Annotated in this window: 102 protein-coding genes and 6 pseudogenes (2 of these 108 only partly in view); 34 read left to right on the top strand and 74 right to left on the bottom strand. The window is 42.9% G+C overall.

The annotated features are described in order from the left end of the window. The 7 genes from OO778_RS08450 to OO778_RS08420 form a co-directional block, all read left to right on the top strand. Window positions 1–459: the 3' end of a lipopolysaccharide biosynthesis protein gene (locus tag OO778_RS08450; RefSeq protein WP_264911321.1), read on the top strand. It extends 972 nt beyond the left edge of the window; only the last 459 of its 1,431 coding nucleotides appear in the window; its start codon lies beyond the left edge, outside the window; the stop codon is at window positions 457–459. Then, window positions 456–1,820: an O-antigen ligase family protein gene (locus OO778_RS08445; RefSeq protein WP_264911319.1), complete on the top strand. Its 1,365-nt coding sequence runs from the start codon at window positions 456–458 to the stop codon at window positions 1,818–1,820. Before OO778_RS08450 ends, OO778_RS08445 begins: the two co-directional genes overlap by 4 nt. A gap of 115 nt (window positions 1,821–1,935) precedes the next feature. After that, window positions 1,936–3,060 (top strand): glycosyltransferase, encoded by a 1,125-nt coding sequence (locus tag OO778_RS08440; RefSeq protein ID WP_264911318.1) that lies wholly within the window; start codon window positions 1,936–1,938, stop codon window positions 3,058–3,060. Further along, window positions 3,057–4,490 carry a chain-length determining protein gene (locus tag OO778_RS08435; protein WP_264911317.1) on the top strand — a complete coding sequence of 478 codons (1,434 nt, stop codon included), beginning with the start codon at window positions 3,057–3,059 and terminating at the stop codon, window positions 4,488–4,490. Before OO778_RS08440 ends, OO778_RS08435 begins: the two co-directional genes overlap by 4 nt. Before the next feature lie 220 nt (window positions 4,491–4,710). Next, the gene (locus tag OO778_RS08430) at window positions 4,711–5,829 is read left to right on the top strand and encodes a glycosyltransferase (RefSeq protein WP_264911315.1); all 1,119 of its coding nucleotides are present in this window, start codon (window positions 4,711–4,713) and stop codon (window positions 5,827–5,829) included. Beyond that, a complete protein-coding gene (locus OO778_RS08425; RefSeq protein ID WP_006742949.1) occupies window positions 5,822–7,009 on the top strand; it encodes a glycosyltransferase family 2 protein in 1,188 nt (395 codons plus the stop codon). The genes OO778_RS08430 and OO778_RS08425 overlap by 8 nt, the downstream gene beginning before the upstream one ends. Before the next feature lie 10 nt (window positions 7,010–7,019). After that, the gene (locus OO778_RS08420; protein ID WP_005394228.1) at window positions 7,020–7,658 is read left to right on the top strand and encodes a sugar transferase; all 639 of its coding nucleotides are present in this window, start codon (window positions 7,020–7,022) and stop codon (window positions 7,656–7,658) included. 19 nt (window positions 7,659–7,677) lie between these two features. Here the strand turns inward: OO778_RS08420 and OO778_RS08415 are convergent, their stop codons facing one another. The 5 genes from OO778_RS08415 to hrpA all read right to left on the bottom strand — a co-directional run bounded on the left by OO778_RS08415 (window position 7,678) and on the right by hrpA (window position 15,504). Beyond that, window positions 7,678–8,067 (bottom strand): ATP-binding protein, encoded by a 390-nt coding sequence (locus tag OO778_RS08415; RefSeq protein WP_065646747.1) that lies wholly within the window; start codon window positions 8,065–8,067, stop codon window positions 7,678–7,680. 120 nt (window positions 8,068–8,187) lie between these two features. Continuing rightward, complete coding sequence (locus OO778_RS08410) at window positions 8,188–9,768, bottom strand: BCCT family transporter (protein WP_005394224.1); 1,581 nt, start codon at window positions 9,766–9,768, stop codon at window positions 8,188–8,190. A 372-nt stretch (window positions 9,769–10,140) separates the two neighbouring features. Continuing rightward, window positions 10,141–10,656 (bottom strand): outer membrane beta-barrel protein, encoded by a 516-nt coding sequence (locus tag OO778_RS08405; protein WP_074191432.1) that lies wholly within the window; start codon window positions 10,654–10,656, stop codon window positions 10,141–10,143. A gap of 199 nt (window positions 10,657–10,855) precedes the next feature. Then, complete coding sequence (locus OO778_RS08400) at window positions 10,856–11,335, bottom strand: outer membrane beta-barrel protein (protein WP_005394221.1); 480 nt, start codon at window positions 11,333–11,335, stop codon at window positions 10,856–10,858. A 182-nt stretch (window positions 11,336–11,517) separates the two neighbouring features. Further along, on the bottom strand, window positions 11,518–15,504 hold the full coding sequence (gene hrpA, locus OO778_RS08395) for an ATP-dependent RNA helicase HrpA (RefSeq protein WP_207546006.1): 3,987 nt from the start codon (window positions 15,502–15,504) through the stop codon (window positions 11,518–11,520). A 185-nt stretch (window positions 15,505–15,689) separates the two neighbouring features. On the opposite strand from hrpA, the gene OO778_RS08390 reads away from it, so the two are divergent. Next, a complete protein-coding gene (locus OO778_RS08390) occupies window positions 15,690–16,274 on the top strand; it encodes an FMN-dependent NADH-azoreductase (RefSeq protein WP_046875241.1) in 585 nt (194 codons plus the stop codon). A gap of 79 nt (window positions 16,275–16,353) precedes the next feature. Here the strand turns inward: OO778_RS08390 and OO778_RS08385 are convergent, their stop codons facing one another. Together OO778_RS08385 and OO778_RS08380 are read right to left on the bottom strand one after the other, a co-directional pair. Continuing rightward, window positions 16,354–16,773 carry a hypothetical protein gene (locus tag OO778_RS08385; RefSeq protein WP_226977493.1) on the bottom strand — a complete coding sequence of 140 codons (420 nt, stop codon included), beginning with the start codon at window positions 16,771–16,773 and terminating at the stop codon, window positions 16,354–16,356. Between the two features lie 62 nt (window positions 16,774–16,835). Further along, entirely contained in the window at window positions 16,836–18,140 is a 1,305-nt protein-coding gene (locus OO778_RS08380; protein WP_257888553.1) for a MipA/OmpV family protein, read from the bottom strand. 237 nt (window positions 18,141–18,377) lie between these two features. Between OO778_RS08380 and OO778_RS08375 the strand changes: the two genes are divergently transcribed. The 3 genes from OO778_RS08375 (at window position 18,378) to OO778_RS08365 (ending at window position 21,308) form a co-directional block, all read left to right on the top strand. Beyond that, window positions 18,378–18,728, top strand: coding sequence for a hypothetical protein (locus OO778_RS08375; RefSeq protein WP_005377676.1), 351 nt, complete (start codon window positions 18,378–18,380; stop codon window positions 18,726–18,728). A 9-nt stretch (window positions 18,729–18,737) separates the two neighbouring features. Then, window positions 18,738–20,678, top strand: a complete 1,941-nt coding sequence (locus OO778_RS08370) for an alkaline phosphatase D family protein (protein WP_264911310.1) — start codon at window positions 18,738–18,740, stop codon at window positions 20,676–20,678. Window positions 20,679–20,867: 189 nt separating this feature from the next. Then, window positions 20,868–21,308: a TerB family tellurite resistance protein gene (locus tag OO778_RS08365; RefSeq protein ID WP_005394215.1), complete on the top strand. Its 441-nt coding sequence runs from the start codon at window positions 20,868–20,870 to the stop codon at window positions 21,306–21,308. A gap of 252 nt (window positions 21,309–21,560) precedes the next feature. Here OO778_RS08365 and OO778_RS08360 read toward each other — a convergent pair whose 3' ends face one another. Together OO778_RS08360 and OO778_RS08355 are read right to left on the bottom strand one after the other, a co-directional pair. After that, window positions 21,561–22,091 carry a 3'-5' exonuclease gene (locus OO778_RS08360; protein ID WP_005394213.1) on the bottom strand — a complete coding sequence of 177 codons (531 nt, stop codon included), beginning with the start codon at window positions 22,089–22,091 and terminating at the stop codon, window positions 21,561–21,563. A gap of 83 nt (window positions 22,092–22,174) precedes the next feature. After that, window positions 22,175–23,716, bottom strand: coding sequence for a sensor domain-containing diguanylate cyclase (locus OO778_RS08355; RefSeq protein ID WP_258623561.1), 1,542 nt, complete (start codon window positions 23,714–23,716; stop codon window positions 22,175–22,177). 289 nt (window positions 23,717–24,005) lie between these two features. Between OO778_RS08355 and OO778_RS08350 the strand changes: the two genes are divergently transcribed. The 3 genes from OO778_RS08350 (at window position 24,006) to OO778_RS08340 (ending at window position 29,480) form a co-directional block, all read left to right on the top strand. Further along, window positions 24,006–24,638 carry a DUF2760 domain-containing protein gene (locus OO778_RS08350; RefSeq protein ID WP_005394205.1) on the top strand — a complete coding sequence of 211 codons (633 nt, stop codon included), beginning with the start codon at window positions 24,006–24,008 and terminating at the stop codon, window positions 24,636–24,638. Then, window positions 24,638–26,593: an Hsp70 family protein gene (locus OO778_RS08345; RefSeq protein WP_191907421.1), complete on the top strand. Its 1,956-nt coding sequence runs from the start codon at window positions 24,638–24,640 to the stop codon at window positions 26,591–26,593. Before OO778_RS08350 ends, OO778_RS08345 begins: the two co-directional genes overlap by 1 nt. A 61-nt stretch (window positions 26,594–26,654) precedes the next feature. After that, complete coding sequence (locus OO778_RS08340; protein ID WP_264911309.1) at window positions 26,655–29,480, top strand: Hsp70 family protein; 2,826 nt, start codon at window positions 26,655–26,657, stop codon at window positions 29,478–29,480. Window positions 29,481–29,578: 98 nt separating this feature from the next. Here the strand turns inward: OO778_RS08340 and OO778_RS08335 are convergent, their stop codons facing one another. Then, window positions 29,579–29,773: a hypothetical protein gene (locus OO778_RS08335; RefSeq protein ID WP_005394200.1), complete on the bottom strand. Its 195-nt coding sequence runs from the start codon at window positions 29,771–29,773 to the stop codon at window positions 29,579–29,581. Window positions 29,774–29,859: 86 nt separating this feature from the next. Here OO778_RS08335 and OO778_RS08330 point away from each other — a divergent pair, with 86 nt between their 5' ends. The 6 genes from OO778_RS08330 (at window position 29,860) to OO778_RS08305 (ending at window position 37,761) form a co-directional block, all read left to right on the top strand. Continuing rightward, window positions 29,860–30,546 carry a DNA-3-methyladenine glycosylase I gene (locus OO778_RS08330; protein ID WP_012841859.1) on the top strand — a complete coding sequence of 229 codons (687 nt, stop codon included), beginning with the start codon at window positions 29,860–29,862 and terminating at the stop codon, window positions 30,544–30,546. Between the two features lie 574 nt (window positions 30,547–31,120). Next, window positions 31,121–32,464 carry a sodium:glutamate symporter gene (locus OO778_RS08325; protein WP_264911382.1) on the top strand — a complete coding sequence of 448 codons (1,344 nt, stop codon included), beginning with the start codon at window positions 31,121–31,123 and terminating at the stop codon, window positions 32,462–32,464. Between the two features lie 214 nt (window positions 32,465–32,678). Continuing rightward, window positions 32,679–33,170 carry a type II secretion system protein gene (locus OO778_RS08320; protein WP_264911308.1) on the top strand — a complete coding sequence of 164 codons (492 nt, stop codon included), beginning with the start codon at window positions 32,679–32,681 and terminating at the stop codon, window positions 33,168–33,170. Between the two features lie 273 nt (window positions 33,171–33,443). After that, window positions 33,444–35,183, top strand: coding sequence for an ABC transporter transmembrane domain-containing protein (locus tag OO778_RS08315; protein ID WP_264911307.1), 1,740 nt, complete (start codon window positions 33,444–33,446; stop codon window positions 35,181–35,183). 3 nt (window positions 35,184–35,186) lie between these two features. Further along, the gene (locus OO778_RS08310) at window positions 35,187–36,962 is read left to right on the top strand and encodes an ABC transporter transmembrane domain-containing protein (protein ID WP_264911306.1); all 1,776 of its coding nucleotides are present in this window, start codon (window positions 35,187–35,189) and stop codon (window positions 36,960–36,962) included. 250 nt (window positions 36,963–37,212) lie between these two features. Then, window positions 37,213–37,761 (top strand): hypothetical protein, encoded by a 549-nt coding sequence (locus OO778_RS08305; protein ID WP_005377712.1) that lies wholly within the window; start codon window positions 37,213–37,215, stop codon window positions 37,759–37,761. 41 nt (window positions 37,762–37,802) lie between these two features. Here OO778_RS08305 and OO778_RS08300 read toward each other — a convergent pair whose 3' ends face one another. The 8 genes from OO778_RS08300 to OO778_RS08265 form a co-directional block, all read right to left on the bottom strand. Continuing rightward, on the bottom strand, window positions 37,803–40,025 hold the full coding sequence (locus tag OO778_RS08300; RefSeq protein ID WP_264911305.1) for a TonB-dependent siderophore receptor: 2,223 nt from the start codon (window positions 40,023–40,025) through the stop codon (window positions 37,803–37,805). A gap of 210 nt (window positions 40,026–40,235) precedes the next feature. Next, window positions 40,236–42,212 (bottom strand): Fe(3+)-hydroxamate ABC transporter permease FhuB, encoded by a 1,977-nt coding sequence (gene fhuB, locus OO778_RS08295; RefSeq protein WP_074191423.1) that lies wholly within the window; start codon window positions 42,210–42,212, stop codon window positions 40,236–40,238. Next, window positions 42,209–43,093 carry an ABC transporter substrate-binding protein gene (locus tag OO778_RS08290; RefSeq protein ID WP_074191422.1) on the bottom strand — a complete coding sequence of 295 codons (885 nt, stop codon included), beginning with the start codon at window positions 43,091–43,093 and terminating at the stop codon, window positions 42,209–42,211. The genes fhuB and OO778_RS08290 overlap by 4 nt, the downstream gene beginning before the upstream one ends. 10 nt (window positions 43,094–43,103) lie before the next feature. Beyond that, complete coding sequence (locus tag OO778_RS08285) at window positions 43,104–43,868, bottom strand: ABC transporter ATP-binding protein (RefSeq protein WP_264911304.1); 765 nt, start codon at window positions 43,866–43,868, stop codon at window positions 43,104–43,106. Window positions 43,869–44,193: 325 nt separating this feature from the next. Continuing rightward, window positions 44,194–44,412: a hypothetical protein gene (locus tag OO778_RS08280; RefSeq protein WP_005377723.1), complete on the bottom strand. Its 219-nt coding sequence runs from the start codon at window positions 44,410–44,412 to the stop codon at window positions 44,194–44,196. 87 nt (window positions 44,413–44,499) lie between these two features. After that, window positions 44,500–45,624 (bottom strand): HD domain-containing phosphohydrolase, encoded by a 1,125-nt coding sequence (locus tag OO778_RS08275; RefSeq protein ID WP_074191421.1) that lies wholly within the window; start codon window positions 45,622–45,624, stop codon window positions 44,500–44,502. Window positions 45,625–45,898: 274 nt separating this feature from the next. Beyond that, complete coding sequence (locus OO778_RS08270) at window positions 45,899–47,104, bottom strand: aromatic amino acid transport family protein (protein WP_074191420.1); 1,206 nt, start codon at window positions 47,102–47,104, stop codon at window positions 45,899–45,901. Window positions 47,105–47,265: 161 nt separating this feature from the next. Beyond that, a complete protein-coding gene (locus OO778_RS08265; protein ID WP_074191419.1) occupies window positions 47,266–48,459 on the bottom strand; it encodes an iron-containing alcohol dehydrogenase in 1,194 nt (397 codons plus the stop codon). Between the two features lie 624 nt (window positions 48,460–49,083). Here OO778_RS08265 and OO778_RS08260 point away from each other — a divergent pair. Next, window positions 49,084–50,349: an HD domain-containing protein gene (locus OO778_RS08260; RefSeq protein WP_264911303.1), complete on the top strand. Its 1,266-nt coding sequence runs from the start codon at window positions 49,084–49,086 to the stop codon at window positions 50,347–50,349. 61 nt (window positions 50,350–50,410) lie between these two features. Here OO778_RS08260 and OO778_RS08255 read toward each other — a convergent pair whose 3' ends face one another. Both OO778_RS08255 and OO778_RS08250 read right to left on the bottom strand, forming a co-directional pair. Next, on the bottom strand, window positions 50,411–51,013 hold the full coding sequence (locus OO778_RS08255; RefSeq protein ID WP_047008737.1) for a 2OG-Fe(II) oxygenase: 603 nt from the start codon (window positions 51,011–51,013) through the stop codon (window positions 50,411–50,413). Window positions 51,014–51,173: 160 nt separating this feature from the next. Further along, the gene (locus tag OO778_RS08250; RefSeq protein ID WP_047008736.1) at window positions 51,174–51,944 is read right to left on the bottom strand and encodes a TerC family protein; all 771 of its coding nucleotides are present in this window, start codon (window positions 51,942–51,944) and stop codon (window positions 51,174–51,176) included. A gap of 416 nt (window positions 51,945–52,360) precedes the next feature. Between OO778_RS08250 and OO778_RS08245 the strand changes: the two genes are divergently transcribed. Then, window positions 52,361–53,290, top strand: a complete 930-nt coding sequence (locus tag OO778_RS08245; protein WP_185090763.1) for a LysR family transcriptional regulator — start codon at window positions 52,361–52,363, stop codon at window positions 53,288–53,290. 24 nt (window positions 53,291–53,314) lie between these two features. Here OO778_RS08245 and OO778_RS08240 read toward each other — a convergent pair whose 3' ends face one another. From OO778_RS08240 to OO778_RS08225, 4 genes are all read right to left on the bottom strand, one after another. Continuing rightward, entirely contained in the window at window positions 53,315–54,196 is an 882-nt protein-coding gene (locus OO778_RS08240) for a YjjW family glycine radical enzyme activase (protein WP_264911301.1), read from the bottom strand. Window positions 54,197–54,219: 23 nt separating this feature from the next. After that, a complete protein-coding gene (locus tag OO778_RS08235) occupies window positions 54,220–55,764 on the bottom strand; it encodes a YjjI family glycine radical enzyme (RefSeq protein WP_264911299.1) in 1,545 nt (514 codons plus the stop codon). A gap of 214 nt (window positions 55,765–55,978) precedes the next feature. Continuing rightward, the gene (locus OO778_RS08230; RefSeq protein WP_012841868.1) at window positions 55,979–56,602 is read right to left on the bottom strand and encodes a LysE family translocator; all 624 of its coding nucleotides are present in this window, start codon (window positions 56,600–56,602) and stop codon (window positions 55,979–55,981) included. 192 nt (window positions 56,603–56,794) lie between these two features. Beyond that, the gene (locus OO778_RS08225) at window positions 56,795–58,012 is read right to left on the bottom strand and encodes an HD-GYP domain-containing protein (protein ID WP_005394162.1); all 1,218 of its coding nucleotides are present in this window, start codon (window positions 58,010–58,012) and stop codon (window positions 56,795–56,797) included. Between the two features lie 486 nt (window positions 58,013–58,498). Here OO778_RS08225 and OO778_RS08220 point away from each other — a divergent pair, with 486 nt between their 5' ends. Beyond that, window positions 58,499–60,202, top strand: a complete 1,704-nt coding sequence (locus OO778_RS08220; protein ID WP_006741581.1) for an EAL domain-containing protein — start codon at window positions 58,499–58,501, stop codon at window positions 60,200–60,202. A gap of 128 nt (window positions 60,203–60,330) precedes the next feature. Here the strand turns inward: OO778_RS08220 and OO778_RS08215 are convergent, their stop codons facing one another. The 5 genes from OO778_RS08215 to OO778_RS08195 all read right to left on the bottom strand — a co-directional run bounded on the left by OO778_RS08215 (window position 60,331) and on the right by OO778_RS08195 (window position 64,665). Continuing rightward, complete coding sequence (locus tag OO778_RS08215) at window positions 60,331–60,804, bottom strand: response regulator (RefSeq protein ID WP_053807363.1); 474 nt, start codon at window positions 60,802–60,804, stop codon at window positions 60,331–60,333. Further along, a complete protein-coding gene (locus tag OO778_RS08210) occupies window positions 60,791–62,128 on the bottom strand; it encodes an ATP-binding protein (protein WP_053807362.1) in 1,338 nt (445 codons plus the stop codon). The genes OO778_RS08215 and OO778_RS08210 overlap by 14 nt, the downstream gene beginning before the upstream one ends. A 3-nt stretch (window positions 62,129–62,131) precedes the next feature. After that, on the bottom strand, window positions 62,132–63,550 hold the full coding sequence (locus OO778_RS08205) for an SLC13 family permease (protein WP_053807361.1): 1,419 nt from the start codon (window positions 63,548–63,550) through the stop codon (window positions 62,132–62,134). A 240-nt stretch (window positions 63,551–63,790) separates the two neighbouring features. Next, window positions 63,791–64,267 (bottom strand): GNAT family N-acetyltransferase, encoded by a 477-nt coding sequence (locus OO778_RS08200; protein ID WP_053807360.1) that lies wholly within the window; start codon window positions 64,265–64,267, stop codon window positions 63,791–63,793. A gap of 35 nt (window positions 64,268–64,302) precedes the next feature. Next, window positions 64,303–64,665, bottom strand: a complete 363-nt coding sequence (locus tag OO778_RS08195; protein WP_053807359.1) for a hypothetical protein — start codon at window positions 64,663–64,665, stop codon at window positions 64,303–64,305. A 479-nt stretch (window positions 64,666–65,144) separates the two neighbouring features. Between OO778_RS08195 and OO778_RS08190 the strand changes: the two genes are divergently transcribed. Continuing rightward, entirely contained in the window at window positions 65,145–65,702 is a 558-nt protein-coding gene (locus OO778_RS08190; RefSeq protein WP_012841873.1) for a DUF3750 domain-containing protein, read from the top strand. A gap of 51 nt (window positions 65,703–65,753) precedes the next feature. Here the strand turns inward: OO778_RS08190 and OO778_RS08185 are convergent, their stop codons facing one another. The 7 genes from OO778_RS08185 to OO778_RS08155 all read right to left on the bottom strand — a co-directional run bounded on the left by OO778_RS08185 (window position 65,754) and on the right by OO778_RS08155 (window position 73,614). After that, window positions 65,754–67,331, bottom strand: a complete 1,578-nt coding sequence (locus OO778_RS08185) for a sensor domain-containing diguanylate cyclase (RefSeq protein WP_047008725.1) — start codon at window positions 67,329–67,331, stop codon at window positions 65,754–65,756. A gap of 189 nt (window positions 67,332–67,520) precedes the next feature. Beyond that, window positions 67,521–67,997, bottom strand: coding sequence for a heme-degrading domain-containing protein (locus tag OO778_RS08180; RefSeq protein WP_074191409.1), 477 nt, complete (start codon window positions 67,995–67,997; stop codon window positions 67,521–67,523). After that, window positions 67,994–69,034 (bottom strand): oxidoreductase, encoded by a 1,041-nt coding sequence (locus OO778_RS08175; RefSeq protein WP_264911292.1) that lies wholly within the window; start codon window positions 69,032–69,034, stop codon window positions 67,994–67,996. The genes OO778_RS08180 and OO778_RS08175 overlap by 4 nt, the downstream gene beginning before the upstream one ends. Window positions 69,035–69,045: 11 nt before the next feature. Beyond that, the gene (locus OO778_RS08170) at window positions 69,046–69,819 is read right to left on the bottom strand and encodes a DeoR/GlpR family DNA-binding transcription regulator (protein WP_264911290.1); all 774 of its coding nucleotides are present in this window, start codon (window positions 69,817–69,819) and stop codon (window positions 69,046–69,048) included. Window positions 69,820–70,007: 188 nt separating this feature from the next. Further along, on the bottom strand, window positions 70,008–71,009 hold the full coding sequence (locus tag OO778_RS08165; protein WP_264911288.1) for an HAD family hydrolase: 1,002 nt from the start codon (window positions 71,007–71,009) through the stop codon (window positions 70,008–70,010). A gap of 159 nt (window positions 71,010–71,168) precedes the next feature. Continuing rightward, entirely contained in the window at window positions 71,169–72,251 is a 1,083-nt protein-coding gene (locus OO778_RS08160) for a hypothetical protein (RefSeq protein ID WP_264911287.1), read from the bottom strand. Window positions 72,252–72,291: 40 nt separating this feature from the next. Next, complete coding sequence (locus tag OO778_RS08155; protein WP_074191405.1) at window positions 72,292–73,614, bottom strand: anaerobic sulfatase maturase; 1,323 nt, start codon at window positions 73,612–73,614, stop codon at window positions 72,292–72,294. Between the two features lie 177 nt (window positions 73,615–73,791). On the opposite strand from OO778_RS08155, the gene OO778_RS08150 reads away from it, so the two are divergent. Then, on the top strand, window positions 73,792–74,580 hold the full coding sequence (locus OO778_RS08150; RefSeq protein WP_074191404.1) for an SUMF1/EgtB/PvdO family nonheme iron enzyme: 789 nt from the start codon (window positions 73,792–73,794) through the stop codon (window positions 74,578–74,580). Between the two features lie 58 nt (window positions 74,581–74,638). On the opposite strand, the gene OO778_RS08145 is transcribed toward OO778_RS08150, so the two are convergent. After that, a complete protein-coding gene (locus OO778_RS08145) occupies window positions 74,639–76,960 on the bottom strand; it encodes a multiheme c-type cytochrome (RefSeq protein ID WP_264911284.1) in 2,322 nt (773 codons plus the stop codon). 393 nt (window positions 76,961–77,353) lie between these two features. On the opposite strand from OO778_RS08145, the gene OO778_RS08140 reads away from it, so the two are divergent. The 3 genes from OO778_RS08140 to OO778_RS08130 all read left to right on the top strand — a co-directional run bounded on the left by OO778_RS08140 (window position 77,354) and on the right by OO778_RS08130 (window position 81,333). After that, entirely contained in the window at window positions 77,354–78,919 is a 1,566-nt protein-coding gene (locus tag OO778_RS08140) for an arylsulfatase (protein WP_248380893.1), read from the top strand. Between the two features lie 367 nt (window positions 78,920–79,286). Further along, window positions 79,287–80,351 carry an HlyD family secretion protein gene (locus OO778_RS08135; RefSeq protein WP_074191401.1) on the top strand — a complete coding sequence of 355 codons (1,065 nt, stop codon included), beginning with the start codon at window positions 79,287–79,289 and terminating at the stop codon, window positions 80,349–80,351. Further along, window positions 80,341–81,333 (top strand): DUF2955 domain-containing protein, encoded by a 993-nt coding sequence (locus OO778_RS08130; protein WP_074191400.1) that lies wholly within the window; start codon window positions 80,341–80,343, stop codon window positions 81,331–81,333. Before OO778_RS08135 ends, OO778_RS08130 begins: the two co-directional genes overlap by 11 nt. 218 nt (window positions 81,334–81,551) lie before the next feature. Here OO778_RS08130 and OO778_RS08125 read toward each other — a convergent pair whose 3' ends face one another. Next, entirely contained in the window at window positions 81,552–82,469 is a 918-nt protein-coding gene (locus tag OO778_RS08125; protein ID WP_074191399.1) for a LysR family transcriptional regulator, read from the bottom strand. Between the two features lie 302 nt (window positions 82,470–82,771). Between OO778_RS08125 and OO778_RS08120 the strand changes: the two genes are divergently transcribed. Genes OO778_RS08120 through OO778_RS08110 form a run of 3 tightly spaced genes read left to right on the top strand, consistent with a single transcriptional unit; the run spans window position 82,772 to window position 85,228 of the window. Further along, entirely contained in the window at window positions 82,772–82,984 is a 213-nt protein-coding gene (locus tag OO778_RS08120) for a DUF1656 domain-containing protein (RefSeq protein ID WP_012841753.1), read from the top strand. Window positions 82,985–82,994: 10 nt separating this feature from the next. Then, window positions 82,995–83,858 (top strand): HlyD family secretion protein, encoded by an 864-nt coding sequence (locus OO778_RS08115; RefSeq protein WP_031780619.1) that lies wholly within the window; start codon window positions 82,995–82,997, stop codon window positions 83,856–83,858. 14 nt (window positions 83,859–83,872) lie between these two features. After that, complete coding sequence (locus OO778_RS08110; protein WP_104969495.1) at window positions 83,873–85,228, top strand: FUSC family protein; 1,356 nt, start codon at window positions 83,873–83,875, stop codon at window positions 85,226–85,228. Window positions 85,229–85,275: 47 nt separating this feature from the next. Here the strand turns inward: OO778_RS08110 and OO778_RS08105 are convergent, their stop codons facing one another. From OO778_RS08105 to OO778_RS07985, 19 genes and pseudogenes are all read right to left on the bottom strand, one after another. After that, complete coding sequence (locus OO778_RS08105) at window positions 85,276–85,617, bottom strand: hypothetical protein (RefSeq protein WP_074191397.1); 342 nt, start codon at window positions 85,615–85,617, stop codon at window positions 85,276–85,278. A 142-nt stretch (window positions 85,618–85,759) separates the two neighbouring features. Next, window positions 85,760–86,386: a LysE family translocator gene (locus OO778_RS08100; protein WP_074191396.1), complete on the bottom strand. Its 627-nt coding sequence runs from the start codon at window positions 86,384–86,386 to the stop codon at window positions 85,760–85,762. Between the two features lie 306 nt (window positions 86,387–86,692). Continuing rightward, on the bottom strand, window positions 86,693–87,046 hold the full coding sequence (locus OO778_RS08095) for a DUF1428 domain-containing protein (RefSeq protein WP_074191395.1): 354 nt from the start codon (window positions 87,044–87,046) through the stop codon (window positions 86,693–86,695). Window positions 87,047–87,143: 97 nt separating this feature from the next. Continuing rightward, complete coding sequence (locus OO778_RS08090) at window positions 87,144–87,749, bottom strand: hypothetical protein (RefSeq protein ID WP_264911280.1); 606 nt, start codon at window positions 87,747–87,749, stop codon at window positions 87,144–87,146. Between the two features lie 2,871 nt (window positions 87,750–90,620). Continuing rightward, a complete protein-coding gene (locus OO778_RS08085; RefSeq protein WP_264911278.1) occupies window positions 90,621–91,037 on the bottom strand; it encodes a DUF5675 family protein in 417 nt (138 codons plus the stop codon). A gap of 116 nt (window positions 91,038–91,153) precedes the next feature. Next, window positions 91,154–91,345 carry a hypothetical protein gene (locus tag OO778_RS08080; RefSeq protein WP_226977460.1) on the bottom strand — a complete coding sequence of 64 codons (192 nt, stop codon included), beginning with the start codon at window positions 91,343–91,345 and terminating at the stop codon, window positions 91,154–91,156. Between the two features lie 934 nt (window positions 91,346–92,279). Further along, window positions 92,280–92,723: pseudogene (locus OO778_RS08070) on the bottom strand (IS3 family transposase); the annotation flags it as partial. A gap of 610 nt (window positions 92,724–93,333) precedes the next feature. Beyond that, window positions 93,334–93,741: a hypothetical protein gene (locus OO778_RS08065; RefSeq protein WP_131815251.1), complete on the bottom strand. Its 408-nt coding sequence runs from the start codon at window positions 93,739–93,741 to the stop codon at window positions 93,334–93,336. A 23-nt stretch (window positions 93,742–93,764) separates the two neighbouring features. Continuing rightward, window positions 93,765–94,178 (bottom strand): T6SS effector amidase Tae4 family protein, encoded by a 414-nt coding sequence (locus OO778_RS08060; RefSeq protein ID WP_207546004.1) that lies wholly within the window; start codon window positions 94,176–94,178, stop codon window positions 93,765–93,767. A 233-nt stretch (window positions 94,179–94,411) separates the two neighbouring features. Further along, entirely contained in the window at window positions 94,412–94,657 is a 246-nt protein-coding gene (locus OO778_RS08050; protein WP_029823389.1) for a DUF2442 domain-containing protein, read from the bottom strand. Next, window positions 94,635–94,955: a DUF4160 domain-containing protein gene (locus tag OO778_RS08045; protein WP_074191388.1), complete on the bottom strand. Its 321-nt coding sequence runs from the start codon at window positions 94,953–94,955 to the stop codon at window positions 94,635–94,637. The genes OO778_RS08050 and OO778_RS08045 overlap by 23 nt, the downstream gene beginning before the upstream one ends. Before the next feature lie 232 nt (window positions 94,956–95,187). Further along, window positions 95,188–95,607: a hypothetical protein gene (locus OO778_RS08040; protein WP_074191387.1), complete on the bottom strand. Its 420-nt coding sequence runs from the start codon at window positions 95,605–95,607 to the stop codon at window positions 95,188–95,190. Between the two features lie 66 nt (window positions 95,608–95,673). Continuing rightward, entirely contained in the window at window positions 95,674–96,054 is a 381-nt protein-coding gene (locus tag OO778_RS08035) for a hypothetical protein (RefSeq protein WP_131815250.1), read from the bottom strand. 312 nt (window positions 96,055–96,366) lie between these two features. Continuing rightward, complete coding sequence (locus tag OO778_RS08025) at window positions 96,367–96,672, bottom strand: hypothetical protein (RefSeq protein WP_074191384.1); 306 nt, start codon at window positions 96,670–96,672, stop codon at window positions 96,367–96,369. Window positions 96,673–96,802: 130 nt separating this feature from the next. Further along, window positions 96,803–97,312 carry an AAA family ATPase gene (locus tag OO778_RS08020; RefSeq protein ID WP_074191383.1) on the bottom strand — a complete coding sequence of 170 codons (510 nt, stop codon included), beginning with the start codon at window positions 97,310–97,312 and terminating at the stop codon, window positions 96,803–96,805. Window positions 97,313–97,970: 658 nt separating this feature from the next. Continuing rightward, window positions 97,971–98,394: pseudogene (locus OO778_RS08010) on the bottom strand (GNAT family N-acetyltransferase). A 151-nt stretch (window positions 98,395–98,545) separates the two neighbouring features. Then, complete coding sequence (locus OO778_RS08000; protein WP_074191380.1) at window positions 98,546–99,001, bottom strand: hypothetical protein; 456 nt, start codon at window positions 98,999–99,001, stop codon at window positions 98,546–98,548. Window positions 99,002–99,146: 145 nt separating this feature from the next. Then, window positions 99,147–99,623, bottom strand: a pseudogene (locus OO778_RS07995) (GNAT family N-acetyltransferase). Window positions 99,624–100,226: 603 nt separating this feature from the next. Beyond that, a complete protein-coding gene (locus tag OO778_RS07985) occupies window positions 100,227–100,739 on the bottom strand; it encodes a GNAT family N-acetyltransferase (RefSeq protein ID WP_074191378.1) in 513 nt (170 codons plus the stop codon). A gap of 717 nt (window positions 100,740–101,456) precedes the next feature. Between OO778_RS07985 and OO778_RS07975 the strand changes: the two genes are divergently transcribed. The 3 genes from OO778_RS07975 to OO778_RS07965 are packed head-to-tail and all read left to right on the top strand — an operon-like array spanning window position 101,457 to window position 103,125. Further along, complete coding sequence (locus tag OO778_RS07975; protein WP_074191376.1) at window positions 101,457–101,798, top strand: PAAR domain-containing protein; 342 nt, start codon at window positions 101,457–101,459, stop codon at window positions 101,796–101,798. Between the two features lie 3 nt (window positions 101,799–101,801). Further along, a complete protein-coding gene (locus OO778_RS07970) occupies window positions 101,802–102,629 on the top strand; it encodes a hypothetical protein (protein WP_074191375.1) in 828 nt (275 codons plus the stop codon). Continuing rightward, window positions 102,616–103,125 (top strand): hypothetical protein, encoded by a 510-nt coding sequence (locus tag OO778_RS07965; RefSeq protein ID WP_074191374.1) that lies wholly within the window; start codon window positions 102,616–102,618, stop codon window positions 103,123–103,125. The genes OO778_RS07970 and OO778_RS07965 overlap by 14 nt, the downstream gene beginning before the upstream one ends. A gap of 185 nt (window positions 103,126–103,310) precedes the next feature. Here the strand turns inward: OO778_RS07965 and OO778_RS07960 are convergent, their stop codons facing one another. From OO778_RS07960 to OO778_RS07865, 17 genes and pseudogenes are all read right to left on the bottom strand, one after another. Then, on the bottom strand, window positions 103,311–103,868 hold the full coding sequence (locus OO778_RS07960) for a nucleotidyltransferase family protein (RefSeq protein ID WP_074191373.1): 558 nt from the start codon (window positions 103,866–103,868) through the stop codon (window positions 103,311–103,313). A gap of 506 nt (window positions 103,869–104,374) precedes the next feature. Further along, a pseudogene (locus OO778_RS07955) lies at window positions 104,375–104,477 on the bottom strand (DUF3265 domain-containing protein). Window positions 104,478–104,486: 9 nt separating this feature from the next. After that, window positions 104,487–105,272 carry a hypothetical protein gene (locus OO778_RS07950; RefSeq protein ID WP_074191372.1) on the bottom strand — a complete coding sequence of 262 codons (786 nt, stop codon included), beginning with the start codon at window positions 105,270–105,272 and terminating at the stop codon, window positions 104,487–104,489. A gap of 820 nt (window positions 105,273–106,092) precedes the next feature. Continuing rightward, window positions 106,093–107,460: a hypothetical protein gene (locus OO778_RS07940; RefSeq protein WP_074191371.1), complete on the bottom strand. Its 1,368-nt coding sequence runs from the start codon at window positions 107,458–107,460 to the stop codon at window positions 106,093–106,095. Between the two features lie 167 nt (window positions 107,461–107,627). Then, window positions 107,628–107,933, bottom strand: coding sequence for a hypothetical protein (locus OO778_RS07935; RefSeq protein ID WP_074191370.1), 306 nt, complete (start codon window positions 107,931–107,933; stop codon window positions 107,628–107,630). Then, a complete protein-coding gene (locus tag OO778_RS07930) occupies window positions 107,933–108,319 on the bottom strand; it encodes a type II toxin-antitoxin system YafO family toxin (protein WP_074191369.1) in 387 nt (128 codons plus the stop codon). The genes OO778_RS07935 and OO778_RS07930 overlap by 1 nt, the downstream gene beginning before the upstream one ends. A gap of 303 nt (window positions 108,320–108,622) precedes the next feature. Continuing rightward, the gene (locus OO778_RS07925; RefSeq protein ID WP_074191368.1) at window positions 108,623–109,033 is read right to left on the bottom strand and encodes a hypothetical protein; all 411 of its coding nucleotides are present in this window, start codon (window positions 109,031–109,033) and stop codon (window positions 108,623–108,625) included. 134 nt (window positions 109,034–109,167) lie between these two features. After that, window positions 109,168–109,776, bottom strand: a complete 609-nt coding sequence (locus OO778_RS07915) for a hypothetical protein (protein ID WP_083612675.1) — start codon at window positions 109,774–109,776, stop codon at window positions 109,168–109,170. Window positions 109,777–109,962: 186 nt separating this feature from the next. After that, window positions 109,963–110,412 (bottom strand): hypothetical protein, encoded by a 450-nt coding sequence (locus OO778_RS07905; protein WP_226977463.1) that lies wholly within the window; start codon window positions 110,410–110,412, stop codon window positions 109,963–109,965. A 527-nt stretch (window positions 110,413–110,939) separates the two neighbouring features. Further along, window positions 110,940–111,042 (bottom strand): annotated as a pseudogene (locus OO778_RS07900) (DUF3265 domain-containing protein). A gap of 16 nt (window positions 111,043–111,058) precedes the next feature. After that, window positions 111,059–111,583 carry a GNAT family protein gene (locus OO778_RS07895; protein WP_074191364.1) on the bottom strand — a complete coding sequence of 175 codons (525 nt, stop codon included), beginning with the start codon at window positions 111,581–111,583 and terminating at the stop codon, window positions 111,059–111,061. 587 nt (window positions 111,584–112,170) lie between these two features. Next, entirely contained in the window at window positions 112,171–112,623 is a 453-nt protein-coding gene (locus OO778_RS07890; RefSeq protein WP_074191363.1) for an NUDIX domain-containing protein, read from the bottom strand. A 39-nt stretch (window positions 112,624–112,662) separates the two neighbouring features. Further along, window positions 112,663–112,792 (bottom strand): annotated as a pseudogene (locus OO778_RS07885) (DUF3265 domain-containing protein). After that, complete coding sequence (locus tag OO778_RS07880) at window positions 112,779–113,351, bottom strand: hypothetical protein (protein ID WP_074191361.1); 573 nt, start codon at window positions 113,349–113,351, stop codon at window positions 112,779–112,781. Before OO778_RS07880 ends, OO778_RS07885 begins: the two are co-directional and overlap by 14 nt. A gap of 167 nt (window positions 113,352–113,518) precedes the next feature. Further along, window positions 113,519–113,890: a hypothetical protein gene (locus OO778_RS07875; protein WP_165616001.1), complete on the bottom strand. Its 372-nt coding sequence runs from the start codon at window positions 113,888–113,890 to the stop codon at window positions 113,519–113,521. Between the two features lie 112 nt (window positions 113,891–114,002). Further along, on the bottom strand, window positions 114,003–114,239 hold the full coding sequence (locus OO778_RS07870) for a hypothetical protein (RefSeq protein WP_074191360.1): 237 nt from the start codon (window positions 114,237–114,239) through the stop codon (window positions 114,003–114,005). A 558-nt stretch (window positions 114,240–114,797) separates the two neighbouring features. Beyond that, window positions 114,798–115,343: the 3' portion of a hypothetical protein gene (locus OO778_RS07865; protein WP_074191359.1), read on the bottom strand. The gene runs 90 nt beyond the window's last position; only the last 546 of its 636 coding nucleotides appear in the window; the start codon falls outside the window, past its right edge; its stop codon occupies window positions 114,798–114,800.

Raw genomic sequence — 115,343 nt, 5'->3', positions numbered from 1 at the left:
TTCTTGCTACCTATCGCCATGTTAAAAGAATGGAGCGAGCTGATTAACATCTCCATTTTGTACAAGCGTCGTACTCGCTGGCTACTGGGTATAAATGTCGTCTCTGCGTGCGTTGCGATTGCTTTGCTGTTTGGCCTATCGTCCCTGGGTATCTATGGAGTTTTCATTGCTCTTTATTACGCACAACTGTGTAAGTTGGGCCTGACTTATGTAGTAGGCCAACAATGTATGACGTTGTCTTTTCACCTAAGTTTGATGGTTTTATTACAGATTATATCCGGTGTGGCACTGTTCCTGCTTCACTCTTCACAATCAATAGGCATCGCTATCGCAATTTGCATTTTGACATGCAGTTTGCTGGCATGGATAGCCACTCGCTACATGAGTAAAGAGACGCTAAATGCTCTCACTCGATACATAGTGAAAAGGCGTGGACAGGTGAAGAGATACTCGTTATGAATGAAACCAAGGTGAGAACAAAACAGTCCATCGCAGCACTGACGATCACTGTCGGTATCGGCCTGCTTTGGATTGTTATGCCTCATCCCATTTTGATTGTTGCGTTGTGTTTCGCACCACTCGCGTTACTGTTTGTTCTCAATCAAACGTTTTGGCTTGTCACACTGTTCGTTATTTTTTCATTCTTTCGTATTCACGAAGCCTTTCCTGTTATCTATAACTTCAAGATCCCATTACTCTTATCACTGGGGGCACTCGCCGCACTCGCTTTTCACCTTCTTATAAGCCGCCAGATTACAGCTTTTTGGCACCCTTCATTAAAGTGGCTGTGTATATTTTGGGGTCTGGTGATCATCGGAATCATATTCGCTTCCAGTCGTGATATCGCAATAACGGTGTTCAAAAATACCTATTGGAAAATCATCATTATGACGTTGGCCATCACCTGGCTTATTACTAAACCTTCACAGCTCGCTCAGATGTCAAAAGCAATTATTTTCGCCGGATTATTGATTGGCTTAGTGGCATTACAAAACGCTGCGAATGGCATTGATTTAGTCGAAGGAACGCGCGTGTCAATAGGACGATCCATAGGTTCAGTACTTGGCGATCCTAACGATTTGGCACTAGTGCTGATGTTTCCCCTTGCCTTTACCGTTAGTCAATTGATGGAGAAGCATTCCCCCAAGCATCTCAGGCTCTTTGCCCTTATCACCTGTTTGGTTTTGTTCTTTGCGATAATTGAGACTCAGAGCCGCGGTGGGTTACTCGGTTCACTGTCTGTATTTGCCTACTTTGCTTTTAAACACATCAAAAGCAAAACATTAGTCTTGGTACTAGGCGCCATCGCAGCGATCGTACTCTACGCATTCGCTGGTATTTCAGGACGAGAATCGGGGGGAGCCGCTGAGGATGGTATAGATGCCTCTGCGATGGGGCGACTTTACGCGTGGGAAGCCGCATTTAAAATGGCTCTCCACCATCCGTTAACTGGGGTTGGGCTTGATAATTTCTACTTTAATTACTATTTCTATAGCCCTCACTGGGATGGCATCAATCACGCCGTACACAGTACTTGGTTTGGCGTATTAGCGGAAACGGGGTTTGTTGGACTCGCCGTGTTCATTACATTGATTGTGTCATTGATTCGAACCTCTTTGCATTCTATTTCACTACTGACGCCAACATCGGATTACACCCTCTCTGTTGGAGCAAACGCAGTCTTAAGTGGGCTTATCGGGACCATCGTATCAGGTACTTTCCTCACTCAAGGTTTCACTTGGCCAATTTACATTCTGGCAGCATTAACAGTTGTCGTTAGCCGAATCGTTCAAAGTGATTGTCAAAATGAGAAACCCTAGTTTCAAATACCAACAGAAAGTCCAATTAGCTGTTTTATAAGAAATAAATCCTTGGCACGTATTGTGATTACTCTCTTGATTAGTAATCAAATAACGAAGACTCAAGGAGAGCCACATGACAGACATCGTAGTATTTGGAGAAGATTTTGGTGGGTTACCCTCCTCCACTCAACACATTGTCAAACGACTAGCAACGAGCCACCGCATCCTTTGGGTTAACTCAATCGGTCTGCGTCAACCTAGGCTGACCGCTAAAGACATGCAACGTGCGTTAAACAAGCTCACTCGTGTATTTAATAACGCTGGATCGCATAAGCCAACGTTAGAGTCTGAAATAAACCCAAATATTCACACCATTAACCTACTCACTATTCCTGCTCCAAGTTCTGCGCTGGCAAGAAAAGTAGCGGCTAAGATGATGAAATACCAGCTCAATAAACAGTTACACGCTCTTGGTTTTGATAAGCCTATATTTTGGACATCGCTCCCGACGGCCGCAGATGTTTGTGCGGAAATGAATTCACGTGGGCTAATTTACTATTGTGGCGATGACTTTAGCGCTTTAGCTGGTGTTGACCACGACACGGTTGCCAAGCATGAACGTACACTGGTTAACGCGGCTGATGTGATTTTTACAGCAAGTGACAAACTCGCCACTCAATTTCCATCTGGTAAAACCGTCACTTTACTTCACGGTGTCGACTTTAGCCTGTTTTCTGAGCCAGCACCTAAGGCTGAAGATTTACCTAATAATGGTCGCAAAGTGCTGGGCTTTTATGGCAGTTTGTCTGAATGGTTAGACTACGACTTAATTGCCCAAGTCGCAGACCAAGCGCCTGACTGGGATCTCGTGTTCATCGGCCCCAACGAGTTCAGTGATAATCCACTTCCACAAAGAAGCAACATATACTACCTGGGCCCGAGAGCGCATCACACTCTGCCACGTTACTCTCAACACTGGGATGCCAGTTGGTTGCCCTTTGTTGATAACGCTCAAATCAAGGCATGTAATCCGCTTAAACTTCTTGAGTACTTGGCAACAGGAACCCCTGTTATCAGCACACCCTTTCCCGCATTAATGCCCTACAAACATATGCTCCATGTGGTTCAAGATGTCGAAGACGTGCGTGCCAGTCTCGATCACCTCCTACCGCCACCGACAGATTCAAAGTCATTTGTTCAACAGCAAAGCTGGGAAGCAAGAGCCAACCAAGTTGATAAATTAGTGAGGGCGCTATGAACGATTTAAGAGAAAACCTCAGTGTACTGTTACATGGAGCTTGGAGACGTCGCTACATGATCGTTATTCCTATGCTTGTATTGCCTGTGCTGGGTTTCATCGTAAGTAAACTGGTTCCGACGACTTATGTCGCTCATACGAGTATGCTTATCCAAGAGACAGCGAAAATGAACCCATTCCTTCAAGATCTTGCCGTCTCAACCATGCTGAAAGATCGATTGAGCGCACTCAGTACCTTGCTAAAAAGCCGACATGTTTTGTACTCAGTTGCCAAAGAAGAAGCGCTGATTAGTGACGAAATGAGTGCCAAAGAGCAAGAGTTCATCATTAAAGATCTCGCGTCGCGTTTGTCTGTTCAGCAGCTTGGTAAGGACTTCATTCAAATCCAACTACGAAGTGGCAAACCGAATGGCATGGAGTCGATGTTACTCTCCGTCAGCGAACATTTTGTCGAACAGCTTTTAGCTCCTGAACGATCTTCAATTAAAGATTCAAGTCACTTTTTAACCATCCATATTAATAAACGCAGAGAAGAGCTGGATAAAGCAGAGCAAGCGTTCGCGGAATACAAGAATACTTACTCTCACGCGACGCCTGAAATGCAAGCACAAAGCCTGACTCGTCTGGCAAGCCTTAAACAAACCTTGGCAGAAAAAGAAGCGGAGCTTGCTGGTGTTACCCGAAGCCTAGGTAGTTTGGACCAACAGCTTTCTAAAACCAACCCGGTTATCGGTAAGCTTGAAGAACAAATCATCGACATTCGTAGTGAGCTCACTTTGCTTCGCGCCAAGTACACTGAGGCGCATAGCATGGTTCAAGGCAAGCTACGAGAGTTAAACCGCTTGGAGCAAGAGCGCTCAGTACTATTGAACTCTAAACAACCGGAATTAAACAGCGCCCAACTTTGGGATATCGCAAGCAATACCACCGTAAACAGTCTTGGAGAAGCTCAGCCTCTTCTGGTCTCTCAGCTTCACCAACTGCAAATTATGCGCGGACGCTTTGAAGCCCTCACAGAAGAAACCAATAGCTTACGAACAATGATTCAAGAGTTAGAAAGTAATGCGCATCGATTTGGTAGCACAGCAACAGAAATCAACCGCCTAGCTCGTGATGTCGCGGTAAAAAGAGAAATGTATGATGACCTTGTAGAGCGTTATGAAATGGCCCAATTAACTGGTTCACTTGGCGTATTTGAAGAGAATAAACGCGTGAAAATCATTGATGAACCTTTCACACCAACCATTCCGTCTAACTTACCTAGTTTTGTGTTTGTCATTTTAGGGTTTATCGGTGGCGCGGGTTTGGGCATTGGATTAGCGACGATACTTGAGTTAGCAGATAACTCTATCCGCTCTAAAAGAGCATTAGAAAAGCATCTTGGCGTTCCTGTGATCACCACTCTACCTAAAGTGGTATACGGAAGCTAACAGCCGTTAACACTCCATTACAAGCACTCGTTCAGCGAGTGCTTTTCTTTTTGTGCTTATTCTAACTCCGCATAAGGTTTCCACTAATATGAATCTCAAATTGAGAATAAACATCGCTCTTCATATGTATCGCCATTAGATCATTGTTTTTAAAGGCTTAATTTATTGGCACACAGTCTGCTATTCCTAAATAAACAAAGAACTCAACGAGGGTTTGAGAATGGAATTCAGACAAAAACAAAATAGCAGTCAACGCAATAAAAAAGTGATATTACACGTCGTGCAGCACTTAGCTCCTGGCGGTTTGGAAACGCTCGTATTAGAGATGCTTCGTTTTGCGCAACCGAATCATTCCGTGTTTGTCGTAAGTTTAGAGGGAAGCAAAGAGCAAACACTGCAATGCTGGTCAAAACTCTCGGCCTACCAAGGCCAGCTGCACTTTCTCAATAAGAAACCTGGATTCAGCGGAAAAACCATCAGTACGCTGACTTCCATGCTCAAAGGACTTAAGCCTGATGTGGTCCACACTCACCATATCGGTCCACTATTATATGGTGGGATTGCGGCACGCTTAGCGCAGGTGCCAGTAATTATCCATACTGAGCACGACGCCTGGCATCTGAATAACAGAAAGTCAGCTCGACTGCAGTCCCTACTGCTAAAAATGATTCGTCCACATGTGGTTGCCGATGCGAACTTTGTCGCCGAACAAATCCAGACAAAACTGAATTACCGCAAAGTCTGCACCATTCACAATGGAATCGATTGCCAGAAATTTCAAAGCGGTAATCAAGCAACCAATAGAAACTTGTTTGGGCTTCCAGCCAACAAAACCGTGATTGGAGTGGCTGGACGTTTAGAAGCAGTTAAAGGCCATAAAGTGCTTATCGAAGCCTTCTCTCATCTTACGCCAAACACACACCTAGCCATTGCTGGAGATGGTTCTCAGAGAGCTCAATTGGAAGCACAAGTTAGAACGTTAAAACTTGAGGATCGCGTTACCTTTTTAGGCTTGGTCGATGATATGCCCAGCTTTTACCAAAGCCTCGATTTATTTTGTTTACCGTCGCTTCAAGAGGGCTTCCCTCTCTCAACACTAGAAGCTCAAGCATGTGACGTTCCTTGTGTCGCAACCGATGTTGGTGGCGTGAAAGAGACGCTCTGCCCGATTAACAGCACATTGGTTGAAGCCAACCGAGTGTTCTCTTTGGCGGAAGCTTTGTCGCTGCAATTGAAATCAACCCATGGTTCTCCTCGAACTTTTATTCTCAAACATTTTGATATCAGAGACATGGTGGGTCGCTACTCACGTTTGGCCAAGGAGGCTAGCTATGAATGATTTACTTTGGATTACAGGTTTTGGTTTATCCGCATTTTTGATTGTCTATCATCATGTTGGTTATCCATTGCTACTTAAATGGCTTCCTTTAAAACAGCAAAAAACCACAGCACCATTTGTAGAGCGAGCTTACAAAGCCTCTCAAACAGACAGTCAGTTACCATCTATTACTGTCATCGTGCCCGCCTACAATGAAGAACAATGGATAGCAGAAAAGATCCGCAACCTTGCGAGCTTAGATTACCCAAGAGATAAATTGAAAGTGGTGATCGCATGTGATGGCTGCACAGATAACACAGCCGAGATTGCTCAAGCGACGATTCAAGAAGCAATCTGCTCCGATACACTGTTCATCATTAATGACCACCAAGTCAATCGCGGTAAAGTTGCCCTACTCAACGAAGAAATGCGTCATGTTAGCTCGGACATTACCGCACTGAGTGATACATCGGCATTGATTTCTTGCGATTCTCTGTTGCTAGCTAGTCAGCATTATCAAAATGAGAAGGTTGGAGTGGTTAACGCGACATATCAAATAATGAGTACCGATAACCAAGGTGAAGCAGCGTACTGGCAATACCAGTCTCGAGTGAAGCACCAAGAATCCTTGCTAGGTTCAACGATTGGCTCTCACGGTGCGTTTTATACATTCAGAACCCACCTATTTGAACCACTTGAAGTCAGCACCATCAATGACGATTTTATTCTCCCTATGAGAATCGTTTTGCGAGGCTATAACGCTATCTACGAACCGAACATGCTGGCTCTTGAACTCGAACAAAGCTCAGACGACGCAGACTTCAAGCGACGCCTAAGAATTTCAGCGGGTAACATGCAGCAGCTCATGCAATTAAAGAAATTACTGCTACCTCGCTATCGTGGCACTGCCTTTGCATTTCTATCGGGAAAGGTTCTGCGCTTAGCAACACCCTATTTGATGATTGTTTGCTTGGTTTGTTCACTACTACTGGCACACAACCCGCTGTTTCAAATAATGCTGCTCGCTCAAGCCTGTGTTTATGGTATCGCACTTGTCACTTACTTGGTGCCTGCACTTAACACAGTCAAGCCTTTTAAACTGATTAGCTACATCGTCATTGGTCATCTCGCCAATTTCATCGGCGGTATGAAGTATTTGCTAGGAATGGAAAATGGGCGTTGGAAACGCGTCAACCAATAAGGAAAGCATCATGAAAAACTCACGCTACGATTCAAATGTATGCCACGCGAAAAGAACGTTTGATGTACTGGTTGCAATGTTTATTTTGCTCGTCACTGCACCACTATTCCCATTTATCGCGCTAGCTATAAAAATCACATCCAAAGGCCCAGTGATCTATCGTCAACTGCGTGTTGGGCGCTGTACACCAGAAAAAATGGATCTTTTTCAGATCATGAAGTTTCGCACCATGTATATTGATGCGGAGCAACGCTCCGGTGCAGTTTGGGCAACCGAAAATGATCCTCGAATCACACCAGTAGGACGTTTTTTACGTAAGACGCGTTTAGATGAGTTACCACAGCTGTTTAATGTGTTGAGAGGTGAAATGTCGATGATCGGGCCACGTCCAGAGCGCCCTGCTTTCTACCAAAAGTTGGAAGATGAAATCCCTTATTTTGTAGAACGCACATATGGCGTATTACCGGGAATTACGGGCCTAGCGCAAGTTAACCAAGGCTATGATGCTTGCATTGAAGATGTACGACGTAAAGTTGGTTTTGATCACAGTTACGCACTAAGCTTAGGTTCGTTCTACTCTTGGATTTCAATGGACCTTTCAATCATGAGCAAAACATTCGTTGTGATGATTGACGGACGAGGTCAGTAACCCCTGGTTCTGGTAACGGTCACTCTTGCCACTGGCGTCGCATCTTTTCGATGGTCGCTGGTGGCACATCATGAATGCTTTGATACGCGCCGCGACACACTTTAACTTCCACCTCAATGCGCTTCTTCACGCAGTAGTCCAAGTAACGCTTCATCTCCCAGTGCCGAACAAACGTATTACTCACAATCACGACTTTCCCTTTGTTCAACCACTTTCGAGTTTGCTGAAAACACCATTCGTGCGCTTGGGGCAATTGAGTCGGGTTAAAGTGATAATCACCTTCATCATTTTCAAAATACATGTCAGCTTCAAAATGCTTAGCACCAAGCTCTATCGCCAATTGCTTTGCTAAGGTTGTTTTACCTGAACCTGGAAGTCCACGAATAAGAATGAGTTTAGCCAGTGACATAATGCTGTTAAATGAGGTGGGAATAAGCCCAAACTGTAACGGAATTATTGAAAAAGAAAAGTAGAAATAAAAATGCCGAGCGCATTAAGCTCGGCATTTAAATCCAATAGTGGATAGTGTTTATTTGTAAGCTGACAGTTCGGTTCTTAACCCTTTAACCAAGCTTACACACATCAACAACAGAACAAAGGTAAACGGTAATCCCGTTGCAACCACGCCTGACTGCAATGCTTGCAAGGCTTCTTTGCCACCAACCCAAAGCATAACGGCTGCAATTGCACCTTCAATACAAGCCCAGAAAATACGCTGTGGAATTGGTGCATCAATCTTACCGCCCGCAGTGATACTATCGATAACCAGTGAGCCAGAGTCTGATGATGTAATAAAGAACACCAGAATCAGCACGATAGAAAGCATTGAAATCACTGAGCTATACGGAAGCGCATCGTAAACATGGAACAGAGTCAGTGAAATATCAGTTAGACCATTTGCACCTAGCTCACCGACTTTATTCACCACTTGGTCAAGCGCGATACCACCGAATACAGACATCCAAATCAAGGTAACGACAGTAGGAATAACGATCACTGCGAACAGGAATTCTCGAACCGTACGACCTTTAGACACACGCGCGATAAACATACCAACAAACGGTGACCAAGATACCCACCAAGCCCAGTAGAATACCGTCCAGCCGTGCATCCAAGTTTCATCTTCACGACCGTGGGGGTTGCTCAACGGAATAATATTTTCAATGTAAGCCATTGTTGTGTCGCGTAGCGAACCCCACGCCGTATCAAACGTGATAAAGGTAATGAAAATAAGCAGGGCAAACGCAACCACCATATTGACGTTACTCAGTAGCTTAACACCACCATCAATACCACGAATTACTGATAGCACCGCGATAAAGGTAACAAAGGTGATCACAATCATTTGTGTACCAATGCCGCCTTCTAGACCAAAGACATGGTTAATACCACTGGTCGCCTGCTGAGCACCGAGACCCAGCGACGTTGCAAGACCAAACAGCGTGGATAAAACGGCAAGAATGTCGATAACATGTCCTAACCAACCCCATGCTCGGTCACCAAAAATTGGATAAAACGCCGCGCGCAATGAAAGCGGTAAACCCTTGTTAAAAGCAAAAAACGCAAGTGCTAGTGCAACGAGTGCGTAAATACTCCAACCATGCACACCCCAGTGGAACATGGTGGCACCCATCGCTAGAGATTTCGCTTCTTCTGTGTATGGCACTGCGTTCAGTGGCATTCCCCACCAATCAGTGAAGTACGCGGTCGGCTCCGCCACACTCCAGAACAGAAGGCCAATACCCATACCAGCAGCAAAGAGCATCGACAACCAAGAAACGGTTGAGTGATCCGGCGTTGCTTCTTTGCCACCTAAGCGGATTTTACCCAGCGGAGAAAAAAGAAGAGCAACAGCGAATAATAAGAAGAAGTTTGTCGACCACATAAAGAACGCATCAAACTGTTCGATAATTCCGTTTTTCAGACCGTTTAATACATCACGAGCAGTGGTTGGCTCAACAAGAAGAAGTGAAATTAGACAGAAAACAACGAGACCCGCACTGATGCCAAAAACGGGGTTATGTATGTCGAATCCCCACTTTTGAACGTTGTCCTGTCCAACCTGATAGTCTGTTGTGTCGATACTATATTTTTTAAATGCATTATCCATAAATACAAATTTAACGTGAATTTGAAACGCCCCTCAGGTGAGAAGAACTCCAATACCGCCCTCCATTAATTTGAACTCTAAAGTTTTAAAGCGGGGCGAAGTTTAGCAGCAATCACATATTTTTGCAAAAAATCGCCATTTATTGCATTTTTGGCTCAGTTAAAGGCAGATAAGAACAAAGTAATATCAACACAAAAATTACGAGGTCTAACGATTGATTTTATCGTAATTTGATCGTTGGAAAAGCACTGGAAATACTTGCGCTCTGTGGCTTTATCATTGATGGACGCGTAAATTGAGATAAGTCACACTGACTTGGTTTCAAAGCTAGCGATGAAACCAAGTCAGTAACGTTTTCATAGAGACTGAGTATTATAGGAAATGGAAGGTAATATTCCCTGTCACACTGCTCACGGTGTCACTATCGCTGTCAATATCCACGCCAAACGCTTGATAGCTTGCCCCAATAGAAACATTATCGAGCAAGAAGTATTCGGCACCGACACCATACATGTAGGAGACACCATCATCTTTATCTAGATTTCTCAGTCCGCCGTCATAATCAACATTGAATGCATTGATGCCACCTTTGGCATAGACATGAAGCGGCCCAAAGTCGATGCTTGGTTTCGCTGCTAAATAGAATGAATCAAAATCAGCACTCCCCCTGCTGCCACTCAGTGATAAATTCACTTTGCCGTGATTAAAGTAACCTGCTTCAATGCCAATGAATGGCAAAATACCAGTACCTACATGAATACCGTAGGTTGTATCGTTTTCGCTATCGATATCAGATTGACCGATTTGACCGCCAGCGTAAATCCATGAGTCAGCCATTGCTGATGTTGAGCACAACGTTAGAGCTAATAACGAGAGTGTTTTTTTCATACTATCCCTTCCTGAGCGATTCCTAAGCGAAACATTACGCAAATATGCGCATTTAATCGCCACTATATATTGGAAAGCATGAGCATTTTAAGATCCAAAAGTGAATAATTTATGTTCAACTTTTGTTTTGTGACTTCCAGACAAAAAAACACCGACATAAAGTCGGTGTTTTTCATATGGGTGTTAGAAAGCTAGACGCTTATAGGAAATGCAGTGTTGCGTTAACAGAGAACGTGCCGATATCGTCTTTACCCGCCGTGTAGTTCATGTAGCTAGCACCAACAGACATCGGACCAAAAATGAAGTACTCAGCACCTACACCGTACATTAGATCCAAATCGTCATCGTCTTTGCCGCCTTTCACTTCTTTGTCCCACTGGTGGAAGCCACCTTTTGCATACACATGCAGTGGACCAAAGTCGATGCTTGGCTTAAGTGCTGCGTAGTAAGACGTTAGCTTAGTGTCTTGACCATTTACGTTAAATTCACCGTGTTGCGTCACACCGGCTTCAATACCAATGATAGGTAGGATGCCTGTACCAACGTGAACAGAGTATGATGTATCCGTCTCACCTTTGTAGTCAGACTGACCTACTGTTGCGCCACCGTAAATCCAAGAATCTGCCATTGCCGCAGAAGATGCGCCAAGTAGCGCCACTGCTAATAGAGTTTTTTTCATCATCTACCTTTACTCTTTATTATTCCCACGTCTGCATAACTCAGTCGTTGGTACTACAAATAAAGGGAGGCGAATCATTGCCTCCCAGAACTAAAAAATAACGCTTATTAAGTTACAAGCAATTAGTGTACCAGTAACCTTATAAGCGATAATTACAAATCTGACGCTATTTTACTGGTTGATTAGCAAGCATCAATCGCGTTTTTGACTCGTTTATCAGAAACAGGATAAGGAGTGCCTAATTGTTGAGCAAAGTAACTCACGCGAAGCTCTTCAATCATCCAACGCACTTCCTTTACGTTTTCAGGAATGGCCACACCTTTCGGGATCTTGTTCAGCAACTCTTTATAGTCTTGAGTCACAGATTCAATCTTCAGCATGTGTAAACGATCTTTGTTTGGATCGATTGGCAACTTCTCCATACGACGCTCTATCGCACGCATGTAGCGAAGAATATCCGGCAAGCGTTTCCAGCCACATTCCGTCGCAAAGCCTTTGAAGATCAAGCCTTCAATTTGTGCTTTGATATCCGACAGAGCAAACGCCATAGTGAAGTCGATTTTGCCTTTTAGCTTCTTATTGATGCTGAACGCCGTTGTCAGAATAGTCTCAACCTGTTTCGCGATCTCTACGACGGTATCACCCAGTTCAGCACGAACGTGTTCTTTCAACGCTTCGAACTTCTCTGGCTCCCAAACTAAGCCACCCTGCTCTTCAATAAGCTTATCGACACCACAGGCGATACAGTCATCGATCAGATCAAGCACTTTGCCGTAAGGGTTAAAATACAAACCCAACTTCGATTTGTTCGGTAAGTTAGCGTGCAAGTATTTAATTGGCGACGGTACGTTCAATAAAATTAGGCGACGCTGGCCAGCACGCATTGCGGTGATCTGCTCAAATTCGGTTTCGTAGAGTTTGATTTCAACGCTGTCTTTGCTATCAACAAGTGCTGGATACGCTTTTACATCGTAGCCACCACGTTTTTGTTGATACACTTTCGGCAATTCACCGAAGCTCCACGTATGCAGACCTTGCTGTTCAATATCGTCATCCGCCACTTTAGAAAGCGTTTCTTGAACTTTGTCTTTCAAGCTCTCTTTCAATTCGTGAAGGTCTTTATGTTCCTTCAGTTTGCGATTTCGATGATCAACCGCGCGGAACGTCACTTTCAAGTGCTCAGGCACCTGTTCCAAGTTCCAGTCTTCACGCAATACTTCTACACCCGTCATGCGGCGCAGTTCTTTCTCTAGCGAGTCTAGCAGCGGCGCTTCCATTGGCTTGACGCGTGCCAAGAATGCATCGGCATAGTTTGGCGCAGGCACAAAGTTCTTACGAATCGTCTTCGGCAGCGATTTAATCAAGCTAACCACAAGCTCATGACGTAAACCTGGGATCTGCCAGTCAAAGCCCGCTGGTTCAACTTGGTTTAAAATCGGCAACGGCAAATGCACTGTGACACCGTCACTATCGTCGCCCGGTTCAAATTGGTAACTCAACTTGAGCTTCAAACCATTTTGATGCCAGAAGTTCGGGTAATCCAAGTCGGTGACATGACTAGCATCGCCCTTGAACAGCATCTCTTTTTCAAAGTTCAGCAGTTCAGGATCTTCTTTCGATGCTTTTTTCCACCACGTATCGAAATGTTTACCAGACACCACTTCGGTACCAACACGTTGGTCATAGAAATCAAACAGCTCATCATCATCCACCAAGATGTCACGACGACGAGATTTGTGTTCAAGCTCTTCCACTTCTTGCAGAAGCTTACGGTTTTGCTTAAAGAACGCGTGTTTGGTTTCCCACTCGCCTTCCACCAGCGCACTACGAATAAAGATTTCTCGGCTAACGGTCGAATCGATACTGCCGTAGTTCACCAAACGTTTCGGTACGATTGGCACGCCGTAAAGCATGACTTTTTCGTGCGCCATCACCGCCGCACGTTTCTTCGACCAATGCGGTTCGCTGTAACTGCGCTTGATAAGGTGCTTGGCTAATGGCTCAATCCATTCCGGCTGAATCTTGGCAATGATACGGCCCCAAAGTTTCGAGGTTTCCACCAACTCGGCTGACATTATCCACTTAGGTTGTTTCTTAAATAGACCCGATGCAGGGAAGATGTGGAAACGAGCGTTGCGCGCGCCTTGATATTCATTCTTTTCTTGGTCTTTCATACCGATGTGCGACAGCAAACCAACCAAGATCGCACTGTGTACACCATGGTACGACGCAGGCTCATCGTTAAGTTTGAATTCCATTTCACGCATCGACTGATGAATTTGGAAGTACACGTCTTGCCACTCGCGAACGCGCAAGTAGTTCAAATAATCTTGCTTACACTGCTTGCGGAACTGGTTGCTAGACAACGCTTTTTGCTGCTTTTGGATGTATTCCCAAAAATTCACAAACGTCAGGAAGTCCGACTCTTCATGGAAGAAACGACGGTGCTTATCATCTGATGATTGTTGTTTGTCTGAAGGACGCTCACGTGGATCTTGAATCGACAAGGCTGCTGCAATGATCATCACTTCTTTAAGCGCACCATATTTTGGCGCTTCCAAAACCATACGCGCCAAGCGTGGGTCGATTGGCAAACGAGCTAATTGGCGACCGATGGAAGTCAGGCGTTTTTTCGGGTCTTTTACCTCAGAATTAATCGCGCCAAGCTCTTCCAGCAAACGAACACCATCTTGGATGTTACGTTTGTCCGGCGCTTCCACAAATGGGAAGGCTTGAATGTCGCCCAAGCCAAGTGCGGTCATCTGTAAGATAACCGATGCTAGGTTGGTACGCAGGATCTCGGGATCGGTAAACTCTGGGCGCGACTCAAAATCTTCCTCTGAGTACAGACGGATACAGATACCCTCTTCCACACGACCACAACGACCTTTACGTTGGTTCGCACTCGCCTGAGAAACCGGCTCAATTGGAAGACGCTGAACCTTAGTTCGGTAACTGTAGCGGCTAATGCGCGCCGTGCCCGGGTCGATAACATACTTGATGCCCGGAACGGTTAGCGAGGTTTCTGCCACGTTGGTTGCCAGTACAATTCGGCGACCAGCATGAGGTTGGAAAATCTTGTTCTGCTCGCCCGCCGACAAACGCGCGTAAAGCGGCACAATTTCCGTGCTCTTCAGATTACGTTTGGACAATGCATCTGCGGTATCACGAATTTCACGCTCACCGTTCATGAAAATCAGGATGTCACCTAAACCTTCATCGCACAATTCGTCTACCGCTTCGAAGATGCCTTCAAGTTGGTCACGATCATTGTCGTCATCACCGCTTAGTGGGCGGTAACGGGTTTCTACTGGGTAAGTACGACCTGACACTTCAATAATTGGTGCATTGTTGAAGTGTTTTGAAAAACGCTCTGGGTCGATGGTTGCCGACGTGATAATTACTTTCAAATCAGGACGGCGTGGTAGCAACTCTTTCAAGTAACCCAAGATGAAATCGATGTTAAGGCTGCGCTCGTGCGCTTCATCGATAATAATGGTGTCGTATTGATTCAAGAAACGGTCATGCTGAATTTCAGCCAACAAGATACCGTCCGTCATCAATTTGATTTGGGTATTTTCAGAGATCTGATCGTTGAATCGAACCTTGTAACCAACAAACTCACCAAGCTTGGTTTCCATCTCTTCGGCAATACGGTTAGCAACCGAACGCGCTGCAAGACGACGAGGCTGAGTATGACCAATCAGACCGAACTTACCGCGACCAAGCTCAGCGCAGATTTTTGGCAGCTGAGTGGTTTTACCAGAACCGGTTTCACCCGCGACGATAACCACTTGGTTTTCTTCAATAGCTTTAGCGATGTCGTCACGCTTTTGGCTGACGGGCAGAATTTCTGGGTATTCAATCGTTGGTTTGTAGTTGCTGCGTTGTTCCGCAACCATCATCGATTTAGCAATGTCGAGTGCAATTTCATCAAACACAGCATTACGTGCTGCATCTTTCTTAATTTTGCTCGCACCAGAAATGCGTTTACTTAAACGGAAGCGGTCACGCATCATGCACTGGCTTAACGCTTTGCGTAGAGACGCCGCGCTATTCACTTGAGCCTGAGGTGCTTTATCTTGTTTCGCTGTCGCCTTTTGCACACCATTTGACGGTGTCGCTTGCTCTTCAGCGGGATTCTTTTTTGGGGGCTGTGACGAAGTCAAAGCGTTTCCTATTCTTTTCATTACAAAAACTGCGCGGATTGTATCACACAAGATCTGCAACAAGATAACCGAAACCACATTCAAATTTTTCGAACATGTTCAGCGAATCCCTATACTTTTTAACCAACGTGCCTCGCTTATAATGGCTCCCATAGTCAAAAGCACTTATTTAAGGAATAACCATTATGTCTCGTGTACTAGCTCTAAAATCAAGCATCCTTGGCGATTACTCTCAATCAAACAAACTGGTTGAAGACTTCATCAAAAATGTAGACCAAGACAAGCTAACTGTTCGTGATTTGGCTGCAAACCCATTACCAGTTTTGGACTTCGCCGTTGCCACTGCACTTCGCGCAACGGAAGATCTTTCACAAGAACAACAAGCGGTTGTCGAACTGTCGGATACCCTTATTGAAGAAGTAAAAGCCGCAGACACTTTGGTTATTGCCGCACCAATGTATAACTTTACAATTCCAACTCAGCTTAAAAACTGGATTGATTTGATTGCTCGTGCTGGCGTGACATTCAAATACACTGAAAACGGCGTTCAAGGCCTGATCGAAGGTAAGAAAGCGATTGTCATCACGACTCGCGGTGGTATCCATAAAGATTCACCAACTGACAACGTCACACCATACCTGCGTACCGTGCTAGGTTTCGTTGGTATAACTGATGTGGAATTTGTTTATGCGGAAGCGCTAAACATGGGTGAAGATTTCGCTGCGAAAGGCATTTCTGAAGCGCAGAGCCAACTTGCAGCGATAGCGTAAATTGGCCTAAGTTCAAGAACAAGTAGAATACAAATAACAAGGGATTGGTTCGCGCCAATCCCTTGTCGATCAAAATACCCTAATCGTGTTTAGAAGTTATCTTATTTCTCCCAGAGCGATTCACTTTCTCTAAGTTGTGTAGCGCTTCGTGATAGAGCTTTTCCAAAGACTGCTCAGCTTCGTTTATCATATTCTCAATCATCGCATCAAACGCGACATCACTCGGAATTTCGAGATCGTCTCCAACGTCAACCTCAAGAGAATTGACGTACAACACTAACCATTCGTCACCCTCTAAATGTCCTTCCCCGTGGACGACAAAAAAGCGCTTGGCAAATTCATCGTTGGTACAGTTTATCGCCTCAATTTGAATATTGAATGAGGAGTCGATACTCATGGTGCTCATGCCATCCGATTCATCAGATGCATCACAAACAGCCTTAACTTTGGCACGATACACGAAGGTTCGCGTTGAAAGCAGCATTGTATTATTCATCATTACTCATAATGGGCGATAAAGAAGTCAGTTGCAAATCCGACCTATATGCATCTTACGATACTCTAAAACTCGAACTGGAAGTAAATGGTATTGTAGTTGCTCCCGCCTTTAATGCGCCCAAACTGGGACGCACTTTCGAAAATTGCTGAGCGGTGATGCAATGAATAACCCACCCACATATTTTCCCAGTTTTTTTGGTTGAATAAGTCACCTATATTTACATCAAACGAGAAGTCTAAGTAGTTCAGTAGCTTACTTGGTGTATAACCCTTGTCTTCCATTTCGGTTCCTTCGATGTAGGTAATGTTGTCGACGTATGACATACCTTCCGCAACACCAAATCGCCAAGTCGTTGGCCAATTAACTGTATAATAAGCCTTAATCGCCATCACGTATTCTGTGCTCGCGGACTGAACACTGGACGACCAGTGATGAACCAAACCTGGCGTTAAATAAATATCAAGAGGAAAGCCAAACAACTCGTCCGTTAGCGGGTGCCCATAAAACAATGAAGTAAGTTGATTGTCGTATGGGTCTTTTTCTCTCTCAAAGCTAAATATTTCACCAATATTTGAAGGCGTCGCCCAACCATGCGCGATACGTAGGTATGGTTTATTGCTCAGTGCTGATTTCGGAGCTTTGCCTTTATCGTTGAAAAAGCCAAAACCGACAAACAATTCACCTTGATATCGGTCTTCTACAAGCTGGCTGTTGTAGGCATTATCATCTAAGCGAGTGACACTCGTTTCCCCCAATAAGTACAAGTTGGAAGTCACATGATAACGCGCTTTGATGCCGATGTTGGCGTCAAGTCCTGCTCCAGTTCTTTCCCCAGTAACATCTTTAAACGCATAATATTCACTGTTGAAGTCGGCGTCTTTGTATCGAATCGTGATAGATGGCTCTAACTCCCAATCACCAAACGCATAATTAGCGGCAAGGCGATAATTAGAGTGAAACTGGAGTTCATCGTCCGTCATTAATTCTAACTCTGCGCGCCAGTTGTCGTTAATGCTATAACGAACTTGACCACCAAAGTCGACTCTGTCCCCTTCATTGGCATTTTGTAGCGACATGGGAATATCAACAAATCTCAATCGCATGATCGCACTCGCGCGCCAGTCAGAATCACTCTCGTCATACAGAAAAACGCCGCCTTCAATGCCATTGATATACAAATGCTCGTTTTCAAAGAACATCATTGGTACAAATGTACTCACCGTCGAGTCATTATCGGCGGTATAAAACGGGATCGATGCGGTGCGATACATCGCTGCAATTCCCCACGTTTGCTCTTCTACACCATACGCAGAAGAAGCCATCGCAGCTAAAGGTAAAGTGAGTGTTGTTAGAATTAATCTCTTCATGAGTTCGAAAAATGTTGGTTGAGAAGCAGGCAAACATCAATGATTTGCCATTTAAAGCTTATGTTCTTCTGATGATAGCCGTTACAATGACAAATGTTGTCATCCTCGTGACAGTTTGAGTCCCAAGATTATATTAATATTGCACGACTAGATGAGCTTATTTGTGAATATTTTTACTATCGTAACAAGCTCTTAAAACTCTAGCTTAGTTCTAAATCAAACATAATGAAGTAAAAAGTGAAAGCATCAGAACTTATCTCTACCTTGAATCATTTACCCGCAGACACGGACCCAGACATTGTGATGGGAGAAGCATGGCTGCCTGAAAGGTTGATAGGGACTCAACTTGATGGTGACATGTTATTTTTGCACTTTGATAATGCTCCAGAAGATGGTCAGGGAGACGAAGAGGGACGCGGCTTCGTCGAGCACGAAATAGATCTAATCAGAACGCGACTTCAGCAGATTTTGGATGAAGACAGTGATAACGCGTCAAAAGCCGATGCCATGCTAGGTTTATTCCTTATGGGACATGAACTTAGCAGTTCACAAGTTATCGAAATATTAGAAGAAGAAGCTGACACATAAGGAGCCGTTTTGCCAGCATTGATGAACACGACTGAAACATCTTCACTTCCTCTTATCGTTGCAGGTCCGATTTTGCGCAAAGTGACCGCAACTGAAATCAATATTTGGCTAGTCACCACCCAACGCTTGGAGGGTATGGTGCAAATTACGGATGAAAACGCCTCCGTCCTTCATCAAGCCCCCTTAAGTGAGCAAAAAGAACAGCTTCAAATCGGTCTCAATGCGTGGTGCTGTTTGTTGCAATTAAAGGGCGAGTTTCCGACCCATCAAACGTTACGCTATCAAATACAAACGCAACACGGCTCAGTAACGGAACTGCTTCCTCATCTGACTTATGAACGAGATAACTGTCCAAATTTGGGCATTGAGTTCCTAATCAGCGAAAAAGCAGATTATGTCCTGCATGGCTCGTGCCGGAATCCCCACCACTTCAGTAAAGATACATTGGTCGCTGCGGATCATAAAATCGCATCTCAAACCATCGAAGAAAGACCAGATATGCTCATCATGAGTGGTGACCAAATCTACGCAGACCATGTTGCAGGCCCTACTCTGGACGCCATCGAACAAGTCATTGCCCTACTCGGTTTACCGGGCGAAGAATTCGAGCAAGCGCCGATAAAAAATACCAATGCCCTCTACCAGCACTCAGCTTGTTATTATGGTCGGGACAAATTGTTGCCTCATTATGTGAATGATGGCAGTTTACTGAGTACGTTTTTCCCGCACAGAGGGACGCCAATATTCAGCGCCAAAGAGTGTGAAAACCATCTAATAAGCTTTGCCGAATGCTTTGCAATGTACTTATTGGTTTGGTCTCCGACCTTATGGAAGCTTATTCGGACAGATCGCTTATTAGAAAATGAGTTTACTGTCGGCGGAGCAACTCTCGAACCCAAATGGCAACAGCAATGGCGCGAAGAAAAAACTCAAATAGATAAATTCGTCTCAGGTCTAGATAATGTTCAACGCCTACTTGCTCACATTCCAACCTACATGATCTTTGATGATCACGATGTCACCGACGATTGGAACCTTACCATAGGCTGGGAACAAGCCGCGTACAGCAACGCCTTTGCAAAACGCATTATCGGTAACAGCCTGATTGCCTACTGGCTCTGCCAAGGGTGGGGAAACGCGCCAGAAAAATTCAATGATGAGTTTATGAGTATCGCTCAACGCTTTTTCAACGAGCGTTCCTCACAAACTCAAGATGCATTTATTCAATATTTGTATCGCTTTGAGAATTGGCATTACACCATTCCGACGACGCCAAAAGTTGTCGTGCTAGATACGCGAACCAGACGCTGGCGTTCTGAGTCGAAAATGAACAAGCCCTCTGGGTTAATGGACTGGGAAGCAATGATTGAATTCCACCAAGAACTTGTTCATCAAGACAAAGTTATCATTGTTTCTGCCGCGCCAATGTTCGGAGTGAAGTTTATCGAAGCACTGCAGCGAGTAGTGACGATGCTTGGTAAACCATTAATGGTCGATGCTGAAAACTGGATGGCGCACCCCGGAAGTGCGAATACGCTTATTAGTATTTTTACACATACTAAGACGCCGACCAATTTCGTTATTCTCTCTGGCGACGTGCACTACTCTTTTGCATACGACATTAAACTTCGCTACCGAAAAAATAGTCCGAATATCTATCAAATCACCTGTAGCGGGATTAAAAATCAGTTCCCAACCCAATTGCTCAATATTTGTGATGGTCTAGATAGGCTTCTATATAGCCCTCGTTCGCCTTTAAACTGGTTTACAAAACGTAAGCGTCTAAAGATCTACAAACGCGCACCAAGTACGCACAATTTTTATCGCTTAGTTAACCACAGCGCCATTGGTGAGCTGCGTCTTGATGACGAAGGAAAGCCGAGCCAAATTAGCATTCTAACGAGCGATGGTGAAGAGGTACATTTTCCACCAACTCGTGCCGAAGGCTAACTCTCGCTCCCAAAATGACTTGCCCTTTATTGAAGGCAAATCATTTTGACTGAACTTAAAAGTACGAGGGATTTGGGTAGATGAGCAAAGCTCTTGACTGTCAACGGCGTGCTAAATTTGATACCACACCTTGAGATCTACCGTATTTATAACCATGTTAACCAAATAAACAATAGCTCGGTGTTCAATATGTTTAACTCTCTTACCTCATTATTTAAACAGCTCATTGAAGGCTCTGATTTAAGTCAAACCAACACACTCTCTCCGAATATGGCTATCGCGTGCTTGCTCTGTGAAGTATCTGGCGCAGACCATAACGTCGATGATAAAGAGCAAGAAACAAAGCGTTCATTATTGATGAAGCTTCTGTCATTAAATGAAGAAGAATCAAATGCTTTGTTAGAGCAAGCGCAACAGAAAATAAAAGACTCCGCGTCTCTGTACGATTTTACTTCTCAACTGAGAGAGTTGACTCAAGAAACACGCTACAACTTAATCAAAAGCATGTGGGAAGTGGCGTATGCCGATGGCGAAATTGATCCACTAGAAGATGCAGTGATCCGCAAAACAGCAGAACTACTTTACGTTGATCACAGTGAGTTCATTCGAGCAAAGTTGCAATCTCAGTAAGGAAACAAGGTAAACATGTAAGTCGCGCAAGCTATTTCAAGTCTGCCGTGAAATGATGGCGAAGATTGAATTCTATAGCCATAAAAAAACGCGCATTACGCGCGTTTTTTCGATAAGCCAACGACATTGTTATTAAAATACTGGTCAAGATATGAATATGTTTGACGAGCTCTACACTAAACAGATTCCATGACAAAACAACAATGGTTGAATGACGATTTGATTACAAGTTTGCCTATCTATATCGGACCATTAAAGCATAGTCAGAGCAAGCTTCGCTAAATTGTAGGCATCCACATAACCAGAATGTTGGCGCCCTTCCCAATCAATGCCTTTTGCTTCTTGAGCTGCTCGGTGACCAATACGCTTATCCTTAAGACGATTTTGAATGCGATAAAGCGTCGCTAAGTTGATGAACTCCGTAAATGGCGCTTCAATACCTTTTTGCTTACACTCTTCAAGCAGGATGAGGTCATCTCGGCCCCATGATGCATAAATCTTGTTTCGACCACCAAAGTTCTTAACCATGGATTTAAGCACTTCTTCTAATGGGCGTCCTTGTTTTTCAATTTTACGCGGCGTAATACCTGTTAGCTCGGCACAAAACAGCGAAACTTCATCATGTTCAGGTTTTACGTAGTATTGAGCTCGCTTGACTATCTCGCCTCTAGACAAATCTATTTCAGCCAACCCAACTTCGATAATTTCACCCGTGCTGCCGACACCATTTTCGTTCCAGCAACACATTTCTAAATCGAAGCATACAATACGGTTATGGTTCATAGTTTGTCTTGATTCCTAACATAAAATTTTAAAGCGTGGGATTCTACCGTAACACGGTGTAAAACTCGAATTTGCGCGCCCATTTAATCGCCAATCGACACATTATTACGACCGTTTTTTTTACTCAAATAAAGTTGATTATCCATTTTGTGATACAAACTTTCAGGATCTTCATCTTTATGGACAGCCGCGCCGATACTTAACGTGCAAATGATTGAAGCATCGCCATAATCAAAAGCCGTACTTGCCACGATGCTCCGCAACTTTTCCAGATAAGCTTCCAGTACTTCTTTATCAATGACTTTAGAAATAATACAGAACTCATCACCACCAGCACGATAAAATCGGTCTCCAGGCTTTAGATTCGCACTAACTAGCTTAGTCACATGCTGCAATGCTTCATCTCCCCCTAAATGACCGTGCTTGTCATTGATAACTTTAAAGTGATCGATATCAAAACCAACCAATGCGAAGCTAACACCTTTGTTTATCTGGCTAAGCAAATGATCGTTAAACGCTCGGCGATTAAGTAACTGAGTTAGAGGGTCACGCTCAGCCATCCTTTTTAATTCGACGGTTTTAAGCTCTAACATGACCGCCAAGCGCTCTTTTTCTCGTGACTGTAAATTCACAATCCAACTAATCAAAAAGGCGATTACCAACCCGGCTAATGTCGTGCCCGCTAAAATAGAACGCTCCCAAGCAGAGACGGCATCAGAAAGTTTAAAATCAATCCGCCACTCACGATTAGGCAGTTGAATGGTACGGCTTATAACCGTTCCTCGAATGTTGTCCCAGTTTGAACTTTGGAAGAGAACGGGATCATCTGCTGCGTCAAAGCCTAGGTCTTCTACGCGCACCGACATATCTAGCTCAGTCGCGGTTTTCGTGATCAAATCCTCAAAGTAAACCGTACTTCGAATCACCCCTGTCACTACACCTAATAAATGTTTGTTCTCGAAGTCAAACACTGGATGGAACACTAGCAGCCCAGTTTTAGGAATGGACTTGTCATACCCATCTTGCAGTAAGCGAACTTTATCCGAGACATTTGCTCGCCCATTTGTGGATATATCATCCAAGATGAGATCGAAGCGTTTACGTGAAAAATAGAAACCTAATAGAGAAAGGTTTTCTGGTGTTCTTGGATAAATATCCGATGCGATAAAAATTGGCTCTTTGTGTTCAAAAATGTACCCGTAGGTTTTGGGGCCATCTTTAGGAACGGTAAACGGTTGGAAATTAGGAAATGTTTGACGGGTCTTTAAAATATGCTCATCAAGGTCTTCGAATTCGACCTTTTGCATCCATTGAAGTCCGATTAGACTTCGCGAGCTATTGATTACTTGTTCCGCATACATTGGGAACGAAGACCAATAGGTGCGTTCAATCGAATGAAAAAAGTTTGCACCTGCACCAATAAACTTTAAATCATTTTCGACGTTCGCTTTCAGTGATTCTGCTTGTCGGTCAGCTAAAGTATCAAACGTCGTCTGCGTATACCGTTGCTGCATCGTATAAGCAGCACCGACCACACCAGCAGTGACACACAACGTCGCTGCAAAAGCTAGAATAGAGTCTGAATGTCGTTTGATAACGCTCTTGTGAGCGGTGCTTTGTGTCATATCGTAATTTTGATACTTCCGTAAGTTAAACTTCGGGATCTATTGAAATACTGCGTTAGCAACGCACAAACATCAAGCAACAACCTATGCTGGGCAGTCCGATCGTCGATTTTTCACGCTGTTCGTACGGTATAGTCACGAATTATTACAGCCTTAAGCCTTGAATATGCTACCATCCGTCATCATTTTAATGTCTAAACTTGGTGCAAGATCGCAAAGACGATCGTTTTAGTGAACACATATGAGCCAATACTGAGCACCAATAATCAATAGAAAGAGAAAAAACGTCATGAACATTGATTTGAACCTAATTCCTCAAACGTTCGATATGCTTCACGCTGGCCTAACCGCATCGAGCGTTTTGCTTCTTTTAGTCGCGGTCTCTCGCAAATCAAAAGTGGTTGAGAAAGTCGTAGAAAAACCGGTCGAGAAAATCGTCGAAGTTGAGAAGCCAGTTGAGAAGATCGTCGAAGTAGAAAAAGTCGTTGAAGTTGAGAAAGTCGTTGAAAAAGTGGTTGAAGTTGAATCGAAACTTGCAACAGCATCAACGGACTCTGCAATGCAGCTACTTTCTATCATGCAACAAGAAGCTCGTCTGATCGACTTCCTACAAGAAGACCTAACGTCATTCTCTGACGAAGAAGTAGGCGCAGCAGCTCGCGTAATTCATACTGGTGGCCAGAAAGTATTGAACGATTACGTAACACTTGCGCACGTTCGCAACGAAGACGAAGAAACTCGTATTACGGTTGAAGAAGGCTTCAACCCACAAGAAATCCGCCTTACTGGCAACGTGACAGGCAGCGCGCCATTCCAAGGCACGTTAGTGCACAAAGGCTGGAAGGCAACATCGATGAACCTTCCTAAGCTGGCAGAAAACTACGATGCCTCTGTGATTGCTCCAGCCGAGGTTGAGCTGTAATGGAACACATGAACCAAGAAAATCATTCTCAAGAAGCGTCTGTTGAAACTCAACAGACGCCTAAATTCAGTGTCGGTATCGACTTAGGTACAACACACTGTGTAATGTCTTTTGTTGATACACATGACGAAGATGCTCGCGTTGAAGTTATGCCTATCCCGCAGCTTACTGCGCCGGGTACGGTAGAGACTCGTAGCCAATTAGGCTCTTTCCTATACCAACCGCACGAGCACGAAATGAACCCGCAATCACGCGTTCTTCCGTGGTCGAGTGAGCCAAAAGCTCTGGTTGGTGCGATTGCACGTAACCTAGGTTCAAAAACACCAATTCGTCTTGTTGCAAGTGCGAAATCTTGGCTTTGCCACGGTGGTGTAAACCGTCGTGACGCATTCCTACCAGCGGGTAGCCCAGAAGAAGTGGAGAAAGTATCCCCTCTTCGCGCAACCGAGCTATACCTTGAGCACTTAAAAGATGCTTGGAATCACGCGAACCCAAATCACAACCTTGCCGATCAAGACGTAACTATTACGGTTCCTGCTTCTTTCGATCCTGCTGCTCGTGATCTAACAGCCGAAGCAGCACGCAACGTTGGTTTTGTGCACCTAACGCTTCTAGAAGAGCCTCAAGCTGCGCTTTACAACTGGATTGATAACAGCAACGACAAATGGCGCGACGAAGTTGAAGTTGGCGACATTGTGCTTGTGGTCGATATCGGTGGTGGTACAACTGACCTTTCTTTGGTTGAAGTAACTGAAGACGACGGCAACCTAACTTTGAACCGTATCGCGGTAGGTGAACACATCCTACTTGGCGGTGACAACATGGACCTTGCACTTGCGTACCGCTTGAAGATGAAGCTAGCGCAAGAAGGCAAAGAGCTACAGCCGTGGCAAGTTCAGGCGATGACGCACGCATGTCGTGACGCGAAAGAAGCGCTATTGAACGACAGCGAACTTCAGTCAGTACCAATCGTGGTACCAAGCCGCGGTTCTAAACTGCTTGGCGCAACGTTGAAGACAGAACTGACTCAAGAAGAAGTACAACAAACATTGGTTGACGGCTTCTTCCCTCAAGTTGCGATTACGGACCACCCTGTTCAACGTAACCGTGGCGCACTAACACAAATGGGTCTGCCTTACGCACAAGATGCGGGTATTACTCGTCACATTGCAGCGTTCTTGTCTAAGCAAGCACACGCGCAAAGCGGTGGTGAATCAGCGCAAGCTCAAGATTTCAACCCATTTGCAAACATGCCAGGTATGCCAGGGGCGGATGCAGCGCAATCGGCTGACTTCATCAAACCAACGGCAATCCTATTCAACGGTGGTGTGCTGAAATCGAAACTTCTAGCCAGTCGTCTAGAAGACACGATCAACGAATGGCTAATTGAAGCAGACGCAGAAATGGCGAAACGCCTAACAGGTGTGGATCTAGACCTTGCGGTTGCTAGCGGTGCGGCTTACTACGGCTCTGTGCGTCGTGGTCAAGGCGTTCGTATCCGCGGCGGTATTGCTTCGGCGTACTACGTGGGTATCGAAAGTGCGATGCCTGCGATTCCGGGCATGGCGCCTCCAATGGAAGCACTGTGTGTAGCACCATTTGGTATGGAAGAAGGCTCAAGCGTTGACGTACCAAGCCAAGAGTTTGGTTTGATCATCGGTCAGCCGGTTAACTTCCAATTCTTCGGCTCAACCGTTCGTCGTGACGACCTAGCAGGTACTCACCTTGACTACTGGGCACCAGAAGAGCTTGAAGAGCTACCAGAAATCCAAGTAACGCTGCCTGTATCAGAAGGTCGTCGTGAAGGTGAAGTGGTTCCAGTTACCCTAGCTTCTCGCGTCACAGAGCTTGGTACGCTTTACTTAGAAGCCATTGCCGCTGATAACGGGCAAAAATGGCATGTTGAGTTCGATGTGCGCGAAGACGCGAAAAGTGACTCAAACGAAGAACAATAATTAGAAGTCAAACGGCATCCAATCGGGTGCCGTTTTTAAATACACGAAGGTTTGGTTTTGTATGGCATCTCCTCGTTTCCTTGTTGGTATTGACCTCGGCACCACAAACACTGTGGTGGCCTACTGTGAAATCACCGACAACCTTGAACAATCCGAAGTATCCCTATTTGACATCGACCAACTGATTGGTCCGGGCGAAGTCGTTCGTAAACCACTTCTGCCCTCTTTCCGCTACCACCCTGCGGTTGGTCAAATATCCCCTTCTGACCTGACACTTCCTTGGGAAAGCGAACCTGTATCTGGCGACATTAGTAATGTGATCGTGGGTGAATGGGCTCGTGAATTAGGCGCAAAGGTAGAAGGACGTCAGGTATCCAGTGCAAAAAGCTGGCTATCGCACCAAGCAGTGGATCGTAGCTCAGACATTCTTCCTTGGGCTGGCGCGCAAGACGTGGATAAAGTATCACCCGTCATTGCCAGCGCAAGCTACCTCAACCACATTCGTCAAGCATGGAACTACCGTCATCCTAGCAATAAGCTAGAAGACCAAGATGTGGTTGTGACCGTTCCAGCGTCGTTCGATGAAACCGCTCGTAAACTCACGCTTGAAGCTGCACAGCTGGCTGGTTTAAAGAAAATCGTCCTGCTCGAAGAACCACAAGCCGTATGTTACGACTGGTACGCACGCCATCAGAAAACCGCAGCTGATGAGCTCAAAGAGTTACCGCTGATTCTGGTGTGCGATGTGGGTGGTGGTACCACCGACTTAAGCTTGATTGAAGCCAGTTTCTCTTCTCAAGATGAGCTAGCCCTTGATCGTATTGGCGTTGGCGAACACTTGATGCTGGGTGGTGATAACCTCGACTTAGCATTAGCGCACCTTGCGGAAAGCCGCCTTTCTCAGAATAAAGGGGAACAAAGTAAGAAACTCACTGCAGCAAGCCTAACAAAGCTAATTCAGCAAACACGTAAAGCGAAAGAGAACCTGCTTTCAGCGAGCGCACCTGACGAAGTGAAGATCACCATGTTAGGTAGCGGCTCTAAGCTACTTGGGGGCACAAAGAGTATTGCTCTAAGCAAACAAGAAGTGCACCAAATCGCATTAGATGGCTTCTTCCCGCTTTCTGATTTCAGTGAAGTACCAGACAAACGCCGCAGCGCGGTTGTCGAGTTTGGCCTTCCATACGTTGCTGACCCAGCGGTGAGTAAGCACGTTGCCGAGTTCTTAACTCAGCACCAGCAAGTCGCTCGTGCCGCTCTTGGCATTGAAGACGAGAAACAAAACGCGATTCCAGTTGGCGTGTTGTTGAACGGAGGCGTGTTTAACAGTGATCTGGTGACTGAACGTGTCACCGCCCTACTTTCTGACTGGCGCGGCGCACCAGTTACGGTATTAGATAACCCACATCCAGATTGGTCTGTTGCATTAGGTGCTGTAGCATTTGGTAAAGCACGTCGTGGCGCACAACTGAAAATTGGTGGTGGTGCAGCGCGTTCTTACTTCTTGCATCTTCAAGAAAAAAACAAAATGGGTAAAGCCCTCTGTTTACTTGCAAAAGGAACAGAAGAAGGCCATGAGATCCGTTTAAGCGGTCGTCGTTTCTCGCTCACTCTTGGAGAGCCCGTTCGCTTTAATCTGCTGACTTCTACCCACGACACCTTAACCAATAACACCGCCATTCAAAATGGCGTGATGGTTGATGTTGACCCAGACTTGTTTGCTCCTCTGCCGCCTTATATCACCACCCTTGAAGGTGAAGGCGCCGAACTGCAAGCCAACCAGAAAGAGCGCGTAGAAGTACAACTGGCGTGTCAGTTGACTGAAGTCGGCACACTTAAGATGGAATGTGTCAGCGCAGAAGACGACAACAAACGTTGGGAGCTGGAATTCGAAGTCCGTAACAAGCAAACCGACGACAGTGAACAAGTTAAGCTTCACCCTAAACTGGACGAATGTAAGGAGCTAATCGCTCGCCTATACAGCGGTAACAAAAAAAGCGCAGAAGGCAAAGAGATCAAAACCTTAGCCAAAGATCTTGAGAAAAAGCTCGGTAAACGTGACGAGTGGGATTTCACTACCCTACGTCAACTGTTTGATACCTTTGCACAAGGTCGTAAACGTCGCCGTCGCTCTGAACAACACGAGAAAAACTGGCTTCGTTTGGCGGGCTTTGCACTGCGTCCGGGCTTTGGCGATCCAACAGACTCTTGGCGCATTGAGCAAGTTTGGGGCCTCTACCAACAAAACATTCAGTTTAAAAACCATCAAGGTTGGACTGACTGGTGGGTATTCTGGCGTCGTATTGCCGGTGGTTTAAGCCAAGAGCAGCAAGAGACCATCTTGGCGGACATCGCGAAATACCTACACCCTGGCGCGATGAAAAACCCACAGTCAGCTAAAGCGGCACAAGACATGGGTTATGAATCCATGGTTCGATTGGCGGCGTCGCTTGAACACCTAGAAGTCGAAGACAAAGTTCTATTGGCAACGTGGTTCTTGAGCAAAGCCATCAACCAAAACCAGTTTGAACAAGCGCACTGGTGGGCATTGGGACGCTTGGCATCGCGAACGCCACTTTATGGCAGCCAGCACAACGTCATTCCTCGTGAACAAGCGGAACAGTGGCTACCTAAATTACTGGAACAAAACTGGCAGAAAGAACCAATGATCGCTTTCGCAGCCGTAATGATTTGTCGTAAGACGGGCGACCGACTATTCGATATCTCTGACGACTACCGAGAGCAAGTTCTAACAAAGCTGAAACAAAGTAAAGTGCCCGAATCTTGGGTATCACTAGTTAAAGAAGTGAAAGAGCTTTCAGAAAGCGAATCAAAACGCGTCTTCGGTGATGCTTTACCAAGCGGTTTAACGCTAGTTCATCATTAAATCCACTCTACACAAGAAGACGAGTTAGACGTACAAAGCCCTTCCGACGAAGGGCTTTGTTGTATCGCATTCTTTTGGTTTTGGTCGTGTACAACGCGCTAATTCATTTCTGTCGTAATCACTACATCGCGCGTTTCGTTATCCATATCGCTAATACCGACCACCGACACTTCTCTGTCCGATAGAGTTTCAATTAAGCTGTCTTCTAATCCGCCATCAGCCAGCCAAGTATAAAATTTATCCGCGATACGCTCCGAACCTTCCCCGACAAACGTTAATGTGACCTTCTTCATTTGTGACACTCCATCAATTTACGATTCAGCCACTTAAGCGTAGTATGTTTCGCAAATATCGACATAAACTAGGACTAACTTCTTTTATGAGTATCGAAAAATTTGACGCGATTTATCAACGTGCTGCTGAGCGAAAAGGCGGAGAAGATCAGCTTGAAGCGCTATTGTCTCACCCATTAAGTAAAGAGGAATTAGCAGCGATTCCCGATGACCGTTGGCTCGCCGCTTTTTCGATGAAGGTGTTCCAAAGTGGGATTTCGTGGAGCGTGGTTCGCAACAAGTGGCCGAACTTCGAAGAAGTGTTCTTCGGATTTAAGATTGAGCCGTTGTTGATGCTGTCAGACGAGCAATGGGAAACCAAAGCGACCGACAAACGCATCATTCGCCACCTCACTAAAGTCATGTCGATTCCGGCCAACGCTCGCATGATCCACGAAGCAAGAATCGAATATGGCTCGTTCAGTAACATGATTGCTGAATGGCCTCGGGAAAAGATCACGGATCTATGGGGCTACTTGAAGAAGCATGGTAGTCGTTTGGGTGGAAATACAGGCCCTTACACTTTACGCCAAATGGGCGTGGACACTTTTATTCTGTCTAACGATGTCGAAGCTTATTTACGCAACTGCAAGATCATTGAAGGCGGCAAAGACACGAAAAAGTCCTTGGACTCTGCTAATAAAGCCTTTATTCAGTGGCAGCAAGAAAGTGGAAGAAGCTTGACCGAAATCAGTCAAATTATCGCGTTTAGTACTGGTGACAACCGAATTTAAACAAGCACTTTGTAGCTCTGGGGGCGAAATTCCGGCCCCCTATAACGCATGATATTTGCGCGAATCACTCTACTTTAGCTCTTACTGATATTACTACTTTCTCGATTCCTCCAAAAAATCCCTCCTTAAAGTGGCAAAATCCCCCTTCAAATCACAAAAAGTTATCATATCGACAAATTATTTTTCTTGTTCAATATTTTTATTTATCAAATATTTAATTACAAGTGCCCAGTTTTTAGGCACTAAATATTGATGACGCTCAATTGCATTGCGCTGACAAACTGACTAGGATACACGCCCTTCCTGAGTGAACTATCAGAAACTTGATCGAGGAATTTATTCAAATTTCTCAACACTTCGTGAGCACTCACAACAATTGCACTCACTTTATAGATTTAAGGATCAACAGATCCGTTAATACAAATTCGACAGCGCAATAGAGTGCTGACTAGAACAACCATGACGCGATGTCACATGAGTGACTATTTTCGTGGTTTTGTGCTGGAAGTTATTTATTACATCAAGGCTGGTTAAAAGGATGAGCCCCTTGAACGCATTTACTGGAGGACAAGAAATGCCAAAAGGTCTAATGCTGACTGACTTAGCCATCGCTGGCTTACTATTAATTGCAGCAAAAGTAATTCGTGTACATATGCCTTTACTACAACGCATGTACATTCCATCAGCTGTATTGGCTGGGTTATTTGGTCTTATTTTTGGCCCAGCTCTGCTTAACGTATTACCTTGGACAGATACTTTTACCGCAAACGCAAGCCTCTTAACTGCTGCACTTTTTTCTGCGTTGGGTTTAGCAACAGATGTCCCGTCACCAAAAGTGGTTGCTCAACGAGCAGGCTCATTGTGGGCGTTTAACCAAATTGCATCCGTGTCGCAATGGCTGTTTGCAGCAATGTTTGGTTTAGTACTTACCACCTTCTTTTGGCCTGACATTAATCCTGGGTTTGGCGTAACCATGTCCGCGGGATTCATGGGCGGTCATGGTTCAGCATCTGTAGTCGGTGAAATCTTCACAGGCCTTGGCTGGGAAGATGGTTTTACACTTGGTTTAACGTTCGCCACGGTTGGGATCTTTATTTCAATCTCGGTGGGCATGTTAATGCTTCAGTTTGCGTTGAAAATGGGCTGGATTCGTAGCTTTACGACATTCGACAGCATGGACGAACACGAACGCAAAGGCTTAGTGAAACCTGACGATCAAGAACCTGTGATGAAAGATACGATGTCATCATTGTCAGTCGATTCTTTCGCGATTCACGCGGCGCTGGTTGTAGTGGTAACCGCTTTCTCTTATATAGCAGCCAACTACTTATCTTCTTTCCACGATAAGGTACAAATTCCGACTTTCGTTACTGGCTTTCTGGGCGGTATGTTAGTTCGAATTATCGCTAAGCAAACCAAGGCATCTCATTACCTATGTGACGGCGCATTCAAACACGCAGCGGGTATTAGTACGGATTACCTGATCATCTTTGGAATTTCAGCGATTAAGATCACGGTTCTAGCGCAGTATTTAATGCCAATGGTAGTGCTCGCAATTGGTGGTATCGCGTTCACGCTATGGCTTATCTTTTGGGTTGCACCTCGCATCATGGGAGATGACTGGTTTGAGAAAGGCATTTTCTCTTGGGGATGGTTAACAGGTACAGTCGCTATGGGTATCGCGTTATTACGCATTGTCGACCCCAAAATGCGCAGTAAAGTGTTAGACGACTATGCTATCGCTTATGTTCCAGGCTCAATTACGGACATTTTCATCATCTCGCTTATGCCAATCGCAATGTATAACGGCATGCACTGGCAAGCGTTAGGTGTTGGTCTAACCTATATTGCCGTTGTCTTATTCATTTGGCGATTTGTATTTAAGCGCAGCGGTCAAGCCGTCGCAAACGAGTCTTAATTGATCATTTCGGGAGGTATTTTATCCTCCCGAATTTAACTCTCTTCCCTTATTCGATAGCCGCCTCCCACCAGCATGTAACAAATAAGCAACTTGTTTTACATTTAAGATCTGCAAGCTTGGTCACCCCTTCCCATCCTTTTTTAATACTTGACCTACGCATTTTTATATCAAAATAGCCGCCAAACTATTCATGACTCATGGAGAAAAGGCAGTGCATCGCTCTCAAGGATTTACCCTCATTGAACTCATTGTGTGCATCATTATCCTTGGTGTCGTTAGTGTTATTGCCCTTCCTAAATTTCTTGGTCTGCAAAAAGATGCCCGAGTGGCAGTACTATATGGCGCGAGGGAAGCGCTCATGACTGCAAACAACTTTGTGTACACTAAAGCCGTTATTCAATCTCAAGAGACGGTAGATGGCGGCAAACAATATAACATTGATCTAGATAATGACGGCAATAACGACCTAATTGGTTACTTTGGATTTATTAAGAATGTCATTCCCGCAAAAGAGCTGGCAGGTTTCGACCCTCAACTCACTATCAATACTTGGTACGGGGTAGACAGCCCGAACGAACCCTATTTCCTTATCGGCTTTGCAAACAAACCTGTTGGTCCAGACCATATGTGTTATGTCGAAGTTTACTACCCAGAAACTCCAGGTGGCCAAGTCAGCTACAAAATACAAACTGACGACTGCTAGTTCCCCTAGTGAGTGACAGTAACAGTTGCACTTTTGGTGCTTTCATCGCTTTTAGCAGAATACTGGCCCCAAAACCCATCATTAACAACTATTTCACATAATGTTGTTTCATAGTTAGCTTGCAGCGAGAAAACAAGTAATTCGCGACCGCACGCGCCCGTAATCGAAACAATCTATCGTTTTTCCGACCGCCAATAATTTGTGCTTGTAAACTCATCATTTCGCTCAATAATAGTTCTATAACAAATTCAATAATTTAAAGCGGGAGGCGTGATGAGAATATTCTGGCAGTTACGTTGGTATTTCCAACAAAAGTGGAAGCATTATGTCGGATCGATTTTGCTTTTCGCTGTGATATCAACTCTACAACTTGTTCCTCCTAAAGCGGTCGGTATCATCGTTGATGGGGTCGTAGATAACACGTTAGATACAAATACGCTGATTCTGTGGCTCTTGGGACTCACTGCACTGATCTTTGCCATTTATGGATGCCGTATCTTATGGCGAATTTGGCTTTTCGGCGCAAGCTGGGAACTCGGAACCATTCTACGTAATCGTCTCTATAGGCACTTATCGACACAACCACCCCGATTTTTCGAACGTTATAAGACCGGTGATCTGATGGCGCGTGGTACTAATGATGTACGTAACATCGTAATGACAGCCGGCGAAGGGGTTTTAACGGCAGCCGATTCCTTGATCACGGGTATTGCAGTTTTAATCATCATGGTAACGCAAGTTAGCTGGAAGCTCACCGTTATGGCACTTCTTCCAATGCCGTTTCTTGCAATCATCATCTTTTTTATTGTCCGTATACTGCATCAACGTTTCCGCATTGCTCAGGAAGCCTTTTCTACCATGTCAGACATGACGCAAGAGTCACTTAACGGCGTGCGAATGTTGCGAGCTTTTGGGTTAGAGAATCAAGAACAACAGCGTTTTGAAAATGTAGTCGATGATACCGGTCAGAAAAATATCGCCGTCGCTAGAGTCGACGCGAGATTTGATCCAGCTATCCAACTCACCATCGGCCTCTCTTTCCTTCTCAGTGTCGCTGCTGGTGCTTACCTTGTCGATAAGGGAGAGATCACGCTTGGTGATCTAACAGCCTTTACGATGTATTTAGGGTTAATGATATGGCCTATGCTGGCCTTCGCTTTCTTATTTAATATTTTAGAGCGAGGCTCCGCAGCATGGAATCGCCTACAAGAGATCTTTGATGAAACACCAGAGATTGTCAGTGGAAATAAACCATTAGAAGATAAACCACTGCCATTAAAAATTGATATCGATGCTTTCCACTGGTCCAGTGATTTACCACCAGCTCTGGCCGAAATAAAAATCGAACTTGAACCCGGTAAAATGTTGGGAGTAGCTGGCCCTGTCGGAAGCGGAAAATCAACCCTGCTAACGCTGCTTTTGCGTCAGCACGACCTAACAAACGGTTCAATTACATTCGGGGATGTTGAGATTAAAGATGCCCTACTTCCTCAGTGGCGCAACCGCTTTGCCGTGGTTAATCAAAGCCCGTTTCTATTCTCCAAATCTATCTTCGATAATATTGCCTTAGGTAACCCTAATGCAGAGAAAGAAGAAGTCTATAGAGCTGCAAAGTTAGCCTGTATACATGACGATATTGAGAAGTTTCCTGAAGGCTATCAAACTGAAGTTGGCGAGAAAGGCATTACTCTCTCTGGAGGACAAAAACAACGAATTGCGATAGCACGCGCTATGTTACTAAATGCACAAGTCTTGGTATTGGATGATGCGCTTTCGGCTGTTGATGGCCGGACCGAACATCAAATCCTTAAGAATTTGGAAACACACTACCGTAATCAAGCCCTAATCGTTATTGCACACCGCCTCACCGCATTGGAAGCAGCAGACGAGATCATTGTCTTGAATCACGGCCACATTACTGAACGTGGGCAACATAGCGCTTTATTAGCGCATCAGGGATGGTACGCCGAAATGTTCGAGTACCAAAAACTAGAACAGGCGATGGAGGAATAATGAATGAACCAGACCAGTACGTTTAAACGGTTGATGTCTTACCCATTATCTCAACCAAAGCCAATGATTAAAGGACTTGCTTTGCTGTTTATCGCAGCGTTAGCCAGCGCTGGCGGCCCTTGGTTGATTCAATATTTCATTGATGAGCACATCGCTAAAGGTGACTATTCACAAAATATTCTGATTTCGCTAGCAGTAGGTTATATCGCTCTTCAGATCGTATCGGCAACATTCCAGTATTTTCAGTCATTGCAATTTAGCATTGTCGCGGCTAACACGATCAAAGCGATTCGTAAGCAAGTATTTTCTGGCGTGATTAAGCAGCCGTTATCTGCGTTTGATTACACTCCTGCTGGAAAATTGGTATCGCGAATCACCAACGATACGGAATCTCTACAGCAATTTTATGAGCTCTTGATCGCGACCGTGGTGAAAAACGTGGTCATGATTGTGGTGATGCTTGGCGTTATGTTTTTCATGAGCTGGAAACTCACACTTGTTGTGCTTGTATTGCTACCGATCGTCATCGGCTTTATGTACTTGTTTAAGCAACTAAGTACAGAAAGCTACCGAAAGATGCGTGACCTATTGACCGATATAAATGCGAATCTGAGTGAATCCATTCAAGGGATGAGTGTCATCCAATTAATGCAACAAGAAGAGCGTTTTAATAAACAGTTCAACGAGCTAACCGCAGAGCATCTGGTGGCATCTAAACGAGTGATTCGGCTAAACGGCTATCTGCTAAGACCATTAATGGACTTACTCGCTGGTCTTGCGTTGCTTTGCTTGGTTGCGATCTTTGGTTTTAATGGTATTGAGTTGATTGGTGTGGGGGTACTGTATGCATTTATCAGTTATCTTGCGCGAGTTACTGAACCACTAATTGAGATGACTCAGCAACTTGCTCTACTTCAGCAGGCGTTAGTATCAAGCGAACGTGTTTTTGAATTGATTGATGCGAAAGAACAAACTTACGGGGGCGATCATCAACCATTAAGGTCAGGTGCTATCGAACTTAAAGACCTCACATTTAGCTACGATGGTAAACAGGACGTCCTAAAAGACATTTCGTTGAAGGCCAACCACCAAGACTTTATCGCGCTTGTCGGGCATACAGGAAGCGGTAAAAGCACATTAGCGTCACTGTTAATGGGCTTTTATCCAACGCAATGTGGTGAACTGCTCATAGATGGTCGTCCACTTAAAACATTAGGGAAAGACGTACTTCGCAAAGATGTGGCAATGGTTCAACAAGATCCACATATTCTCCCTGCTTCAGTCAGAGAAAACATCTCTCTCAGTCGGGCGGTTGATGACAATCAAATATGGGATGCGTTAGACAAGGTAGGTTTGGCAGAACAAATTCATCGTTACCCTAACGGGCTAGACACGCAGTTAGGTCAAGGCGAAACTAATTTATCTGCAGGTCAGAAACAGCTTTTGGCGTTAGCACGTGTGCTTGTGGTAAAACCTAAGGTATTGATATTAGATGAAGCAACCGCAAATATTGACTCAGGAACAGAGGCTTTAATCCAAAAGAGCTTGGCGGTACTCAGACAAGACATGACGCTCGTTGTTATTGCTCATCGGCTGTCAACTATCCTAGATGCAGACCAAATCATTGTTCTTCATCATGGGGAGTTAGTCGAGAAAGGTACACACAAAGCACTCTTAACGCAAAATGGTCGTTATGCTCAAATGTATCAGTTACAGCAAGCAAACCGACACCTACAACAGATTGAAGAAGACACCAAGCAACTCGAAGAAGCGGTGTGATTTTATGCCCGTGCCTTCTTTTATTTAGTCGGCATGGGCATAATTGGTGTAACTTCAAAATTTAGCCTTGTAAGCTTCCAATTTCTTCATAATGTGAACTAATTTTCTATTTCTTACCTATTATTGACATAACCCCTCGCTATATCACGCAAGGTCGTTGTAAAATCGTACGGTACTTAAGTCTACTGCCTGTGGCATTGGGCTGAATTCCGCTTTCTAATTATGCACATTAATCTCATGACACAAGTCCATGGACAAAGATAAGTTTACTAACATCTATCGCTTGCCTGGTTCGATTCAAATTCGTATCGGTAAATGGCAAAAGACGTTCCGCGGCACCTCTGATTTAGTTTTACATCAGGCGCTAATGGAGCGTAATAAGCAATTTAAGAAGCCAGACTTTTTACCTAAAGGCTGGTGTGTCACTCCTATTGATGAAAACGACATTACCATTACGCATCACGGTAAATATATCCAAACCGTTATGCGCACAATGCTGGACAGAAAGGTCTCATACAAGCGACTGTTCCTATCTCGAATGAGTCTCGAAGATGGTGAAAAAGTGCTCCACAATTACAAGCTGGAGTGGGTAAGAAAACATAACCAGATCGCCAAAAAGTACAATCAAATTAAAAAGAAACAATATATGAACTTTGCAAGAGAAGAAGAGGAAACCCTCTACCCTTCGATTCCAAAGGGTGAGTTTGACAAAACATTATGGAACAAACTTGTCGTATCATCGTTTGGTCCGCAGAAAAAGTACAAAAACCCACATTTTGTCCGCAAAGCCGATTTCTAAATAAACACCCCTACACTAGGGGTGTTTATTTATCCGTTAAATCACCAATCGTAAGTTAAACTTGCAATAACATTTTGTCGATCACCATACCAACAAAAACCATCACATGTCGCTATGTACTCTTTATCAGTGATATTTTTAGCTGCGACTTGTAGCTTGTAATCTCCAATACGATAGCTGACCGTCGCATCCATTAAGAAATAACTTGGTACTTTTAGTCTCTCTTCATTATCTCCGTATGACTCACCTGTATAGCGCGCACCTAAGCCAACCGAAAAGCCATCAAGAGGTCCATCAAAGAAACGATAATGTGCCCAAGCTGATGATACGGTATTCGCGACTTGAGAAGGTGTTTTGCCAACCCATGTCTTATTGACGTCTTCTTTTATCTCTGCATCAACATAGGCTATGTTTCCGATTAATGTTAAAGAAGGTGTCACATTGGCTACAGCTTCAAACTCAACGCCGTTATTTTCTATTTTTCCTATTTGCGTCAATTCACTCAAGTAGATACGAGCCAAATTTTCTTTTGTTGCCCGATACGTTGCGATATTGAAATAGCCATCGAATGAATCCGGTTGGTACTTCATACCGATTTCAAATTGATCACCGCTTTCAGGCTTCGCTGGCTTACCATTGCTGTCTTCTTGAATAATTGGATCAAAGTACTGAGAGTAACTAAAATATGGCGTGAAGCCAGAATCAGAAATATAAGCCGTTCCCACGCTAAACGTCCACTCTCCATTATCGACTTTCGTGCGAGCACCCGTGGTAACATTATGTACTTCATTACTTGTATCGTCGTAACGTGCCCCCAATAACATCTCCCATTTATCGTTGATCAGCATATGATCTTGAAAGTAGACGCCGAGTTGCTGATTATCGATTTTCGTTCTTTGCTTATCGGTTTCGCTCAATGGTTGTAGCGTATTCGGATCGAGTAACATTATGTTATCCGAATAAGTAGGATTAAATACATTAAACCTAGGATCGGGCAAAGCTCCCATTGGTGTGTTTAAGAGTGCATTACCATCAGCAACGATAGGATCATTAGCAAAGTCCTTACCATCGATACTGATCATTTGAAAATCTAAGCCCAACATCAAGTTATGCTCAACGCTTCCCCAATTTACTTGGTGCATCAAACGATTATCAATATTAAAAGCATCGGATGACCCATCTTCTGTTGAAGCGCCCCGAAGTATGGTCTTGCGTTCATTTAATGGATCTAAAATCGGCCCCAAACCAGACACATCAGCCGAGTAAACGTACGAATACATTTGTCTCAACTTAACATCCATTTCACTGTAACGAGCTGCTTGAACAAATGAAGTGGTATCATTAAACGCATGAGAAAACTCATAGCCTAAAGACACCTGCTCACGCTCAAAGGTCTCCCAGTTAGGATTACCTATCGCTAAACTATCACTGATCTTTCCATTTTTGTTTGGCGTTAATGTTCCTTCAACTGGCAAAAATTGCAGATAAGGATCTGAGTCGTCTTTTTGATAGCTCGTTAGAAAGGTAATTTCAGACGTCTCAGTAAATTTGTACGTCATTGATGGAGAGAGAAGAATGCGCTCCGCTTCTACCCCACTAATTCTCGTCCCATTTTTTCTCGCTAACCCTTGAAAGCGGAAAGCTAACTGCTCACTCACCTCAGAGTTTACGTCAAGAGAAAGTTGTTTACGGTCTTCAGAACCGTACTCCAAAGATACAAGCCCTGAGCCCCCATCAAATTGAGGTCGCTTACTGACGACATTGATGACCCCACCTGGAGGGTTTTGCCCATAAAGAACAGAAGCGGCACCACGTAACACTTCAACCCTTTCCAAAGCAAACGGATCTATTTGCCAACTATAAAAACCAGAAGAATATAAACGGGTACCATCTTGATACAGCCCGCTGTTCGCCTGTTTAAAACCACGAATAATAAACCAATCTTGCTTGTTATCTTCGCCAAAATAATTAGTTTGAATACTTGGTGTGTACTGTAGTGCGTCAGAAATGCTAATAGAGGCACGATCATCCATTTGTTCTCGCGTAACAACAGACACCGCTCTTGGAGTCTCATTGATGGCAATATCAGTTTTCGTCGCTGCCCGACTCTTCGCTCCAAGATAACTAAAATCAGGACCAACTGCACTGTCTTGCTGCTGTCCAATCACGACTATATTTTGATCTTCCTGAGCCAAGACATTTGGTGTTGATAACGCTAATACAACCGCCATTGACGTTGGTGTCAGCATAAACTGCCGAGTCATATTATTCTCCTTTTTTGTCGGCAGCCAAACTAACCCTTCATGACTTCAGCGAACGCTGAAAGAAAAGCGAGTTACGGCATCGCCAGTTGTTTCCATAAAGACAAACCAGAGGTTTTTGCATAAGGCACTCGCAGTGGCATAGGTTACCAATGCCATTGCGAGTGCTTGTTTGTTGTATAAGTACTTTCTTCGTTGAGGCTTAGCTGGTATCTATAAACGGCGTAATCCCCACATCAGATACAAACCGCCAATGAGAGACGCCATCAGCCCTGTTGGTATTTCTTGCGGGTAAAGAACTTGTCGTCCCAACCAATCGGTCAACAACATCACGCCGGAACCCAATATCGCGGCGCATAACATGTGTTGTGACGCTTTGTTAAAGCCAAATAAACGAGCTAAATGCGGAGCCAGTAACCCAACAAAGCTAATAGGACCAACAACCAATGTCGCACTGACCGTGAGACAAGCAACTAAAAGCAGCAGTATCGCGCGCGAACGATCAACGCAAATCCCAAGTGCTTTAGAGGAAGCGGCGCCAACAGGAAGAATATCTAGCCATCTTACGCAGAGAAAACTCAACCCTATAAAGACAAGCGCAGATAAAGACAATGGGAGTAACGTTTCAACCGAAACATAGTAGGTAGACCCAGACAACCAAGCCAATGCTTGATAACTTCTTGGGTCACCAGTGGCTAGAATAAAGCTCTGTATTGCATTCATCAGTGCGGTAATAGCAATACCAGTCAACAAAATGCGCTCCGGCTGAAAACCTGATTTACGGTTTAGCAGCACAATGACCAATACCGTCGCTAACGCACCTACAAGCCCGCCTAAAGAAAGAGTGAAAATTGACGAACTTAACCCAGTAAACATCGCGATGATCAACCCCATCGCTGTCCCTGAACTGATGCCGATCACTTCTGGACTGGCCATTGGGTTTCCACTTAGGCGTTGAATCATGGTGCCAGCAATCGCTAACATTGCCCCCGCAATTGCTGCTGCAAATAATCTAGGTGCGCGCCATTCCAAAAAAATCCAATTTTGGCTAGCAAACAAGTTTGTCCACCCTTCATTTTGCACAGCAACTGTGGCAAAAAGAACAACGGAAATTAGCGTGCCGATCAATGACAATAAGATCGCTTTAGGGTTTAGCCTGTAAACATGTTGACGATGCCGAGTTAACACCGTCTGAGTATGACCCTGCGTCTTTTGTGATAAGCGAGGTAGCAGCCATAACAGTAGCGGAGCGCCCAGTGCAGCCGTTGCTGCTCCCGTTGGTATAAAACTCGCCATTAGCCCCGGCAGTTGCTGAATAACCAAATCGGTTAAAGTCAATAACATGGCACCAATCAGCATTGATACCCAAAGCTTATGCTGGATTTTATTGATACCTATCAATCGAGTAATCGCTGGCGCTGCTAATCCGATGAAACCGATGATTCCTACTGCAGAAACGACCCAAGAAGTGATTAGTACCGCAAGCCCAAGACAGACAAAGCGCAGTTTGGCTAGCGAGACACCTAAACTCTTGGCACCTTGCTCGGAGAGTTCTAACAGACTTAACGGCTTTGCAAACACAAATGCGATAACCGTAGCAAGTGCGATTCGAGGTGCAAGATACGAGAAATCACCCCATCCGCTCTGAACAAGCGAGCCCGCTCCCCATATCATTAATCCATTCAGCTTTTCGGTATTCATCATCAGAATAACCGTACTTAATGATGCAAAGTACAGGTTTATCACTAACCCAGAAACGACGACAACCGTTGGAGATAACGCTCGTCGCCATGACAACAGCATCACCAACCCCATCGATGTCACACCGCCGATGAGAGCAACCAAATTAGGTGCTATATCCAACATCCAAGGGGCAAATAGCGTAGCTAACATCAAAGCAAAACTTGAACCGCTCGCCACACCTAATGTTGTTGGCGAAGCAAGAGGATTGCGCAGAACTTGTTGCATTAATACCCCAGCAACCGCTAATCCGGCACCAGAAATAATCGTGGTGAAGACTCGAGGCCACCAGCTAAAGTGAAGTAAGACGGAATCGATAGATTGAAAGTTAGGTTTCCATAAACTGCTAAGAGCCAGTGAGAATGAACTTGCTTGATACAATTGGAAAGCACCAATAGAAAAGGTAAATGCCGAAAGTAACACCACAAGGCTTAAAGGCATGGCTTTCATTGTTCTAACTCCTCGACCTTACTCGCCGTAACTAACTCCGCGAACCGAAGCGCTGAAGGCATAGAACCAAAACTCCAAACAGGTGCGACTTGCATGACCTTCTCACCAGACTGTTGAACAACGTATTGCCAAAACGGATCTTGAGAGAGCTGCTTTTCGCCACCGTGAGGCAATGGCTCAACGATAACAATTTGGGCTCTTATACCTGCTAACTTATCGATGCCGACTAAGCTGAAGCCCCAGCTATTTGTCTCTTCGTTCCACGCATTACTCAGCCCAATCTTTTCGATAGCCTGAGAGTAAAGGCTATTCTGACCAAAAACACGAACGTGCTTCGTATCCATAAACTGAATCATTAAAAGCGGCGGCTGGCCTTTGTTTATGCGCTGTTTTAATAAAGAGAAACGTTCTTCATATTTTTGTATAAGTGCCTCAGCTTCCGCTTCTCTTCCTAGCTCTTCACCAAACCTCCGAGTGAAACGAGTAAGTACCGACCAATCTGTAATCCCGCTTTCATATAAGTCAATCGTGGTAACGGGGGCAATATCGACTAAGCGATGCTTCATTGAGGAGAAGTACGGGGCAATAAAAATACGGTCAGGTCTGAGCTCGTAAATACGCTCTATATTGGGTTGAGTTCTTAACCCTACATCCTTAGTTTGAGGTGGTAACGGTGGCGATTTTACCCAAGCATCGTAATCTTGCCCTTGAGCGACGCCTACGGGCACAACCCCTAACGCCAACATCGTTTCAGTTTGTGTCCAATCAACCGACATCACCCGAGGTGACGCCTCTGCTACTGCTTGAAAGGAACTGACCAAAAGCGCACTAAGTGAGAGAGCGAAAGAGAAATGCTTAAGTCGAGTGTTTGTACTGCTCATTATTCAACCTCTAGCTTGGCATCGCCACCGGATAACCCGCAGGGTGGTCAGAGATCTTCATCTCTATCCCGTATATGTCCCTTAGCTTAGGTTCAGTAAACACCTGTTCAACATTGCCTTGTGCAATCAAATCACCTTGATGTAATGCAACGATATGATCGCAAAAGCGCGCCGCTAAGTTGATGTCGTGCAATACGATAATAACGCCCAAACCCAACTCTTTACTGAGTTTAGAGATGAGCTTCAACATATCGACTTGATGGCTAATATCTAACGCAGACAAAGGCTCATCAAGAAGCAAATACTCGGTTTTTTGCGCTAATAGCATGGCTAGCCACACTCGTTGGCGCTCCCCTCCAGATAGCGTATCAACTAAGCGATCTGCGTATTTTAGTGTTCCTGTCATCGCCATTGATTCTTCAACAATGTCATGATCTTTCTTGCTCAAACGACCAAGTAAACCATGCCATGGGTAACGACCAAAACCGACTAAATCTCGACCTAAAATACTGTCGGTCACCGGAAGATGCTGAGGCAAGTAGCCAATGTGTTGGGCGAATTTTTTCGCTGAAAGATCGTTAATGCTCGTTCCATGCAGAACCACGTCACCAGCGGTGTATGGCTGTTGCTGTGCCAGCAACTTTAACAATGTGGATTTTCCTGAACCATTGTGCCCAACAAGAGCGTATGTTTTTCCAGGTTCAAATGTCACATCAAACGCTTTTAGCAATGACTTGCCTTCAATCTCAAACTGGAGTGCTTTAGCTTCCAACATCCCTACTTCACCTAATAGCCATTCACAAATGAAAGCTAATCAATCGCTTTCATTCGTTGATCACGTTTGCCGTTCTTATTCAACAGAACGATTAATAAGGGAGGTTTTATATAACAACAAAGATACAAATGCAAACCGTTGTCATTATCATTACACCAGCAAGATCATTGAGAGAATTACTAAGCGTTAATGATTATTTGTTGCGGATGACTTCATTAGTGGATTGTCGGCAGGTCAACGAGAGCAGCGGTCTACCACTGCCCTCGCATAAATTTAAATGAATACTGCGGCGCATGAAGAAATGAGAAATGCCGCAGTGAATAAATTAATGACGAGCGTCAGCGCCAAACTCTACTTCTTTATAGATATCGGCCAGCGACTTTTTACCTTGTTTGTCTTTGGCTGAACGCTTTTTCTTCGTTTGATAATGGTATTCTTGCTCCTGAAGTGCTTGCTCGTGCTCTTTTGCTGACTCAACAAACTCAGGATTTGCAAGTGCTTGTTGGCGTAAGCGGTTTACTCTTTCAAGGGTTTCCCACAACATACTTCACCTCCAAACTTATTACTGTATATAAAAACAGTATTGTTTAAATATTCCTCCTCGTCAACATTTCAACTTCGTTACTGCTCTTCACATTAACCCCAAGCCTGTATAGTGCTCCGGATATTTGTGGATGATTTTCTTTATATAACCTTGATGCTCTCGCAGAGCATTAACACATTCTCGAGATAACCATCCCTGATATACCCATTTTTCAAGTTCTAACAATGCGTATGGGATGGACCACGCTTGTCTGTACGGATGGTGCGTCGTCATAAAATCAAAGGCATTCGCGACAGCCGTAATTTGCGCGGCGATTGGTATATCGTCACTGGTTAAACCATACGGATAACCAGTACCATTTAAGTTTTCGTATTGATAAGTAACCATCTGCAAAAACAAAGTCACACTCGGGTGAACCGGATTTCCGATACGAGCCACTATGTCATCGGCCGAGTCGATGCAACGCTCAATATGTTGCATCAATATCGCCTCTTGTTCTTGAGTATAATTTGTTCGGCGACTAGCAATTTCAACTGGCAGCTGAACATCACTGAGCGCATGGAATTGAGCAAAAATACCAATATCTTCGACCATTTCATCATTCAGGTGATAACGATCCGCTAACTGCGTTGCGATGACTTGGCTGTAGTACTTCATTCGTTTGGTATGCGCGTAAAACTCAGGGGAGTAGCCTGGCATCATACATTGCATTCGGTTCGCCAACGTTTCTATCGCGCTAACGACGTGGTCTTCTGATTCAACCGCAAATTGAATCATTTCGAAATAAGGTTTGAGACTATTCAACGCTTCTAAGCTAAACGCATTGGGCTGAGTGGAATTTAAAAACACAAAGCCTGTAAATGCTTTATTGTCGTAACAAGGAATCGCAACCGACGACTGGTATCCGTGTTTGAGTAAGGTTTGAACCCGAGGACAGTGATTAATATAGTGAAGGTCTTCGACGATCCGAGGAATCGCGTTTTTGGAGGCAATATTGAGGTGGTGGAGTTTACGGAATGCTGACTCATGGTGGGCTAAACACCAAGTGTCGAACTCACTTTCTGCAAATGATTTGAGCACATCTTGGTTTGGGTGATATTTAGCAAATGACACCCTATCAATACACGGCAAGTGCGCCTGCATCCTGCCCTTTAGCGTTTGCAGTTGCTCATTAAGCGGTTTTGCAAACGGGTAAAAACTCCGGTGCGCCATACTTCACCTCCACACCCAAGCAGAGAAACAAGAGAAGCTCATTGTGTTGCAAATTCAATGGTATTTTGAGCGGTTTTCTCCACTTAAATTATCGATATACCACAACTTAAGTGTACGAAATAAAAGCACATTTCTACCAATTCTTTCACCGAATATCTTACGGTAATTTGATCCAGATTAAAAAAGCCAACGAGCGAAACTCGTTGGCTTAACAATACTGATTGATTACGATGGATTCAGTAACTAGAGGTTATTCAGAGAACGTTCTAAACAACTAGCCTAAAGCAGGAAGCACACCCAAAGTAATTAACACCTGAGCTAATACGATACCTGTGCCAGCGATACCCGTTATCACTAATGCGCCTTGGCCACCAGCTACTCGGTACTCTCCTGTAAAATCATCCGATTTACGAACCTTGATCACCATAACCAGAGGTAAAAAGATGGCTAAAATCGCTAATGCAATCGCTGCATAACCCAAAGCCATAATAAAGCCTTGAGGGTAAAAAAGTGCGAAGCCCAGCGGTGGGGTAAACGTCACGAGTGCCGCAACCAAGCGATTAGGCTTATCGTTGCTCCCTTTGATGGTATCACCCAAAAATTCGAATAGACCCAAACTCACACCAAGAAATGACGTTAACAGTGCCAAATCAGCAAATACACCGACAATGTTGCCTAAGTTTGATTGGTGCACCGTCTGCGATAGTTGACCAATAAGGGCGCTCAACCCGCCGTTTTCAATAAGCGTACTTTGGCTAACCACACCCAATGTCACGATCTGCCAAAAGATGTAAATCACGAGCGGGATCGTCGAGCCAATAATAACGGCTTTGCGCAAAGAAGAAGTATCGCCATCTAAGTAATTCACAATTGCCGGAATACTTCCGTGAAAACCAAACGAAGTAAAGATAACAGGAATCGCCGCTACAATAAGACCTTGCTCAATCGGCATACTCAATAAGTAAGATTCCGTAACGTTTGGAGCAAGAAAAGAAAGCACAGCAACCATCGCAACAAGTTTCATCGCGAACAACACGCGGTTAACTTTATCGACCGTACCTGTACCAACTGTCACAACTAAAGTCACAATCAAGGTAAAGATTATCGTTGATGTAGGCCCTGAAATATCAAGGTCAAACCATTGTGCAAGGCGGTCTCCGAACTGAGCACCACCGCCAGCGATGTATGCTGCACACAATGAGTAGAACAGAAACAACATCGCAAAACTTGCCACCCACTTGCCTTTTTGGCCTAGGATCTGTTTCGCTAAAGTATGAAGAGTTGCACTACTTTCTGCATGCTGATGAAGCTCTAGCATGAGTAAGGCAGTGAAAGCCATCAGAGCCCATAAACTGAGCATGATGATGATTGAAGTTGAAAAACCAATGCCGGCAGAGGCAAGTGGAAGGGCTAGCATGCCAGCACCTATTGTAGTTCCCGCGATAATTAGAGTACTACCGAATACTTTAGAACGACTCATTGTATATTTATCTTTACACTTTATTAGGAATTATCGGTATTAAATCGGGTAACGGCGTACCGAAACCAATACCATATTTGTAATGCTGTCGATATTGTAGGATCTTCAGCAGAAGATCAAGCAAAGCGTAAGGATAAAAAACCACAAGTGTAAATAAAAACTTACACACCACTAATATCCAACAATAGCTGAGTACATTCTTCCCTGCTCATGAACTTAGGGACAGGGTAATTCCAGTGCGCCTCTTTCAGAATTAAATCTACAAGCGCATCAGCATCTTCGCGCTGAATGAGTGCACTTGTCTGCTTAATATCAATGCTTGCAAACAAAGACTCCACATGCGTCAAAAAGTGTTGAGCACTCGCCTCACCTGACAGCCCTTCGGCCGTCAACGCATCGAGTTTTCTTAGTTGAGGCTCTATCTCTGATAATGAAAAGCGCAGCACAGGTAACAAGGCTAATCCGTTTGCCATGCCATGAGGTATTCCATATTTCGCACCGAATGTGTGAGCAAACGCATGAACATAACCCAAACTCGCTTTCGTAAATGCTAAACCTGCGTAGTAGGATGCCATGGCCATTTTATGTCGAGCTTCAACATCATCCCCTTGTGCTACGACCCGAGGAAGATACTTAAAAATTAACTTAATGGCGGCAACAGAGTAAGCCCTAGTTTCTTGAGTAGCATTTCTCGACACATACGCCTCAATAGCGTGAGTTAATGCATCAACGCCAGTATCAGCCGTGATCTTAGGAGGTAAACCAATCATTAAGTTCGCATCTAAAGCTGCCATTAGTGGCACCAACTTTGGATCCATCAAAGGGGTTTTAATGTGTGAGGAGGGATCTGATACGACCGCGGCGATGGTGACCTCACTTCCTGTTCCTGCGGTCGTTGGAATAGCAAACAGAGGAGCTGGCATTCGCCATACTTTCAATAGTCCAGCTAACTTTTTTATTGGCCGTTTATTGGTAACTTTCGCAGCAATGACCTTTGCGCAGTCCATTGCCGAGCCACCACCCAAAGCTAATATGCCCTCACAATGAAAACGATGGTAAGCCTCTAGACCGCTTTCTACCTGATCATAGGTAGGATCGGGCTGCACTTTCGAGAAAACATCTAACTGTAAATCGAGTTGTGCTGCCGCCTTGAGCACCTTATCGACAATACCGACTTGGACTAACCCTTCGTCGGTAACTAATAAGACGCGTTTAAATCCCAGTTCGGTCATCGATTCTAATAGCTCATTCATCGAACCAGGGCCGGAAAACAAGGTTGGTCTCGGCATAGGAAGGATAAGAGCTGCTATTTTTAGCCCTGCAGTGTAAGTCCGATATAAGCGATGCTTCAACATACGAAATCCTTTTCATTTAGAGCTATCATTCTAGCTACTTTTATCACCTATGCTTACTTTGCAATCACACATTTTTTAATTAAGTCATTCCATCAACACATAAATGCTGCTGAGGGAGTAATACCGTTATCTTGATCTCCCCACACCACATGAGCTGTAGAGAAAATTATTTTTTATGATTTTCCATTAGCGTTACCTTAATAACTCCCCCCCTTCGGCTTTGCCGATCATAAAGAGGTTATTGAAGGTGCCTTATCATTCATACAAACTCAAAAATATGGATTCTGCTTAATCACATAACGGTACGGTATATCAGTAATCTAATCCGAACATCACTTATAAAAATACAAATAAGAATGCGTTACATCATGATTTATTGTCGTTTTCAAATAAGTCAATAAAAGCAACAACAATCTTTCAAAACTAATACTTAGTTCAAATAACTGACTCTTAATCATGAGCTTCAGGTGATATTGTTATGCAACTAGGATTATTATCCGCCCCATAATTAAAACTACGTCTAAACGCCCACCTTTTTGGGGTCTATTCGCTGTCGTACCCAATTTTCCTATCACCTTCTGATTTGGGTTTCGCGTGGGCTAATTAGCAATGTCGGTATAAACCATGAATCATTCTTGCCATTCCCATACGGACACGGGCTTTGAAGTCGATCTAAAACAAGCACTTATCTGGGTTGCTCGAGCACTCGATTATGTCGGTGTTGACGATACTCACCACAGCCATCGTGTCGCTTATATCGCTTACCAATGTGCTCGCGTCATGGGTTGGGAGCCAGAAAAAGCGGAGTTTTGTTACTTCGCAGGTATGATCCACGACTGTGGAGTCTCCGAAACACAAGAACATAAAATGTTACTTGGAGAGCTGGTGCCACAAGACGTGAAAACACACTGCTTAAGAGGGTACCGAAGCCTCAAGCAGTGTCGTTTGTTGCGCCAATTTGCGACACCAGTTCTTTACCACCATACACATTGGAGCGAACTAAAAGAGCTCGATTTACCGCCTTTTGAAAAAGAGGTGGCCGCCCTGCTCTACTTATCGGATCGCCTTGATTTTATGCGCTCAAAATACGTCATGAACTGCCACTGTGACATTGTCACGCTTCATGAGGAATTGATTGCTGAGTGTATCATGGCAAACGTTGGAACCTTGTTTAATCCAAGTATGGCCGAAGCAATGGTTAAACTCGTCATGACCGACGCGTTTTGGTTCGCGATGGAGTCGGAAAATATTGAAACCATAGGCCTAAATTTTAAAAGCATTGATTGGCTTCAAAAGCAATTAACCATCCAAGATATGAACAGTTTGGGAATGTTTATCGCTCAAATTGTTGATGCAAAGAGCCCATTCACTTATCAACATTCACAAAAAGTGGCGGAGTTATCTCGGTATCTCGCGATTAAGCTTGGGCTAAACGAGCACGATCAAGAAATGTTATATATTGCAGGGCTGGTGCATGATATTGGAAAGTTAAAAACACCAGATGAAATCCTTCACAAAGAAGGCTCTCTAAACAAACAAGAGTACACACGCATTAAACGCCATACCATTGATACTCAGCTCGCATTGCATAAGGTCTTCCCTAACGCGAAAATAGCGGAGTGGGCTTCCAATCATCATGAACGTTTAGACGGCTCGGGCTATCCCTATCACAAAACAGGCGACGAGCTCGATGTTCCATCGCGTATCATTGCTGTCGCGGATGTCTTCCAAGCCCTGTCTCAAGATCGCCCCTATCGAGGACGAATGACTCAAACACAGATCGCCGACATTATGGGTGAGCAAATAGCCAAAGAGGAGCTCTGCTCTAACGTTTATACGGTATTAGAACGAAACATGACAGAGTGTTACGAACTCTCAACCGACGTTTAATCAAAACAGGGGCGAACACACGCCCCCTTTTTTAGGATGATAAGACTAGGCCGACAAACAGCTACCTAGCAATATCAAGTAAATTATCTCGCACACCATTGATTCTGAACCAACCAGCGATACTAAAACGCTCGGCATTGGTTGGTAACACCTCATGTGGGAACTGCTCAGATAAGAATACGAACAAACGCCCAGATCGTGGGGGAATGGTTGCAATTTTATTGTCATTCAAATCGTATACTACTAATTCACCCGCGTCTTCTTCCGTCCAGGATTCGTTCATATAAAAAACGGTCGTCAATCGACGGTTTTCGTTACCTTTGAAGCAATCTAAATGTTTTTGGTAGAAGTCCCCTTTCTCGTACTTGGCAAAATGAGCTTCGTACTCAAAAAGTCCAAGAAACAAGTGACGGTTCACTTCTTGGCGGATCTCTTCCATTTTATCCAAGTAAGAAGTAACAGCATGCCCCATATTTGGCGATAACCATTGAATCTTGTCACTACGAATAGATTCAATACGAGTAACATCATCGTTACGACCAATACGTGCTTTTTTCCAATTGCTTGGAATGCAATCTCGCAGTTGAGCCACCTCTTGTTCAGAAAGAAAGTCATCCCAGATATAGTAGCCATTGGTTGCTAACGCATCGATCATTTTATTCATTATTTTCGTTCACTCGTGTTAGTTGGGCGCTCTATATAAAAAATCTGCGACACAACAACAAATGCGATTTTTTATCGAGACGACAACGAAGCAAAACGAGAATTAAAATAGATGATACAAGATATAAAAATGCCGCTCATGTGAGCGGCAATGTCGTTTATTATTGACGAGCTTCTAATCTCGTTGCTCGAATTCGCAACGGACGAAGACGCTTAATGCTAGGACGCTGTTTGTTTTTTAGCTGGATATGACAAAGTTCCAGAATCAAACCAAATGCCATCGCAAAGTACACATAACCTTTATTGATATGAATTGCGAAGCCTTCTGCCATCAATAAGCCACCCAATAAAACGAGGAACAGCAGTGCCAACGTTTTAAAGCCGGGATAGCGCGTCACCAGATTATTGATTTTTTCAGCAGTCATTACCATCACGATTGCAGACGAGACAATCGCCGCGACCATAAGCGGGACATCACTTGTCAAACCCACGGCGGTTATCACCGAGTCCATTGAGAATACCGCATCCACAGCAACAATCTGCAGCAGCACTACCGCTAATCCAGTACGAGCATGAGTCGAGTGGCCAGATTCATTGTGATTTAACCAGCTCCACAACTCTTTCAGGCTTTTTGCCAATAGGAATGCACCACCCGCGATCATGATCACGTCTCTTCCGGTAAACGCTTGGTTTACGACGGAAAACAGTGGTTGAGTCAACTGCATAATCCAAGAGATAGAAAAAACCAATGCAATACGAGCAATAACAGCAAGGCCGATACCAAGGTTTCTTGCCAGTTTACGTTGATGCAGTGGCAATCTTTCACATAGGACGGAGATAAAAACGACGTTATCAACGCCTAAGACAACTTCAAGCGCAAACAAAGTGGCGAAAATCGCCCAAGCCTCTGGTTGCATGAAAAGTTCTAACATGAGTACGCCTCCAGTGATGGGAAGACATACGGTGAAGGGTTCTGTCGACTAAAGGGGTCGTCCATTAATTATTTATACCTCTGTTACTTAAGTAATCTTGAGTAAATCACCAAACAATTAACAACACAATGGCTATTTTTAATAGGTAATGACGCCTTTTCATTCGTACACAAACTATTCAGCCCTCGCACTAGAAAGATAAATGAAATAGAAATTCTTAAATTGAAGAAAGGAAAACGACAAAGACCTAACAAACCCAAGAGAATTCTTTGATCTTACAAAACTCAAGTTATTTTTACGCAACACGTTAAATACATTGAGCTCAAAGCGAAAGATGCTCATTTACGAAATAAACAATAGTAAAAATTTGTTTCATCCTGATATACTGCCAAAAATCATAAGAAACCATGCTATTTATGGACTACATTGCTCTTTCACGCATTAGCCTAAAACATCTCACCGTATTGCATATGTTGTTAACCACTCATAGTGTTACGCTTGCCGCAGAGCGCCTGTGTGTAACACCTTCGAGCGTCAGTAAAACACTTGGGCAATTACGTGAAACGCTGAAAGATGACCTTTTTTATCGCGATGGTACTCGCTTGGTACCAACAGCATTTGCGCTGCACATTGGCCCCTCGATCCATGGCATACTCTCTAGCATGAATGGATTATTACATCAGGGCTCATTTAATCCAGCTTACTATCAGGGCAGTTTCTCATTAGCTATGCGTGAAAGTTCGTTTGAGCTTTTTGCGCCAGTTCTACAACATTTATCTCAGCAACTCGGTAATCACGCACATTTGAATGTGCATGCAAAAGAGGAAATGAGTTTCGATGCGTTGGTAAGAGGCCAAGTGGACTTTTTGCTGCTTCCACACGATCTTAGTCAGCCGCCCACGCAAAACAAAGACTTGGTATGGCAAACCATTCTGAAAGACGAAATGGTTTGTTTAATGGGACCATCAAATCCACTCTCTAAACAGCCTTTGTCTGTTGAAAGCTACCTCTGTGCAAGACACATTGGCATTCATGATAAAGATCTCTCACAACCTTATTTCGAGCAGAACCTCACACAAAGGCACTCGAAGCGAAATATGGCTATGCGTGTAGCGGATTTTGGCTCAGCTGCGGTGATGTGTCAGCACTCAGATTACTTGTTCACCTGTTCCAAACTTTGGGCAAGGGCGGCCATGCAAGCAAAAGGCTTGGTTGAACAATCCCTTCCATTCGATTATGGACAGGTAGCCTACAGCCTCGTTTGGAACAAAGCGAGCTTGAACGATCCGGCTTTAAAATGGCTACAAAAACAATTGCTCGATGCCTGTGCCATGCTAGACGCGTGAGTAAGATAACGAATCAAAACTGCATTACGTGAGTACAGCCGGCACTGCGATGGGGTTACTCACGTAACGTAAAAGTTCTGATTTTAAGCGTTCGATATCATGGCGAGAGCACGCATCCCAAGTTAGCGCCTCCCCCATGACTCCGTGATGTTGAAATGTATTTAAACGGATAAGCACCGATTCAGGCAAAGTACTCAAATAGCGCCCAATCGCTACGATTTCTATATCTAAATCACTTTTCCCTGGAATATGCAGTAACCGAACTTCATACAATTTTTCATGCTTTGCGAGGTACTGAAGCGTTTTGAATACACGGTGATTATCACGCCCAGTTAGCCACTGGTGCGTCTCTGTCTGCCACGATTTCAAATCGATCATCGCACCGTCCAGAAAAGGAAGCACACGCTGCCAACCTGTCACTGATAAAGAGCCATTGCTGTCGATGAAACAAGAAAGGTGCTGTAGCTCAGGATCTTGCTTCATCCCTTTAAACAGCTCAATAATGAAAGGAAGTTGTAAGGTAGATTCCCCACCGGATACTGTAACACCACTGATGAAAAAGCGATGTTTGCGTATCAAATCGAGCATTGTTACCACAGAGTAGTCAGTAATTTTTGGATTAGATTGGTTCTGACATATCTCTATACAATGATCGCAGTGGGTGCACTCCTCTTTAAGCCAAACAACGTTGTTGTTTTCGTCGAACTTCAGTGCGTCTGCCGGGCACTCACTCACACAATCACCACAGTGATTACAATGGTTTATTGTATGAGGGTTATGACAGTTCAAACACTGATAGTTACAACCCTGTAGAAAGATGACTAGACGATTTCCTGGCCCATCAACACAAGAGAAAGGAAGGATACGAGTGACTTTTGCCAAAAGGCTTCCACTTCGTCTAGACATCTTGTTCTTTCCTAAACCGACCTTTACGCCTGCGTGTAGGTCGGTGTCATTTCATGACTCACCACACGTGGTGAGCGTTCTAAAATCCCAGTATTTTTTGCCGCCTCTGCTCCCAGAAACGTCGTATTGGTTCTCGAACCTTCTTCATCATATTTTGCGATATCAGAAAGTTTGACCATGTATCCCGTAACGCGAATCAAATCATTTGAGGCCACATTCGCGGTAAACTCACGATAGCCAGCATTTAATGCCCCTTTGCACAAATTGAACATCGCTTCTGGGTTTGATTTCACCGTTTCATCAATCGTCAAAATATCGCTGATACCTGCACGATAATACTGGTGATGCTCAGCTGTTGCTTGTACATAAGTGACAGGGTCTGGCTCCGTTCCATAAGGAAGGCGCACACCTGGCGTAACGCCAAGATCTAAGCTAATACCACCTTGAGCATGTAAGAGCGCTTTGCCATCCAAACCGTATTTCACTGGGGTTGACTCCACTAGTTTCGCCAGTGTGGCTGAAACATCATGAGCAAAGGCATTCGCACGTTCATCTTTTCCGTACTGCCCCGTTTGGCCTTCTTTTTCGAACAGAAGATTCACCGCTTCTGCCATACCATAAATGCCATACATTGGTGCGAAACGGGACTCTTCAATCAACCCTTCTTGCGTCAAAAATCCTTGAAAGAAATTGGACTTTTCATGCAAGTGCGTACTTCTAGCATCCATCAACTCAACCATTAATTGATGGTATAGAGGTAAAACACTGTTTAAGAAGTCGTTACAATCCGATGCTCGTTCTGCGACTTCTTTTAGGTTCATTCGCACCAGCGTGTTTGAACCACCAGCCAGTGGCAGTGAATTGTAGCAACTTACAATACCAAAACGTGAACCGCTGTAGGCTTTAGAGTGCGCAGGGTAATTGGCAATATGAGGCTTACTACACTCGCAAATATTCTGCGTCGCTCGACGAAGTAAATCATCAGGCGTGACCGACTCGTCGTACATGAAAGTAAGATTTGGCGCAATCTGCTTGAGCTCGGCGTCCACTTTTAAAATAGTGCGACAAATAATATTGTCTGTCGGTCCGACATTCACGTGCATAAACGCATCTGGCAATGTGCGATCCAACATGATCCAAAAATGTTTTAACTTTTTGTAAATTTGATTCTCTGTCAGGTCGCCTATGTAAGGCAGTAAGACATCATCCAACTGACCTAAATACACCGGAATATTCGTTACCGATGGAACATGATGGTAAATGATGGTGAGCATATTCAGCGCATCATCGAAATCGTCAGCTGGAAGCAACTCTAGATACTCAGAGCCTTGCGATAGGAACTTAGCGTAATCAGGCAGCACATAGCGTGGTTTGAAAGGTGCATGGCCTTCAAACATATCACAGATGATTCCTTCATCCATTGCTTGTCTTAGCGATGGGGAAATCGACATGTAAGGAATACATGCTTCCGCCTCCAAGGCCAAAAAGTTCGACTTTTGTTTTGGAGAAAGACGAACATCAGTCGCAATGTCTAGAAAACGTTGTTGTAGTTCAGAAAGGCTTTTCATCTGAGATGTCCCTGAAAAAGTAACCACAAACCCACAAGATAAAACATGGATTCTACCCCTAAAGAGTAACGTGATTTTACTCCGGCTTACCTGTTGCCACTAATGAAAATAAACAAAACGTCTATTTCCATAATGGAAATAAGCTAACGCTAAATTAGGTTATTGCAACTTACGCTATTGAAATAATCCAACCATGCACCGAACACGCGCTTTCTCATCGGTTTGCCGTCGACAACATGACGCCCGCGCTAATAAATACTCCGCCAGTCAGGCGATTGAACAACTTGGCTCTTCCAGCGACAAACAGCCAGTCTGAAGCTTTTACACCTAATAATGCATAAAATGTTAGCCAACTTAGCTCAAACACCACAAATGTAGATGCAAAAATCGCGTATTGAGCCAGCAAAGTCGCAGAGGGATCAATGAACTGAGGAAACAAAGCGGTAAAAAAGACAATCGCTTTCGGGTTACTAGCGCCAACAATAAAACCACTGGTGAACGCGCTGATCCCATTCGAGGAGCTTTGGACGGCTGCCGTTTTGTCAAAATCCGTTTGAGAAGAGCGCAGCGCTTGAATGCCTAACCAGATTAAATAAGCGGCACCACACCATTTGATGATATTGAAGACCAGCTCAGATGAGGCAATCACAACCCCTAACCCGGTAAAAGAAAGCGTTAGTATAATAGTGATCGCTGATAAACTGCCTAGCGCAGTCATGAGGGCAATACGAAACCCACTACTCACACCTTTACTTAAACACAGCAATGAGCTTGGCCCAGGCGATGCAGTGAGCACCAAAATGGCCAGGGTGTAAAAAATCCATGTATCAATTTGCATTGGCATCCCTTCCCGCAAAAAGTAGAGGGTTATATCTCAATCTTTATTGAGATATTCCTAGCTCAGTTTCCATCCATGAAACTCGATTCTTTAATAACCACCTAATCCCTACATAATTTAGAAACCATTAATAGATAGTTATGCAATCAAAATACGCTCTGCATGCAAGGTTGTAAAGCATGTTTATTTTTCTTAATCATAAAAAGGCTTGGGATCGATTTCTAACGATGACGGAGCGACTGCTCTTTCTATTTTGTGTAGGCTATTTTTCAAATCAACCATCGCCACATCGATATAACGCTGATATTTGCGTGAGTAAAAACACTTCACTTCTGGCTTTAAAGCTTGAGAGTCATTTGAGGACCAAACAATACCAACACGCCCATCACTCAACTCAACAATAGAGCCCACTGGGTACATCCCAACGCAATTAATGAACTTGTAGACTAGGTCTGCATCTAAATGAAATGGCGTTAAACTCAACAAGATTTTAAACGCTTCTGCTGAGCTCATGCCTTTTTTGTAGCAGCGATCGGCCGTCAACGCATCGTAAATATCAACAATACAACTCATGCGGCCGTGAATCGGAATCTCATCGCCCTTCAAACCTCTAGGGTAGCCATTGCCATCTAACTTCTCATGATGCATCAAACAGACATCGCGACTCACATCACTAAGGCCCTTTACATGGAGAATAATCTCACCAGCGAACACTTGATGTAGCTTCATGTGTTCAAACTCTTCAGGTGTTAGCTTTGCTGGTTTATGCAAAATCTTGTCATCAACTTTAATTTTACCTACATCATGAATGATGCCACCAATAGCGAGCTGCTTTAATGTCTGCTTATCTAACCCCAAGTACTTACCAAATGACACTAAAAGGCAAGCCACATTGACGGAGTGTTCCAACAAGTAGGAGTCTTTTTTTCGGAGTGCAGAAACACATTGCAACGCATCTGAGTCGATAAAAACGCTTTCAATGACATCATCGGCCCAAGCTTCTACCTCATCAACTTCAATGATTTTGCCTTCAAAAGTTTGATTCAATAGTTTCTGCGCCAGATCTTTTGCTTCCGCAATTAGCTTTTTGGCTCGTTTATGTTGAACATCTCTCGAGCGATAAGCGCGTTGAACCTTCGAAAAGTCAGAGGACTTGGGCTCTCGCTCCTCTTCTACGGCAACAATGGATTCATCCACAGGCTTAAAGACACACTTCTGAGAAGATAATGTTTGATCTACCCAAACATACTTCACGCCGCTCGCGGTAAGCTTCTTAATGCCCTCTGGGCTAGATATCCGCCCTGCATTGGCTAAATTTACGCGCTTGTTGTGCTCTATCGCGGTAACAAACATACCAACGCCGACATCAGCGAGCGCAATTTTGATTGAATTTTTTGGATCGTACTGCATAAAAAGAAAGCTTACTCGATATTAACGGCAGTATTATAAGAGATTTGATTAATTGGCGTGATAATAAATTAGAATTGATTACTATTAATGAGCATCCTGTCAATTAATAACCCATCGCTATCACTAAGCCCTTTTTGTTAATATGGTCTTTAGCCTAGCAAATATACAGATATGACACTCAAGAGCAGAACCTCTAACCGACACGTCTTAAAATAACTTGAGGATAATTATTCATAAATATTTATAGATTGCGGACAGCATCAATAACTGTATTTTATAAATGATTTTTACTGTTGACTATTTTTTATAAATGTCGATGATTAGCCGCCTAATCTTAGTATGTTATTAACCTAGTAGCGCATAAAATGATAGCCAAACAATTTGAACTGATACTTTTGTGATTGTAATGTACGCCAACAGATCAACTCTATGTTATCAAACCCCCACACTCATCTCTGATGCTAACACGCTCGAGGAGGAAATATCTTGACCACCATATTTGACCAACAAGCCTCAGATAGTGACCGAGAGTTCCTGAAAATCGTTGAAGAACGATTCATTCATATCTTCGACGTATTTAACGAAGGCCTCTTCTACATGGATGAGTTTGGTACCATGGTATTTTACAACAAAGGCTTCTATGAACAGCTCGGTATTAACGCTGGCCGAATCAGTTTAGAGCAGTGGTTAGAACTTGTTCATCCTCTTGACCGAGAAAGGCTGTCCACAAGGGTCGATGCGCACATCACGACCAACAATACGAGGGTTACAACCACTTACCGAGTTCGTAAACCCAATGGACAATACGTCTGGATAGAAGGCGTAGCCATGACCAAAGAAACAGAACATGGCCATTACATGGTTGGCAGCCATCGCGATATTTCTGAGCGTAAGCTGATGGAAAGTTACATCCATCAAGTTGCATTTCATGACAACGCGTCAGGCATGGCTAACCGCGCCCATCTCTTGCTGGATATCGAGGACAGTGTACGTACCACCGATTCTTGCGCGTCTATTTGTTATATTCAGATCGAAGACATCAAATCTTACTTGAATCAATATGGCAGTGAACTGGTCGATGGGTTAGTAGAGAAGTTGCTACAAACTCTCAGTCACTTGCCCTCTCCAAACAGCTCGGTGTATCGCGTGCATGATGATGACTTTGCGATTTTGATTCACGATGAGTGCTCAATAGAAGCGCTACAGAGTTACGCTGAAAGTTTAAAACAAACCTACCATGAAGCGGTGATTGAAGAAGGCCAATACCTAGGTAGCAACATTAGCATTGGTTTGTATCCTTGTATTGACCCTAGTCACTCCGCAGAGGAAATTTTACGTAAAGCGGCAAGAACTTGTCAGTACGCGAGCGAACAAAATAGAGACCGCGTCGCGGTCTACAGTGAGAAGACGCAGCATGCCGTTGATCGCTACTTCTTTATTGAGCAAGGTCTTAAAAGTGCGCTAGAAAAACAGACATTAAGTGTTAAGTTCCAGCCAATTATTGACGCCAAAAGCTCAAAAGTGGTGAGCTTCGAATCACTAGTGCGCTGGCGTAGCAAAGAGTTTGGCGAAATTTATCCCGACGAGTTTATCCCTGTAGCGGAGAACAAAGGATTGATCGTCGAACTGGGATATCAAGTATTTGCCAAAGCGTGTGAATTCATTAAAAACTACCGTGAACGTTACCAAAACCAAGTTCGTGTTAACGTGAACGTTTCTGTACTTCAGTTGATGAACAGCGAATTCCCTACGCGAATTAAAGCCATGGCGGATGAAGCAGGCGTTGACCCCGAGTCTATTGTTTTGGAACTGACAGAAACGTTTATTTTGGATAATAACCAGACGGCTATTGCCCCCCTAAGCACGCTCAGGGAGTTAGGTTTTGCACTCTCGCTCGATGACTTTGGCTCTGGTTACAGTTCATTAAATAGCTTCTTCGACTTGCCGATGACACAAATCAAAATTGATAAGTCGATGGCATGGAAGACACTGACCAATCGCTCTTCTCAAGAGTATTTGAAGTTTCTTATCACTATGTGTCAGGAAAACAATATTGAAGTGGTGATAGAAGGCATCGAAGACGCAAAAATGTGTGACTTCTTTTCCGAGATGGGCGTCGATTATTTGCAAGGTTATTGGTTCTCTAAACCACTCTCTGTTGCCAGTGCCAGTCGCTATTCATTGAGCTAAACCGTTCTTCGGCGAAATAATCCCAGAATTAACGCTATTCCGCACGGCCACGTTAAGCATGCTGAACTACTCACAGTAAACTTCAGACACTAACTGGCCGTGACGAAAACAACCTTAGAGAGCCTTGATTAACGTAGGCGCTCAAAAACAACTCTCTGATCTAAGTGTTCGTGATATTGAGTGTAATCTAAGCCCATATCAAAGATATATTGAGTCACCAAGTTTCTAACGCACTCAATCAATTGGCTCGCTTGCCATGGCTTCTCAAAGTAGCGGTCAATACCTGCGGAGTTAATCGCATTAATGGTATCCGCGTGCGTCGCCTGCCCCGTCAGAAGCACTTTACGTGTGCGAACAAAACGACTGTCTTGTGATACCTCTGTCAGTAGTTCCACTCCTGTTTTACCTGGCATGACATGATCAGAAATTATTAATGCGATCATCTCGCCTTCTGCATCAAGCTCATCCATCAGTTCTAGAACCTCACCTGCGGATTCGCAGTCTTCGATATTCAACCACTGATGTAACGGCTCTAAATCTTGTAGAACCGCGCTTAATACCTCTCGTTGGTCATCAACGCAAATTACATTAAGCTTCTCCATGTTCACCCTCTACTGGTAACTTGATTCTAAAAATTGTTTTTTCACTGTCGCTCTTTACCACAATAGAGCCGTTATATCCGGCGATAATGCGTTTCACAATCGACAGCCCTAATCCTAAACCAAACGACAACCCACCCTTTTTAGTGGTGAAGTTTGGCCGGAAAATTTTTCTGCGTGTCGCTTCATCGATTTCTGGTCCGTTGTTAGCAATCGTGACCAAAATTTTCCCCTTACTCTCTCGAGTATGTATTTCGATCCCCGGATCTTCGGTTTGACCAAGTGCATCACACGCATTCTTTAAAATATTGACCCAAACTTGGACGAGTTCGGTTTGAGAGCCGACAAAGTCCGGCAAGTCCGCTGGGCTAAAACGTACGCTCACGCGTCTTAAGTCACTTTGCAATAGGGCCAGCGCTCGATTGATTGAGTCATTAATATTAAACGCTTCATCCAAGTCGATATCCGTACGCCCCAATTGTTTCACTGAACGTACAATGCCAACAGTATGTTTAGAGGCAATACGCAAATCATGAAGGTCTCGCCCCATTTGCCAGAAACGTATCGCTTCTTCGGGTCTTTTTAACCAATGCTCCGACAGGAAATTATTTGGAACGGCACGAGCGAGATCACGCGCGAGATCCTTGGGTAAGCCGTAATATTTTTCGAAGTGACGCCCCCGCTTTCTCGCTTCGCTGGAAGAGACTTTCTGTCCTTGCATCAAACCAAAATCAAAAAACTGACTCGCTTCCGGATGAACTTCTTCAAGCAATTCCATGATGACCGACTCGAGTCGCTCAGATTTACTGCTTACCACACCAATAGCATTGTTCAACTCATGAGCAATACCCGCGGCAAGCTGTCCTAACGTTGTCATTTGCTCTGCGGTATGCAGCTTTTGTAACGCTTTTTCTTTAGCCAAGGCCTCTTGCATTGCACGCCGTTGACGCCGAGATAACTCGTTCACCATCACAGGCATAAATTGTGTCGTCAATGGTCCGTATGTCGCCTCTTCCACCGCGGGCGTATCACGCTGTATCCAAGCCAGTTCAACGTCGGTTTGAGCAATAACTGTCGAAGAGGCCGTCCATGTACCAGAAAAGAAACTATGTACGCCAATAAACGCACCTTGAGACGCAGAAAATACCTGAATTGGCTTCTTGTCATCTTCCGCATAATAGCCAGCCAACTCTCCTGACAGCACGTAGTACAACCGATCGTTGTAGCCAGCTTGCTCAATAAGCACCGATCCGGATAGGACCGTTAATCGGCGTTCAAGATGGTTAAAATAGCGTTGTACTAACGCATCTAGTTTCGTTTCGTACATGGGTTACCCAATATGCCCAACGGTATGTAAAATCCAAACCATAACAAAACTAAGTAATACACCAATCACGCCCAGCACTGCACCGATACGAGCCATTTGGCTGCTTTCGACATGCCCAGTAGCATGAGCTAACGCGTTTGGTGGCGTACTGATTGGTAACGACATACCGAGTGACGCGGCAAATGTCACGACTAAGATCAGCGTCACTTCTCCACCCAATGGCGTTAACGAAGTCATAGAAGTACCCAGCGCAGCCATAATCGGCATAAGCAAGTTTGCAGTGGCCGTATGCGACATAAAGTTTGCCATTAGCAAGCACATGAAAGCCGCACCAAACAAGACCACATATGGCGAGAACTGATCAAACGGAATACTGTGTACCACCAGCTTCGCAAGCCCTGTTTTATCCAGAGCAAGACCCAGAGCGATACCACCTGACACCAACCAAAGCACGTCCCAAGAAATTTTCTTCAAATCTTCCTTGTTGATAATGCCCGTCAATGAGAATACCGCGACCGGAATTAATGCCACTGTGTAAGAGTTCATCCCATGTGCAGAACCCATCAACCAAAGAATAATCGTACCTGCGAAGGTGACATAGACAATCATCGCTTTTGGTGTTTTCAAAAACTTGCTCTTAATGTTCAGATCGATGGTGGTTTGCTCGGCTTTATACAAAAAGCCAATCAGAAACCACGCTAGCGCCATCATCACAATGACGAATGGCACGCCAAAGACCATCCATTCACCAAACGTAATTAAGTTGTCACCAACCAAATATTTCAGCGCGATAGCATTCGGGGGCGTGCCGATTGGTGTACCAATACCACCAATGTTGGCAGCAACAGGAATACACAAGGCAAATGCAATTCGACCGGGATCTTTAGGTCCAAATACCGCAATCACAGGGGTTAGAATCGACAACATCATCGCTGTTGTTGCGGTGTTTGACATAAACATGGAAAAGACAGCGGTGATCAACATCAAACCCAACATAACGAACTTTGGGTTTTGCCCAAATGGTTTTAGCAACACGCGTGCTAAGTTGACATCCAGCCTGTACTTTGTCGCCGCCATAGCTAAGAAGAACCCGCCGAGGAATAGCATAATAATCGGGCTAGCGAAAGTCGCCATTATCTCGTTATATTGCAACAGATCACCAAAATGTGGCTGCCCTTCTTGCAAACGAAAAAGTACGATGCTTTTATTCGAAACAAGCAATAGTTCGAGCACAATGATAACGACCGAAGTGGCGTAGATTGGAATGGGTTCAAACACCCAACAGAGTGCAGCAAGCAAGAAGATTGCGATCACTCTCTGCTGGACGATAGTAATGCCATCAAATGGGAATGCAGAGAGGGGCATTAACCAAATAAGCAATGGTATCAATGTTGGAATAATGTATTTGAGATAAGGGCGCATAGTACTACTTCTCTTCCTGAGATGGTTAGCCAGACACGATTGGCGTTTGGAACGCCATTACCCACCGCAATACCGAAGCTGTTAGGCTCTGACTAAGCCTTCAGAGACGAAAAATGCAGTAATGGCTTGTTCCAGAGAAGATTATGCACACTGTTTTCAAACAAAACTTTGGTGCGAGATCAATGAACTTGTTTTCACATTGGAAAACATTTTATATCTGTGTTCAAGCTCACTAAATGCTCACGATATCAATGAAATATACTTTTCCATCATAAAGTTAGTTAAGGTTTCTCCCCTAACTTCAGCAAGTTGCTGAACCTTAACTGTGAACCCCATTTTCTCGTAGAAAGGTCGGGCAGTGATACTCACTTCAGAGTACAGTCGCTCTATCCCCTTTACTTTCGCCTGTGAAAATAGAAAAGACATCAAATCACGACCAATACCTTGGCCTTGATATTCATGGTGACAAAAGAAATGGTCAATCAAGCCGTCACTTTGCAAATCACAATAGCCAACGACCTGCCCTTCTATTTCCGCAATATAGGGTTGAATAGCATCCATTGTGCGTTGCCATGAGTTGAGATCAAAATCTGATGGGGCCCAAGCTGAAACTTGTGATTCGGTATAATCGCGACGATTAATGACTCGTACAGTGTGGTAAAAAAGTGTCCACAATATTGGAGCATCCTCTGTGCGATAGCGGCGTATTGAGAGCATCGGTTTAATCATTCCTATTCGATAAATACCAAGTATTAACGCAAAGTAATACTGGTGAATTCATCATTTTCAATACCAACTACTAAAGGCTTTTCAAGCTGATCGCTGCTCATCAATACGGTGGTATTTAGCTCTCGACTTGATCTGCGTATTTTGCTTTTTCTGATGATATGTATATTAACAATGTAATCGGAATATTCCTTCGTGACTCCTCCAGAAAACTCCACATGTTCACTTTCATTATCTTGAACCACATGAAATTTTCGATTTGCTTGAATATCAGCGCTGAGTGAAGAGTCACCATAGTTCAGTACAACGGCCGTTGGTTCACTATCTTGATTGGCAAAACAGCCAAATGCGAACGTGCATAATGCAAGTATACTTTTTGATTTAAACATTGGTTATTCAATTTCTAGTTATTTTTCTGCCATTTGCATTACCAAACAGCACTCTCAATAATCGCCCATTGTGCCACAGATGTACGCAAGTCTCTAAATACAGTAAAAGGATGTACGATGAAATTTCGCTAAAAATGGGGAAATCACAATGCAGCTGAGGATAAAACAGCCTATTTAACCGCCCCCAATAACACCCAAGCAATTGTTTTTATTGAATTTAAAAGTAATAAATAGTGTAAGCAATATACGTACAAGCTCTTACTTTTTCATACGCAACTAAGCAAGTTAATAGAGAGAGACAATATTTTCTATGCCACATGTTACAAATCTGCTTACCTCATTATTACGTATGATCCGATATTGTAGTGCTAGCCTTCCCTTCTTTTTAACGAAGGGAAGATTTAACAATAAGGCTTGCACCTATTTTATAGCTAAGATCAATAAAGCATTTCCAACATCGGTTGGTCTAGGAGCGATCAATGAAAAACTCTCTCAGTTTTACTCATCTATTAAAAGTTGGCTTGATATCAATCGCAGCTTTGATGGGTGGATGCACTCAAGGAGATTGGCGTACCGCAAGCAGAGAACCTGCCGGTATCGCGCCTGACCCTTCCAATGTGAAACATGCCGTAATTGAGTTTTATGCCGCAGATGCATTTGGTTGGCGAGGCTGGTTTGCGGTGCACACTTGGTTTGCGATAAAGCCTGAAAATGCGAACGAATATACCGTGTATGAAGTGGTCGGGTGGCGCGTGAATCGTGGACAACCCGCTCTGTATCAATACCAAACGGGCACACCAGATCGCTACTGGTATGGTGCGAAGCCAGAAAAAATACTCTCAATACAAGGTGAAAAAGCCGATAAACTTATCCCAAAAATACAAAGCGTTATCAACCAATACCCTTGGGCTGAAGAATACACGTTGTTTCCAGGACCAAATAGCAATACATTCCCGGCTTGGGTAGGCAAGCAAATTCCGGAGTTAGAACTCGACTTGCCATTTAGAGCAATTGGTAGCGGCTACGCCAACGAGTAAAACAAAAACTTGGTAACTGGCGCGTTTTACGTTCAGCGCATAGCACTATACCTATTGTGCGTCTTCACCCAACTCGGTTCTGTTTCTTCCGTTGCGCTTTGCTTTATACAGAGCGTTGTCAGCGTCTTTCATTACCGCTTCAATTGGCATATCGTTGCCTTTCCAGTGAGAAACTCCAAGTGATACCGTTACCTTACCAACGACCAGGAAATCGTGTTTTTCTACGTTATGCCTAATCCGCTCTGCGACATCAACCGCGTGATGAACATCCGTCGCTTCAAGGAACATCATGAACTCTTCCCCACCGGAACGGCAAAGATGATCATTCGCTCGGGCTTGCTCTTTCATCAACTGAGCGAATTCTTTGAGTAGATTGTCACCCACATCATGACCATAGTTATCATTGACGCTCTTAAAATGATCAATATCCAAAGCTAAAATAGAAAAAGCGGTGTTTTCTTGCTTAAACAAGCCTAGAACTTTGTCTAAGCCGCGTCGATTTAACAACCCAGTCATCGCGTCTGTTAGCGTATCCAGTTGCAGCTTATCAATGGTTTTTGAAACGATACCAAACGCTTTGAGGAAACTGAGCTTCAAATGTGAAGCCTCAAAATACCAAGACTTAACCAGCTTCAAATCATCGATGGATGAAGAGTGTTCTTCCACTCCTCGAACAGCGCCAGCCAGTTGCCATAATGGTCTTGAAATAAGTAGAGAGAAGAACCAGATCAACAGCAGAGTTAATAAACCAATTGGAATCGATTTGAAAAATACACTCCACATCTGCTCATCTAGCACCATTAACGTCATTGATTTCGGGCGCTGAGCGACAATTCCCCACCCTGATGATTCAACTGGTGCATACCCTGCTAGCATTTCAACACCGCGAGAGTTCACAATTTCTTTGTTACCACGCTGACCCATTGTCACGGCGTTAATTGCCATATTATCGTTGATCACTTCACCAACCCGCGATTTATCTGGGTGGTAGATCAGCGTATTGCTTTCGTCCACAACGTAAAGGAAAGAGCCATCTTTGTAAGCATGCTGGCTAAGTAATTCCGCAAGAATATTGTCCTTCTCTAAATAGATAGTACCGCCGATATAGCCTAAATATTCATTGGACTGAGAAAATATAGGGTATGAGATCGTTAACAGATAATTTCCTGCGGGTGAGATGAATGGCTCAGTGACAACGGGCGCTTGAGCATTTAAAGATTGACGTTTTCTTTCACCAACGAGCTTTACACCTTTAACCTGAAGTGTCTCTGGTGATACAGAAATAATGACGCCTTTCGCATTAACGACAACCACAGAGTTGAATGATTTGGTTTGCTTTCTCAACCTCTCCGCCTCTTCGTCAAGAAACTGAGCATCGTGCATCTTATCTTTTAGCAAGTTCGCACTGTATTTTAGCTGCGACATTGAGCTTTCTATGAAAGAGTCCGTCATTTCTGACATTTTTTGCGCATAAACGCGGTTGGACTCTAACGTGTTATTGATGATGAGATCTCGTTGCACTCGATAGATCGAATAAAACGCATTGATCAAAGTGACAAGCACACTGAAAACACACAGGATTACAATAAGGTTTCTAAGATTAAGTTTTTCTTTTCTTCTAAAGGACATTTGCCAACTGCCAGCTTCGATGGCTTTTTGTATGAATGAGCGTATAGGTTATATGAAATCGATTTAATTTTCAGGTAGGAAGTTGGGAGCAATATTAAATATTTTCTCACATAATAGGACGCAAAATGAGCTAATAAGAGAATTCAGTGACACAAAATAAATGCCGTGCCACTGTAATATCGCACAACTTTAAGCAAGCTCTGTGCTGGTCATTACCATTGCCTTTAATACATCGACAACAAGCTGATGATCATCTAACTGCGGTAAACCCGATACCGTCACAACCCCAACTAAACCAGAACCCAAGATTCGAATTGGGAACGCGCCGCCATGAGCACAATACTCACGCGCATCGAGATGTGGCTGATTTTCAAAATCACGCTGCTTTTGCTTATTGTACAGCGAGAGGTAGTAAGAGCTGTGACCATATCTCAATACTGAATTTCGCTTTCTACGAACCCAATCCAAATGGTCAGTGCACGTTCCTGTCATCGCGTATTGAAATAGCGTTTGTCCAAAACCGTAGACCTCAATAGCCACAGCCGCGTCACAGGCTTCCGCCGCTTCTTTTAAAGCTAAACCAATAGACCACGCAACTTGATGGTTAAACTCTTTCAATTGAAGCTCATGCTCTTGTTGAGCGACGAGCTCAAGCGTTAAGCTCATGATTTCACCTGAATCGTTTTACCCGTTTTACTGCTTTCCAATGCCATCTCAATCAGAGCGATATTCTGTACTGCTTGAACGGCAGGAACCGGGTTATCAGCACCCAGGCGAATTGCGTCCGCCACACCAACAAAATAAGCTTGATACGCACCTCTCTCCGTTTTGATAGTTTGCGCACCGTCTTCGTCGTAGCGGACACCGTATAACGCCTCGTCCTCTTCCGACCAAGCATCGTTCTCCGGTAATCGGCCTTCTTTTAAGTAACCTTCTTGAGGATCTAATCCGAACTTTTCATATTTAGCCTCAGTACCCAATACTTTATAACGCAGGTTTGGTTCTGGGCTGTATAAGTTTGAATGTAAATGCACAATATGGTCTGGGTAATGAAGCACTAAGTTGTAGTAATCAATCGTCGTCGCGCCCGGACGCATCATTCGACACTGTGCGTCTATCGCATCTGGCAAACCAAATAACACCAAGGCCTGATCGAGAAGATGGGGAGCAAGATCGAATAAAATACCACCGCCATCTTGAGCCTGCTCTCGCCAGCGTTGACGAACTTCAGGACGGTAGCGATCAAAGTGCGACTCAAACAGCCTCACATCACCTAACTTACCTTGTTCGATAAGCGATTTAACGGTGAGAAAATCACCATCCCAACGCCTATTATGAAAAACGCTCAGAACCAATCCTTTTTCTTCTGCTAAGGCGATCAACTCATTCCCATCTTCTATGCGCGTTACAAACGGTTTTTCGACAATGACATGTTTGCCATTGCTCAACGCGCGCTTTGCAAGCTCGTAGTGCACATCATTTGGCGCAGTGATGATCACAAGCTCAGCGTCACTGTCATCAAGTAAAGTATTAGCATCAGCAAACCACTGAGCATCTGGCCAATCATTTTGGACCGTTTCCTGTTGACGAGAACTTATTGCGCTCAACGTCAAGTTTGGCAGTGCTTTAATGAAGGGTAAGTGGAAAGTTTTTGCTGAATATCCGTAACCAATCACGGCGGTCTTTACGGGATCGTAAGCCATACTAAGATTCCTTATTTCGGTGAAACAACAATACATTCAATATCATTGTGGTCGAGAAGTTGTTGAAAATCTGATTGAGGAGCATGATCGGTAATAACGATGTCGATCTTTGACAAATCACATACATGGTGAAAATTGTCGCTTCCAATTTTGCGGGATTCACAAACGACAATGACTTGTTGAGCTTGCTCTATCATGGTTTGTTTCATGGTTGCTTCTAGCTCATTATTTGTCGTCAACCCTCGGGATGACAACGCGCACACACCAATAAACGCCTTATTCACATGATATTGCTTCATTTGCTGTTCTGCTGGTGCACCCAAGATCGCTCTGGCGTAGGGGTCAAAGTGTCCACCTAAGAAATGGACGTCCATTGATTCACTTTTTTCAGCAGCGATTAGTACGTCAATACTGTTGGTGACCACGTTGAGCCTATCTTCTTCACAGCGTGCTTTTTCTACGTAAAGTGGGAGCAGAGATAAGATAGTACTGGTATCAATAACAAGGTGGTCACGCTCATCCACAAGCTTAGCGGACGCTTGAGCAAGGCGATGTTTAGTGTCGCTAATTGCTCGACTGGAGTACGCCTCTGTAGAGGAAGATATCGGGGCAAGCATGACGCCACCTCGGATTCTTTGTAATCCCGGTAGTTGGCTCAACTTAACTAAGTCTCGACGCGCTGAATCTCGCGAGATGCCAAAATACTCGCAAACTTCCGATAACGTTATTTTGTTTTGTAGCTCTAGCTTGGCTCTGAGCTCTATCAATCGCTCTTCTTGCGTCATTACTTAAATTCACTTAAGTGGTTTTAAGCAATAATGCCACACAGCAATCAAATAACCAATACGGACGCACGCAATATTTGCTTATGCTGATACCAAACAGAATTGTTAAGTTGAGGAGATGAAGAACGTTTTGCTCATCACCCCCCTATCAAAAAATTTTTGGTGTAATGTTTACGTTGGCTGGGTCGCTACTTTTTCATCGCTTCTTTAAAAACTTGATTCCAATCTTGTTTCATATCGACAAACAACCAACCTTGCTCTTCACCCACTTTAAATGATTTGTCTAATTTCCCCACGTGAGAGTCTTTATCATACGCCCATTCACGCTTGTCATCCGTGTGATGGATAACCGCTGAAAATCGTGGACCAGACCCCGCTTTAGTCCACTCTAACATTTGTAAGTCACCGTCAGAATTACCAAATGCCATCACCGGGCGCTTACCAATGAAGTTCTGGATCGTGACAGGCTTCACCGCTTTATCATTCACAAAATCAATTTCTGGCAAGCGTTGAATCGTTGGCTTTCCATCAACGACCTGATACTCCGCTTTTAATGTCGTCCCAACGATATTTTGCGTTGGGATCCCGTATACTTCTGGTGCCCAAACACGCATGAAATCAATGCCACCTCCAGAAATTATATAGGTCTGGTAGTCATTTGCTCTCAAATAGTCGAGTAACTCAAGCATCGGTTGATAAACCATTTCAGTGTATGGCTTTCCCGTCGTAGGATGCACGGCCGTTTTCATCCACTCCTTCACTTCTTGATGGAACTGATCAGTCGACATTCCGGAGTGAGTCGCCATAACAAGCTTCATCACACCTTCAAGGCCTTGCTTACCAACCCCCTCCAAGTCACCTTTTATTGCCGAAGCAAAAGGTTCTGTTGTTTTCCAATCAGGATGCTCAGAGGCCATCTCTTTCACTTTATCGATCGCAAAAAACAGCTGTAGATAAACGGGTTTTTCTGCCCACAGCGTCCCGTCATTATCAAACGTAGCGATCCTTTGGCTTTCAGGAATATAAGCGTCCGAGCCTTGAGTCGTCGTTTTAGTAACAAACGCCATAATAGCTTGCTTCGCACCGGTGTTGTTCCATGACGGCAGAGGATCTTGCCCATCAGCAGCAATGCTATAGCTAGACAGAGCAAAACTTGTCGCAAGGACAATCACCTTTAACTTTATAGCCATTTTAATTCCTTATATTGAGGTACGGGATGCAAATCCAAATGAAAGTATAGTTCACGATTAACAAGCGCAATTCAGAGCAACATATGCAACGACACCCGAAAGTGACCTTGTAACTAGAAACACGCTTTAATTAAAGAAGCTTACTGATAAAGTGTTGAGTTAGCTGGCGTCAACCTGCTCTGAAGTACTTTGACGTCCCTTTTTCTGATTAAGCTCATCAATCACGTAATCCGGAGCCACTTTCTTAAGTTCCGCTAAACACTGTTCAGACTTGGGGTTGTCGTAACGAATGTAGATATCACACACTGCATAAAGCTGCTCCGGCGCGCCAGAGATCAAATAAGCTTTTTCAAAAGCGTCCACAGATTTTTTAAGATCTAACTCTTCTTGCAGAACACCATTTAAGTACCAAAAATAACTGTTGTTCTTCGCCATATTAGCGGCCTTTTCAATTTCGTTAGCGGCATCATGCTTCTCACTAAGTCTTACTAGCGCCAACGACTTCGAGTAATGCAAAGCAGCGTTATCAGGAAAAAGTGTGATTGCTTCATCAAGTACTTGGATAGCTTGTCGATCTTTTTGTTGCGCTCGAAAATTGTCCGCATAGCTTAACCAGACTTGCGGGTTACTTGGCATCAGCTTGGTTAGCTCTGGATAAATCAATGCCGCTTTGTCCCACTCTCGATGCCAACGATATACATCGGCAAGGAGTAATCTAGAAACGTTGTCAGCTTTCTGCGACAAGTAGGATGTTAAATCAGTCACCGCGCCTTCGAGTGACTGTTGCTGCTCCGAACTTAAACTGGCGTAATCTCGAACCAAGTTTATCGCTGCGGTAATTCGAACCATTGCATCGTCATCACTTAGCAACGGGGAAACCAGACGCCAGCGATGCTCTATCATATAGGGTTGAGCTCCTACAATTGCCGCTTCACGAATTCCAGCATCTGCATCTTTCAAACCACGAGCGACGGCAACCAAAGCGTTTTGGCTGGGGTAGTTGGCCAGTTCACGTAAAGCATCAATACGCTTTTCTGAAGACAACTTTTTGTTTTGTGCATCATAAGACAACTTTTCGACTTGCTGTGCTGGCGTCATAGGTTCTTCTTGAGATGCTATCTCAACGGGTGAAACTCTATCTGAATTGAGCGGAGGTTTATCTTGAGCCCAAGCGCATTGGCTTAACGCTACACTCAGCGTGAAAGTTAAAAGTGACTTCGTAAAACGCGTTATCTTTTGCATTGATGAGACCTTACTTTTATAAAACTGGACCAGTTGAATCTTAGAACTTAGTGTCAAAAACAGGTCGATTAGACGCTTTCAGGTGCAAAACCTTATCGCTGTATTTACCGTGTACCACAGGGTTGCCCATCGCTCGTAAAATGTACGCCATTGATTTGTCGACATGCGCAAAAAACTTCTTCCAACCTGCACATAGATAGTTAAGGCCAGGCTCACCTTCTCTGGTGCGAATAAAGCGGTTTTTAGGGCATTCTCCAAAACATGCAAACTGATAATCGCAATGAACACACTGCTGAGGCAGTGTACGACTTTTAGCAAACCCGAATTTCTGCTGGTCAGGGCTATAAGCGAGAGTATCGAGTTTTTCGTGGTGAATATTTCCGATCTTGTATTCCGGGTAAACATAGTGGTCACACGCAAAGACATCACCGTTTGGTTCCATTGCTAAACCTTTGCCACAGATTTCACCTAGCGTGCATAGTGGGTTTCTTCTTCCCATCCATGTTTCCAAACTCGCTTCAAAATACTGTACAAAAACGTTACCAATATCATGCACGACCCACTCATTGAATATCGCGATAAGGAAGTTACCCCATGCTTCATCCGCCACACAAAATGGCTCGACAACTGAATCCTTGTGGCCGGGAATCAGACGTTTATCACCTTGCATTAATTGCTCATTGGGCTTCCAAGTTTGGGGCGCTGTTGCTCTGAAAGTTTTCTGCTCAACAATCGGAATAAACTGCATTTGAGGGGAACGTACTTCATCTCGTAAGAAGCGATACACTTCCAATGGGTTACGGCTGGTCAAGTTGTTCACACACGTGAGCGTTGCGAACTTCACTTCATGCTTATGTAATAGCTCAACGGCGTTCATCACTTGTTTAAATGTGCCTCTTCCCGCTCGATTTGTTCGGTAAGCGTTGTGCATCATCTCAGGACCATCGATGCTTAAACCGACAAGAAAGTGGTTCGCTTTTAGAAACTCGCACCACTCATCATTAAGAAGCGTGCCATTAGTCTGAAGATCGTTAGAGAGCGTAATACCATGAGGGCGGTATTTATCTTGTAATTCAACAATTCTTTTGAAGTAATCCAACCCCAGCATGGTTGGCTCTCCACCTTGCCAAGAGAAGATAATTTCAGGTGTGTTCTGCCCTTCGATGTATTGGCGGATATAGCTCTCTAAGGTTTCGTCATCCATTATTGGCGAGCACCCTTGCTTATATTCCAACAAATCTTGTTTGCTTAAGTAATAACAATAAGTGCAATCGATGTTGCAAGCAGCACCAATGGGCTTTGCCATCACATGTAAACGCTTAGATGCTTTTCCGTTGAACTGAGGCCCTTGAGTTATGTGCATTCATCACCTTCTTAGTTGCTAACCTGTCCCCAATGATGTCAAACCTAATCATCGAGTTAATCGCCTAGGGTGATGATAATGTTCAATTATTCTCGGCGCTTGTTATAGTGTGTATAACCGTTTGTTATGGTTTTGCTTGCTAGACTTTCTGACCAAAGTCGTTGACGGAGTCGCCGAATGAAACATCCCAAAAGTAAGATTATTTCCCTTGTCTCAGCTATATCGGTCACGCTGATAATTAATGGGTGTGCAACAACCCCACCACACTCTCTCGCTCAGAAAATCGATCGAGATATGGTTCTTGTCGAAGGTGGGCAGTTTACGATGGGCGCAGATAATCCATCAGCCAAAAAGTCAGAACGCCCAGCTCGCACTGTTAACGTTGATGGATTCTATTTGTCAAAATTTGAGGTAACTCAATCGCTCTTTGAAGCTGTCACTGGCTCCTCTCTGAGCTACTTTCGAGATCCAAATACACCCGTCAATAATATTAGTTGGCAACAAGCCAATTATTTCATTAAGAAATTGAATGAAAAAACGGGAGAGCATTACCGTCTACCAACAGAAGCTGAATGGGAGTTTGCCGCTAAAGGCGGAATTTTAACTAAAGGCTTCACTTTTTCTGGATCAAACAATATTGACGATGTGGCTTGGTATGCGAATAACTCGCACAATAAGGCTCATAAGGTAGGTCAAAAGCAACCAAACGAGCTCGGGTTGTACGATATGACAGGTAACGTAGGCGAGTTTGTGATTGATGCTTTTGACGAAGGTTATTACAAAACAGCGCCCAGTGATAATCCGGTAAACGCAAAAGAGGAAAAAGAAAGCCTTGCACACAAGTCTGTACGTGGCGGCAGCTTTGCTTATGACGCAGACGAATCTGAAAACTATCGCCGCGATTTTGCCAGCCAATCCGTCATTATGTCTGACATGGGCCTTAGACTAGCGAAAGACGTAGACTAAACTAAGTAGAGAAAGTGGCGCGATAAAGGCTCCACTTTTTACTATTGGTGTTTAATCTCTACAAATTCGTAATAGGTGCTTTCAGCTGATCAATAGCCTGCTTAGGAGCATAATTACTCAGCTCTTTTAGACACCTATCGAAAGCAAAAGCGACAGCGCCTTTTTCATGATTTCTCGCTAGAACTTCGCATTGAGCATATAAATGTTGAGGGTTCCCACCAACTTTAAACGCAGTCTGCAATGCCTTACTGGCTTCCAGAACGTCACTTTTTTCCAAAGCTAGACCATAAACATACCAGTAGTGAGCGTTAGTCTTTCCTAGTTCTGCGGCATGTTTAAGTAGAGCTTTGGCCTCATCTTCCTTGCCTTGGCGTAACAAAGAAAGACCGGCACTGTAAGGTAATGAGCTGGATTTAGGCTGAGCTTTCATCCCTTGTTGTAACACCCAGAGCGCAGCTTTTTCTTTCCCAAGGCGTCGATACAGGTCCGATAAATTCACGTAACTATTTTCGAAATAAGGCTCGATACTTATCGCTTCTTGGTATAACGCAATTGCCTTATCGATTTCGCCTAAGCTGCGGTATACATTTGCCAAATTGGTTCTGCCGAAACCACGATCGGCGTTAAACTTTTGAATGTCCATGTACTCTTCAAGCGGTGGTTGAATCCTATCTTTTTGTAACGGCGTCATTTGTGCATAGCTGGTCACTAATACCGAAGCCGCCTCCGCCCTCACTGAAAGTACGGGATCATCCAGCAGTGGTTCTAAAATTCGCCATCGATCATGAAACTCATAACCAGACGAGCCCGCGACTGCGCCGAGCCGAATCATTTCATTCTCATTTTTAACGGCCCTTGCGAGCGAAACAGTCGTATTTTGGTCAGTATTGCCGCCCATTCGCTCTAATGCAGAAGCTCGTATGATGTCTTTTAATGATGAATCCTGAGCAGAGTAAGCCAGAGCATTCGCCGCCCCTTTGTGCCCAATTGCATCGGCATAAAACGCGACAGCAAAGTGTTGTTGATTGCGGTATTGAGAGTGAGGAAACCATTCGGCTATCTGCGCATCCGCCCACTGATTATTCTTATCCTCATGACAAGACGTACATACATTAGGCGTGTCGATGTGTTTACTCAAGTCAGGTCTAGGTACGTGCCAACTGTGGTCTCTACGAGGATCGACTTGCATATATGTCGTTTCTGGCATGTGACAAGTCGTACATTGTGACGCTTTGGATCCCGCTTCATGGAAGGTGTGGTTTTCTGGGGTATATTCTGACGCAATATGACATTGTGAACATACCGCCTCTTCTGGGATGTTTAGTTTTGCCGAATGAGGATCGTGGCAATTGGTGCATGTTACGCCTTTTTCAGCCATTTCAGACTGAAGAAATGAACCGTAAACATAGTCTTCATCGTAAATTTGGCCATCGTGGTAGTAGAGTTCTGGAGTGATCAGGCTTAACCGATATTTATCGAAAAATGAGCCTTGAATGTGATCACCAGTCTCATTTAACTGCGTTCGACGGCTGTGACATTGTGCGCACGTCTGAACTTGATTTGTTTCTGCGATTGCTTTTGGTTGTAACGTTCTGTGGCCCTTCTCAAATACCCACTCGGTTACCGCTTTAGATAAATTTCGGTCAAAACCATAGTGACTATCTATATCGAAAGAGCCTCCTGTAGATGCGGACTTTTTCGCCAACTCGATGTGTCCACTTGCAGGGCCATGACACGCTTCACAACCAACATTGATCTCGGACCAAGACGTGTTGTAGGTATTTTTGATTGCGTCATAGTTCTTCTTTACATTGGTCGAATGACAGTCTGCACACATGAAATTCCAATTTTGCCCAGTGTTAGTCCAGTAAAACTCATCTGTCGTTGTTGTCTCTGGATAAAGGTGAAACCAGCGCTGACCACCTTCCGATTTCGTCCTTGAATCCCACGCAAAAGGAATGAGCTGTACACGACCGTCTTCAAACTCCACCATATATTGCTGTAACGGTTTCCAGCCAAATGTGTAGCTAATTTTATAATCATGCCATTGACCATCAGGGCCTTGAATATTGACCCAATACTCCTCGCCTTGTCTAAAAAAACGGTTGGGTTGCCCATCATGCGTCACTGTGCGGTTATCAAAATCACCTTGAACAGATTCTGAGTTTGCATGTTTCATTGCCATATCGTGATGAGAGCCCTTCCAAGCCTCCACCTCTTGTTGGTGACATTCCGCGCACGTTTGCGTGCCAACATATTCCAACCCAAGCTTCGTGGTATTTTGGGGGCTCTCTATCACTGATGCCTGGGAAAAAAACGAACCACTCACCATGACGATACCCAGAAATAGACACCGAAACCGACCTGACCACTGACTCATAACTATCCTTAGTATTTAGATGGTGCAACTTGAATCAATATAGTCGCTAACCCCTTGGTTATACAAATAATTAGAAGTGAAAGGCCTTCAAAATGAGTGCTCCATTCTTCGTCCCCCGATTAGGGAGTAGCTCGGTGTTTTTGCTGAAACTTTATTCGTCTCACCAGCAATCGGCAATGGTGTTCATTAGTGACCCATCTCTATTTTTAAAACCTCCCCAAATCATCACAATGACAAGTATTTTTATTTAGAAACAAATAGTTAAATACCCTCGATAACTTATGGTTATAAAGAGTATAAGAGGATTTTTCTATACACATCATTAACTTATGCAGCACTTAAGCACAAGGTTTACTTGTGATTCTCGTTACTCTCAACCTCCTGGAGTTTTTTATGGCAAACCAATTGAGAAAAATCGCAGTAGGCGTCGGGCTGTTAGCAACGTCCAGCGCAGCGATGGCGGCAGACAAACCCAACATACTTGCAATTTTCGGTGACGATGTCGGTTACTGGAACATCAGCGCATATAACCAAGGTATGATGCGTTACAAAACCCCGAACATCGATCGTATCGCGAACGAAGGGGCTTTGTTTACAGACCATTACGGCCAACAATCTTGTACTGCCGGTCGAGCAGCATTCATTACTGGCGAAGAACCATTTCGCACTGGCTTGCTGACGATTGGTATGCCGGGTTCCGACCATGGGATTCCAGATTGGGCACCAACTATTGCTGACTTACTAAAAGACCAAGGTTATATGACAGCTCAGTTCGGTAAAAACCACTTGGGCGATCAAGATAAGCACCTACCTACCAATCATGGTTTTGATGAATTCTTTGGTAACTTGTACCACCTTAATGCAGAAGAAGAGCCCGAAACCTACTATTACCCTAAAGACCCAGAGTTCCGTAAAAGCTATGGTCCTCGTGGTGTAATTAAATCTTATGCCGACGGTAAGATTGAAGATACTGGCCCAATGACGCGTAAGCGCATGGAACACGCGGACGAAGAGTTCCTCGAAAGCACTTTATCGTTTATGGAGAAAGCTGTTAAAGCAGATAAGCCTTTCTTCATCTGGCATAACTCTACGCGCATGCACGTGTGGACCCGATTACAAGAGAAGTACCGAGGTAAATCCGGTGTTAGCATTTACGCTGATGGCATGTTAGAGCATGACGATCAAGTCGGCGTATTGCTCGACAAGCTCGATGAGTTAGGCGTTGCTGACAACACCATCGTTATTTATACAACAGATAACGGCGCAGAGACCATGACTTGGCCTGATGGGGGCGCAACCCCATTCCACGGTGAGAAAGGCACGACTTGGGAAGGCGGTATGCGTGTGCCTCAACTTGTGCGTTGGCCTGGTGTCATTAAGCCAGGAACGAAAATCAACGAAATGATGGCTCATCAAGACTGGTTGCCAACATTGTTGGCGGCAGCTGGCGTTCCTGACGTGAAAGAAAAGCTTGCTGAAGGTTACAAAGCAAATGGTAAAGACTGGCGTGTCAATATAGACGGCTACAACTTCATGCCATACTTCGAGGGAAAAGAAGAGAAAGGACCACGTGAGTCTCTGCTCTACTTCACCTCAAATGGTGAACTAAACGCAGTACGCTGGAATGACTGGAAACTTCACTTTGCAACTCTGGAAGGAAACCTAAGCGACGCCGTGCGATCTGTACCAAACTGGCCTAAGATCATTCACTTACGTGCTGACCCATTTGAAAAAGGTCCTAGCGAGTCACAAATGTACCTACGTTGGATGGCAGACAACATGTGGTTGTTTGTACCAATTCAAGACGTTGTTGGCGACTTCTTTAAAACGTTACCTGAATACCCAATGCAACGCGGTACAACTATGAACCCTGCTTCTTTAAATTACGACTCTTTGCAGATGCAAGAAAAGATGCAGCAGTTAGAAATGCTTAAACAGGAAGTGAATAAAGTTAAGTAATTTAATTAATCACTCTAGATTGCGTTACTGAGCCAGCAGAGCTCTGCTGGCTTATATTTGCTGAAGTAAGAACTATTCGTTCAGTTTACTATCGCAAAGAACAAGCATTCTGCCGTAGAGTCCTTTCTTACGAAACCACCTTTATCAAAGACCTGAGCACTTACCACCAGCTTCATCTGAAGTTCATTTAGACTCATAACTTTCATATTTCAAATAGTTCGTAATCCCTATAGAAATCCTTTTCTCTAGGTGGAATAACCAAATAACCCTATGCGCTCGATAACAAATAGTTGATTTTTTGGAAGCATTGTTTATGTCACATGTTGTAACATTGTTTATCTAACGTATTGTAACCAGAGAGAATTGGATGTCTAGAGCGGAATCATCTTCCAGAAAGTTAAGCTTTATTATTATTGGCCTCGTTTTTGTGGTTTGGCTATATAGCTTGTGGGCTGATCGAGTAACACCAATCACTGGCACCGCTCGGATTCATTCTTATCTTGTCCGTATTACTCCAGAGGTTTCGGGGAACCTAACTGAAATCCATGTTCGTAATAATCAAGTCGTCAATGCTGGTGATGTGCTTTTCGAAATTGATCCAAGAGATTATCAAATTAATCTGCGTTCAGCCGAAGCAAACTTAGCCATTGCTGGCCAAAACATTGGAGCCAACACCGCGGCTGTTGAAGTCGCACAAGCTAAGGTCATTGAATCACTCGCAGCTCGTGACAACGCAAAAGAACAAGCAGCTCGCGTAACCGAGCTCGCCGCAAAAGGGGTATTGAGTAAATCTGAGCTAGACAACGCCATGGAAGCTAAAGCACGAGCTCAAGCCACATTAGAGGCAGCAGAAGCGTCCTTAGCTCAAGCCAAGCATAATCTTGGCCCCGAAGGGCAAGATAATCCCCAGATTCTCGCAGCTATAGCAAATCTAGAAAAAGCGCAACTCGATTTACAACGAACGAAAGTGATTGCTCCATCAAAGGGGATCGTTTCTAACTTACAACTTACTGTTGGGCAAAAAGCGACGACTGGCTCACCTCTTGTCACTTTCATTGATCCGAGAGGCGTGTGGGTATCAGCTCTTGTTCGCGAAAACTCACTCGAGCATGTTCGTGCGGGACAAAAAGCAAAGATTGTGTTGGATGCTTTACCTGGCAGAGTGTTTGAAGGGCGAGTAGAAAGCATTGGTTGGGGTACTGGTGGCAGTAACGACGTCGATCCGACAACTGGCTTTTTGGTTGCAGACAATAATTCCTTAAATGCACAGCGCTATCCTGTAAATATTGTTTTTGAAGGCGGAGATATTCCCGAAAACGTACGTTATGGTTCGAAAGCAACGGTCGCTTTTTTAACTGAGCAAAGCACCTTTGGAGAGTGGCTGGCCTCTTTCTGGATGAGAGTGTTGAGTATCTGGACTTATGTTTCATAGTTCAGCAAATCCAATCATTAGATTGGTTTTCACTCCGATTCTTTTACTGTTTTACTTACAGTATTCAGGTGCGCCTACTCCCTTTATCGCGCCAATATTCGTTGTGATTTTTCTAACTCTGATGCCATCTAAGCCCCCGTTCAACATGATGGTGAAATTGCTGGTAATACTCTCACTTCTCAGCTTTGGCATCGTAACTTTAGCAGGAGCGCTCATGAGCTCCCCTAGTGGCTTCTTACTGTTTACTTGGTCACTTCTCTGTTGGAGTTATTACCGAAGTCATCGCGATCCCAAAGACATCGTTTCGACACTCACTTTGATTGTTGTATTGATTATCGTGGTCACAAGCCAACAAATGGGGTTGTCGCTTGAGGGGTTGCCATGGGTCTTATTTACTAGCTTCATTGTTGCGTTGGTTGCCACATATATTAGCTTTTGGTTATTCCCTGGGGACGAAAAAGATATACAACCAGACCAAACCACTCTTGATGGTGCAGACGAACATATCGGGCTTATCGTCTTTAAAGCAACCGCATTGTGTGTTGTTTTGTACGCGCTAATATCATCTGGAAGCTCTCAAACGCTATTGATCGCAATAACATTTGGCAGCATGATTAAGCACCCAATTAATCAAGACAGTCATTCCTTTGGGCGGTATCGAATTATCACTACAAGCCTAGGGATCTTGTTTACTATTCCATGCATGCTTACAGTAGCCACAGGTGCACCTACTTACGTTGTACTTGGCGTTACCATCTTTTGTGGCCTGCAACTAGCGTGTTTTGCAATACGTCGACAGACACACTTAACCATCTATCAATTGCTTTTTACTAACTTCACTGTGCTGACTTACCAGATTATTAACAATACGGGCATCGAATCATTTTCTGCTCAAATGACTCGATTCGTCTCTATTTCTATCGCTATAGTTCTAGGGGTACTGGTTCTCAATTTATTTAGATCAGAGCAAGAGGTGAAATAACTGCAGCCTCTCTTTCTTAAACTAAAGCGGCTGAGCGATATGAGCTTTCTCATTGAACGAAGCTTGAATAAGTAAAAAAGCATCGATTTTATAATCACATACAGAAGATTACTCCCTCCCGATAAACATTAACGTCCAATCAGAAGAGAAGAATTTTTCAAGTAAAAAACAAGACTCGAATTGAGTCTTGTTTATAAATGTGGTCTGGATGAATACGGTTATGGCGTCGCTTTAAAATCGCGGATTAGCTTCTCCCGATACTCCGTAATAACCCTCATGATAGAGTCTTTTACATCCCCTATTTGCTTAGAGGGTTGACACCAAAGGCCAAAACCAAACTTAAAGCCTTCTAGTAATTCACAGACTTCAACGGGCTCTATATCATTATTAGAAAATTCCGAATGAGCCAGCGTTCTAGGAAGAACCGCCCACCCTAGCCCTGCTTCAACCATTTTTACAACAAGAGCCAACTGATCGACTTCTTCATGATTCGAACTGACGATAACTTTTTCACCCATTCCTTCTTCAATGAAAGATCGCAACACAAATTGCTTGCTATTCCTCAACGCAGTTAACACTCGGTCGGGTGCCATAGAAGCCAGTTCACCACCTTTCTGGACAAAGGGAACAAATTCAAAGTGACCTAAAAACGTCGAGTCTAGACTGTGTATTGCACGGCTATCATGCACATTGACAATACCGAACTGGTACTCACCAGTCGCTAAACCTTCTTTGATCTCGTTACGGTTACGAACAAAAAAGTTAACTCGCATCATCGGAAAATCTGCCGCTAATTGAACACGAAGTAACACCAGCAAACGATGTGGGATGGCACTAGAATAGGCAATGCTGACACTCTCTAAGCCACCATGAGCAAGGCTCAATGCGACTTTGTCAAACGTACGGGCTTGTTCAATTGTTTGCTTTGCATAGTGGTAAAGAAGGCGAGCATCTTCAGTGGGTTCTACGGAACGACCAACCCGATTAAACAAGCTCACAGCAAGTAAATCTTCTAAATTCGTAATAACCTGCCCGATGGTTGTTCTGTGCTTATTCAATTTTACAGCAGCCTTGCTAAACGAAAGCTCCTCGTAAACAGCAACGAATGCCAATAGTTGTTCAAGACTAAAATTCATAGGTTTTCTTATATCTTAGGGCTACATGGCTAAACTATCACAAGTTATTGAGAATGCTAGCTCGGAAGAGCGACGGTTAACCCGAGGCTTTTATCCTCATCACTAGATACGTAGTTATTCCGCACGTAAATGCGAAAACTTATCGCACTCACACTCCCCTTAAAGCACGTTCGACATCAGACGTAACTCATTACGAACTCTCTAAAAAAATACATTGATGGATTTGATCCTACAAAAGCGATTATTACATTTGTAGGATTTCTCTTATCTTTGCATTCATCAAATAAATAGAGAAAAGCACTATGAACTCAATGCCACATGAGCTTGTGTGGGGTGAAGTTTACTTCCCACCCTTGTTGCTGGTTATTGCATTGGCTTACATTCTCACCATTTTGGTTGGAACCGTTGCAACAAAATTAGGGGTACACAAATACGTTGCGTTTCCAGCACTTGCTGAGCTGAGCCTAATTGTGATTTTTACTGGCGTTATTGGTCGATTCATAACCATCTTTTGAGGCAAATTCCGTGATAAAACGTTATCTAATCACATTTTTATTACTGTGTTCCGCTGGCACTGTGATTTTTAGTTACTACCAATCATACTCAAACAATCCTTGGACTAGAGATGGTCATGTCAGCGCGTACATTGTGTCTATAACGCCCCGTGTAACCGGGCAAGTCATCAAGGTATATGTTGAAGACAACTCCCAAGTTAATGCGGGCGACTTACTGTTTGAGATTGACCCAAGCATTTATAAAGCGTCTTACCACAAAGCCCAGGCGGCTCAAAAGCAAGCCATTGCGTTGTTAGCGAAAGCCAAAAATGAAGAACAACGTGCACTGGAACTAGAAAAGCGTACACCTGGCGCGGTATCTGTGCTGACGTTGAACAATTTGAACAACGCCGTAGAGACAGCAATCGCAAACGTGGAGCTGGCGAAAGCAAACGTCGAAGAAGCAAAACTGAACCTTGATTACACCAAGGTGTACGCTCCAACAAATGGTTACATCACTAATTTTAATCTGCGCACCGGCTCCCAAGTTGTCGCAAACTCACCAGTTGTAGCATTAATTGATGAAGACAGCTTTTGGATCGAAGGCTATTTCAAAGAAACGGATTTAGTTGGTGTTGATCCACAAGATAAAGCATACGTAACCTTAATGATGCACGACGAAATGGTGCTAGAAGGCAAAATCAAGAGCATTGGTTACGGCATCGCGAAGCAAGACGGTAGTACAGGTAACGACCTTCTGCCTAATGTGAACCCTAACTTTCAGTGGATACGCTTAGCTCAACGCATTCCAATTAAAGTGAAATTAGACAACTTACCAAAAGATTTTCAACTACGCGTCGGTATGACGGCATCCATCAAAATCATCAAACAATAAATGCGGTGAAATGTATGTTCAATGCCTCAACCAAAGAAGCCATTAAAGCTGCGCTGTCTATCGTTATCGCAATCTGCCTCGCCTTATGTTTTCAATGGGAGAAACCTTATTGGGCAGCGATCGCCGTCGCGGTAATGGCATTAAATGAAAGCTTCGCTCACTCGATAAACAAAGGTCATAATCGCCTAGTGGGAACCCTACTGGGCATCGGCTATGCCTTTTTCCTCATCACAGCATTTTCTCAAGATCGCTTTTTGTTCCTGACTTTTTTTACCCTATTTTTAGGTGTATGCATTTTCATGTCGAGCGACGAAAAGTACGGTTATGTGTTCTCCATAGGCTTTGCTGTGTGCTCTATCATCGCTTGTATGGGAGGATTTGATAGTCAAGTGACGTTCCATTTCGCAGTACTTCGAATGCAGGAAACTATCCTTGGCATCATTACCTTCTCCGTTGTTTATCGTTTGGTTTGGCCAGTGAATACTGAAGAGAATTTCATTCAACGCTTTGAGAGCAGCCGTGAGGTGTTGCTTAAAGCTATGGACAAACCAAATGACATTGATATTGATGCGCTTGAAACCAACACAGCAAACATTGAGAAGATGTGCCAACTACTGGGATTACCGCTCACGGGCAGTTACCACCTCAAAGAACATCGAAAACTGTGGCATCAGCGCCTCGAAGAGATGAAACGTATTCAAGAACGATTACTTGAACAAGTGGAAAAGCCCCACTGTGATGATATTGACTGGAAACCTGTGGCTCAAAACCTGACACTATTTGATATCGCTCAGCCAACCACGCATCTAATTGGTCGTACCTTATTGACAGAACAAGTGAAACAGAAAACATCTTGGCATCGTGAACACCGGACTTTCATACAGCACTTGAAAGAAGACCGCAGAAAGGTTTTACAAGGCCTATCGATGTTTATCACCTCGTTATTGGTTTGGATTTATCTCCCTGTACCAGGTGGGTTTATCTTCCCTATGTTGGCCGGTGTCTTTTCATCAATAGTACCTACAATGCCTCCTAGCGTTGTTAAAGATGCCTTCTTTGGCGTTTTGGGAACAGGTTCAGTGATACTGCTGCAATACATCTTCTTGATGCCCATAATGACTGAGCTCTGGCAACTAGGGTTATTTTATTTCATCAATATTATTTTGATTTGGGAGGTATTTTCTACACCACAGCTGATGATCCATAGGGTCTTAGGCGTCAATTTATTAGTGGTATTAACCTCAGGCGCACTTAACTTGACCCCGGAGTATCGTATCGAAACACCTTTACTCATGCTGGTAAACATCATGCTCATTTTGATGATCGCCAAGTTATTTAATGACCTGTTTCATCCCCGCGTAACCGCTTAAACAAGCAATTAAACTTAATAAGGAAATGCTTTGAACAGTGGGTTAGATCAAATTACGTAATGGCAAATAACACTGCCCGAAAAGGTAAAAATTAAAGACCAAACCAACACACTTTGAACAGGAAACATATGAAATATCAGCAGTGGGAATACTTTAATATCACGAAGTGAGAATAATATTTGAGGTTGAAGATCCCAACATGTAGCTAAAGATGCGCCTCTTTTGAGCCGAGGATGCTTGATCAAATATTCAGCATAGGATGAATAAACCGTCCACAACCCTAACAGCCCAAATAACTCGATGATAGAAATAACTTCCAGACTAAATGGCAATAGTGAAGGCCCACCAATGAGCAAGATAATTGCGAAGATCCACATCTTATTTTTCATTACACATCCTTGTTGCTGATTTACGCTTATGTATTACCAATAACAACACCAAGTAAAAACTGTTGGCCATAAAAACGCAACCCAACGTTGAATTGCCCATTTCAAGCGTTGAGGTTTTCTCTTATACAAATATTTCCACCCACTAGCGCTCACTGAATGCCACTTTACTCGCTAGACTGATAAGCAGAATACCTGAAACACCTTCAAGAGTTCTTGAATATCGTTGAGAGTGTGGACGACTAAATACCCAATTACCCACAGATGCGTACAAAACGTTACATGTCGTCGCAAGTACGCTGAACAGCAAGCCAAGTACTAATAATTGCATTGATGTTGAGCTTGCAGACGTATCAATAAATTGAGGCAGAAACGATAGGAAGAAAAGCGCTACTTTTGGATTCAAGACGCTGACGATAACCCCCTGAACAAACACATTTTTATTATTATCAACATTTTTGTTTTCAACGATTTTACTTTCTCCACGCCACATTGACAGTAATGACTGAACACCTAAATAAACTAGGTAAGCGGCCCCTAACCATTTAACAACGCTAAAAGCCAAAGATGAACTCAGAATTATTGCTGACAAACCTAAACATGCCGCTAGTGTATGAAAAAAGTAACCAACACCAAGCCCCAGAGCCGCTTTCAGCCCAGTAGATAATTTACCTTTCATTGTATTGGAAACAATATAAATTACATCAGGTCCAGGAATCATGTTGATAGCGAGACAAGCGACAACAAATAATAATAGTGAGTTTGAATCCATTCTTTTCTCCAGATTAACGTCTTGCGGGATAACATTTCATCGAACTACAAGTAATGCAACGTTTAGGTTTCCGTTAGTTATCAAAGCGTTGACCGTAGTTCATTAACGTACCTGCCATCGCAGGCCCGGGGCTAGCGATGGCAGCGATAGCTGATACGATAATCAGTGAATAATTTACCATTCCATTTTTACTCTAAGCCTCCACATGGAGTTTTATCAACGCTTATCGCGGAATAATGTACATCAGAAGCGTAACCCTGATTAACGCGCCAAGTGTCACGAATCAAGCTGGGGCTCTCTGGTATTTTACTGCTCCAAAATAACATCAAATCCACCATAAATGAGACGCTTTCCATCAAAGGGCATTGGGTTATTCTCAGGACTCATTCGAGGATCACCCATGATCCGCTGCCACCCTGAGTCTCGAACTACTTTTGAAGGCCAGACTACCCATGAAAACACAACGGTTTCGTTGCTTTCAGCTTTAACTGCCATGGGAAATGATGTGATCTCACCATCTGGTACTTCACTTCCCCACGTCTCAATAACCTTTAAGGCCCCAAACTCCCTGAACATTTCTGCTGCTATTTTTGCGTGTGCGATATACTTTTCTTTATTCGCTGTCGGTACTGCAGCGACAAACCCATCAATGTATGACATAAGTAAACTCCTTTCATTGGAGTTATAACCATAGCTCAATAAAAAGTATGCACATGATGCCAAATCATAGAAGCAGGTACGTAATACAGCTTGAGAGCTACATTCCTAGCTTGGACTTTATATGCATATTTGAAAGGTATGTGTTTGGATCTAGCTTAGTTAGCGTATTTATAATTTCCAAAACGCTCGAATACTCAATACGTTCCTCTTCTGCATGTCCGATCCCACCTATTGTCAAGTGAGTAAAGCGGTAATCACGATAAACGTTTTGAAGCTGGCTAGAAATATCTTTGAGTAATCTTTTACTGAGGCTAAATGCAGGGTATTCACTATTTTCTGAAAGCTCTGCTGTAGATCCAATAGATACAATATTGCATTTATCGTTAAGTGAACCTAAAGCGTTAAGTTCATTGACTAAATTAAGATACCCAATCGGGCCAACATTCATAAACTCAACCAGTTCGTTTGTTGTCAATTTTGAAGACTCTCCCCACATCGACGCCAAATAAACTATGATGTCAAACTTTACACCTTTGAAGCACGTGTAATCTGGTTTTTTCTCCGGACTAACATCAATACGAACAGAAGCTACTCCATCCTCAACTAGCTTTGATCTAGAAATAGTATAAGTTTCTATACCCTGTAAGTTCGTAGCCAAGAACCTTCCTAGACCCTTACTACCTCCAACAATTAAAATCTGCATAACCCTGTTCCTTGGTTAAGATTGTCTTTCATATTATCCGCCAAACTGTGCATTAGGCATCACTTTAACGTTTCTATTGCCCTACTTAGTTCTATCTTCAATTTCATCGAATGGTTCGACTGAAATACGCTCTGCAATTTCACTCATCTTCTTCATTTTTTCTGGGTTACTAGTTCCCCAAAACCGCTCCCAGTCTTCACGTGTTCGCCACTTGGCAATAGTTAAACCTTTTGGTACCACTATAAGAATGGAGCATAAAATAAACCTTTTGAGGCTCAGGTTTAAAAAATTTATTATTTACGCGCTTACACTATACACCGTGATATCTACCAGCTTAACTCAGTAACTTCCTCACAAAACTCTGGGTCGCCCCAAAGCTCACTGGGATTGTAGTTTAGGTGGACGTGGGCCAAAGTATCTAAGCAGGTTGTAAGAAAACGCTTTCACCTAACCTATGCACTGAAAACGCTAAGCGTTGGGAATCGCTCTTAAATGCTTTGTTGACTTAAAGGCTTAGGATTACTTTTTACTTTCCAAGATTTTTAGCCTTGATCTGTACGCAGAATGAAAACCAACGAAGAAGAATGCATTCGTAGCCACTAGAGCCAGTCCAGCAATCTCGGGCAAATTGTAGCCAGTTATCATTGAAAGAATATAGTACTGAGCACATGCAGCCATAACACACAGATAATGGACGAAGAAAAGTAACGCTCGGCGATAACTTTTCTTCAGATAACCTATAGAGCATCAATAATACATGTGAAAAACAAACCGTCTATAATGATAATATTATTAGCATTAAAACTAGCATCACAAACCTTCCGCTTGAAGTAGACATCTGCGAAGAAATTCCTTCTACGCACCTTTTGCATTTAAAAGAGACTGTTTGTTATAACTCTGATTTTGCCTTTGAGTATAGCTTATGCACAACTTCCAAATTAGAGAAATCTATACAATAAGCTATCTCTATCACGCAACCATTCTTGGACTTCGGACTCCTAATATTTGGTTGCAATACGAGAAGAAAGAGCAAAATTTTTGAACAATTGCTCATCACTTTGGAAGACTAAAGGGCTTGCGCTGAGCCCAAAACTAAAAACAGCAACAGAAATAACGCTGACTAGTTTTCATAGGTTCGTCCCCCTTTGCTTCTAAGAAATCATGATTCAACTGACAAAAAAGTTATAACACCCGCTAGAGTGGTGAGTAACACTACCACACAACTTAATTCGACCACAGCAAACACAAAAGCAGAAGAAACCCAAAAACGCTAAGTATTGCGAATCACTCTTAAATGCTTTGTTATGTGCGTTCTAATTTACTGTATTTAAAGCTAATGTAGATTAAACTCCGTTCAGTAACTATTATGAGGCGCAGACTATGGAAAGTTTTCACAGCGATTACAGAAAAGAGTTATGACTTAGGGCAAGACGCATGACTACTGTACGATTTGTCGAGAGCACGGAAAACTGACCAGAGAAAATATTGTACCTCAAGGTTGCGGTAATGTTGAAGACAAAGTAATCGTTAAAGTTACCAGAGTACCTAGGAACTTCTGAGAAACCCAAAGGAAACCCCTCTCAAGGCGGTATTCACTTTAGAACTGTTTGTGGAAAATGTAATAGCCTACTTGGAAGCAAATACGGCGGAGAGCTAATTGATTTCCGCAATGACATTGCTGAGCATCTTAGCAACCTAACTTTTGAGTACTCATTTAATAGAACGACCTACCGTCCGTATAAAACCTTAAAGTTAGCCAAAGCTTTCGTTGATCATTTGTTGGCAGCCACTAGCGTATTCAGACAGGCCACACGATCTTCTGTACACTGAGTTAGCCGAGTTTTTACTTAATGAAGCAGCCCCACTACCTGAAGATGTTGATATTTATTATTGGCTGTATCCATACAAACCGATAAAGATGCTTCGCTCTATTAGATCAATGAACATTCACAACCTGAGCTTTCGAGTTGCAGGAGATATATTAAAATTCTATCCGATAGCTTTTGGTATCTTTCGACTCTAAACCAACCTCAGACTATGGTTCAACAAAACTCAATTTCAGCTCAATTGATCGATGATGCTGTTGGTGTTGAAGTATCATATATAAATGCATAAGTGCGCTTAGACTAGATTTCTCAGAAAAACCTGGAGAAAATGAGGTACTACTAATGAATAATGAAATTTGCACCGTGGCTATTTAGCTGCAATAGTACATAACGCCGCGTTAAGGGGTGAGCAACGCTACCACCTAACCAAAACTATTGCACCGTAAACACAAAACCTAACCTTGAACTGAAAATGCCAAGCGTTGGGAATCACTCTTAAATGCTTTGTTAGCTGACTGCTAGCACTAGCTCAATCTATCACTCTCACTCTCACTCTTATGACTTCCAACCTTTCAATGAGTGCGTCAGCCATCGACTTCAATTTATCTGGCTTTTTCTAGAGTAAGATTTCATTGTTGCTAATACATCAACTCTTAACTTTTCTAACTGATTGCTCTCATCACCTGTATGGTCTGTGAACACCATCCCTTCTAACTCATTTAATCATTTGTTAAAGGACTCAGGGTTTTCAGATAGTAAAAGTAAAGTATTCTGGGGCTCAATTTTTAACGCAACCAGCAATAAGGGCGAAACTTCTCCAGAAATAGCTCCGTCTCTACGCTTCCAAATTTCTACCAAAGAAAAAAGTGCAGGAACCATTTCCAAAGCTTCTTTTTTTCAAGGTTTGATTCTATAGATTGGTAGTTTTCTATCATCCAGTTATGTAAGAGATTCACCTCTTGGTTTTTAGCATACATTGGCAGTGAGAAAAAACAGACATCATAAGCATTATTATATTCCTTATCATTGTTGCTGCTCCAACTGGTTAGATATATCTATGGTGATTTTTTATAGTTCGCAATTTCAGAAATATTTCTTTCAAAGCCAATTTGCTACTACCTACATAGTAATGTGACTTGGCTACTTTCCCCCATGTTTTACCAGGCATCAAACAGCCGAGAGTGTCTTGATGATAATTTCCGGCATGGATTAGAATGAATGACTTACCCGGAACATTTTGTAGTTCATATACATTAGGATACCTAGATGAACTATAAGGCAATAATTTGTATGTGCCTGCTTTGATTCTTTTGTCAGAGCCCTCCGTCATAGAGTCTGGTCCTGCGGACTCAAGCACAAACCAACTTTTACTTACTCCTTCGATAGTCAACTTACCTAAAGTTGTCTCTCGCATTTGCTTTGTACAGTTTAGATTTAATTTAGCTTCATCTAACTTTTTCATTGTTCTGTACCTTACTATCACATCAATGAAATTAACAGAACAGTGTTATTACAACAGGTGTGTTTCATTATTAATGGAGGAATCGCTAACTTACATGAAATTGAGTGTTACGTTTTTTACACCAACTTTAGTGTAGACAGATAACACCCGCTTAAGTGGTGAGCAACGTTACCACAGCACTCAACCATTACACCGTAAACACTAAAACCAACGCATAGTAAAAATGCCACGCGTGCCGAACCACTATTGAACAATTTGTTATGTTTATTATCACCCGCCAGTACATTACCGTAAATGAGCCGAACCATTTTGCGGGCCACAAATTTAGCTTTTACCTGCTGCAAAAAAAGCAGAAAACCCCATAAATACAAAGGATATGAAGAGTGAAAACATAGAATATCGAATGACAGTAAACAACCAAGAACTACTTTTAGGATACTTCGAGATATTTTCGCTACTTCTTACGTAATTAAAGAGAAGCACACTAGGAAAAGAAACAAACAAACGTAGATCGTTTTATATCTACTCGGGTCTAGTATTTCCATCTGTAACCCGAGGAAAATACTACTCCCAAGGAGCATTATCATTGAAGATATGAGCACTAGAAAAGCCGCAAATGCTAGTAACTAATACACATCCATGAACCCTCCTTTTCCACAATAATCATTTAAATATTAACTATAGTTTTCTATACTCGACTAAGAAACATAACGCCGCGGTAAGGGGTGAGCAACGCAATACAAAAGCTTCCGTATACCACCTTAAACACTAAAACAAACGCATTGTAAAAATGCCACGCGTTGCGAATCACTCTTAAACAGTTTGTTATGTGACTTGCCCAAAAGCCTAATCACCAAAAAATAGTGGGGAAACAGCCAAGAGAACAGCACAGCTTAACTTAAAATAGAATACCGCTAGGAATACAAAATTCATCTTATTATTTTTAGGAACCGGAGTACCTAACAACACATCTGTTCTAGAGTAATACTTAGCGGAAAATATGTCTAATATAAACACTAAATCGACACTCAACGTTAATAATACCAAATCACCATTAATACGCATGAGAATTGGTACCAATAAAGGCATCAAAAAAAGCAAAGCAGACACATATAAACCAAAGCTTCAGTATGGAAGAAGTAGCAGCCCATTTAAATTTATTAGCTAATAGTTTGGGTATATACTCAATATTACTCCTTCTTTGTTCACTGGTGAACCCCACAAAAAGTAGATAGTACATAACTACATACTTTCGTACTCAACTGAGCTAACCTGCCCCAACGCTGAGTGTCTTCTTCTGCGATTGTAAAATACCTCGATGTATTCGAAGATGCCCATTCGGGCTTCTTCGAGTGTTTGATAGTCGTCTGCGTATATCTGTTCGACTTTTAGTCGACTGTAGAACGACTCCATCACCGCATTATCCCAACAGTTACCCTGCCGGTTCATGCTCGGTACACCTCTATGCTTACGCATGAAGTCTTGATATTTATATGCTCTGTATTGTAAGCGGGTAATGACGCCCTTAGGCGGCTTACGTGAATCAAATGCCATTTTTAGGGCATTGGTGATGAGCTCGACGGTCATCGTTGTCCCTAGCGACCAACCCACAATGCGCCTTGAATGCAGGTCCATCACTGTCGCCAAGAAGAGCCAACGGCTCTTCACCCAGATATACGTGATGGCCGTAACCCACTTCTAATTTGGCTTCTCAGACTCAAAGTCTCTACGCAGTAAATTGTCGGCAACATTCATCATAGCAGCCACATCCTTGCTGTATTTAAACCCTTTAACATTACGTGCCCTGATACCTTTTTCCTTCATGATATCAGCCACATAATTTACGCAGTAGGCATAGCTTTCAATGAACTCGTACTTCACTCTTGCGGCTTCGCGAAGTAGGCCGAGACCTTTTTTAGAAATTCCATTTCATCTTTGAGTCGCTTGCTCTCGCGCCTTAGCGCTCGAAGCACTTCGGACTCTTTCTTCAAGTAATCAACACCGTCTAAGGTGTTAAACTGTTTATCAGATAGGCGTGTGAACTGCTTCTTTGCGGAACTCTTCGGTGTACGCTGGATTACGATGTTTAGCCAGAAATCACCTCTTAATTAGCCCCTAGATCTAACTTAGTAAAGTGTCTATTAAACGTGGGGTACTCGGGAACATAACGCCGCGTTAAGTAGTGAGCAACGCTACTACGAACCTAAACCATTGCGCCAAAAACACGAAAACCAACCTTGAACTGAAAATTCCAAGCGTTGGGAATCACTCTTAAATACTTTGTTATGTATAGCGGCTAGAGAGACCAATTGTAGCTTTTGAAAAACACATGATCTATAGGAAGATCCGGGCACAACAATGCCCCTTCAAGCGGCTTACTGACCGCGATTACTTTTGAAACCTCATCAATCATTACACCAACAGATTCAAGAGAACAGTTCTGTTCGACACTTACCCCCCATTTTTCAGCTTGATTAGAAGATATAGGTTGACCTAGAAGAATGGCTACTTTGTTACCTTTTACACTGAGTGTCTGTAAATCACCTTGAGCATTAACTGCCCAATTACATGGAGAAGTTAGTTTTGTTTCAAAAATGGTAGACTCTTCAAACAAAGTACAAGATGATCCATTGTTAACTGACAGATTAAATGCTAACGAAGAAAAACTAACAAACGATAAAAGTAGCGCAGTTATTTGTTTCACTGTTTTATCTCCCAAAACCAAACTTAATCACCAAGATTAATCCAATCAGGGGCGCCTCCCTTCATATGCTCGCCATCCCAAACGTCAATGTGATCGGTACTACCCCACCCATTCCTGATAAAGATAATCCCTCTCCGACCAATTAATGATTTTTCTCTTTGATCTTTAATAAGCTCTTTATTTCCAAATATATTAGGGTTAACAGAGATCCAATTTGCTAACTCTTGGGCTGCTAAAATGTGTCTAGGACTATGTTTAAAGCCAGGGTAGCAGCGCCTATTAGGATATTTTTGGTCAAAACTTGAAGTGTCGATACCTGTTTCCTCCAAAGCAACCCCCATACGAATAGCACGCTGATTAGGAAAATGAGCCCTATCACAAGGAGATTTTGGGTATGGATGGTTCTTCCATAACTTGGCAAATTGAATTACTGACACTGTACGTACCTCACTGAAACAAAAAAAGTACTCTAACACGCTCAAAGAAATCAAACCTGTTTCATATTAAATAGTGCGATCATTCTTTCGAAACTCGGATACATAACGCCCTGTTAAGGTGTGAGCAACGCAATACACAAGCTTACGCAAACCACATGAAACACTAAACGCAACGCATAGCCAAAATGCTACGCGTTGCGAATCACTCTTAAACAGTTTGTTATAAACTCGACTTACAGCTTATTTTCGTATAGATGTTCAACGGGAAAGATCATTGTATAGTCGTCCCAGTTTAAGTTTCCATCAAGCAAATCAAACTGCAAAAAGCGAGAGATGTCTTTATATACATCGTAATCAGGATGGCCAACGCTAAAGATGAATGGAGCAAAATCAACGATTGAAACGTGATTATCACTAAACTCTATTTCTAAAATATGACCCGTAACATGTGTAACTTTAACCACTGATAGTTCTGACATTTTTTACCTTCTTCGTAATTGTAGTTGGACTTACATGCTTTTTCTTAACAAAATAGTCAATCCACTTTTCTACAATATCATCGGCATAACAGCTTACAAACTCTTCAAACTCACGCTTCTTTTTGCTCTCTAATCCTGCACCTTTATCCTTAACGACAATTTTTATAATGCGGCCATTTTTCAAGTGAATTTCCGCTTTAGACTCTTTACCTTGAAACTTACCACGAATATGAATTGGCTCATGTTCGTTACTATAAAAGAACAATATAATCCCTAAGTACTCATAAATTTTCGGCATGTACACCTCCTTGAAATGAAAGTGTAATTTCATGCGTGCTGTTGATTATTGAGTGTGATTTAAGTGTGAACGTATCTAAACTTCGAGCCGTGCCAGTGTTTATAACGCCGCATTAAGGTGTGAGCAACGCTGCCACCTTACCTAAACCATGCACCTTAAACACGAAACCCAACGCAGAGACGAAAATGCCAAGCGTTGGAAATCACTCTTAGATGCTTTGTTAGCAGACTATTCAGTCTTGCGCACGTTCATACATATCTAGCAAGTCAAATGGAGCAAGGCTTTTACCTAATTCCGTTAGAGTTAATTGTTTTTCATTGGGTAAATTTTGAAACTTTAATTCAAAGCGTAAATCGACTTTAGTAAAAAGTAACTTTTTGATCTCATTTACTCTTAACTTTGTTAATGGATATTCTTCTTTTTCAGAATTTTCAACCAATAAGAATAACTTCATCAAAGTACTTAACTCATGAAGTGAACACTGATACAAAGAGTTTTTATATAAGTACCCAATACTTATCGATAGATCAGTCTCAACTTGCTTAACCTTTTGGATTAAGTCATCACTTACAGATTGCATTTTTGATGATGCAATACATTGACTATTCTTACTTTCATACTCGATTAATGATTTGTTTACCGCATTGAGCATAAGCTCATCGGTAGCAGATGCTAAACGAGGTAATAAAAGAAAAAGTACTAGTATTATAATTTTTTTTCATTCAGACACCTTACATCCGTAATGCACAGCTTTCCAAAACTGGCGTTCTTTATGACTAATCTTACCTCGTATCATTTGTAAACCTGCAATTGTACTGATTTGGTTTTTAGCATGGCGTTCTAATGCCCCAAAAGATCTAAAAAAGTACTCCCAGTTCGTTTGATATATACTCCAAGAAGTGGTGGCGACATCGTTAGACACTAGTTGAAATCCCAATGTTTTCTCTATAGGTCCGGCAGACGCTGGAGCGTTTACGGTTAAGCCACCAAAAATCACAGCCAAATGTCCCAAAGCTATAGCAACCCAACCATCATCAATCTTGGCATTCATTTCGTTTATAGCATTTAGCGCTTCTTGGCTTTCCTCATCAAATGTCAATCAAATTAATACTGGACACGGTTTGTTTTGCATTTCAAATACTCCTAGTAAAATCTAACTATAATTTTTTGGAGCGAGTTTTTTAAAAAAAATCAGAATATTTGCGTATCAGTTTTACTTATCCTGAAAATGATAGATTTCATTGTTACTTGTTTTGGCTGCTAACGCCCAATTAAGGTGTGAAGCACGTAATGACCAAGCCGCTGCATGGCACTTCAACACCAAAAACCAACGTATGCCAAAAGTGCCACGCGTGCTGAATCACTCTTAAATTGTTTGTTATACTTGATTGCCATTCCATGGCTATGGTGCCTAAATCGACATCAAAATCATATTAAAGAACAGCGGCAAACAAATCGCTAAATTAGCGATATCAGTGCTTGATATACTTTTCAATTTTGTTACGACCAAGACCATAACCCAAACCGTAACAGCAGCAAGAAATAAATCATTATCTAAATCACTGTAATAATAAAACTTATCAAGTGAAGATAAAAGATCAGCCTCTTTCGTTTCCACCGCGTTTCTAAGCACATCATTCGCAATTGAACGATAATATTTCGAGAAACTCAGGAGAGTAAATTGAACCAGTGTGGCTACTATTAAAAATATCTTCATACTCTCATTACGTATAACGCCCTGTTAAGGTGTGAGCAACGTAATACTAAAGCCTCCGCACACCACCTAAATCACTAAAATCAACGCATGGTAAAAATGCCACGCGCAGGAATCACTCTTAAACAGTTTGTTAGCATGTTGTTTCCGCTACAAACTCATTCACTTGAGAGCGTGTTGTGAAACGTACTTTAGAACCGTGAAAACCTCTGAACAATTGCTGATGGAACTGTCGCGAACTTTTGGATTCGCGAACCGAGTATTCAGAAGCCCATTTTAATAATTCACGAAAATTCTTCTCCGCCTGTTCCTCATTAAGTTGCTTCGAGCTCTCCGAACCACGAGCATAAAGAGAACTTTCACATTCAGACCATTCCAAATCCAAAAACAACAGCATGTCAGCAGAAAAAATAAGCTGTTCGGCTAAAGCACCAAATACTCCCTCAACTACCCAGTTGCATTGAGACTTTATACTAGCAATTTCATTTTCGATTGCTCCGGTGGAGCGTTTTTGATTATAGCCACCTGGCTCCCATACAATCGAGTCCAAGTTAACTTCTTGCAACTGAAGTTTTCGGGATAACTGTTTCGACAACCAACTCTTGCCTGAGCCAGAATTACCGATGATGAGAATTTTCTTCATATTACTCCCGCATGCTAACACCCGCTTAAGTGGTGAGCGACGCCATACGATGCTTCCGCATACCACCTAAATCACTAAATTTACCGCAAACCACAAATGCCACGCGTTGCGAATCCGTCTTGAAGCGTTTGTTATGTGAACAAGCTAAAGTCAGTAGCCGATGTCAAAAATCAAAAACAACGTAAGTAAGAAAGTAGACCAGTACCATATACTCGCACGCCATTGACGAACTATTAACACTTGATATAAGAAAGAAAAAAATAAAACCAACTCTAAGAGAAACTGAAAAGGTAATATCAGAAATCCGTAAGCTAATCCGTATAGCGAAGCCTCTCCTGCTCCTCCACCACTACTCACCACATTTTCGATAGAATGCTCAAAATATAAGTAAATAAAATGGTTTACCGTTAATAAAACTAAAATAATATTCACTATGCTCATGCTCCAAAAACTCCAGTTTGAAACATAATTAAGATTTAATCAGACGATATCTAGCATTAAATATCAAAAAACTCGACGTTAGCCTCAGTTTTGTTCACATAACGCCGCGTTAAGTGGTGAGCAACGCTACCACCTGACCTAAACCACTGTGCCGTAAACACTAAAGCTGAATCAAACCGAAAATGCCAAGCGTTGGGAATCCGCCTTGAACGCTTTGTTATGTGTTTGAACTTAAAGAGATCTCCATTTCAACCAACCCTTTTACTTCAGATGTTCTAACGAAGCCCTTGGACTCATACAGGCTGATTGCTGGATTTTCACAAAACGAGCTTAATAGACTTTCTTTTAAGCGCATGTCTAATAACTAGTTCGAGACACTTAGCCCCAATTCCTCTGCCCTGAAACTCAGGCAAAATTTGAGAGTCTTTCAAGAAGGTAGTATCGCCACTATAACTAAAACGGAGAACACCAACACGATCTTGGTTTAGATGGACTTCGTAATTAACTAACTCTTCCCAACTACTTAGAAACTGATTTTGATCCCAGATGATCCCACGAGTTTGATAATAGCTTGCCATATTTGACTTGGTTAAAGATTCTGCGAATAAGGAGTCACTACCTACTTTTAGCTGTACTTCCATATATTTTTCCCTGGCTACACATAACGCCCTGTTTAGGGGTGAAGCACGCAATACCTATGCCGCCGCATGCCGCCTTAACCACTAAAATCAACGCATACCAATAATGCCACGCGTGCTGAATCCCTCTTGAACAATTTGTTATGTTGAGATGTTAAGTAACGCGTTCATAACTATCTAGCATCTTCACAGGCAACTGGTTTTCAACTAGAAAATTGTAAAAACGTAGATCTTCAATTAAGTTAGGAGAAGCTAATTCAAAGTCTTGATAGGTCTGATTTTTGAAACGAAACCTTACCGTATGTTCAAACCTTTTGGTTTGCGCATACAAAATTTCATGAATATCAGCAGTATTTATACTTGTACCTAAAAGAGATAAACTATTACCATCAAGCACAACTTCTAGCGACTGTTTCGGTTTGGATGCTAAATACTCAGCGGCTAAAGATACAGCACAAAAAAATGCGATGTACCCTAGTTGTGTTAAAAATGGAGCCTTAGATATCTCGACTAAGTAGTAAGCAAACATGCCACAAATCAATACTCTAGTGACAAAGCTATACATTAATTTAAAACTGACCAATTTACTTTGTTTCAATAAAGTTTTCATAACTTCCTTCTCAACATAACGCCGCGTTAAGTAGTGAGCAACACTACCACTGAACCTAAATTATTGCGCCGTAAACACTAAAGCTGAATAAACCAAAAATGCCACGCGTTGCGAATCTGCCTTAAACGCTTTGTTATACGATTTCTCACAACGAGCGCTGAAACTGACCATTTTGAGCTTTGAAACCTAATTTTTCAAACAGAGCTTTAGACCGAAAGTTACCTTCATCAATGTCTGCATACAATTTTTCAATGCCCACAGATTTTGCATGAGAAAATAATAAACTGAGAGCTTCAAACATATAACCTTGTCGCTAATATGATGAATTAAGTAAGCATCCAATTTCGCATGAATGACCGCAATCACTAAAACTATGTAAACCGCAAGTTCCGATAACTTTGTTGGTTGATTGTTCTAAGATTGCCCATTCCAACGATTCACCCGACTTTTCTAATTGGACGACGCTTTCTAGCATCTGAACTATCAGATCTTTCGATGTAAAAACTGGGTCTGAGGCAAATTCCATTGTTTGAATATCACCATAAATTTCAAACAAATCATCAGAATCATTCGTTTGAATTGACCTCAAAACGATTCTACTTCCGTGTAAATCAGGCTTCATTTCTCTCCTTAATCGTATAACGCCCTGTTAAGGGGTGAGCAACTCAATGTCGAAGCTCCCGCATACCACCTTAAACACTAAACCTAACGCATAGCAAAAATGCCCCACGCGTTGCGAATCACTCTTAAACAGTTTGTTAGGCAAATTTTACCTTCGCTACTTTCAATATGTACACAATAATAGTGACCAATAGTGCCCAAGGCATTGCAAACCACCAATAGTATGGTTCCTGGCTATCAGCAAGGTAGTAATTAAAAACTATAATTACACTCACAATTGTCGAAATGACATATGCTCCACCTAAAGCCATACAGATATCTGAGTGATGTTTAGAAAGTTCAAATTCACGCAGTTGAAATACTACAATGAAAAACACAAAAGGACTAAAAAGACAAACTGCGATGTGTAGAAATGAAAGAAGAATTAACCACACAAGTGTCATATGTTTTCCTTTTATTTGTCTAACGCCGCGTTAAGGGGTGCCGGCACGCAATACAAAAGCTACCGCATTGCGCCATAAACACTGAACTCAACGCATACTAAAAATGCCACGCGTGCCAAATCCCTCTTGAACGCTTTGTTATGTGAATTTTTTCAGAGTGTTCAATACACACAACCATTAAATTCAATGACTTGATCGCTTAAAGCATGACTGTCATTATAAGACTTAACCATACCTCCACGGTAGACAAACTGATTCCAATTTTTCTGCTGCACGTCGAAGTAATGGATAGGCAAAACTAACTCCGAATACCCTGAGCTTCGATAAACATCTGGCTCATAAGCGAAGAGAAAAGAATGAGTTACCCCAAAAGACACTAAGCATCGATCGAGTTCTTTCACGATGACTTTAGCTAAGCCCAAACCTCGCTTACTTGGTGTAATGGCAATACCACCAATTATGCCCCCTTTGAAGCTTATTGAGCCCTGCTTCATTAAACGACTATAAGCAAAACCAGTAGCGATAATCTGATTATCGTCTTCAATGAGAATTGCACAGACGAGCTCACGATTGAAAATGAACATGGAATCTTGGCCAAAAACGGAGTTTAGATGAGCATTAAGTTCAGCTTCGTAAGCCCCAATCTGACCACTTTTGACAACTGATATTTTCAAGGTTGACTCCATTCACATAACGCCGCATTAAGGGGTGAACAACGCATTCCACCCAAACTAAACCATTGCGCCGTAAACACTAAAGTTAATTCAAACCAAAACTGCCAAGCGTTGTGAATCCCTCTTGAATGCTTTGTTAGTTGCCAAACCTAAAGCTTTGATTTGAAGTCGATTGCCGTTTTGCCAACACTAGCTATACGTGTTTTAGTAAACTCAAATCAGGCGCAGTTTCAAAGCGCCTGTCACTGAAACCACTTGGAACTTACAACGCCGTAGAAAACGGACTTTGAACACCAAACAAACCTTTTGGAACGACAATGCAACAGAGAGGGCTTTCAACAAACCAATCGGGTTCTGAAATAGAGAACCCGAAACGCACAAGGAACCAAAGCACGATTTTAACAACGCCTAATAACTAGAAATTGAAATACGAAAACCTAGCCAAAAACACACGGACATTAGCCCTAAATATTCTGCTTTAGGTATGTTTTTCCTCGTGGGCAACTAACGCCCAATTAAGGTGTGAGGCACGCAATACCGATGCTGCCGCATACCACCTTAATCCCTAAAACTGACGCGTAGTAAAAATGCCATGCGTGCCGAATCACTCTTAAATTGTTTGTTAGGTGACTTGACTCCAAATATTACACCAACCATTGCATATAGCCGCCCCACCAGAGTTAAGATATGCAACCTAACCCACAAAAAGGAATTATTATGGGAAAACCTGCTGCAACATTAACATCAATGCATATCTGCCCCAAAGTCACCGCTAAAGTTCCGCATGTGGGTGGACCTGTAGTCGTTGGTTCACCCAATGTAAAAATTGGTGGCTTACCTGCGGCTCGAAAAGGGGACCGCCTCATCTGTGTTGGCCCTCCTGATTCCATAAGCAAAGGTTCTGGCTCGGTATTTATAAACGGGAAGCCAGCAGCAAGAATGGGAGACTCAACGAGCCACGGAGGCAAGATTGTCATTGGCAACCCCTCAGTCTTAATTGGTGATAAATATCGCGCCGATAAGCAACCACCACCCAAGACTTTCCATGAAGCAAAATAGCGTTTGGCAGAAGCCAAACCTTATGTCGATGCAGATCGTGAAGGTGGTGCGGCGTTACCGGGTTCTGCGTACTCTACTGCTGACAAAAGAGAGATTGTCCAGAAAGGAAAAAATGAGCCCCTGCTATTTCGTATTATCGAGTCCGAATACAATGAGGATGATGGCTATATTGGCTACAAGCCCGAAGGCGTTACCAAACTAAAATACTGGACAACCACATTTACTCAAGCTGAGCATGGCGATACAGACTCAGAAGCTATCTGCAATGCGGTAGGAATTGAATATAAACCCGACTGCGAATACACCATATTGCTCATCGACCACCAAAAAGCCAATGAAATCGGCGATATGCATAGCTTTATTCCCACCTACGAGAGAATGAGTGAGTTTACGGAGTCTGAATTGTCCACTGAATTTGAAGATAGCCGAGATTTAATTGCACCATGCATGACACCTGAGTTCAGTCGATACTATGAACAAGTCAAAGTATCAGCCGAAGAAGAAGGTATAAAGCTAAAAAAGCAGGAAGACTTTATCGAATATTACCAAGTACTTGGCTTTACCCCGAGCCAGACCGACACCCTCGATGTCCGGCACCAAATAGAACAAGGTTTAGGTGCAAACGAACATTTTCTTGGCAACGGCCTCACCAAAGACATTAACGTAGAATATGAAGCAACCCCATTTGGTTGTATTGATGATAACGAGGAATATGGTCCTCCAGAAACCTTTACGTGGGATAAAAATCCGCAAACACTGGGCACGTTAGAAAAAGCGGGAGCCATAAAGCGAATTAACATCGGGAAAGGAGAAAAAAATGAAGCAATTTAAAGATATAGATCCACTAACGGTATCTCTAGACCCAAACTTGATTGCAACAGTACCGGATGATGAAGAAGCAACAAAAAACTTCTACTTTCTATTGATTGATAACTACATCATCCTCGCAACCGCAAAATACTTTACCAACAAGCGAACCGGAAAAAGTAAATGGTTGCACTACCAAATCGAGTTTCCCAAAAACGGCTTGCGGTGGTTCTTAGACACACTAGAAGATAAGTTTTTTAAAACCGCAGCGGAAGGCGGGTTGCCTAAAGGCAAATTCAACGATGAAGGTATTGTAGATGGTGAGCGGTTAAAGCTAAGGCGTGCTTTTAATGCCGATGGCGAAGGCGGTGGTGGATATGCTTTTATAACATTAGATAGATTCCCTGAGGGAAGAAAAGTTTGTAAATCATACACATTTACAGATTCTCTATTATTTGAACATAGAATGATTGACACGATGAAGGAAATTGCAAAAAAAATCGACTTAGGACAACTGTAACTCCCTTTACCTCCGAATCTTAGCTTCATGGTTCGGAGGCTAAATTTTGATTAGTCACCTAACGCCGCGTTAAGTGGTGAGCAACGTTACCACCCTACCTAAACTATTGTGCCGTAAACACTAATTTCAAAGCAAACCGAAAATGCCAAGCGTTGGGAATCCGACTTAAACGCTTTGTTAGTAGGTCAACTCCAAGGGAGCACCTGTACTTTCTGCCACCTAGCCTTATAGCCATCGGTCATTTTGTTGTAGTTAGTTTCTGTCATTGCCTTTTTGTTAGGTTTAATCAACATATTAAATGCATCATCTAAGCCATAGGGGGTGAACAATTTAATGTTTCCTGCACTATCTAGAGTGAAACCAATAGCAAAGGCAGAAAGCCAAGACTCGATGCCTTGTTCAACTCGCTCATATGCCTGAATGGAACAACCAAACTTCTTAGAATAGCGCTCATGTATTAATGCTTGGTTTTTCACATCAACGTCAACACTATGACTTAACCGCGAGCCAATGCGATTTTTGAACTCGTCTTCAGTTTCAAGGTTAGATCTATCGAAGTAGACAACATCAAAGTCTTTAACTTGAGCAAGAAGCGGTTTCCTGTCGATACTATTCCAGATGATTTGGGTAATAGCACCGCCTGCAATATAGAAGTTTGGCAGCCCTACTTCTTGGCACATCTCAGCTGTTTCGATCAATTCTGGAACTTGCTGAATTAGATGCTTTAGTTTTTGTTTATTCATCCTGACCTACTAACGCCGCATTAAGGGGTGAACAACGCCACCACCCAACCTAAGCTATTGTGCCGTAAACGCTAAAGTTGATTCAAACCAAAACTGCCAAGCGTTGTGAATCCCTCTTGCATGCTTTGTTAGTTGCCAAACTTAAAGATTTGATTTGATGTTAATTGCCGCTTTGCCAACACTAGCTTTACGTGTTTTAAGAAACTCAAATCAGGCGCAGTTTCAAAGCGCCTGTCACTGAAACCACTTGGAACATACAACGCCGTAGAAAACGGGCTAACAACACCAAAAAGCGCCTTGGGACAGACAATGTTACACAGCTAACTTTCAACATATAAATCGGTTTCTGAAACAGAAAAACCAAGCCGTACAAGAAACCAAAGCACGATTTTCACAAACCCAATTAGCTAGAAATTGAAATACGAAAACCTAGCCAAAAACACACGGACATTAGCCCTAAACATTCTGCTTTAGGTACGTTTTCCTCGTTGGCAACTAACGCTCTGTTAAGGGGTGAGCAACGCGATACAAAAGCCGCCGCATATCACCTTAAACGCTAAACTCAACGCATAGTAAAAATGCCACGCGTTGCGAATCCCTCTTAAACAGTTTGTTAGGTTAATGTCTCCAAGTTAGCCCCATAGACATATCTACAACAATTGCCCAAAAAAATAATGCTCCGAAAAGTAGGCAAATCGCGCAGACTAACGGTATGAGCCAGCTATAAAGGAAAGCACTGAAATACGGTATAGATTTAAAAAACTGTTCCGATGCAATAAAGAGTAGTATTCCAACGAACCAAAAAAACGTTAGCCCTAATCCAATTGGTAAGTATCTCCCATCATCAATCGGAGTCCATGTTCCCTCAGTGATCCCTTCGGGTATACCTTTAACTCTTCCCTTTGCTTCAATTACAGGCTTCATATCCGCGTCTTTTGATAAATAAAGTACTGAAATAAAGAACCCTTCTTTTGCTTCGAGTGCATCATCTCCTACAAAATCAAGAGTTATTTGGTTACCATCTCGGATTAACTTTACATCCAGACTTTCACGTGACTTGTTTTGAATCGATGAGTCAATAACTTCTATATCATCATCTTGAAAATGGAAACTAATGGGATTGGATTTCGATACCTGATTAAAGTCTATGTATTGATCACCACTGTTCCATATAGGGATATCAAGCTGAACAATTGAGCTATCAATTGAACCACCCTTCCAACTGATCTCTAACTTAGAATCTGAAGTTGTAGAGTTATAGATAACTGTGGGCTTGATTAAGGAGTAACTTAGCTCCATTGTTTTAGTACCAATAGCATAAAACACATATGCAATCGCGATAGCGAGAAACAAACCAACAACAGGGTTACTAAGCATCGCTTTGATTTTTCGATATAATTCCAAGTTAACTCCTTTAACCTAACGCCCTGCTAAGGGGTGAACAACGCAATACCGATGCCGCCGCAAACCACTTTAATCAACGCATAGTAAAAATGCCACGCGTTGTGAATCCCTCTTAAGCAGTTTGTTAGTACGCTGCCCTTAAAGCCTTTGGCACACGCCAAGATACTGAAATATAGCACGATACTTGTGGCTAAAAACACCGAAGCGAAACGGACAACTGGCAGACTAAAAACCAACGTCAGAACCCGAGTTGGTTAGAAGAAAAACATGCCAAACCACCCTTTTTCATCGTTTTCAAATTAGCAAAGGATTCGGTCTTCAAACTTTAACAGCAGCACCAAAGAAACGCAGCTTTTTCCAAATATTTCCCAATATCAAAGAAGCCACACCAGAGAAATAGCCCAAAAGTTAGAAACCGTAAACACTAAAAGCAAAGCGAAAATTTCACATCTAGTACCACCGGAGCGAACGTGAAAGGCACATTTGAACAGGTGTAAAGAGAGGAAAAGAAACCAATAAACACAGACACTTTTAACCTTTGATGCCAACCCAGTGCTAACGCCCAATTAAGGTGTGAAGCACGCTACCACTACACTTAATTTGACCACCGTAAACACTGAACTAGACCCAAACCCAAAATGCCAAGCGTGCTGAATCACTCTTAAATTGTTTGTTAGCACTCTTTCCCAAACAATGTAGTACTGACTATTTTCAATAAAATTTGACTACAAGGCTCGACAACTGGTACGTACCAACCAGACACAGGGCTGAGGCCAACCTTTTCAGGCTTAAGAACTGCAATGCCAAAACAAAGACGTATTTAGGTGTTCGCCTGATTTTGCTTGCTAGCAGCATCCTCTTCAACTGCCACCATGATTGCTCGACCAGTGTTGAGGAACTCGCTAATTAATTGAGCAAGACTGCTACTTTGAGCCGAACTAGTACCGATCCAGCCACGATTTACCATTCCAGAAAACTCAGTATTTGTTAGATATCTTGGTGAGTTCTTAAACGTAATAAGTCTCCCGCCTCGCTCACCTTTGGGACCACCGGAACCAAGTAAAAATTTCATATAACTGTTAGTTATATACATTCCTGAAATTAATTTTTCGGTCGCAGCATGCAACCCCTTGTTAGGGACCAATTTATAGAGAAAGCCGTCATGATTAAGCCTAAACTCTTCATGACTGGATATAACTGAATTCATTTCCACTTTATTTTGAAACTCGTCTATTCGAGCAATTTCTATATCTAGCTGCTTATCAGGTCTATAATAAAAACCATCAACATTATTTTTTTCTTTCATTAATTTGTACTGAACTAGAACAAAAGAGTGAAAACTCTTATTATAATAGATTAGGTCAACCCCTAAGGTATGCTCTAAGGGATTTTTATTTGCATAGATAACTTCTAAGACTCTACTTCCCTGTTCGAATCTAGAGACTCCCATGTTATGTAAAGAAGCTTTCTCATTTTCCCAATTAAATAGATCATGTTGGATTGCAGACTCTTCTTGGATATAGCGTTCCGGAATACCAGAGAGGAAGGAAACAGCCCCACCTTTAGACAGGTTTAAATCAGCTTCCATAACTTCGTCATCGTAGTTTTCTACATTATCAAGGTTAGGCGCCCAAGACTGAAGAACATCTTTCCTAAGCTCGTTATGACCACTAAAGATATCAAGCGCTGCGCCTAAAGCCTCACGCTCTTGAGTTAGGGTTTCTGCAGCTTCACCTATCAACCTGTACTTTGAAACTGTGGTTATTGATATTAGCCTTTCTATCTCATTAACCAATTCTGGGCGGATTTCTTTTATAGCCGCAATAGTTTCAAACCACGTTTTTTCTGGTAGTCGCCCTCCTCGCCCAGTTGAACTTTTCATAAAGTGCAGCTTTGTATTCGGAGATAGCAACCCTTCTATTTCTCGAATTGGGATAGAGTTCAAGTCAACTAAATCAGAAAACTCAACCCGTGATTTTCCAGTAACTACCCGACTTCCTTTTGTAGCTAAAGCTACAAAATCAATAGTGCGCCCAGTAAAGGATAACAGTACAACTTGAAGCTGTTTAATTTCCCAGTCATTGACACTTAATGCATCAGAAAATCGATGCTCTCTTCGCACTTCACTAAGTAAATAATTTCTTTGGTCTTCATCGAAATGAATTATTAGTCCTACTGATTTAGACATATCAATCCTTATTAGGTACTCTGAGTGCTAACGCCGCATTAAGGTGTGAGCAACGCTACCACGAAACTTAACCAGACCACCATAAACACAAAACCCAACGATGGAATGAAAAATGCCATGCGTTGGGAATCACTCTTAAATGCTTTGTTATTTGAATTTATTATGGGCTACTCTACTTCGATGAAATCATCATCATCAAACTTACCGCCATGTTGTTTCCTGTATTTTTCAAACTCTATATCTGTTTCTAAGTCACCAGTAGGCCAACCAGCATCTAGTTGTGCCAGTATGTCAGATACTGGCGACCAGCCGACAATATCAGAAGTCGTTTTATTCAACCAACATTTACCATCCCAGTATAAGTAGTCATACGAGCCAAAACCACTAAGATGTCTTAATGCAACTAAGTAGACACCAATTTCGCTAGGCTCTGTACCCTCAAACCATGTAGCTTTGATCTTAACTTTACTCATTATTTCTGATTCCTAAATGCTTCCGCCTTATCAATTAACCAACTCATATACTCGGGCCTTCTCGCCTGCGCATGAGCACCATCCACCAAGAAATCGATTATAAAGTAAGTATTGATGCTTGTAGCACCCTCAGTATAAATTAAGACACTATCACTTGTATTACTATGGCCAAGTTTTAGCGTTTTAACTTTATCTAGTATATGAATATGCATTAACCCAGCATCTTCTGCTGCAGGAGCTGGTCTATGATATGGGACTTCTTTACCAAAATATGATACCCGATGACCTTGCTTGTGACGCTTAAAGTCATGAATTAATAAATCTAGGTCTTTGTTAAGTTTTCTTTCCTCACTGAGAGCCCTAGTTACGTATACTTTGACGTCCATGTTTAAACCGTTCCTCTTTTATTTGACTTCTACAAATTCAGTGGAACTTTCACTTTGCCTATTTTTAGCACGCTCAAAGCTCCTTTTTACTCTATTTATTGCAACATAATGAGGGGTGAAACCTTCCTATTTTTTCGCCTTAGGCATTGATTTTTCTTTCATTTTTACTCCATTAAAGTTAAATATCTAAATCTAAATTCCAATAACGCCGCGTTAAGGCGTGACGTAATGCGTGCCACACTGTGAGCGAAGCGAAACTGGCACGCGTTGCGGAATCGCTCTTAAACGCTTTGTTATGTGAATTTACCAACATTTCCACCATATTTTCTTTTTAACTTCCTCACCATCAGACCCATCAGGATATACAACTACTTCTGCTTGTGGGTTAAAAAGGGCAAGTTCATGTTTAACAGCGAGTGATTGAACAAACTCATACACATAATCAGACTTGGGCCAAACTGAGCTTATGATTATATGGCCCGCAGATCTATCGAACTCACAACTCCATGGACAAAAATCAATGTCATCAACTTTGTCGTCCGGAATATCATCAATTTCAGGATGTTTGGCTGTTAAATCACGATAAAGGTCTTCTATTGCTGTATTTTTAGCAACATTACTGCAATTTCCTTGAAGTATCTCAGCGTAAATTTCACTAGCTTCCGAATTAGATACTCGTTTTTCAAGACTTAAAATAGCGATATCAAAACTCATAGTTTCCCTTATTCACATAACGCCCTGTTAAGGGGTGAGCAACGCAATACCGAAGTCGCCGCATGCCACCCTAAACACTAAAACCAACGCATAGTGAAAATGCCACGTGTTGCAAATCCCTCTTAAACAGTTTGTTAGCTGCGTTGTTGAATAAGATCTAAGAAATTAATATCAACATGCCCTTCTTCATCTCTAACTCGGACTCTTTCGTTGAAAAGAGCATCGTCAATATTTGAATTTTCGGCAAAGATTTCCAAAAACAACGGTTTTATCGTTCTGCTCTGAATTGCAACAGCTAGAGCTTCATGAGCAAGGTTAATAAAAAACTCAGTTTTGTCATCGTCATCACTTTCATCAAGAGACCCCAGCACTTCCCAACCTTCAAAGATATCTCGTAACCTTGAGATATTTGAATTACCCACTTCAAAATCGGAGAGAATTATAAAGGGATTAGGAGAACAATTTGGATGACGCTCAAAATCCATGCCTTCTTTACTCCATACATTACAATGTAAATCATAGTGCCAAAAAGCTACCGATAATGTCATATGAGAAAAGGACTTTTGATGAGCGTAAAATTTCAGCTCATCCTTACGACTGGTAAGCAATGTCTTTAACGCACTCTTATAGTACTTGATCAATCTTTTTTTATTGGTGAAAAAGCGCCAAGCAAAAGGAACATGAGCCTTGAGTTCAAGTTCAGAACAAATATTGGTAGTAAGAACCACTGCACGCACGATCAAATCAAATACTCCTTAATAGTTTTTATAGAGAAATTACCTCATAGTGTGAGCAGCTAACGCCTTGTTAAGGTGTGAGGCACGCAATACCTAAGCTTCTGCATACCACCTTAACCACTAAACCTGACGCACAGTAAAAATGCCACGCGTGCCGAATCACTCTTGAACAATTTGTTATGAGGTGCGCTCTCACTGATGTTCAAGTAGTCCCATTTTTTCAGCCGTAGCTAAAGCATTAAAAGGACTACTGATTTCACGAGACATGACTTCAACTTGCCGCTGGTCTAAATGCTCAATTTTTGAATCACTTGGCTTGTCAAAATGGATAAAGCCTTTTAAAACTCCATTTAAAGTAGTGATGTCTGCTTCATCTAATACAGCCTTGAGATTACTAGCCTCAGCTTGAGTGCACTCATAGTCTTTAAGAAAGTGAATGTATAAGAATACTTCTTTTTTATCGTCCAGGCGCAAGCTTTCAAACCATTCAGATTTGGGGAAATCTAATATCGTTTGTTTACCAATTTTGTCGCACTCTTTCCATTTGTCATCCCATACTTTCAAGTAACTCAGCTTATCAACTTGCGCTGAGCAGCCAAAGAGAAGCAGAGGTAATAGATAAGTTAGTCCTTTTTTCATCATAAATCTCTAAGCTAAATAGCGACGCCTCATAACGCTGCATTAAGGGGTGAATAACGCATTCCACCCAACCGAAAACATTGTGCCGTAAACACTAAAGTTAATTCAAACCAAAACTGCCAAGCGTTGTGAATCACTCTTGAATGCTTTGTTAGTTGCCAGACATAAAGCTTTTGATATGAAGTTAATTAACGCTTTGCCAACACCACTTTTATGTGCTTTGAAATACTCAAATCAGGCGCAGTTTCAAAGCGCCTGTCACTGAAACCACTTGGAGCATAAAACACCGTAGAAGACGGGCTAACAACACCAAAAAGCTCATTTGAAAATGACAATGTCACAGAGCTGACTCTCAACTAGTGAATCGATTTCTGAAACATAAAATCCAACCACAAAATAAACCTGAGAACAATTTTCACAAACCCGAACGATTAAAAATTGAAGTACGCAAACCCAACCAAAAACACACTGACTTTAACTCTAAACATTCTGCTTTAGCTGCGTTTTTCTCGTTGGCAACTAACGCTTTGTTAAGGGGTGAACAACGCAATACCGAAGCTACCGCATACCACCTTAAACACAAAAACCAACGCATAGTAAAAATGCCACGCGTTGTGAATCCCTCTTAAACAACTTGTTAGGCGAATTTTCAAAGGTTTATGCGCATATCCGCACAGTTGAATAGACCATCGCCCAAAGTTGGAAACCGTGCATGATTTTTGAGCGTACCATGATTTGAGAAACCTGACTTTTCTAAGACTCTTATACTTGCGATATGCTCAAGAAAGGGGTTGGTTCTTACTTCATTTACACCCAAACTTTTCAAGTATTGCAGACCATAGCGGCACAACTCAGTTGCAATGCCCAGATTACTAAATTGATCTGATATACCAAAGTGAATTTCAGCATATTGCTCATTAAATACGAAAACAACTAAACCGAACACAAAATCATCTGGACTCGTTGCAACACCATACACACAAACTTTGGGGGCATTTTCTGAATAGAGTTGTCGCCATTGTTTAATTTTCGAGAGCGTGGTTTCAACTGTATCGTGGGGCAATGTCGATATGTACTTTGCTGAACTGCTTGAGCCTGAATACATATTGAACAAAGAATTTGCATCAGCTTCTCGAAGCTCTCTGACTCTAAAAATTCCACTTTCGTAGTTCATTGCACCTCCATTCGCCTAACGCCACATTAAGGGGTGAACAACGCATTCCACCCAAACTAAACCATTGTGCCGTAAACACTTAAGCCAATTCAAACCAAAACTGCCAAGCGTTGTGAATCCCTCTTGAATGCTTTGTTAGTTGCCAAGCCTAAAGCTTTGATTTGAAGTTAATTGCCGCTTTGCCAACACTGTTTTTACGTACTTTGAAAAACTCAAATCAGGCGTAATTTCAAAGCGTTTGTCACTGAAACCACTTGGAACACGCAATACCGTATAAAACGAACTGACAACACCAAAAAAGGCCTTTTGGAGAAACAATGCTACAAAGCTGACTTTCAACAAGTAAATCAGCTTCTGAAATGGCAAACCAAACTAGGAAAAGATCGAAGCTCAATTCCCACGAGCCAAGATCCCGAAGTTCGAAGTGCAGAATCGAGTAAAGTACACGAACGATTAGACCTAAACACTCTGTTTTAGCTGCGAGTTTCTCGTTGGCAACTAACGCCGCATTAAGGTGTGAGCGACGCTTAGCTATACTTGAGCGAAGCGAAAGCGCCAAGCGTTGCGAATCACTCTTAAATGCTTTGTTAGCCGAGTTTTATACGACATAGCTCATTAATAGGCTTGCCTACAAAATACTCCCAAACGTGCTTGAATGCTGCATGTTGTGTTGGAAAAGGCGATAACTCTAACGCTTCTTCTAAGCTGCACCATTTAAAATCTGTGTGTTCGTGATTAAGAACGACCTCTTGATTCGCTCGGCACTTAACGACAAAGACTGGGATTACTTCAATAACGTTCGAGTAGGACTCATAAAACTGTTCTAAGAATTGACCATTGTACAGTTCTGCCACTTCAATCTGGGTTTCTTCCTGAAACTCTCGAACGATGGTTTGCCAAGACAACTCGCCTTCTTCCATTGAACCTGCAACATGGCACCAAAAGCCACCTTTCACTCGCTTCATTAGAAGCATCTTTGTTTCACCATTAATTTCCGACAACGCCACACCGGAAACAATTGAATTATTTATTGGAATCATTTTTATACCTAGAAACTACGATAGTCGGCTAACGCCCAATTAAGGTGTGAAGCACGCAATGACCAAGCCGCCGCATGGCACTTCAACACCCAAAACCGCCGCATACCAAAAATGCCACGCGTGCTGAATCACTCTTAAATTGTTTGTTAGGCGACTCAGTACGTTTCAAACTTTATAACACCAATTTCTATTGCTTCTTCATTTACGAGTTTGAACCAAATGTTGTTGGTAATATCAGCAACAGTCATTTCTTCAGATAAATTCAACTTCTGTTTTTCCTCTTCAGTCAATTCCCTTGTCAACCAGAAGCTTTTCACGTAACTATTACTGCCATCATTTGTAAGATCTAAAACTCCTCCTAAAAGGCTTTCAGATTTATTTTTTGAAACACCTAAACAAAATTCACCAATGCAAGTAGGTAACTCTAGCTTGCTTGGGCTACATTTCAATCCTGGATTGTCCAAATGAATACTCATTCTGGTAATAATGGATTGGGCTCCCATTGGACCTGAACTAAAAACTGCATAAATACCATTATCAGAAACATAACAATAACCATTTTCATGGTCACCATATGGGATACTTTGAAGTTGAGATTTACCGAGTTTTTTAGACACGTCATCAATTGTAGATTGATATATTTCAATTCCAACATAATCAGATGGTAAATTTACAGCTGCAACTGACCATAATGGCAATAATAAAAAGAGGAATAATATTCTATACATGACTTCCCTCGCCTAACGCCGCATTAAGGGGTGAACAACACAGCCACCCAACCTAACCCATTGTGCCGTAAACACTAAAGCCGATTCAAACCCAAACTGCCAAGCGTTGTGAATCCCTCTTGAATGCTTTGTTAGTTGCCTAAGCTAAAGCTTTGATTTGAAGTGCATTACCGCTTTGCCAACACTTGCTTTACGTATTTTGGAAAACTCAAATCAGGCGCAGTTTCAAAGCGTTTGTCACTGAAACCACTTGGAACACGCAACGCCGTAGAAAACGAACTAACAACACCAAAAAGACCTTTTGGAGAAACAATGCCACAAAGCTGACTTTCAACAAGTAAATCGGCTTCTGAAACGGCAAACCAAACTAGGAAAAGATCGAAGCTCAATTTCCACGAGCCAAGATCCCGAAGTTCGAAGTGCAGAATCGAGCAAAGCACACGAACGATTATACCTAAACACTCTGTTTTAGCTGCGATTTTCTCGTTGGCAACTAACGCCGCGTTAAGGGGCAGCAACGCGCTGCCACCAAACTTCAATTTACCGCCGTAAACACAAATGCCAAGATTTGAAACAAACTCGCCACGCGTTGACTGTCCCTCTTGAACGCTTTGTTAGCTCCGTGTGCTAAGACTATGTATGGTTCTATTACTATTGGAATTCATCGCCCTGATTTTCTAAGGTTTTATGGCCACACTTTTGACAAACCATATATCTGTCAATTAGGTCTAAAGATGCCCCTACAGGACTAGCTACACCACCAAAGAAACCCTCGAGAAAAGCCTTAAACTGTTCTTTCTTACTTTTACCGTATTTCGAAGGCTTTTGCTTTATTAGTTCCTTATGCTCGGTTTCCTTACCACACTTTTCACAAAATCTAGTACTCACTCAGATACCTCTGACCGATTTATAACATAGGGTTAGATAATCATATAAAGGAATAGCAAAGATTGAGCAGCTTCTAATAATAAGAAACTCTGTATTCAATGATTGGTCAGTGTAAGAGAGCTAACGCCGCATTAAGGTGTGAGCAACGCTACCACGAAACTAAACCTTACCACCGTAAACAAAAAAACCAACGATGGAATGAAAAATGCCATGCGTTGGGAATCACTCTTAAATGCTTTGTTAGCTTAATATAGACTCAGGAGTGCTTTTTACTTTCCAGGCTTTTTACTCTTGCCTTATACGCAAAATAAAAACCAACGAAGAAGAATGCATTCGTAGCCACGAGAGCCAATCCCGCAACCTCGGGTAAATTGTAGCCTGTTATCATTGAAAGAATATAGTACTGAGCACATGCAGCCATAACACACAAAGATAATGGACGAAGAAAAGTAGTACTCGGCGATAACTTTTCTTCAGAGAACATATACTGCATCAATAGCACATGCGAGAAATGAATTGTTGCCAATGACAATATCACTATTAGTATTAAAACTAGCATTACAAATCTTCCGGTTGAAGTAGACCTCTGCGAAGAAGCTCCTTCCGCGCATCTTTTGCATTTAAGTGTGTTTGATAAGCAATTACACTAACCATTACGACCAAGATTGCCGATGCTTTGCCTGCAACTTGTTTGGTCACTCCCAGTCTATTTGCAATCTGCGCAACTGGTGAGCTTGTAACTTGCTTTTTCAACTGAGTCGCAACCTCTTTGGAAGCACTTTTTACCCCTTGTTGCGCTGATGAAAGCAAAAATGCTGATATACCTGCTGCTGTGAGAGGGAGCGAGAAGTCTATGCCAAGACCTTTCAATATATTAGTCACATCCTTGTTGGTATCAAAAAATTCTCTGAGCTCCCGATCAGAAAGTGACCATGAGAACCAGTATGGATTTGCAACCACTTGAGAAACTAAACCATATAGTGAAGCTTTCAATTGGCCATCGTTCAAAGCCAATATTAGCTTCAAAACTTCGGACTGTTTGTTCTTAGGTAACTCTCTATAAAGTACAATTCCTGTAATAATTGTAATTGCATTAGGCTCCTG

This window comes from Vibrio sp. STUT-A16 (assembly GCF_026000495.1).
In the GTDB taxonomy this organism is placed as follows: domain Bacteria; phylum Pseudomonadota; class Gammaproteobacteria; order Enterobacterales; family Vibrionaceae; genus Vibrio; species Vibrio diabolicus.
This window is presented reverse-complemented; position numbering and strand designations above follow the sequence as displayed.

What these genes read in the sequence shown, in the direction of transcription:
- OO778_RS08445 (WP_264911319.1), top strand. Translation starts at nt 456, where the DNA reads ATGAATGAAACCAAGGTGAGAACAAAACAGTCCATCGCAGCACTGACG.
- OO778_RS08440 (WP_264911318.1), top strand. Translation starts at nt 1,936, where the DNA reads ATGACAGACATCGTAGTATTTGGAGAAGATTTTGGTGGGTTACCCTCC.
- OO778_RS08435 (WP_264911317.1), top strand. Translation starts at nt 3,057, where the DNA reads ATGAACGATTTAAGAGAAAACCTCAGTGTACTGTTACATGGAGCTTGG.
- OO778_RS08430 (WP_264911315.1), top strand. Translation starts at nt 4,711, where the DNA reads ATGGAATTCAGACAAAAACAAAATAGCAGTCAACGCAATAAAAAAGTG.
- OO778_RS08425 (WP_006742949.1), top strand. Translation starts at nt 5,822, where the DNA reads ATGAATGATTTACTTTGGATTACAGGTTTTGGTTTATCCGCATTTTTG.
- OO778_RS08420 (WP_005394228.1), top strand. Translation starts at nt 7,020, where the DNA reads ATGAAAAACTCACGCTACGATTCAAATGTATGCCACGCGAAAAGAACG.
- OO778_RS08415 (WP_065646747.1), bottom strand. Translation starts at nt 8,067, where the DNA reads ATGTCACTGGCTAAACTCATTCTTATTCGTGGACTTCCAGGTTCAGGT.
- OO778_RS08410 (WP_005394224.1), bottom strand. Translation starts at nt 9,768, where the DNA reads ATGGATAATGCATTTAAAAAATATAGTATCGACACAACAGACTATCAG.
- OO778_RS08405 (WP_074191432.1), bottom strand. Translation starts at nt 10,656, where the DNA reads ATGAAAAAAACACTCTCGTTATTAGCTCTAACGTTGTGCTCAACATCA.
- OO778_RS08400 (WP_005394221.1), bottom strand. Translation starts at nt 11,335, where the DNA reads ATGAAAAAAACTCTATTAGCAGTGGCGCTACTTGGCGCATCTTCTGCG.
- OO778_RS08390 (WP_046875241.1), top strand. Translation starts at nt 15,690, where the DNA reads ATGTCTCGTGTACTAGCTCTAAAATCAAGCATCCTTGGCGATTACTCT.
- OO778_RS08385 (WP_226977493.1), bottom strand. Translation starts at nt 16,773, where the DNA reads ATGATGAATAATACAATGCTGCTTTCAACGCGAACCTTCGTGTATCGT.
- OO778_RS08380 (WP_257888553.1), bottom strand. Translation starts at nt 18,140, where the DNA reads ATGAAGAGATTAATTCTAACAACACTCACTTTACCTTTAGCTGCGATG.
- OO778_RS08365 (WP_005394215.1), top strand. Translation starts at nt 20,868, where the DNA reads ATGTTTAACTCTCTTACCTCATTATTTAAACAGCTCATTGAAGGCTCT.
- OO778_RS08360 (WP_005394213.1), bottom strand. Translation starts at nt 22,091, where the DNA reads ATGAACCATAACCGTATTGTATGCTTCGATTTAGAAATGTGTTGCTGG.
- OO778_RS08355 (WP_258623561.1), bottom strand. Translation starts at nt 23,716, where the DNA reads ATGACACAAAGCACCGCTCACAAGAGCGTTATCAAACGACATTCAGAC.
- OO778_RS08350 (WP_005394205.1), top strand. Translation starts at nt 24,006, where the DNA reads ATGAACATTGATTTGAACCTAATTCCTCAAACGTTCGATATGCTTCAC.
- OO778_RS08345 (WP_191907421.1), top strand. Translation starts at nt 24,638, where the DNA reads ATGGAACACATGAACCAAGAAAATCATTCTCAAGAAGCGTCTGTTGAA.
- OO778_RS08340 (WP_264911309.1), top strand. Translation starts at nt 26,655, where the DNA reads ATGGCATCTCCTCGTTTCCTTGTTGGTATTGACCTCGGCACCACAAAC.
- OO778_RS08335 (WP_005394200.1), bottom strand. Translation starts at nt 29,773, where the DNA reads ATGAAGAAGGTCACATTAACGTTTGTCGGGGAAGGTTCGGAGCGTATC.
- OO778_RS08330 (WP_012841859.1), top strand. Translation starts at nt 29,860, where the DNA reads ATGAGTATCGAAAAATTTGACGCGATTTATCAACGTGCTGCTGAGCGA.
- OO778_RS08325 (WP_264911382.1), top strand. Translation starts at nt 31,121, where the DNA reads ATGCCAAAAGGTCTAATGCTGACTGACTTAGCCATCGCTGGCTTACTA.
- OO778_RS08315 (WP_264911307.1), top strand. Translation starts at nt 33,444, where the DNA reads ATGAGAATATTCTGGCAGTTACGTTGGTATTTCCAACAAAAGTGGAAG.
- OO778_RS08310 (WP_264911306.1), top strand. Translation starts at nt 35,187, where the DNA reads ATGAACCAGACCAGTACGTTTAAACGGTTGATGTCTTACCCATTATCT.
- OO778_RS08305 (WP_005377712.1), top strand. Translation starts at nt 37,213, where the DNA reads ATGGACAAAGATAAGTTTACTAACATCTATCGCTTGCCTGGTTCGATT.
- OO778_RS08300 (WP_264911305.1), bottom strand. Translation starts at nt 40,025, where the DNA reads ATGACTCGGCAGTTTATGCTGACACCAACGTCAATGGCGGTTGTATTA.
- fhuB (WP_074191423.1), bottom strand. Translation starts at nt 42,212, where the DNA reads ATGAAAGCCATGCCTTTAAGCCTTGTGGTGTTACTTTCGGCATTTACC.
- OO778_RS08290 (WP_074191422.1), bottom strand. Translation starts at nt 43,093, where the DNA reads ATGAGCAGTACAAACACTCGACTTAAGCATTTCTCTTTCGCTCTCTCA.
- OO778_RS08285 (WP_264911304.1), bottom strand. Translation starts at nt 43,868, where the DNA reads ATGTTGGAAGCTAAAGCACTCCAGTTTGAGATTGAAGGCAAGTCATTG.
- OO778_RS08280 (WP_005377723.1), bottom strand. Translation starts at nt 44,412, where the DNA reads ATGTTGTGGGAAACCCTTGAAAGAGTAAACCGCTTACGCCAACAAGCA.
- OO778_RS08275 (WP_074191421.1), bottom strand. Translation starts at nt 45,624, where the DNA reads ATGGCGCACCGGAGTTTTTACCCGTTTGCAAAACCGCTTAATGAGCAA.
- OO778_RS08270 (WP_074191420.1), bottom strand. Translation starts at nt 47,104, where the DNA reads ATGAGTCGTTCTAAAGTATTCGGTAGTACTCTAATTATCGCGGGAACT.
- OO778_RS08265 (WP_074191419.1), bottom strand. Translation starts at nt 48,459, where the DNA reads ATGTTGAAGCATCGCTTATATCGGACTTACACTGCAGGGCTAAAAATA.
- OO778_RS08260 (WP_264911303.1), top strand. Translation starts at nt 49,084, where the DNA reads ATGAATCATTCTTGCCATTCCCATACGGACACGGGCTTTGAAGTCGAT.
- OO778_RS08255 (WP_047008737.1), bottom strand. Translation starts at nt 51,013, where the DNA reads ATGAATAAAATGATCGATGCGTTAGCAACCAATGGCTACTATATCTGG.
- OO778_RS08250 (WP_047008736.1), bottom strand. Translation starts at nt 51,944, where the DNA reads ATGTTAGAACTTTTCATGCAACCAGAGGCTTGGGCGATTTTCGCCACT.
- OO778_RS08245 (WP_185090763.1), top strand. Translation starts at nt 52,361, where the DNA reads ATGGACTACATTGCTCTTTCACGCATTAGCCTAAAACATCTCACCGTA.
- OO778_RS08240 (WP_264911301.1), bottom strand. Translation starts at nt 54,196, where the DNA reads ATGTCTAGACGAAGTGGAAGCCTTTTGGCAAAAGTCACTCGTATCCTT.
- OO778_RS08235 (WP_264911299.1), bottom strand. Translation starts at nt 55,764, where the DNA reads ATGAAAAGCCTTTCTGAACTACAACAACGTTTTCTAGACATTGCGACT.
- OO778_RS08230 (WP_012841868.1), bottom strand. Translation starts at nt 56,602, where the DNA reads ATGCAAATTGATACATGGATTTTTTACACCCTGGCCATTTTGGTGCTC.
- OO778_RS08225 (WP_005394162.1), bottom strand. Translation starts at nt 58,012, where the DNA reads ATGCAGTACGATCCAAAAAATTCAATCAAAATTGCGCTCGCTGATGTC.
- OO778_RS08215 (WP_053807363.1), bottom strand. Translation starts at nt 60,804, where the DNA reads ATGGAGAAGCTTAATGTAATTTGCGTTGATGACCAACGAGAGGTATTA.
- OO778_RS08210 (WP_053807362.1), bottom strand. Translation starts at nt 62,128, where the DNA reads ATGTACGAAACGAAACTAGATGCGTTAGTACAACGCTATTTTAACCAT.
- OO778_RS08205 (WP_053807361.1), bottom strand. Translation starts at nt 63,550, where the DNA reads ATGCGCCCTTATCTCAAATACATTATTCCAACATTGATACCATTGCTT.
- OO778_RS08200 (WP_053807360.1), bottom strand. Translation starts at nt 64,267, where the DNA reads ATGCTCTCAATACGCCGCTATCGCACAGAGGATGCTCCAATATTGTGG.
- OO778_RS08195 (WP_053807359.1), bottom strand. Translation starts at nt 64,665, where the DNA reads ATGTTTAAATCAAAAAGTATACTTGCATTATGCACGTTCGCATTTGGC.
- OO778_RS08190 (WP_012841873.1), top strand. Translation starts at nt 65,145, where the DNA reads ATGAAAAACTCTCTCAGTTTTACTCATCTATTAAAAGTTGGCTTGATA.
- OO778_RS08185 (WP_047008725.1), bottom strand. Translation starts at nt 67,331, where the DNA reads ATGTCCTTTAGAAGAAAAGAAAAACTTAATCTTAGAAACCTTATTGTA.
- OO778_RS08180 (WP_074191409.1), bottom strand. Translation starts at nt 67,997, where the DNA reads ATGAGCTTAACGCTTGAGCTCGTCGCTCAACAAGAGCATGAGCTTCAA.
- OO778_RS08175 (WP_264911292.1), bottom strand. Translation starts at nt 69,034, where the DNA reads ATGGCTTACGATCCCGTAAAGACCGCCGTGATTGGTTACGGATATTCA.
- OO778_RS08170 (WP_264911290.1), bottom strand. Translation starts at nt 69,819, where the DNA reads ATGACGCAAGAAGAGCGATTGATAGAGCTCAGAGCCAAGCTAGAGCTA.
- OO778_RS08165 (WP_264911288.1), bottom strand. Translation starts at nt 71,009, where the DNA reads ATGGCTATAAAGTTAAAGGTGATTGTCCTTGCGACAAGTTTTGCTCTG.
- OO778_RS08160 (WP_264911287.1), bottom strand. Translation starts at nt 72,251, where the DNA reads ATGCAAAAGATAACGCGTTTTACGAAGTCACTTTTAACTTTCACGCTG.
- OO778_RS08155 (WP_074191405.1), bottom strand. Translation starts at nt 73,614, where the DNA reads ATGCACATAACTCAAGGGCCTCAGTTCAACGGAAAAGCATCTAAGCGT.
- OO778_RS08150 (WP_074191404.1), top strand. Translation starts at nt 73,792, where the DNA reads ATGAAACATCCCAAAAGTAAGATTATTTCCCTTGTCTCAGCTATATCG.
- OO778_RS08145 (WP_264911284.1), bottom strand. Translation starts at nt 76,960, where the DNA reads ATGAGTCAGTGGTCAGGTCGGTTTCGGTGTCTATTTCTGGGTATCGTC.
- OO778_RS08140 (WP_248380893.1), top strand. Translation starts at nt 77,354, where the DNA reads ATGGCAAACCAATTGAGAAAAATCGCAGTAGGCGTCGGGCTGTTAGCA.
- OO778_RS08135 (WP_074191401.1), top strand. Translation starts at nt 79,287, where the DNA reads ATGTCTAGAGCGGAATCATCTTCCAGAAAGTTAAGCTTTATTATTATT.
- OO778_RS08130 (WP_074191400.1), top strand. Translation starts at nt 80,341, where the DNA reads ATGTTTCATAGTTCAGCAAATCCAATCATTAGATTGGTTTTCACTCCG.
- OO778_RS08125 (WP_074191399.1), bottom strand. Translation starts at nt 82,469, where the DNA reads ATGAATTTTAGTCTTGAACAACTATTGGCATTCGTTGCTGTTTACGAG.
- OO778_RS08120 (WP_012841753.1), top strand. Translation starts at nt 82,772, where the DNA reads ATGAACTCAATGCCACATGAGCTTGTGTGGGGTGAAGTTTACTTCCCA.
- OO778_RS08110 (WP_104969495.1), top strand. Translation starts at nt 83,873, where the DNA reads ATGTTCAATGCCTCAACCAAAGAAGCCATTAAAGCTGCGCTGTCTATC.
- OO778_RS08105 (WP_074191397.1), bottom strand. Translation starts at nt 85,617, where the DNA reads ATGAAAAATAAGATGTGGATCTTCGCAATTATCTTGCTCATTGGTGGG.
- OO778_RS08100 (WP_074191396.1), bottom strand. Translation starts at nt 86,386, where the DNA reads ATGGATTCAAACTCACTATTATTATTTGTTGTCGCTTGTCTCGCTATC.
- OO778_RS08095 (WP_074191395.1), bottom strand. Translation starts at nt 87,046, where the DNA reads ATGTCATACATTGATGGGTTTGTCGCTGCAGTACCGACAGCGAATAAA.
- OO778_RS08090 (WP_264911280.1), bottom strand. Translation starts at nt 87,749, where the DNA reads ATGCAGATTTTAATTGTTGGAGGTAGTAAGGGTCTAGGAAGGTTCTTG.
- OO778_RS08085 (WP_264911278.1), bottom strand. Translation starts at nt 91,037, where the DNA reads ATGAAAAAGTTAGATGAAGCTAAATTAAATCTAAACTGTACAAAGCAA.
- OO778_RS08080 (WP_226977460.1), bottom strand. Translation starts at nt 91,345, where the DNA reads ATGGTTCGGCTCATTTACGGTAATGTACTGGCGGGTGATAATAAACAT.
- OO778_RS08050 (WP_029823389.1), bottom strand. Translation starts at nt 94,657, where the DNA reads ATGTCAGAACTATCAGTGGTTAAAGTTACACATGTTACGGGTCATATT.
- OO778_RS08045 (WP_074191388.1), bottom strand. Translation starts at nt 94,955, where the DNA reads ATGCCGAAAATTTATGAGTACTTAGGGATTATATTGTTCTTTTATAGT.
- OO778_RS08040 (WP_074191387.1), bottom strand. Translation starts at nt 95,607, where the DNA reads ATGCTCAATGCGGTAAACAAATCATTAATCGAGTATGAAAGTAAGAAT.
- OO778_RS08025 (WP_074191384.1), bottom strand. Translation starts at nt 96,672, where the DNA reads ATGAAGATATTTTTAATAGTAGCCACACTGGTTCAATTTACTCTCCTG.
- OO778_RS08020 (WP_074191383.1), bottom strand. Translation starts at nt 97,312, where the DNA reads ATGAAGAAAATTCTCATCATCGGTAATTCTGGCTCAGGCAAGAGTTGG.
- OO778_RS08000 (WP_074191380.1), bottom strand. Translation starts at nt 99,001, where the DNA reads ATGAAAACTTTATTGAAACAAAGTAAATTGGTCAGTTTTAAATTAATG.
- OO778_RS07975 (WP_074191376.1), top strand. Translation starts at nt 101,457, where the DNA reads ATGGGAAAACCTGCTGCAACATTAACATCAATGCATATCTGCCCCAAA.
- OO778_RS07965 (WP_074191374.1), top strand. Translation starts at nt 102,616, where the DNA reads ATGAAGCAATTTAAAGATATAGATCCACTAACGGTATCTCTAGACCCA.
- OO778_RS07960 (WP_074191373.1), bottom strand. Translation starts at nt 103,868, where the DNA reads ATGAATAAACAAAAACTAAAGCATCTAATTCAGCAAGTTCCAGAATTG.
- OO778_RS07940 (WP_074191371.1), bottom strand. Translation starts at nt 107,460, where the DNA reads ATGTCTAAATCAGTAGGACTAATAATTCATTTCGATGAAGACCAAAGA.
- OO778_RS07935 (WP_074191370.1), bottom strand. Translation starts at nt 107,933, where the DNA reads ATGAGTAAAGTTAAGATCAAAGCTACATGGTTTGAGGGTACAGAGCCT.
- OO778_RS07930 (WP_074191369.1), bottom strand. Translation starts at nt 108,319, where the DNA reads ATGGACGTCAAAGTATACGTAACTAGGGCTCTCAGTGAGGAAAGAAAA.
- OO778_RS07925 (WP_074191368.1), bottom strand. Translation starts at nt 109,033, where the DNA reads ATGAGTTTTGATATCGCTATTTTAAGTCTTGAAAAACGAGTATCTAAT.
- OO778_RS07905 (WP_226977463.1), bottom strand. Translation starts at nt 110,412, where the DNA reads ATGATGAAAAAAGGACTAACTTATCTATTACCTCTGCTTCTCTTTGGC.
- OO778_RS07895 (WP_074191364.1), bottom strand. Translation starts at nt 111,583, where the DNA reads ATGAACTACGAAAGTGGAATTTTTAGAGTCAGAGAGCTTCGAGAAGCT.
- OO778_RS07890 (WP_074191363.1), bottom strand. Translation starts at nt 112,623, where the DNA reads ATGATTCCAATAAATAATTCAATTGTTTCCGGTGTGGCGTTGTCGGAA.
- OO778_RS07880 (WP_074191361.1), bottom strand. Translation starts at nt 113,351, where the DNA reads ATGTATAGAATATTATTCCTCTTTTTATTATTGCCATTATGGTCAGTT.